Origin of the sequence: Ktedonobacter sp. SOSP1-85 (assembly GCF_016587415.1) — a bacterium.
Lineage (GTDB): Bacteria > Chloroflexota > Ktedonobacteria > Ktedonobacterales > Ktedonobacteraceae > Ktedonobacter.
The window spans coordinates 3618058-3733400 of the sequence record NZ_BNJI01000001.1 but is presented as its reverse complement, the minus strand read 5'-3'; the positions used below and the strand labels follow the sequence as shown (position 1 = coordinate 3733400).

At 54.4% G+C, this 115343-nt stretch carries 104 protein-coding genes (2 of these 104 only partly in view); 51 read left to right on the top strand and 53 right to left on the bottom strand.

All coding sequences use genetic code 11. From position 1 onward, the window contains the following. The 8 genes from tgt to KTE_RS15565 all read left to right on the top strand — a co-directional run. Window positions 1–214, top strand: the final stretch of a protein-coding gene (tgt, locus tag KTE_RS15600; protein ID WP_201382363.1) for a tRNA guanosine(34) transglycosylase Tgt. 968 nt of this gene lie to the left of the window's left edge; only the last 214 of its 1182 coding nucleotides appear in the window; its start codon lies off the left edge, out of view; the stop codon is at window positions 212–214. Between the two features lie 32 nt (window positions 215–246). After that, window positions 247–1077, top strand: a complete 831-nt coding sequence (locus KTE_RS15595; RefSeq protein ID WP_201382360.1) for a biotin/lipoate A/B protein ligase family protein — start codon at window positions 247–249, stop codon at window positions 1075–1077. A gap of 614 nt (window positions 1078–1691) precedes the next feature. Beyond that, window positions 1692–2492 carry a heme-binding protein gene (locus KTE_RS15590; RefSeq protein ID WP_201382358.1) on the top strand — a complete coding sequence of 267 codons (801 nt, stop codon included), beginning with the start codon at window positions 1692–1694 and terminating at the stop codon, window positions 2490–2492. Further along, on the top strand, window positions 2489–3265 hold the full coding sequence (locus KTE_RS15585; protein ID WP_201382356.1) for a hypothetical protein: 777 nt from the start codon (window positions 2489–2491) through the stop codon (window positions 3263–3265). Before KTE_RS15590 ends, KTE_RS15585 begins: the two co-directional genes overlap by 4 nt. Window positions 3266–3669: 404 nt before the next feature. Then, a complete protein-coding gene (aroF, locus tag KTE_RS15580) occupies window positions 3670–4740 on the top strand; it encodes a 3-deoxy-7-phosphoheptulonate synthase (protein WP_201382354.1) in 1071 nt (356 codons plus the stop codon). A gap of 131 nt (window positions 4741–4871) precedes the next feature. Next, the gene (locus tag KTE_RS15575; protein WP_201369844.1) at window positions 4872–5444 is read left to right on the top strand and encodes an ANTAR domain-containing response regulator; all 573 of its coding nucleotides are present in this window, start codon (window positions 4872–4874) and stop codon (window positions 5442–5444) included. Between the two features lie 290 nt (window positions 5445–5734). After that, the gene (locus tag KTE_RS15570) at window positions 5735–6769 is read left to right on the top strand and encodes a stage 0 sporulation family protein (protein WP_201382352.1); all 1035 of its coding nucleotides are present in this window, start codon (window positions 5735–5737) and stop codon (window positions 6767–6769) included. A gap of 81 nt (window positions 6770–6850) precedes the next feature. After that, window positions 6851–8428, top strand: coding sequence for an SPFH domain-containing protein (locus KTE_RS15565; RefSeq protein WP_201382350.1), 1578 nt, complete (start codon window positions 6851–6853; stop codon window positions 8426–8428). Window positions 8429–8562: 134 nt separating this feature from the next. Here KTE_RS15565 and KTE_RS15560 read toward each other — a convergent pair whose 3' ends face one another. After that, complete coding sequence (locus KTE_RS15560; protein ID WP_201382348.1) at window positions 8563–9081, bottom strand: DUF2975 domain-containing protein; 519 nt, start codon at window positions 9079–9081, stop codon at window positions 8563–8565. A 415-nt stretch (window positions 9082–9496) separates the two neighbouring features. Here KTE_RS15560 and mazG point away from each other — a divergent pair, with 415 nt between their 5' ends. Then, the gene (mazG, locus tag KTE_RS15555; protein ID WP_201382346.1) at window positions 9497–11023 is read left to right on the top strand and encodes a nucleoside triphosphate pyrophosphohydrolase; all 1527 of its coding nucleotides are present in this window, start codon (window positions 9497–9499) and stop codon (window positions 11021–11023) included. 73 nt (window positions 11024–11096) lie between these two features. Here the strand turns inward: mazG and KTE_RS15550 are convergent, their stop codons facing one another. Further along, a complete protein-coding gene (locus KTE_RS15550) occupies window positions 11097–11318 on the bottom strand; it encodes a hypothetical protein (protein ID WP_201382344.1) in 222 nt (73 codons plus the stop codon). Between the two features lie 182 nt (window positions 11319–11500). On the opposite strand from KTE_RS15550, the gene KTE_RS15545 reads away from it, so the two are divergent. Further along, entirely contained in the window at window positions 11501–12661 is a 1161-nt protein-coding gene (locus KTE_RS15545; protein WP_201382342.1) for an acyl-CoA dehydrogenase family protein, read from the top strand. Window positions 12662–13097: 436 nt separating this feature from the next. Further along, the gene (gene lysS, locus KTE_RS15540; protein WP_201382341.1) at window positions 13098–14759 is read left to right on the top strand and encodes a lysine--tRNA ligase; all 1662 of its coding nucleotides are present in this window, start codon (window positions 13098–13100) and stop codon (window positions 14757–14759) included. A gap of 50 nt (window positions 14760–14809) precedes the next feature. Here the strand turns inward: lysS and lysA are convergent, their stop codons facing one another. Together lysA and KTE_RS15530 are read right to left on the bottom strand one after the other, a co-directional pair. After that, window positions 14810–16060: a diaminopimelate decarboxylase gene (lysA, locus tag KTE_RS15535; protein WP_201382340.1), complete on the bottom strand. Its 1251-nt coding sequence runs from the start codon at window positions 16058–16060 to the stop codon at window positions 14810–14812. A 62-nt stretch (window positions 16061–16122) separates the two neighbouring features. Beyond that, entirely contained in the window at window positions 16123–18285 is a 2163-nt protein-coding gene (locus KTE_RS15530) for a WD40 repeat domain-containing serine/threonine protein kinase (RefSeq protein ID WP_201382339.1), read from the bottom strand. A 341-nt stretch (window positions 18286–18626) separates the two neighbouring features. On the opposite strand from KTE_RS15530, the gene KTE_RS15525 reads away from it, so the two are divergent. Both KTE_RS15525 and plsX read left to right on the top strand, forming a co-directional pair. Beyond that, window positions 18627–19013: a response regulator transcription factor gene (locus KTE_RS15525; protein WP_201369856.1), complete on the top strand. Its 387-nt coding sequence runs from the start codon at window positions 18627–18629 to the stop codon at window positions 19011–19013. 23 nt (window positions 19014–19036) lie between these two features. Continuing rightward, complete coding sequence (gene plsX, locus KTE_RS15520; protein ID WP_374226812.1) at window positions 19037–20056, top strand: phosphate acyltransferase PlsX; 1020 nt, start codon at window positions 19037–19039, stop codon at window positions 20054–20056. A 52-nt stretch (window positions 20057–20108) separates the two neighbouring features. On the opposite strand, the gene KTE_RS15515 is transcribed toward plsX, so the two are convergent. The 3 genes from KTE_RS15515 to KTE_RS15505 all read right to left on the bottom strand — a co-directional run bounded on the left by KTE_RS15515 (window position 20109) and on the right by KTE_RS15505 (window position 22408). Beyond that, on the bottom strand, window positions 20109–20471 hold the full coding sequence (locus KTE_RS15515; RefSeq protein WP_201382337.1) for a hypothetical protein: 363 nt from the start codon (window positions 20469–20471) through the stop codon (window positions 20109–20111). Between the two features lie 357 nt (window positions 20472–20828). After that, window positions 20829–21374, bottom strand: a complete 546-nt coding sequence (locus KTE_RS15510; protein ID WP_201382335.1) for a flavodoxin family protein — start codon at window positions 21372–21374, stop codon at window positions 20829–20831. Between the two features lie 146 nt (window positions 21375–21520). Then, entirely contained in the window at window positions 21521–22408 is an 888-nt protein-coding gene (locus KTE_RS15505; protein ID WP_201382333.1) for a LysR family transcriptional regulator, read from the bottom strand. A gap of 253 nt (window positions 22409–22661) precedes the next feature. Here KTE_RS15505 and KTE_RS15500 point away from each other — a divergent pair, with 253 nt between their 5' ends. Further along, window positions 22662–22913 carry a hypothetical protein gene (locus KTE_RS15500; protein ID WP_201382332.1) on the top strand — a complete coding sequence of 84 codons (252 nt, stop codon included), beginning with the start codon at window positions 22662–22664 and terminating at the stop codon, window positions 22911–22913. Between the two features lie 35 nt (window positions 22914–22948). On the opposite strand, the gene KTE_RS15495 is transcribed toward KTE_RS15500, so the two are convergent. The 4 genes from KTE_RS15495 to KTE_RS15480 all read right to left on the bottom strand — a co-directional run bounded on the left by KTE_RS15495 (window position 22949) and on the right by KTE_RS15480 (window position 27700). After that, entirely contained in the window at window positions 22949–24274 is a 1326-nt protein-coding gene (locus KTE_RS15495; protein ID WP_201382331.1) for a glycosyltransferase, read from the bottom strand. A 198-nt stretch (window positions 24275–24472) separates the two neighbouring features. Beyond that, a complete protein-coding gene (locus tag KTE_RS15490; protein ID WP_201382330.1) occupies window positions 24473–25111 on the bottom strand; it encodes a 50S ribosomal protein L25 in 639 nt (212 codons plus the stop codon). 315 nt (window positions 25112–25426) lie between these two features. Beyond that, on the bottom strand, window positions 25427–27196 hold the full coding sequence (polX, locus tag KTE_RS15485) for a DNA polymerase/3'-5' exonuclease PolX (protein WP_201382329.1): 1770 nt from the start codon (window positions 27194–27196) through the stop codon (window positions 25427–25429). Window positions 27197–27229: 33 nt separating this feature from the next. Beyond that, on the bottom strand, window positions 27230–27700 hold the full coding sequence (locus KTE_RS15480) for a hypothetical protein (protein WP_201382328.1): 471 nt from the start codon (window positions 27698–27700) through the stop codon (window positions 27230–27232). Window positions 27701–27959: 259 nt separating this feature from the next. Here KTE_RS15480 and KTE_RS15475 point away from each other — a divergent pair, with 259 nt between their 5' ends. Continuing rightward, window positions 27960–29816 carry a serine/threonine-protein kinase gene (locus KTE_RS15475; RefSeq protein ID WP_201382327.1) on the top strand — a complete coding sequence of 619 codons (1857 nt, stop codon included), beginning with the start codon at window positions 27960–27962 and terminating at the stop codon, window positions 29814–29816. Window positions 29817–29887: 71 nt separating this feature from the next. Here KTE_RS15475 and KTE_RS15470 read toward each other — a convergent pair whose 3' ends face one another. Next, on the bottom strand, window positions 29888–30874 hold the full coding sequence (locus KTE_RS15470; protein WP_201369867.1) for an alpha/beta fold hydrolase: 987 nt from the start codon (window positions 30872–30874) through the stop codon (window positions 29888–29890). Window positions 30875–31324: 450 nt separating this feature from the next. Between KTE_RS15470 and KTE_RS15465 the strand changes: the two genes are divergently transcribed. Next, window positions 31325–32239, top strand: coding sequence for a pseudouridine-5'-phosphate glycosidase (locus KTE_RS15465; protein WP_201382326.1), 915 nt, complete (start codon window positions 31325–31327; stop codon window positions 32237–32239). A 93-nt stretch (window positions 32240–32332) separates the two neighbouring features. Here KTE_RS15465 and KTE_RS15460 read toward each other — a convergent pair whose 3' ends face one another. Next, window positions 32333–32722, bottom strand: a complete 390-nt coding sequence (locus tag KTE_RS15460) for a hypothetical protein (protein WP_201382325.1) — start codon at window positions 32720–32722, stop codon at window positions 32333–32335. Between the two features lie 281 nt (window positions 32723–33003). Further along, window positions 33004–34587 (bottom strand): bifunctional phosphoribosylaminoimidazolecarboxamide formyltransferase/IMP cyclohydrolase, encoded by a 1584-nt coding sequence (purH, locus tag KTE_RS15455; protein WP_201382324.1) that lies wholly within the window; start codon window positions 34585–34587, stop codon window positions 33004–33006. 726 nt (window positions 34588–35313) lie between these two features. Between purH and KTE_RS15450 the strand changes: the two genes are divergently transcribed. Continuing rightward, the gene (locus KTE_RS15450; RefSeq protein WP_236600418.1) at window positions 35314–36660 is read left to right on the top strand and encodes a hypothetical protein; all 1347 of its coding nucleotides are present in this window, start codon (window positions 35314–35316) and stop codon (window positions 36658–36660) included. Between the two features lie 13 nt (window positions 36661–36673). Beyond that, window positions 36674–38230 carry a hypothetical protein gene (locus KTE_RS15445; protein WP_201382322.1) on the top strand — a complete coding sequence of 519 codons (1557 nt, stop codon included), beginning with the start codon at window positions 36674–36676 and terminating at the stop codon, window positions 38228–38230. A gap of 70 nt (window positions 38231–38300) precedes the next feature. Here the strand turns inward: KTE_RS15445 and rpmA are convergent, their stop codons facing one another. Together rpmA and rplU are read right to left on the bottom strand one after the other, a co-directional pair. Further along, the gene (rpmA, locus tag KTE_RS15440; protein ID WP_201382321.1) at window positions 38301–38621 is read right to left on the bottom strand and encodes a 50S ribosomal protein L27; all 321 of its coding nucleotides are present in this window, start codon (window positions 38619–38621) and stop codon (window positions 38301–38303) included. A gap of 6 nt (window positions 38622–38627) precedes the next feature. Further along, complete coding sequence (gene rplU / locus KTE_RS15435; RefSeq protein ID WP_201382320.1) at window positions 38628–39140, bottom strand: 50S ribosomal protein L21; 513 nt, start codon at window positions 39138–39140, stop codon at window positions 38628–38630. A 902-nt stretch (window positions 39141–40042) separates the two neighbouring features. Between rplU and KTE_RS15430 the strand changes: the two genes are divergently transcribed. The 4 genes from KTE_RS15430 to recF all read left to right on the top strand — a co-directional run bounded on the left by KTE_RS15430 (window position 40043) and on the right by recF (window position 44689). Continuing rightward, window positions 40043–41176 carry a MerR family transcriptional regulator gene (locus tag KTE_RS15430; protein ID WP_236600664.1) on the top strand — a complete coding sequence of 378 codons (1134 nt, stop codon included), beginning with the start codon at window positions 40043–40045 and terminating at the stop codon, window positions 41174–41176. 18 nt (window positions 41177–41194) lie between these two features. Continuing rightward, window positions 41195–42034, top strand: coding sequence for a hypothetical protein (locus KTE_RS15425; RefSeq protein WP_201382318.1), 840 nt, complete (start codon window positions 41195–41197; stop codon window positions 42032–42034). A gap of 179 nt (window positions 42035–42213) precedes the next feature. Continuing rightward, on the top strand, window positions 42214–43353 hold the full coding sequence (dnaN, locus tag KTE_RS15420) for a DNA polymerase III subunit beta (protein WP_201369878.1): 1140 nt from the start codon (window positions 42214–42216) through the stop codon (window positions 43351–43353). Window positions 43354–43483: 130 nt separating this feature from the next. Beyond that, complete coding sequence (recF, locus tag KTE_RS15415) at window positions 43484–44689, top strand: DNA replication/repair protein RecF (RefSeq protein WP_201382317.1); 1206 nt, start codon at window positions 43484–43486, stop codon at window positions 44687–44689. A gap of 82 nt (window positions 44690–44771) precedes the next feature. Here recF and KTE_RS15410 read toward each other — a convergent pair whose 3' ends face one another. The 4 genes from KTE_RS15410 to KTE_RS15395 form a co-directional block, all read right to left on the bottom strand. Then, complete coding sequence (locus tag KTE_RS15410; RefSeq protein WP_201382316.1) at window positions 44772–46373, bottom strand: DUF4129 domain-containing protein; 1602 nt, start codon at window positions 46371–46373, stop codon at window positions 44772–44774. A 262-nt stretch (window positions 46374–46635) separates the two neighbouring features. Next, window positions 46636–47853, bottom strand: coding sequence for a glycosyltransferase family 9 protein (locus tag KTE_RS15405; protein WP_201382315.1), 1218 nt, complete (start codon window positions 47851–47853; stop codon window positions 46636–46638). Between the two features lie 131 nt (window positions 47854–47984). Next, window positions 47985–48602 carry a superoxide dismutase gene (locus tag KTE_RS15400; protein ID WP_201369883.1) on the bottom strand — a complete coding sequence of 206 codons (618 nt, stop codon included), beginning with the start codon at window positions 48600–48602 and terminating at the stop codon, window positions 47985–47987. Between the two features lie 173 nt (window positions 48603–48775). Further along, window positions 48776–49291 carry a GNAT family N-acetyltransferase gene (locus KTE_RS15395; RefSeq protein ID WP_201382313.1) on the bottom strand — a complete coding sequence of 172 codons (516 nt, stop codon included), beginning with the start codon at window positions 49289–49291 and terminating at the stop codon, window positions 48776–48778. A gap of 277 nt (window positions 49292–49568) precedes the next feature. Here KTE_RS15395 and KTE_RS15390 point away from each other — a divergent pair, with 277 nt between their 5' ends. Further along, window positions 49569–49973: a response regulator gene (locus KTE_RS15390; protein WP_201382312.1), complete on the top strand. Its 405-nt coding sequence runs from the start codon at window positions 49569–49571 to the stop codon at window positions 49971–49973. 51 nt (window positions 49974–50024) lie between these two features. Here the strand turns inward: KTE_RS15390 and KTE_RS15385 are convergent, their stop codons facing one another. Next, window positions 50025–50411 (bottom strand): helix-turn-helix transcriptional regulator, encoded by a 387-nt coding sequence (locus KTE_RS15385; RefSeq protein ID WP_201382311.1) that lies wholly within the window; start codon window positions 50409–50411, stop codon window positions 50025–50027. 229 nt (window positions 50412–50640) lie between these two features. Between KTE_RS15385 and KTE_RS15380 the strand changes: the two genes are divergently transcribed. From KTE_RS15380 to KTE_RS15345, 8 genes are all read left to right on the top strand, one after another. Beyond that, window positions 50641–51987 (top strand): acyltransferase, encoded by a 1347-nt coding sequence (locus KTE_RS15380; RefSeq protein WP_201382310.1) that lies wholly within the window; start codon window positions 50641–50643, stop codon window positions 51985–51987. A 202-nt stretch (window positions 51988–52189) separates the two neighbouring features. Beyond that, complete coding sequence (locus tag KTE_RS15375) at window positions 52190–52894, top strand: hypothetical protein (protein ID WP_201382309.1); 705 nt, start codon at window positions 52190–52192, stop codon at window positions 52892–52894. A gap of 18 nt (window positions 52895–52912) precedes the next feature. Then, window positions 52913–54649 carry an ATP-binding protein gene (locus KTE_RS15370; RefSeq protein WP_201382308.1) on the top strand — a complete coding sequence of 579 codons (1737 nt, stop codon included), beginning with the start codon at window positions 52913–52915 and terminating at the stop codon, window positions 54647–54649. Between the two features lie 6 nt (window positions 54650–54655). Then, the gene (locus KTE_RS15365) at window positions 54656–55027 is read left to right on the top strand and encodes a hypothetical protein (protein ID WP_201382307.1); all 372 of its coding nucleotides are present in this window, start codon (window positions 54656–54658) and stop codon (window positions 55025–55027) included. A 15-nt stretch (window positions 55028–55042) separates the two neighbouring features. Further along, complete coding sequence (locus KTE_RS15360; RefSeq protein WP_201382306.1) at window positions 55043–55948, top strand: glycosyltransferase family 9 protein; 906 nt, start codon at window positions 55043–55045, stop codon at window positions 55946–55948. Window positions 55949–56138: 190 nt separating this feature from the next. Beyond that, the gene (locus tag KTE_RS15355) at window positions 56139–56975 is read left to right on the top strand and encodes a hypothetical protein (protein WP_201382304.1); all 837 of its coding nucleotides are present in this window, start codon (window positions 56139–56141) and stop codon (window positions 56973–56975) included. A gap of 239 nt (window positions 56976–57214) precedes the next feature. Next, window positions 57215–58174: a MoxR family ATPase gene (locus KTE_RS15350; protein WP_201382302.1), complete on the top strand. Its 960-nt coding sequence runs from the start codon at window positions 57215–57217 to the stop codon at window positions 58172–58174. Continuing rightward, the gene (locus KTE_RS15345) at window positions 58174–59610 is read left to right on the top strand and encodes a DUF58 domain-containing protein (RefSeq protein WP_201382300.1); all 1437 of its coding nucleotides are present in this window, start codon (window positions 58174–58176) and stop codon (window positions 59608–59610) included. The genes KTE_RS15350 and KTE_RS15345 overlap by 1 nt, the downstream gene beginning before the upstream one ends. A gap of 63 nt (window positions 59611–59673) precedes the next feature. Here KTE_RS15345 and KTE_RS15340 read toward each other — a convergent pair whose 3' ends face one another. Then, window positions 59674–59958 (bottom strand): helix-turn-helix domain-containing protein, encoded by a 285-nt coding sequence (locus KTE_RS15340; protein WP_201369894.1) that lies wholly within the window; start codon window positions 59956–59958, stop codon window positions 59674–59676. 402 nt (window positions 59959–60360) lie between these two features. Here KTE_RS15340 and KTE_RS15335 point away from each other — a divergent pair, with 402 nt between their 5' ends. The 3 genes from KTE_RS15335 (at window position 60361) to KTE_RS15325 (ending at window position 62843) form a co-directional block, all read left to right on the top strand. Further along, window positions 60361–61527 carry a citrate synthase gene (locus KTE_RS15335; protein WP_201382298.1) on the top strand — a complete coding sequence of 389 codons (1167 nt, stop codon included), beginning with the start codon at window positions 60361–60363 and terminating at the stop codon, window positions 61525–61527. Between the two features lie 125 nt (window positions 61528–61652). Next, window positions 61653–62327 carry a chromate transporter gene (locus KTE_RS15330; RefSeq protein ID WP_201382296.1) on the top strand — a complete coding sequence of 225 codons (675 nt, stop codon included), beginning with the start codon at window positions 61653–61655 and terminating at the stop codon, window positions 62325–62327. 3 nt (window positions 62328–62330) lie between these two features. Next, the gene (locus tag KTE_RS15325) at window positions 62331–62843 is read left to right on the top strand and encodes a chromate transporter (protein ID WP_201382294.1); all 513 of its coding nucleotides are present in this window, start codon (window positions 62331–62333) and stop codon (window positions 62841–62843) included. Window positions 62844–62901: 58 nt separating this feature from the next. Here KTE_RS15325 and KTE_RS15320 read toward each other — a convergent pair whose 3' ends face one another. The 6 genes from KTE_RS15320 to mutL form a co-directional block, all read right to left on the bottom strand. Further along, entirely contained in the window at window positions 62902–63381 is a 480-nt protein-coding gene (locus KTE_RS15320) for a DinB family protein (RefSeq protein WP_201382292.1), read from the bottom strand. A 5-nt stretch (window positions 63382–63386) separates the two neighbouring features. Continuing rightward, entirely contained in the window at window positions 63387–64832 is a 1446-nt protein-coding gene (locus KTE_RS15315; protein WP_201382289.1) for a replication-associated recombination protein A, read from the bottom strand. Between the two features lie 30 nt (window positions 64833–64862). Beyond that, a complete protein-coding gene (locus tag KTE_RS15310) occupies window positions 64863–65441 on the bottom strand; it encodes an O-methyltransferase (protein WP_236600416.1) in 579 nt (192 codons plus the stop codon). 125 nt (window positions 65442–65566) lie between these two features. Next, window positions 65567–66454: a DMT family transporter gene (locus tag KTE_RS15305; RefSeq protein WP_201382287.1), complete on the bottom strand. Its 888-nt coding sequence runs from the start codon at window positions 66452–66454 to the stop codon at window positions 65567–65569. Between the two features lie 201 nt (window positions 66455–66655). After that, entirely contained in the window at window positions 66656–69304 is a 2649-nt protein-coding gene (priA, locus tag KTE_RS15300; protein ID WP_201382285.1) for a primosomal protein N', read from the bottom strand. A 177-nt stretch (window positions 69305–69481) separates the two neighbouring features. Next, the gene (gene mutL / locus KTE_RS15295; protein ID WP_201382283.1) at window positions 69482–71749 is read right to left on the bottom strand and encodes a DNA mismatch repair endonuclease MutL; all 2268 of its coding nucleotides are present in this window, start codon (window positions 71747–71749) and stop codon (window positions 69482–69484) included. Window positions 71750–72345: 596 nt separating this feature from the next. Between mutL and sdhC the strand changes: the two genes are divergently transcribed. The 4 genes from sdhC (at window position 72346) to KTE_RS15275 (ending at window position 75818) form a co-directional block, all read left to right on the top strand. Then, complete coding sequence (gene sdhC, locus KTE_RS15290; RefSeq protein ID WP_201382281.1) at window positions 72346–72756, top strand: succinate dehydrogenase, cytochrome b556 subunit; 411 nt, start codon at window positions 72346–72348, stop codon at window positions 72754–72756. Window positions 72757–72805: 49 nt separating this feature from the next. After that, window positions 72806–73216 (top strand): succinate dehydrogenase, hydrophobic membrane anchor protein, encoded by a 411-nt coding sequence (gene sdhD, locus KTE_RS15285; protein WP_201382279.1) that lies wholly within the window; start codon window positions 72806–72808, stop codon window positions 73214–73216. 137 nt (window positions 73217–73353) lie between these two features. Continuing rightward, the gene (sdhA, locus tag KTE_RS15280; protein ID WP_201369907.1) at window positions 73354–75099 is read left to right on the top strand and encodes a succinate dehydrogenase flavoprotein subunit; all 1746 of its coding nucleotides are present in this window, start codon (window positions 73354–73356) and stop codon (window positions 75097–75099) included. A gap of 11 nt (window positions 75100–75110) precedes the next feature. Next, window positions 75111–75818: a succinate dehydrogenase iron-sulfur subunit gene (locus KTE_RS15275; protein WP_201382277.1), complete on the top strand. Its 708-nt coding sequence runs from the start codon at window positions 75111–75113 to the stop codon at window positions 75816–75818. Window positions 75819–75879: 61 nt separating this feature from the next. On the opposite strand, the gene KTE_RS15270 is transcribed toward KTE_RS15275, so the two are convergent. Continuing rightward, window positions 75880–76752: an alpha/beta fold hydrolase gene (locus KTE_RS15270; RefSeq protein WP_201382275.1), complete on the bottom strand. Its 873-nt coding sequence runs from the start codon at window positions 76750–76752 to the stop codon at window positions 75880–75882. A gap of 153 nt (window positions 76753–76905) precedes the next feature. Further along, window positions 76906–78450, bottom strand: a complete 1545-nt coding sequence (locus tag KTE_RS15265; protein ID WP_201382273.1) for a cobalamin B12-binding domain-containing protein — start codon at window positions 78448–78450, stop codon at window positions 76906–76908. A 594-nt stretch (window positions 78451–79044) separates the two neighbouring features. Between KTE_RS15265 and KTE_RS15260 the strand changes: the two genes are divergently transcribed. Then, on the top strand, window positions 79045–80619 hold the full coding sequence (locus KTE_RS15260) for a pyridoxal-dependent decarboxylase (protein ID WP_201382271.1): 1575 nt from the start codon (window positions 79045–79047) through the stop codon (window positions 80617–80619). Window positions 80620–80625: 6 nt separating this feature from the next. Here KTE_RS15260 and KTE_RS15255 read toward each other — a convergent pair whose 3' ends face one another. Beyond that, entirely contained in the window at window positions 80626–81726 is a 1101-nt protein-coding gene (locus KTE_RS15255) for a hypothetical protein (protein WP_201382269.1), read from the bottom strand. 100 nt (window positions 81727–81826) lie between these two features. Further along, a complete protein-coding gene (locus KTE_RS15250) occupies window positions 81827–84340 on the bottom strand; it encodes an MFS transporter (protein WP_201382267.1) in 2514 nt (837 codons plus the stop codon). Between the two features lie 284 nt (window positions 84341–84624). Between KTE_RS15250 and KTE_RS15245 the strand changes: the two genes are divergently transcribed. Continuing rightward, the gene (locus KTE_RS15245) at window positions 84625–85800 is read left to right on the top strand and encodes a phosphoribosylaminoimidazolecarboxamide formyltransferase (RefSeq protein WP_201382266.1); all 1176 of its coding nucleotides are present in this window, start codon (window positions 84625–84627) and stop codon (window positions 85798–85800) included. Between the two features lie 81 nt (window positions 85801–85881). On the opposite strand, the gene KTE_RS15240 is transcribed toward KTE_RS15245, so the two are convergent. The 3 genes from KTE_RS15240 to KTE_RS15230 form a co-directional block, all read right to left on the bottom strand. Further along, a complete protein-coding gene (locus KTE_RS15240) occupies window positions 85882–86298 on the bottom strand; it encodes a hypothetical protein (RefSeq protein ID WP_201382265.1) in 417 nt (138 codons plus the stop codon). Window positions 86299–86493: 195 nt separating this feature from the next. Continuing rightward, a complete protein-coding gene (gene cysS, locus KTE_RS15235; RefSeq protein ID WP_201382264.1) occupies window positions 86494–87681 on the bottom strand; it encodes a cysteine--tRNA ligase in 1188 nt (395 codons plus the stop codon). Then, on the bottom strand, window positions 87668–88456 hold the full coding sequence (locus KTE_RS15230; RefSeq protein WP_201382263.1) for a TatD family hydrolase: 789 nt from the start codon (window positions 88454–88456) through the stop codon (window positions 87668–87670). Before KTE_RS15230 ends, cysS begins: the two co-directional genes overlap by 14 nt. A 462-nt stretch (window positions 88457–88918) precedes the next feature. On the opposite strand from KTE_RS15230, the gene KTE_RS15225 reads away from it, so the two are divergent. Together KTE_RS15225 and KTE_RS15220 are read left to right on the top strand one after the other, a co-directional pair. Beyond that, window positions 88919–90418, top strand: a complete 1500-nt coding sequence (locus KTE_RS15225) for an SMI1/KNR4 family protein (RefSeq protein ID WP_201382262.1) — start codon at window positions 88919–88921, stop codon at window positions 90416–90418. An 81-nt stretch (window positions 90419–90499) separates the two neighbouring features. Further along, on the top strand, window positions 90500–91501 hold the full coding sequence (locus tag KTE_RS15220; RefSeq protein WP_201382260.1) for a hypothetical protein: 1002 nt from the start codon (window positions 90500–90502) through the stop codon (window positions 91499–91501). A gap of 30 nt (window positions 91502–91531) precedes the next feature. Here KTE_RS15220 and KTE_RS15215 read toward each other — a convergent pair whose 3' ends face one another. From KTE_RS15215 to dtd (KTE_RS15205), 3 genes are all read right to left on the bottom strand, one after another. After that, window positions 91532–92821 carry a bZIP transcription factor gene (locus KTE_RS15215; protein ID WP_201382258.1) on the bottom strand — a complete coding sequence of 430 codons (1290 nt, stop codon included), beginning with the start codon at window positions 92819–92821 and terminating at the stop codon, window positions 91532–91534. A 274-nt stretch (window positions 92822–93095) separates the two neighbouring features. After that, complete coding sequence (locus KTE_RS15210) at window positions 93096–94409, bottom strand: RNA-guided endonuclease TnpB family protein (protein WP_201382256.1); 1314 nt, start codon at window positions 94407–94409, stop codon at window positions 93096–93098. Between the two features lie 398 nt (window positions 94410–94807). Beyond that, on the bottom strand, window positions 94808–95254 hold the full coding sequence (dtd, locus tag KTE_RS15205) for a D-aminoacyl-tRNA deacylase (RefSeq protein WP_201382254.1): 447 nt from the start codon (window positions 95252–95254) through the stop codon (window positions 94808–94810). Between the two features lie 894 nt (window positions 95255–96148). Here dtd (KTE_RS15205) and KTE_RS15200 point away from each other — a divergent pair. Further along, the gene (locus KTE_RS15200; protein ID WP_201382252.1) at window positions 96149–96841 is read left to right on the top strand and encodes a hypothetical protein; all 693 of its coding nucleotides are present in this window, start codon (window positions 96149–96151) and stop codon (window positions 96839–96841) included. A 192-nt stretch (window positions 96842–97033) separates the two neighbouring features. Here KTE_RS15200 and KTE_RS15195 read toward each other — a convergent pair whose 3' ends face one another. The 8 genes from KTE_RS15195 to KTE_RS15160 form a co-directional block, all read right to left on the bottom strand. Continuing rightward, entirely contained in the window at window positions 97034–97597 is a 564-nt protein-coding gene (locus KTE_RS15195) for a DUF1326 domain-containing protein (RefSeq protein WP_201382250.1), read from the bottom strand. Window positions 97598–98023: 426 nt separating this feature from the next. Next, the gene (locus KTE_RS49590; protein WP_201382248.1) at window positions 98024–98242 is read right to left on the bottom strand and encodes a response regulator transcription factor; all 219 of its coding nucleotides are present in this window, start codon (window positions 98240–98242) and stop codon (window positions 98024–98026) included. A gap of 7 nt (window positions 98243–98249) precedes the next feature. Further along, on the bottom strand, window positions 98250–98513 hold the full coding sequence (locus tag KTE_RS49585) for a response regulator (RefSeq protein ID WP_374226811.1): 264 nt from the start codon (window positions 98511–98513) through the stop codon (window positions 98250–98252). After that, window positions 98488–98781 carry a response regulator transcription factor gene (locus KTE_RS48860; RefSeq protein WP_255552894.1) on the bottom strand — a complete coding sequence of 98 codons (294 nt, stop codon included), beginning with the start codon at window positions 98779–98781 and terminating at the stop codon, window positions 98488–98490. The genes KTE_RS49585 and KTE_RS48860 overlap by 26 nt, the downstream gene beginning before the upstream one ends. 90 nt (window positions 98782–98871) lie before the next feature. Then, window positions 98872–99549, bottom strand: coding sequence for a hypothetical protein (locus KTE_RS15175; protein ID WP_201382242.1), 678 nt, complete (start codon window positions 99547–99549; stop codon window positions 98872–98874). Window positions 99550–100052: 503 nt separating this feature from the next. Further along, window positions 100053–100658, bottom strand: coding sequence for a DUF5134 domain-containing protein (locus KTE_RS15170; RefSeq protein ID WP_201382240.1), 606 nt, complete (start codon window positions 100656–100658; stop codon window positions 100053–100055). Then, complete coding sequence (locus tag KTE_RS15165; protein ID WP_201382238.1) at window positions 100549–100959, bottom strand: hypothetical protein; 411 nt, start codon at window positions 100957–100959, stop codon at window positions 100549–100551. Before KTE_RS15165 ends, KTE_RS15170 begins: the two co-directional genes overlap by 110 nt. A 674-nt stretch (window positions 100960–101633) precedes the next feature. Then, entirely contained in the window at window positions 101634–101843 is a 210-nt protein-coding gene (locus KTE_RS15160; protein WP_201382236.1) for a helix-turn-helix transcriptional regulator, read from the bottom strand. A gap of 633 nt (window positions 101844–102476) precedes the next feature. Between KTE_RS15160 and KTE_RS15155 the strand changes: the two genes are divergently transcribed. The 7 genes from KTE_RS15155 to KTE_RS15125 all read left to right on the top strand — a co-directional run bounded on the left by KTE_RS15155 (window position 102477) and on the right by KTE_RS15125 (window position 106559). Continuing rightward, window positions 102477–102899 (top strand): hypothetical protein, encoded by a 423-nt coding sequence (locus KTE_RS15155; protein ID WP_201382235.1) that lies wholly within the window; start codon window positions 102477–102479, stop codon window positions 102897–102899. Further along, window positions 102899–103642 carry a hypothetical protein gene (locus tag KTE_RS15150; protein WP_201382234.1) on the top strand — a complete coding sequence of 248 codons (744 nt, stop codon included), beginning with the start codon at window positions 102899–102901 and terminating at the stop codon, window positions 103640–103642. The genes KTE_RS15155 and KTE_RS15150 overlap by 1 nt, the downstream gene beginning before the upstream one ends. Further along, window positions 103639–104067, top strand: a complete 429-nt coding sequence (locus KTE_RS15145) for a hypothetical protein (RefSeq protein WP_201382233.1) — start codon at window positions 103639–103641, stop codon at window positions 104065–104067. Before KTE_RS15150 ends, KTE_RS15145 begins: the two co-directional genes overlap by 4 nt. A 59-nt stretch (window positions 104068–104126) precedes the next feature. Next, on the top strand, window positions 104127–105494 hold the full coding sequence (locus KTE_RS15140) for a hypothetical protein (RefSeq protein WP_201382232.1): 1368 nt from the start codon (window positions 104127–104129) through the stop codon (window positions 105492–105494). A 21-nt stretch (window positions 105495–105515) separates the two neighbouring features. After that, window positions 105516–105761: a hypothetical protein gene (locus KTE_RS15135; RefSeq protein WP_201382231.1), complete on the top strand. Its 246-nt coding sequence runs from the start codon at window positions 105516–105518 to the stop codon at window positions 105759–105761. A gap of 119 nt (window positions 105762–105880) precedes the next feature. Further along, window positions 105881–106036, top strand: coding sequence for a hypothetical protein (locus tag KTE_RS15130; protein ID WP_201382229.1), 156 nt, complete (start codon window positions 105881–105883; stop codon window positions 106034–106036). After that, window positions 105999–106559 (top strand): recombinase family protein, encoded by a 561-nt coding sequence (locus KTE_RS15125; protein ID WP_201382227.1) that lies wholly within the window; start codon window positions 105999–106001, stop codon window positions 106557–106559. The genes KTE_RS15130 and KTE_RS15125 overlap by 38 nt, the downstream gene beginning before the upstream one ends. Here KTE_RS15125 and KTE_RS15120 read toward each other — a convergent pair. The 7 genes from KTE_RS15120 to KTE_RS15090 all read right to left on the bottom strand — a co-directional run bounded on the left by KTE_RS15120 (window position 106539) and on the right by KTE_RS15090 (window position 113409). Next, window positions 106539–107147, bottom strand: coding sequence for a hypothetical protein (locus tag KTE_RS15120; RefSeq protein ID WP_236600410.1), 609 nt, complete (start codon window positions 107145–107147; stop codon window positions 106539–106541). The genes KTE_RS15125 and KTE_RS15120 overlap by 21 nt on opposite strands. After that, window positions 107057–107569, bottom strand: a complete 513-nt coding sequence (locus KTE_RS15115) for an IS1 family transposase (RefSeq protein WP_201382225.1) — start codon at window positions 107567–107569, stop codon at window positions 107057–107059. The genes KTE_RS15120 and KTE_RS15115 overlap by 91 nt, the downstream gene beginning before the upstream one ends. Window positions 107570–109087: 1518 nt before the next feature. Continuing rightward, the gene (gene dtd / locus KTE_RS15110; protein WP_201382223.1) at window positions 109088–109549 is read right to left on the bottom strand and encodes a D-aminoacyl-tRNA deacylase; all 462 of its coding nucleotides are present in this window, start codon (window positions 109547–109549) and stop codon (window positions 109088–109090) included. A 29-nt stretch (window positions 109550–109578) separates the two neighbouring features. After that, complete coding sequence (locus KTE_RS15105) at window positions 109579–110493, bottom strand: phosphotransferase family protein (RefSeq protein ID WP_201382221.1); 915 nt, start codon at window positions 110491–110493, stop codon at window positions 109579–109581. A gap of 199 nt (window positions 110494–110692) precedes the next feature. Next, window positions 110693–111238, bottom strand: coding sequence for a holo-ACP synthase (acpS, locus tag KTE_RS15100; protein ID WP_201382218.1), 546 nt, complete (start codon window positions 111236–111238; stop codon window positions 110693–110695). A gap of 94 nt (window positions 111239–111332) precedes the next feature. After that, window positions 111333–112742, bottom strand: coding sequence for a UDP-glucose/GDP-mannose dehydrogenase family protein (locus KTE_RS15095; RefSeq protein ID WP_007912536.1), 1410 nt, complete (start codon window positions 112740–112742; stop codon window positions 111333–111335). Between the two features lie 4 nt (window positions 112743–112746). Then, a complete protein-coding gene (locus KTE_RS15090) occupies window positions 112747–113409 on the bottom strand; it encodes an MBL fold metallo-hydrolase (protein WP_201382216.1) in 663 nt (220 codons plus the stop codon). Window positions 113410–114074: 665 nt separating this feature from the next. On the opposite strand from KTE_RS15090, the gene KTE_RS15085 reads away from it, so the two are divergent. Beyond that, window positions 114075–115343, top strand: partial view of a hypothetical protein gene (locus tag KTE_RS15085; protein WP_201382214.1) — the 5' portion only. It continues 93 nt past the right edge of the window; only the first 1269 of its 1362 coding nucleotides appear in the window; it begins with the start codon at window positions 114075–114077; the stop codon falls past the right edge of the window.

Sequence of the window (115343 nt, the reverse complement as noted above, 5' to 3'; positions counted from 1 at the left end):
TATCCGTGCCGAGGAGCAGCTCTATTATCGCCTGGGAACCATCCATAACCTGCGCTTCATGCTGCGCCTGGCCGCTGACCTGCGCGCCTCCATTCTTGATGGCAGCTATCCCGTCTTCCGCGAGACCTTCCTGGCACGCTATCAGCCAGCCTCAGAGACGGTACGCGAGCAGCAGCGCGAAAAATGGAAGGCGGCCCGCGAGCGTCAATCCTGAGCCTGAAAACCCTGGAGGAGATGTCGAGTCTTATGTCAGCAACCGCTTATCGCTTTATTCATACAGGCGTGCAGGATGCAGCCTTGAACATGGCCATTGATGAGGCCATCCTCCTGCATCACATTGAGGAGAAGGTCCCGCCCACGCTGCGCGTCTTCCAATGGAAGCAGCCAGCCATTAGCCTGGGACGCTTCCAGAATGTTGAGCGCGAAATTGAGCAGGAGGTCTGCGCGCGCGAGAATGTGGCCATGGTTCGCCGTCCTACAGGCGGGAGAGCCGTCTATCATCGCGATGAGTTTACTTATAGTATCACCATAGGGAAGCGCGAGGGCGTGCCATCTGGAGTCGTGGCGGCCTACGCCTACCTCCTGCAAGGGCTTATCCAAGCGCTACAACATCTCGGCCTCAACGCGATCATCAGCGATGAGCGGGTCAGTAAAACACCCTCGGCGGCCTGCTTTGCCTCTTCTACGCAGGCCGATTTGACAGTCGATGGCTTTAAACTGATTGGCAGCGCCCAGGTGTGGAAAGAGGCTTCGCTCCTCCAACAAGGCTCACTCCCGCTGGGTGACCGCGCGGCCGAGTTTTTCTCGCTCCTGCGCTTCCCTTCTGAAGAAGCTCGATCCCAGGCCCTGGCCCAGTACAATACGAAAACAGCTCCCCTCAATGCCTTCGCCCCACAGGCAACCTGGGACGAGGTCGCGCAGGCTTTTCGCCTGGGCTTCAGCTCCTTCCTGGAGCATGAGTTTGTACCTGGCGAACTCTTACCCTCTGAGTGGGACCTGGCACGACAGCTTGTGGCCGAAAAATATAGTCACCTCACCTGGCGCAAAGAGAAAGTCACACTCATCGAGCATCTATAAGACCTCTCGCGCCTGCGGCGCTCGCCTCGGTTAGTGATATGTGCATGTGAATTGGCGGCCACAGGCTGCCAATTCACATGCACATATCACTAACCAGAAATAACTTGCACACGGGTTAAACCAACTCTTTATGACTTCTGACCTATTGCTTCTCAACTTCTCAAGGTAAAGAGCCGAAAAAGAAAGTCAGAGGGTATCACTGCCTGCCGCCTTGCCTGTTGTACACATTGCATGGATACACGTGGTGCGGTACAATAGTCCAGATACGGACTGACTGGAACTTTTCCGGGTCAAAGCATACACCGGGCCAGAAAAAAAGCGCCAGCCTACATGCTTGCATTGCTTGCATCAACGCCAGCCAGATACAGAGCTACAAGAGTAGCGACATGGTACGAGAGCGCCAACACGAAACCTGGCAAGCCTGGACTTGTATCAGCATATGAAACATTATCAACATTAGATGCCATCCACGCCTGGGGCGCGGCACACCAGCACCAGTCCTGCATAAAACTCTTATTCCGAAACCCAACGTCGCTCTCGCGACTAGCGCTCCGCGCTCAGGTTTTCGGATAAGTAGATATTTGTTTCATCTAATAGTAAGGAGTTTCTTGGCTGTGAGCATCTCTATCGACATCGCACGGAAAATTTTGGAAGCGAGCAAGCAACGCGCACGCGAGTTACGCAGTCCTGTCAGCATCGCCATTGTGGATGCTGGTGGTCACCTGGTACTCTTTGAGCGTATGATGTCGCCTTATGGCTGGGCGACTGGGAATATCAGTATCGCCAAGGCGAGTACCGCCGTGATGTTCAATCAATCAACCGACTCTGTCGCGCAGTGGGGGTCTTCTATTCCAGGTTTTGCCTCTAGCCTGGCCGAGATGACACACGGGAATTTCATCATGGCTGCAGGCGGCTGGCCAATCCGCGTAAACGGCGCGACCGTTGGCGGCATCGGTGTAAGCGGTGGCAACGCTCCTGGTCGCGATGATGAGATCGCTCGCGCAGGTCTCGCGGCTTTCGAAGCCCCACGCCAGGCTCCGCCGCAGCCATATGCGCCACCACAGCCACAACAGCAGCCTTCGTTCTCAGGCCTGGCTCCACAGTCCCCGGCTTCATCATTCTACGCTCGCGGTGCAGCGCCTCAACAGCCACAGCAGACGCCTTCCTATACGGCGCCTTCCGCAAGCTATCCAGTCCAGCCAGCTCCTGAGTCCGCTCCCCGAGAGCAAAACTACAGCGAAAACGTCAATTATGCTGAACGACCTGCTGTAAGTGAGCAAAAGTCCTTCCCACAGGAACAAGTAGGACAGGAACAATACCGAAACGAAGAGACAGCTAAGGCTGAACCCTTCTCATTTCAAGACACCACGCGTGAGGAACAACCTCAGGCAGAACAACCAGGAGACCAATCATGAGTCAGGATTACCAGGATTACAAAGTGAGCACCAGCCGGCGCAGGAGGAACCGCGTACCACGCAATCGTCCCGTCCTCGTCACCAATGATGAGCAGCTAAACTCTGTGGGAGAAGAAACTCTCGCCGAGGAAGGTAACACGCCAGTTGAGAGTTCCGTGGCCCTTGCGGAGAACGAGGCGTCAGGCAGCGAGATCAAGCCTCGACGCAGCTTCTTCTCACGCGTTGGCAAACGCGAAGAAGAGGCCACGTCGAAAGAGGATGTGTCTCGTGCACGCCTGGCGCGTGCGACACGTGGCAAGGCCGGCGAGGAGGCTACAGGCGATGAGAAGCCAAAGGCCGCCAAGCCCACGGCGCGTCCACGCTCGACACCACCCGCTGGCGGCTTTAAGACTCGCTGGATTATTGGTATGGCCATCTACCTGCTGGCAGCGAACTTTGTAGGCTTGTTTGAGCAACAGGCCGTACATAGCCTGGGCATTGAGCGCCAGTGGGCAAATTTTAATCTCTTTGGTCTGCCGATGAATATCACGACGTCAACGGCGCTCTACCTGGCTACCCTGGTCATCCTCCTGGTCGTACTGGCGCGCTACGACTTCATTCCACGTAGCCTGGGCGGTTCCTCGGCTGCTAATAACAAGTCTGCCGCCAAAAAGCCTGCCCGGTCCGCGGAACCCAGGGCGCCCCAGCCAACCATTCGCCAGGGCGTCAGTGGCGAGGCTGATGATCTCTACCACGCCTACCGCTCCGGTCAGCGCCGGGCTAAAAAGCGCTAACAGCATTACACATTCACGTCAAACAAAAAGAAGTGTTCTCCTGCTTGCGGGCAGGAGAACACTTCTTTTTGCCACTAAGATCACAGGACCCTTGACTTTTTGTGTGCATCCCCCTTATAATGCTTAATAAGCCACTTTGAGAATACTCAGCGGCCCAGAGAAGATAACATAACCACATCTAAACGGTGAGAAGAAAAATGCTCAGTGCAATGTGTAAATGCGCACAACTGAATAACAGCTATTTTTATTACTGGTTTAGCCCTCCAGCATGATGGTGGGCCACTTTGGCTGAGCAAAAAAACCACCAGCATGCTGGACGAGCAGAGGAAAAATCCTCTGCTTTTTTGTTTCCTAAAAAAGCTCATCAAGTCAAGCACAAATAGTTACAGAAAGGTTTACGAATCATGATCATCACCATTAGTAACCAGGCTTCAAGTGAAGAACGCGCCCAGCTGATGTCACTTTTATGTCGCATCACAGCAAGTCGCATGCCCCTGGCGACCACCCACATCTCCGGACGTGAAGTGATCGCCCTTGATAACACTGTTCTCGATGCTCAGTCCCAGCAACTCCTCCTCCAACAGCCCGCAGTCACCGAACTCCTCCCCATGAAAACCTCCTACCAACTCGTTAGCCGTTCCTTTCAACCAGCCGACACCCGCATCCTCATAGGCACAGGTCATGCCTGCACCCCGATCACAGTTGGTGGCCCATCCGCATCTCCGGTCATCATAGCGGGACCCTGCGCGGTAGAGAGCCGCGAGCAGCTTCTCACCACCGCGCATGCCGTGAAGGCCGCTGGTGCTAATATCCTCCGTGGCGGAGCCTTCAAACCACGCACCTCCCCCTACCAGTTTCAGGGGCTGGGTGTGGAAGGCTTGAAACTGCTGGCTGAGGCTCGCGAGCAGACTGGCCTCCCCATCGTCACAGAGGTCATGGAGACCGAGATGGTGGATACCGTGGCTGAATACTCAGATATCCTTCAGATTGGCGCCCGCAACGTGCAAAACTACGCTCTCCTGCGTGCGGCTGGTAAGCATTCGGCTAAGCGTCCAGTTTTGCTCAAACGTGGCCTGGCCTCCACCGTGGAAGAATGGTTGCTGGCCGCCGAGTACATTGTTGCCGCGGGCAATCCTAACGTGATTCTTTGCGAGCGAGGCATTCGTAGCTATGATCCACAGACGCGTAATGTGCTGGACCTGACCTGCGTGCCGCTGATACAGGAGTTGACACACCTGCCTATCCTGGTTGATCCCAGTCATGCCACTGGGCGACGCGAGCTGGTACCCGCCATGTCGCGCGCAAGCATTGCCGCGGGCGCCCAGGGATTGATCATCGAGACCCATTGCGATCCCAGCACGGCACTCTGCGATGGTCGCCAGTCGATCACGCCCGAACAACTGGCACGCATCGTCGCTGAGACCCGAGCGCTTTCGCATCTCATGCAGGGGAGCGAACTCGTGCAGGTCGCCTAAAAAGCACTCGTCAACGCCTGCTGATTTGCCTATCGACTCACCAAAACAGGTATGCTATACTTTCCAATGTACGTAGAAAGTGGTTTTTGTACTTCTATGGTGGAAGAGACCAAGGCTTTGAGGTGACACGTATGCCAACACGCATTATTATTGCAGATGATGAAGCTATCCAGCGTATGGACCTGAAAGATGTCCTTACGAAACAGGGTTATCTCGTAATTGGCGAAGCGGGAGACGGATTGAGTGCCGTCAATCTCGCGCGCGAACTACGCCCCGACCTGGTAATTATGGACATTCGCATGCCCGACATGGACGGCATTGCCGCCGCCGAAACACTTACTCAGGAGAAACTCGCACCAGTGTTGCTGCTCACTGCCTTCGGTGACCAACCGCTCGTTGAACGCGCGAAGGAAGCCGGGGTGGTTAATTATATTGTGAAGCCACTCCGCGAAAGCGAAGTTACTCCTGCGATTGAGGTCGCCCTGGCTCGCTATAACGAGTTTCGCGCGATGGAAGAGAAGGCTCGCTCCCTGAGTGAGACGCTCGAAACGCGCAAGATCGTTGAACGCGCCAAAGGCCTCTTGATGGAGAAGCAGGGTCTAAGCGAGCAGGAAGCCTTCCGTAAAATTCAGAAGGCGAGCATGAATAATCGCAAATCCATGCGCGAGGTTGCAGAGGCGATTCTCCTTACCAATGAAATGTAATTTTTCTTTCAAAATCCTCTCAGATCTTATCCCGAAAGCCAACGCCACTGGCGTGTCTAGCGCTTCGCGCTCAGGGTTTTCGGAGAAGTAGTCACTAGAAACGATCTAGTAACACTCGGTGAATGGTAAGCCGGATGCATCAACGGGGCTGCATCCCTCACACTAGTGTTTCTCCCGTCCGGCGTGTTATGGAGGCAGGGCATTCTCGACCACGCATACTCTCTACTCCCTCACCCCTAATAACATACGTTCGATTGGCGTCCACACTAGTCTAGCAAAGATGAGAGCAGATGGATCTAGCAGGCAATACGGCGACAGATATAGCTAAAATCATTGTTGTCGTTGGCGTTCGCTTTCGACCAGCTGGGCGTATTTACTATTTCGACCCCCAGGGTCAAACCTTCTCCAACGGGCAGTATGTGATTGTCGAGACCACCCGAGGCGTAGAGGCCGGGCGTGTCGTCCTGGCATCGAAGAAGCTTGCCGAGGAGGACCTCTCCGAACCACTGAAACCCGTCTTGCGCCTGGCGACCGAAGACGAGCTGCGCATGCTCCTCTCTTTTAAACAAAAAGAGAAGGATGCCATGGTGCGCTGTGCCGAGCGGATCACCCAGCACAGGCTTCCCATGAAGCTGGTTGAGAGCGAGTATACCTTCGACGGCAGTCGACTGACCTTCTATTTTACCGCTGATGAGCGCGTCGATTTTCGCGGCCTTGTGCGCGACCTGGCGGCAACCTTCCGCACACGCATCGAACTGCGCCAGATTGGGGCGCGCGACCAGGCCAAGCTTCAGGGCGGCATCGGTCCCTGCGGTAAAACCCTCTGTTGTAGCTCCTGGATTACCGACTTCGGGATTGTCTCCATCAAAATGGCCAAAGAACAGGGCCTCCCTTTAAATCCCTCAAAAATCTCTGGCGTTTGTGGGCGCCTGATGTGCTGCCTGGCCTATGAGAATGAAAATTATATCCAAGCCAAGCAACAGATGCCTCAGATTGGGGCATTCCTGAACACACCCAGTGGTTCAGGCAAGGTAGTCTCCATCAACGTTCCCAAAAATTCGGTCGAGGTTATGCTCGAAAGCGGGGTGACAATTCAGGTCCCCGTCGATGAAGAACCCGCGCCCAAAGGTGGAAGCTGCTGCTCCAGCGGTTCATGCGGCGTGAAAACCGCCAGTGCCAGTACAAAAGAGCCCGGCGGAGCAAGTGGCTCATGCAGTTGTGGCAAGGGCGGTCCTTGTACCTGCGGCAGTGGAGGAGGTGGAGGATGTGGCACCGGAGGAGGCGGAGGATGTGGCTCATGTGGTATAAAAAAGAAAAAGTTTTAAAGAAAATTTTAAAGTCACTTATTGCAATAAAAACTTTTCCTGCTAAACCACTGATGATGTCACGAGAGAAAGGTGCAATGTATGTCTTCTGACTGGAAAGACTCTGGGGCGACCTGGCAGAGTCCCCAGCATGATCCCCAGGCGGCCTATACCCACCAGCAGGCACACGATGATGATGATGACGTGACCCAGGACGCGCCTGAGCAGGACCAATATGATGTCGATGCTCATGCCTATAGGGCCCACGATGATCAACGCTATCAGGCAGGCTACCAGGGGCACCAGGACTATCAGAACGCTCCAGCAGCCGATTTTGAGGAGCCTCCACCCACCCCTATAACACAGCGCGGCGATCTCCTACATACTGTAATCCACTATGCAACCCTCGTTGGAGCACCGATTCTCTTTGGGGGCCTGACGGCTCTCTGGGTACTCCCCCTGGTCGCTAGTGGGCGTGCCGCGACCCCGGCCGCGGCATTCTGGCCGCTCGCAGTCCTCATTATCCTTATCGCTATCGCGCAGGGAACCACTGTTTACTATCTCGGTTCCATCAACGAGCTCTGGTTTGTCTTTACCCTGCTTGGCTTCCTGCTCTTCCTCCTGGTCGGCTGCTTTTCGACCTTTGGCGCCATTTCCGGCTTCCTGCTGCTGGCTATTATTGTCGTGCTCGGCGTGTTCCTGGTGCGTCGCTATCTCCATGCAGTGCCAGAGGGATATGTCGCGCTGGCCTTTGCCTTCGGCAAATACCGACGGACGCTCCTACCCGGACCCCATCTCCTCCTCCCCTGGGAGCAGATAGCGTATGAACTCAACACGGGTGAGATCCAGTGGATCTGCCCCACACAGCGCGTTCAGCTCGCTCCCGATACCGACGTTATCCTGCGCGCGTCAATCTCTTACCAGGTTTTGCCCGACTATGCCTATCTCGCCATGTCGCGGGTAAATGGCTGGGAGGAAACCTTGCGCGAACTCTTTTTGGCTGCGCTTCAGACTATTGCGACCACGTTCTCGCCTGGAGATTTTCTCGCCTGGCCCGATGGCCCCCAGGGTCAGCCCGTCATAAATCCCTCGCTTGACGATTTCTCCAACGGGGCACGCTGGGAACAGGTCAATAACTATCTTTTTCAGTATATGCGCAATCGCGTCGCCGCCTGGGGAGTCCAGGTCAATGGGATACAGATCCGCGATGTCTCACTGAGCTCTCATGGGGCACATCTCGTCGATTCGCCCCCCCTGGACCACGCGGCTTATGCATATGAGCAACCCACGCCCGCATCTTATGCTCAGCAGCAAGCACCTCAATTCGAGAACACTTACACGCAACAGGAGTTGGCGTCGCCACCCGCGGGTAATCGGCCACCGGTCTTCAAAGAAGAGGTACTGGTCAACGCCTATAAACAGGTACAAGAGGGCAAGATCACCGATCCAGAGACAATTCGCAACCTGGCACGGACCTTTGAAGCTATCGCGCACGATCCAGAGGCAAATGGTTCCGTCAGCTTCGATCCCATGCGCGCAGCAGAGAATTTGTATGCCGAGGCTGACCACAATGAACAGTTGGCCAGCGCCTCACCTGCATCCAATTCGGCCCACTCCTCGCGCGTCTCCTTTGAGGACGACACCAATCCCGATTGGTACAACCCACGCCATCCCACCTAAATATTTCCCTAATAAAATGGCCCACAAAAGCCCTGGCTCAAACCAGGGCTTTTGTGGGCCATTTTATTAATGTATTAAAATACGTCTGCGACTGCCTTTTTCTGTGCATATGCTTTGATACGCACCTGCATGTATTAATGCTGGGCGACGGCCTCCAGCTTCGCCTGGCGCTGATCATCAAAGTTGCGCAAGCTAGCCAGTTTCTCGGCACTCACAGTTTTCTCTGTGCGAGGATCAAACACTACATTATCGCGTGAGCAGAAATAGTAGTGCTTCCACTCCTCCATGGCGTGCTCCCAGGCGGGAAGAAGCAAATTCGCTTCATTGTCGCCTTTCACAATGCGCTGGAAGGCCTGGAACGACAGGACCAGGGCTAGCACGATCACACAGAAAGTGACTGCCACCAGGCCTATCATAAACGTAGAATCCAGTTGCGCTTCCATTCCGCCGATCAAGACGATGACGAGGAAGATACAAACTCCCACCAGCACAATACAGGAGATAATGGTCCTGATCATGGAAATGTTTTTGGTTGGTACGGCTGGTGGAGCGCACTGCTCTACCCCGGCATCATACGCCGCTTGCATTGTTTTAACTTTATCTGTCTGGTTGCACACCGGACAAGCTGGTTTCTGGCTCTGCACGGACGCCATAAGATTAGTCCCTCCTTACGTTGCCCCACATGGCTATTCCGGGCAACCGTATGATAGTGTAGTAAAGCATAACATGGTAGGCAATAATCTGGTACATTCGGTGTAAGAAAAAATCTTGCCTCAAGGCTAACACGTTCAATCGATGGAGACTGGTTCGATTTTATGTTAGCTGTTGATATAGCCTCTCTATGATTTTATCAGCATAGGGCATATATTTACAACATCTCAACCAACCTCTCAATCAACACACTCTGCCATGCCCTTCCTCAAAGAGGGACAAAAGTCAGATTTGACACTCCCTAATCCACCCGCTACACTTGTTCTGTCAGGTTGAAGATCGGGGCTGGCAATGGCATTCTCTCTTATCCTTTTTGCCCCTACCTGCTTTTCTCAATAGGAGCATGCATCTCAAAACATGATGAATATAATACCTTCCATTACCATTCTTGGGTTGGGTCCCGGCGACGCGCAGGATCTTACCGTGCAGGCCCATGATCTGCTGGCCCAGGCCGCCCAACGCGGGGAGACGGTCTACTTCCGCACCATCATCCACCCCACGGTGGAGCAGTTGCGCGAGGAGCTACCTGCGCTCAATATCATCTCATTTGATAGCTTTTATGAAGAGTCAACCGCCTGGCGTTCACTCTACCAGCGGATCGCGGAGGAAGTCTGCACGCTAGCTACGCAAAGCCCCATCATCTACGCCGTACCCGGCCATCCACTCATAGGCGAGACATCGGTCCAGATTCTGCTTCAGTTCGCGCGCGAACGAGGCCTCTCTACCTCGATTGTGGCTGGCCTCTCCTTCCTGGAGCCGGTATGTAGTCTGCTGGGACTTGATCCCTTTGATACCGGCCTGCACATCGTAGATGCAACCATTCTGGCGGGACTGGACCAGGACGAAATCGCCAGCAAGATTCTGCCCACGACACCTCTACTGATCACCCAGGTCTATAATCGCCGTCTCGCCAGCCAGGTCAAGCTGGCCCTGGGCGAGTGCTATCCCGATGAGTGGCCCGTCAAACTGGTACGAGCGGCAGGCGTCTCCGCAGACGAGGCCGCGCTAGAGATGCCTCTCTACGAGCTGGACCACAATAATCAAGCCAATCACCTTAGTACCCTGTATGTGCCACCCCTGGACGCGCTCACACCGCTACGCCTGCCCGATACCCTGCGCTACATCACCAAACGCCTACGCCGCGACCCCGATGGCTGCCCTTGGGATCGCCAGCAGACGCACCAAACGCTAACGCGCTATGTCATTGAAGAGACTTACGAAGTGGTTGAGGCCATCGAGGAGAACGATATGGAGAAGCTCGCAGACGAGCTGGGCGACCTCCTGCTCCAGGTCTACCTGCATGCCGAGATCGCGCGCCAGGAGGGACACTTCGCCCTTGGCGATGTCTACGAGAATATCAACGCCAAGATGCTGCGCCGCCATCCACATGTCTTCGGTAATGCCGAGGCCAGCACCGCTGGCCAGGTGGCGCTAAACTGGGAGGAGATCAAGCGCCAGGAGCGGCTCAACGCGGGCATTGCCGCGCACGAGATAGAGACCGTCTTCAAAAATATTCCCCAGGCCACACCCGCGCTCATGGTCGCCCAGGAGTACCAGAAACGCGTCGCCAAAACTGGCTTTGAGTTTGATAATCTCGAAGAGGTCCTGGCCAAGCTAGAGGAAGAGCTTCAAGAGCTACGCCAGGCCACCTCCAAAGAAGAACAGCAAGAGGAGATGGGCGACCTTCTCTTCCTCGTCGCCAAGCTGGCACGCTGGTATAAAGTCGATGCCGAAGAGGCCCTGCGCGCGGCAAACCGTAAGTTCCGCCAACGCTTCCAGGCCATGGAGAGCTTCGCCCGCCAGGAGCAGCGCGAGCTTACCACCTACACTACACCAGAGTGGATCGCCCTCTGGAACCGCGCCAAGCAACAGGTAGCCAAGTAAGTGATGAATGTTGCTAGATGTTACTGGCTGCGCCAGCAACATCTAGCAACATTCATCACTTACTTGGCTGAATTTATGATGCTAGCAGAACTGTTGAGTGTCTGGATATCTCTTCCTCTTCCCAAGTCCAGCCGGACTTTGCTTCAACCGGCTCTGGTTGTTTTGCCTCTTGATGGGCCTCTTCATCAACTACAGATTCTACATAGGCATAAAAAGCTTCGTATAAAGTATCTATTCCATCGAATATCATAGCCGTTACCCTCTCATCTCTGTCCACCGCAGAGTTTTGTCTCAAATGCACTTCGCTTCTCTGGTATAGATACTACCTCTGCTATGTCGCAGCACCATCATAAAGTTGTCGCGTAATTGTCGCAATTTCATGTCCCTTAACCAGAAGGCATGATATGATAAGAAGAGGCACACAGAAGACGGCAGCATTGGCAAATTGCTGTCACACAAGACAAAGGAGATAGTCCTGTGATCTTTGACCTCAATGAAGAGCAATCAGATATCCGCGACATGGTACGTCGCTTTACGCAAAACGAGATAACTCCTCATGCTGAGTCATGGGATGAGCATAATCACTTTCCCCGCGAGATCTTTACAAAAATGGCGGAACTGGGATTGATGGGCATGACCACGCCAGAAGAGCTGGGTGGGAGCATGCTTTCACGCCTGGCAGCGGCCCTTGTGTATGAAGAACTGGCCCAGGGCGATATGGCGACGGCAGTTGGCCTCTCCGTCCATAACATGATCACTGGGTCTATTGCGCGCTTCGGCAATGAGGAACAGCGCGAGCGCTGGGTGGGCAAGCTAGCGTCCGGCGAAGCCCTGGGCGCCTTCTCGCTGAGCGAGGCTGCCGCTGGCTCCGATGCCGCCAGCCTGCAATGTCGGGCCGAGCGCTCGGGCGATAGATACATTTTGAATGGGAATAAGCTCTGGGTGACCAACGCGGGCGAGGCCGATATCTATCTGCTTATGGCGCGTACCGCTCCCGGAAATGACGCTTCAGGCATCTCCTGCTTCGTTATCGAGAAGGATACGCCCGGCTTTGCCTTTGGCAAGACTGAGCGCAAAATGGGCCTGCATTCCTCGCCCACGCGTGAGTTGATCTTTGAGAACTGCCAGATTCCCGTCTCGCAACGCCTGGGAGAAGAGGGACAGGGCTTTAAGATCGCGCTCTCCTCACTCGATGGTGGGCGCATCAATATTGGCGCGGTCGCAGTCGGTGTCGCCCAGGCGGCCTTTGAGGCCGCTCGCCAGTACGCCCAGGAGCGCCAGCAGTTTGGCAAACCCATCGGTATCTTTCAGGCCATTGAGTTTATGCTCGCCGATATGGCTATGAAGGTTGAGGCCTCGCGCCTGCTGGTCTATGAGGCTGCCTATAAGCTCGACCAGTCCAAACAACCATCCAAGCAGGTCTCGATGTATGCCTCGATGGCCAAATGCTTCGCGACGGATTCGGCGATGGAGGTTACCACCAATGCGGTCCAGGTCCTGGGCGGCGCGGGCTATGTTCGCGATTACCCGGTTGAGCGCTATATGCGCGATGTAAAGGTGGCACAGATCTTTGAGGGGACCAATCAAATTCAACGTATCGTCATTGGCCGCGCCCTCCTCGACCAGATCCGCGCATGAATTTCTATGCGGCTGGAAAAATGCGCATAGCCCCTGAGCATACCAACCGCTTATTGTAGACTTGCCAGAATCGTCTTTTTTCGATATGCTAAAAATGCAAATTTTCTGAACGACCGGGACGTGTATTGCCATCTTGACAGGAATGGGGGTATGCGTCCTAGTTTTTTGTTCCCCTCCTTGCCATTACCCTTATAATATCCTCAAGTTCTTATCTTTCTTTTTCGATATATCTACCAGGATGTTTTCCAGGCATTTGCTTCTAACTTACTTTTCGCGCCTACGGCGCTCACAGGGGTAAGGATGTGCTGGTGCGGGGCCTTCGGCTCCGCACCAGCACATCCTTACCCCTGTGACAAGGGAACACGATCCTGTCTTACCTCGATATAAATACAAGGGGTGAAATCCTGGTCTAACTTATCTTCTAGGAGTTTTGACGATGAAAGCTGATTGGGTCGCGAAGATTAGCGACCGAGTAGAGCAGCATGTGCGCCAGGTCAAGGGTGAGCATGCAACCATCATTTGTGCCTCTGGACTCAGTCCCTCGGGGACGGTTCACCTGGGCAATATGCGTGAGATTATGACGGTTCACCTGGTCGCCGAAGAGCTACGCGCTCGGGGCTGGCAGGTAGAGCATATACAGTTTTGGGATGACTATGACCGCCTGCGCAAGGTGCCTGCGGGTATTCCAGAGTCTTTCGCGAGCTATATTGGGCAGCCTCTCTGTGAGGTACCTGATCCCTTTGGGGCCTATGCCTCGTATGCCGACCGCTATATTACTGAATTTAGCGAGAGCATCGCGCCCCTCAATCTTCCTATGACCCAGGTGCGCCAGTCAGTCGCCTATCGCGAGGGGCGCTATACCCACAAGGTCAAACAGGCCCTGGCACAACGCGGAGAGATCTTTGATATCCTGGCTGAATATCAAACGCGCCAGGAACAGCAGGAGACGGCCTCTGAAAGGCGGGCCGCCTATTACCCTTACAAGGTCTATTGCGAGGCCTGTGGCAAGGATACGACGCAAATACAGCACTATGAAGAGGCTACTGCCAGTATCGATTATAGCTGCCAGCACTGTCAGCATAGTGGAGCCTTTAGTCTGAACGAGAAAAATTCCGGCAAGCTGGTCTGGAAGGTAGACTGGCCCATGCGCTGGAGCGAGGCGCAGGTAGACTTTGAGCCTGCGGGCGCCGACCACTCGACGCCAGGAAGCAGCTTCACCGTTGGTCAGCGCATCGTGCAGGAGATTTTCCATTCTCCCGCACCCCAATACGCGGCTTATGCCTTTGTGGGCATGGAGGGCCGTGTGAAGATCTCCAGTTCCGTGGGAACTGATGCTTCGCCAGCCAATGCGCTCTCCATCCTGGAGCCCGCGATTCTACGCTGGCTCTATATCCGCCGCGCCAACAACCAGCCCTTTAATATCGACTTTGGCCAGGGTCTTTTGCGGCTCTATGATGAATGGGATTCCCTCGTGCGCCAGGTCGCGGCTGGCAAGGCTAACGAGGCCAACCTGGTCGCCTACCAACGCGCCATCCAGACCTCGCTGGGTGCTGTGAAGCGAGCCGAGCGCACGGTGCCATTCTCGCTACTCACCTCGACCCTGGATGTCACACAGGGCAACCTTGAGCAGGTCTTGCGCATCGCCACGCAGAGCCTGAAGGAAGAGGAACCCCTCACCCCGGCACAGCTAGAGCCGCGCCTGACCTGCGCCGCCAACTGGATCAACAACTACCTGCCCGAAGATGAGCGCACCTTTATCCGCGCCAGCTTTGATGCTGAGACCTATGCGCAACTTGGGGAAAGCGAGCAAGAGGCGCTCCGCCTCCTGGTCGCGGAGCTTGAGGGCGCCTGGAACCTGGATGCCCTGACCGACCTGATGTACCGCATTCCCAAGCAGGTGCGCGGACTGCCCTCAGACGCGCCCGCCACACCCGAGTTGAAGCAAGCCCAGCGCGCCTTCTTCGCCGCCATCTACACGTTGATCTGTGGCTCGGATACCGGCCCACGTATCCCGACCCTCATGCTCTCCCTGGGCAAAGAGAAGGTCAAGAGCCTGCTCGATCCCAATGGAGCTTCTGTAACCGCCGAACCAGCATAACACGAAGCAAGAGGTTCTTTCGGTATAGCCATACCGAAAGAACCTCTGATCTACAAACCTGCAAAATCGAGGGTACCAAAGTAGTCGTCAAGCGTCTCGGCACGCCGGATGAGTTGGATCTCGCCGCTCTCGCGCAAGAGTAGTTCCGCCGAGCGCAACTTGCCGTTATAGTTAAAGCCCATGGCGTGGCCGTGCGCCCCCGTATCGTAAATGATCAGGATATCGCCTGGAGAGATATCAGACAGGCTCCGATCAATGGCGAATTTATCGAAGTTTTCGCAGAGCGATCCCACGACGTCATACGTCTCGTTCGCGGGCTGATCCTCTTTCCCCAAAACAGTAATGTGGTGATAGGCGCCATACAGCGCGGGCCGCATCAGATTTGTCATGCAGGCGTCCAGGCCAATATAGCGCTTATAGGTCTCTTTCTGGTGGAGCGCGGTGGTCACCAGGTAGCCATGCGGTCCCGTGATCACCCGGCCGCATTCCATGACTATACGCAGGGGTTGCAGATTATTGGCAACGATTTTCTGCGTGTACAGGGTCTGCAACTCCTGGCCAAAGGTCTCCATGTCAAAGGCGCTCTGCTCCGGGCGATAAGGGATGCCAATGCCGCCACCCATATTGATAAAGGAGAAGGTGATGCCAACCTCGCGCGAAAGGGCCGCGACCAGGTCAAAGAGCATGCGTGCAGTCTCAAGGAAATACGCTACGTTGAGTTCGTTCGAGGCCAGCATGGCGTGTAGCCCAAAGCGCCTGACGCCCTTCTCCTTCGCGCTGGCATACGCTTGAAAGAGCTGATCATAGGTCAGGCCATACTTTGCCTCCTTGGGATCACCAATGATGGCGTTCCCGGCGCGCAATGGTCCCGGATTGTAGCGAAAACTAATCAGATCGGGAAGGCCTGCCTGCTCTTCGAGATAGGCGATATGACTGATGTCGTCCAGGTTGATGATCGCCCCCAGTTCCCTGGCCTTGCGATACTCGCTCGCGGGCGTCTGGTTGGAGGTAAACATAATCTCTTCGCCAGTAAAGCCTACACGCTCCGCGAGCACAAGCTCGGGCAGAGAGCTACAATCTACACCCAGGCCCTCCTCCTTGAGGATGCGTAAAATATGGGGATTGGGCAGGGCCTTGACCGCGAAATAATTGGTAAAGCCCTCCGACCAGGCAAAGGCTCGCTTCATGCGACGCACAGCGGCGCGGATCCCCTGCTCATCATAGAGGTGAAATGGTGTGGGATGGGTTGCGATAAGCGCTTCAAGGCGCTCAGGAGAGAGAGGAAAACGCTTCTCGGACATATTTTGACTGTATCCTTCCTTGACTACACCGCCTCCACTAGCCGTATGGGAGAAAGACAACTTTAGACGACCTGCCAGATCTGCACGGAGCGGTCGACCCCGGCGGAGGCCAGGCGTTCGCCGCTTGGCGACCAGGCTACGGCGGCGACATAGCCCTGGTGCCCCTGGTAGGTATAGGTACAGCGCTCTTTGGCTACATTCCAGACCTGCACTGTCTTATCATTGCTGGCAATGGCCAGGTGCTTGCCATCGGGCGCCCAGGTCACGGCGTTCTTGGCGCTGTTGCCACCCGCGGTCCGCAGCAGTTTCGTATGCTGCGTATAAGCGATGCTGACATCCCAGATGCAGGCGTAGGAGTCGCTAGAGGCCGAGGCCAGCAGATACTCTTTTGGATGCCAGGCCAGGGCATTCACCCGCTCATTATGCACCTTCAGAACGCTGGGTTCCAGGTCCGCGGAGAAAATGGATGAGACGCGCTGCCAGAAGGTGCGCGGCTTTTTCTGCTCGGCAAAGGGATTCCAGAAGCGTATGCTCTTCTCTTTCCCAGCGGAGGCCAGGTATTTCCCATCCGGTGACCAGGCCACGGCATATACCTGGTCCTTGTGCTCTTCATAGCGGTACAGTTCACTATGCTCCTGGGCATGCCAGACCAGCACCAGCTTATCGTTGCCAGCCGAGGCAATATACTCGCCACCTGGCGACCAGGCCACAGCATTCACGGGCTGGCTGTGCGCAGTATAGGTATAGACCAGGTGCCCGTTCGCAGGCTCCCAGATCTGCACCGTGGTGTCATCACCCGCCGAAGCAATATATTTGCTATCGGAAGACCAGGCCAGGGCATTCACCCGCGCGGAGTGTCCCTTATACGTCCAGACACGATCACCAGAAGCCGCATCCCATATGATCACGGTGCGGTCATAGCTGGCCGAGGCCAGCCATTTGCCATCGGGCGACCAGGCCACAGCAGCCACGCGTCCCGTATGTCCAGTACAAATAAAGAGCGTATTAGGCTGCTTGACGATCTGGTATTGAGTTGGGCCTTTCGCCTTGCCAGTCTTCCCTGTAGTCGTGGATTGAGCAGGGATGGGCGGCATCGTCGCAGGTACCTGGTACATGGGAGGGACACGCGTCGAGATGGTGGGCGGCGAGGTCAGCGCGGCCCCCGTCGTATATAGCGTCTGGATACGCTGAAGCGAGGCGCGCACAACAGCCACTGATTCCGGGCGCTCATTCACGGGTACACTTACCATATGCATGACCAGGTCGGCCAATCCGGCGAGGGCCGGATGCGCCGGGAGGTGAATAGACACGAAGTGGAAGGGCGTTTCCGAAGGATCATGCCCGGTCAGGAGTTGATGAAGGGTCGCGCCCAGACTATAGATATCGGCGCGCACCGTGGTTTGCGAGCGACCATACTGTTCCGGCGCGGCATATCCGGAGGAGCCAAGCGCGGTTGTATCCTTGGCCTTGCCGGGCTTGAAGTGGCGCGCGATGCCAAAGTCGATCAGGAAGATATGCCCACCAGGTGTAAGCATCACATTGGCAGGCTTGAGATCACGGAAAATAATCGGGGGCGTGCGCGAGTGCAGATACTCCAATACGTCACAGAGCTGGATCGCAATATCAAGCGTCTGCGCAATAGGGAGCGTGGTCCCCTTCAGGCGACTCAGGCGGTCCTCAAGGGTCTCGCCCTCGATATAGTCCATCACCAGGTAGGAACGCCCCTGGTCGGCAAACTGCTCATAAATACGCGGTAGATTTGGATGCGTCAAACCGGCCAGGAGCATCGCTTCATGCTGGAAGGCATCAGCGGCGGCCTGGCGGTCCTTCTCATCCAGGCTATTCTGGCTCATCTCCTTAACCGCCACCAGGCGATTACCAAACTGCGAATCGAGGGCCTTATAGACAGCTCCGAAGCCACCCTTTCCTACATTTGCCAGGATGATATACCGCTGCTTGAGCATATGTTGAGGCTGCAACAGTCCCGTAATCGTCGAACTGCCTATGGGCAACTGGAAGGTGGTATTCACGTTTGTGTTCAGCGTATTGGCTGAGGTTCCATGTACGGCGTGCGCGCTCGATATACCACGCGCCCCAAGACCTACAATGGTATCGGTCGTCGTGTCCAACCCACCAAGCGCCTGGCCACAGGCACGACAAAAACGCGCCTCTGGTCGATTGGCAGCACCACATCGATCACAGAAAAATGTTGAATTGGATGACATGAAATCCTTTTTCTCAATAGATGTTTTACTTCAGCAGCGATGAGAAAGGATAGAATGGGCATGCCAGGTTGGCATACATCGACTGTACAGTAGTACATGAGTACAAAAATGTCAAGTAACCAGTTCATACCACGTATACAAAGTACGGCGTGATGTTATAATACTCTTATCTGTACGGAGTAAAATGCAGCGACTCTATGAAAGGCTGCGCGACCAGGAGCGACGAATACCGACAACCGGAGCTGTAAAGAAACAGATCAAGAGTGACCTCTGTTAAAAAATGTTGTGAGATTGAGATCCGTACGGCCTGGCCGTTTTGGAATGAGGGGAATGCTGGTACTATGGCAAAGAAAATTCTGGTCATGGATGACGATCCGACAATTGCTGACCTGCTCACAGAAGCGCTAGCAGACGAGGGTTATGAGACGTTCATGACCACGCAGAGCCTGCGTTTCTATGACTCTATTCAGGAGCACAAGCCCGACCTGGTGCTACTGGACCTGATGATGCCTTATCTTGATGGCCGTGATGAGTTAAAACTCATGACCATGGGCATCGATAAGCAGATTCCAGTCATCGTGGTCACGGCCTTCCTAGGCGCGGCCAACGAAGAGCAGGAGTTCCGCGAAGCCGGAGTCGTCCACATCGTCTACAAACCGTTTGACCTCGACAAACTGGTTGCGCTGGTCAAACAGACCATCGGGGAGCCTGAGGAGAAAAGCGCATGAGCGTCTCCACAACTAATACGCCCGTGCGTCTAGCTCTAGACGCAATGGGCGGCGATAATGCTCCCGGCGAGATTGTGCTGGGAGCAATTCAGGCTGCCCGCGCCTACGGCATTGGCGTGTACCTCGTGGGACGCGAGGAGGTTATCCAGGCCGAACTGGCCAAACACGACACTAGCGGACTGGATCTCCCCATCGTCCACACCGATGAAGTGATTGAGATGGACGACCATCCCGCGACAGCCGTCAGAAGCAAGAAGAATGCCTCAATGACCGTCGCGCTGCAACTGGTTCGCGATGGCAAAGCCATTGGCGCGGTTTCAGCGGGCAATAGTGGTGCGATGATGGCGGCGGCCCTCTTTACCCTCAAACGTATCCCCGGTGTGGAGCGCCCGGCCCTGGGTGGCGTCTTCCCAACCAAAAATAAGCCATGTCTGATCATTGATATGGGTGCCAATACCGATTGCAAACCCGAGTATTTGCAGCAGTTTGCCTTGATGGGCTCGGTCTATATGGAGCGTATCTTCCACGTCAACCAGCCTCGCGTGAGCCTGCTGGCCAACGGGGAAGAGGAAACCAAGGGCAACCAGCAGGTTGTGCAGACGCACCAGTTGCTCAAGCAGAACGCGGAGCGCCTGAAGCTGAACTTTATTGGCAATATCGAAGGGCGCGACATCATGACCAATGTGGCGGATGTGGTGGTCTGTGATGGCTTCGTCGGCAACGTCGTTCTCAAGCTCAGCGAGGGCGTGGGTGAAGCCCTCTTCTCCCTGATTAAAGACGAACTGACCTCGTCGTTTGTAAGCAAGCTGGCGGCGGCAGTCCTCAGACCAGGGTTGAAGAGGATTTATAAACGCCTTGACTATGCCGAGTATGGCGGGGTTCCCCTGCTAGGCGTCAATGGTGCGGCCATTATCTCGCATGGCCGCTCTAACGCCCGCGCCATCCAGAACGCGCTTCGCGTGGCCAAAGAGACAGCTGAGACCGGCGTTACGCAAGCGATTACAGAAGGCGTGGCACGCCTCGCCACAGCCAAAGCCGAATAACTGCGCTAACAAAAAATGGAGTACAGGCTATTGGCCTGTACTCCATTTTTTGTTACTCTGTAGGGGACTTTTTCTGGCGCTTGGCTGCCCCACCGAGGCGGCCAATGCGGCTGTAAAAATCAGGCCCCTGGCTCTCCTTCGTGGCGTTGCCGCCCTTCTTGCCCATGGCCGAGAAATGCTCTGGACCATACTTGACAACATTTGCGCGCCCGCCCTTCTGGGCAATGGTACGATAATATTCTGTGCCACGCTTCTCCTTCAGCACAGTGCCGCCCTTTTTCCCGATGCGCTGATAATAATCCTCACCATACTTAGCGCGTACGGTACTGCCGCCCTTGCGACCAGACTTCTCAGCGGGGGATGACGCGGCACCTGTTGATGATGTAGACTGCGTGGACTGCTCTTCCTCAACCATAATCTCTAGCTTCCTCTACGTCTTCTCGCAACATAATTTTTCATGGAACACTTAGAAAGAAATCGTACTTGCCTGGCTCAGCAACATCCTTTACTGACGTTTTACCAGGATGCCAGTGGCCTCCAGCCTGGCTGTTTCTCCTTAAGGCCGAACATAAGCCCTGACATTACTCGCACGTCTGGTGAAAACTCATAATAACTCTCACCAATCATTATTCTAACAAGATATGTGATAAACGTCAATAAACTATATTGATGCACAAGAACAAAATACTTATTTATTGCCATACAAGTGCATTTAATGTAACACAAGAATAGATAAATATAAAAGTGTCCAGGGCGGCGGCCCTGGACACTTTTATACCTGTTCCAAAAGCCTTTCCCGCCAGGTAGCCGCGTTTTCGAGCGTTTTGAGATCGTTTTGAATATCTCCAGGTTTTCTTCCTTTCCCAATCAGGTAGCCCACCAGTGGCATATTCATAAAGTCAAAGATATACTGAAATTGCTGGACTAAAGGCAAAGCTTTCTTCTGTGGCTCGTCATCCCCAACAATAACGACAAATGCCCGCTTCGTCGCCATCTCCATTTTAAAGTTTATGGATGTATCTCGGAAGCTCTGGGACCAGTGATCAACGAAATTCTTCATAAGGCCGGACATCCCATACCAGTACAGAGGCGTGGTAAACACAAGAAGTTCATGCGCGCGAACCTGCTCAAGAACCAGGCTATAATCATCATCCACTGCATCGAAACCATTGGAGTCATGTCGTTGATCCACAATAGGCTTAATATGATAGTCACTCAAATGAATTGAGGAGTATGAGGTTCCTTTTAAAAGTTCTTTGGTGAGCTGTTCAGAGTTTCCATTTTTTCTCGATCCACCATAGATCGCTAAGGTTTTCATCGTTCTTTCCTTAAAAAGTAGTCGCGACACAAGGTTTCCCACCCGGTGAATCAGGTACGGGTCGCGCTGTTCACTGCCCCAAGTATAGTAAGAGCTATCTATCACGTCAAGCAATTGATTTTAATCATATTGATCACTAAAAATGATCAAACTTCCTTGAGTACCTCGCGTGCGGTTGAGACAAATGCCTGGAAGGCTGGAGAGAGCCATTTGTCTTTATGCCAGGCCATCTGAGTAATAATGCGGAAGTCTCGCCCCCAAGGCAAAATGACCAGCTTACTTTGTGCAAGTTCAGCACTTACAGAGACAGCAGGCAACACAGCTATTCCCATTCCCAGCATGGCAAATTGCTTGATAGCTTCAATGCTGCCAAATTCAAGGAGCATTTTAGGGACACATCCTTCGGCAGCCAACTGCTGCTCAAAGACGGTACGATAGCTGCATCCCATTTCTGTTAGCAGAAGAGTTTCTGTCTCCAGATCTTCTGGCTGGATATGAGCCGCTTGCGCAAGGGGATGTGAGGGTGCGGCAAGCAAGAGGATTGGTTCAGGGAGAAGAGTTTCCGCTATTAGCCCACGCGACTGCACCGGCTGCGCCATCAAAAACGCCACGTCAATCACACCTTCGCTGACAGCCTTCTGAAGGGTATTCCATGAGAGGGGTCGAAAGAGTAGACGCACCTGGGGGAAGCGTTGTTGAAAATTACTGAAGAGCGCGGGAAGACGATAAATACAGAGAGTATCCGGGGCACTCACTGTGAGCGTCCCGTGGACTACTTCACGCTGGGCAAGCGCGGATTGGGCCTCAGCAGCGATAGTAAGCAGCTTTTCAGCGTACGCAAGTAGTTGTTCGCCCGCGCTCGTCAGTGTGATATGCCTGCCGAGGCGATTAAAGAGTTGCACATCCAATTCCTGCTCAAGAGCCTGGATATGTGCAGTAACGTTTCCCTGAACATAGCCAAGCGCCTCGGCAGCCCGGCGAAAGCTCTGAAGTTGAGCGACTGTACGAAAGGTGGTGAGGTGACGCAATTCCATGGCACATCTGCCTTTATTTTTAGTAATAGATAAACATATATGGGTAGACAAATAGCATTTCTCAGCCTATACTACAAAAAGTAAGTGCTACCCTATCGAAAACCTGAGCGCGCCTGCCCCCGAATGGGGGGAGCGCTAGCCACCACCTGAGGGTGGCGCGGCGAGAGTGGCGCTGCGCCCCCGAATGGGGGTTGGTTTTCGTATAAGATGCAATAGAAATTCCCAAGCGTGAGCGTGCTCCAGGAGTTTTTGTATGTACAAGCAAGGCTCAGATTCAGAGAGAGATATACAACCCATATGGTGCCCCATTAGAAGCCTTTTCCTTCCGCAACGTGCCCCTATCTCCATCTATACCTTTGAACAGGAGCGCAGACGCGCCACCATACCAACAGATCCCTGGCAGTATCGCATCCAGGCCTGGTTCACCTATCACATGATTCAGATCCGCTGGGGCATTGAACGAGGCATTGCCAGGTTGCTACATAAACGCTGGGGAGCACACTAACCCCCAGTCTCATAGGTCCGGTCCCCCAGGCGTAGCTAAAGCTGTGCATCGGTATCCTCCGCTGTATCGCTCCAGTCAAATGAGAGGTCTCCAGTCGTACCTGTGCGGCGCAGGCGAGAACGCGCCTTTTGCTGCCCGGTCGGTAGCTCTCCCTTGTATTTGCGTTGTATACGCATTTGCTGCTTGCGTTCTTTATCTTCTTTAAACTCAATGGAGAGGCGGCGATAGAGGTCCTCCCACTCGTCGAGGATATTGAGCCGATCATGCTTCTCAATGATATTCAGGCTCTCCTGCCCCATGCGTGTACGCAGGTCTCCATCTTCAAGGATCGTATCAATAGCGCGTGCCAGTTCTTCACTATTTCCTGGCTGGAAGAGAAAGCCATTCTCATTCTGATGGACAAGCTCGGGCAAGGCATACGAATTGGCAGCCACTACGGGCAGGCCACAGGCCATTGCCTCCATCGTCGCCAGGCTCTGTAGATCAGCCTCAGATGGAATGGCAAAGAGCGCTGCTGAGCGACGTAGCGATAGGAGATCGGCGTCGCGTACAAAGCCCAGGAAGCTCACCCGATCCTCTACATGCAAACTGGCCGCCAACGCGCGTAGCTCCGCCTCCATAGGGCCAGAACCCACAAGCACGATGTGCGCAGGCTGACGCAGATGCTGCGCAGCGCGAATCAACACATCAATACGCTTCTCCTCGCTCAAGCGATTGACATGAATGATCAGCGGGCGATCTGTGGGCAGACTAAAGCGCGTAAGCGCCTCGGGATCGGGCGCCCCTGGGCGAAAACGGTTCAGGTCGATGCCATTGGAGATGGCGCGTGCGGGCGCGCGCAGCCCATGCTCATACAACAGGTTCAGCGCCGTCTGTGTGGGGGCCGTGACATACTCACAGCGGTTACAGAAATTAACCAGGTAAGTATAAGTCACGCTGCTAAAGGGTTTGCCAAAGATTGGATCGGACGAGAGTGAGCGACTCATATTAATAGGCAGGTAGTGATTGGTCGCAATAACGGGCTTGCGCAGGCCACCCGCGAGAATTTGCGCGATATTCCCCAGCACCACGGGCGAGTGGATATGGATAATATCGGGATCGCTACGCTTGATGAGATTGCGCATCGGCATAAAAGGGAGGAAGGGAATGCGTAAGCCCTCGTAGGTAGGCCACTCAAACGAGGAGAAGCGATAGACCCGCACTCCCTGTTCGAGACGCTTCACATCACGCGCGCCATAGCTAGGCGCCACCACCCAGACCTGGTGACCGCGATTGACAAAGTCTACCGCGAGTCCACGTGTCACTGTGGGAACACCACCCACCATTGGGGGATATTGATCGGTTACTAGCATGATGCGCATAGTTTGCTTGTAGCTCCTAGTCTTAATGCTTCTTACACTACCTGCCCGCCCATAGGCGAAGTATTTCTACACACAAGGGCGCTAACATAGGCTATAAGCAATGACGACGTGGATGAAAGCCTGGTAACAAAAAGGGGGACGCGGTAAGACATATAGGGTAGTTTACCGCGTCCCTGTCGTTATAGTGAAAGGCCTGCTTTACTCGCTGGCAGTGGACTCGCTCTCAGCCGCTGGTGCAGCCTCAGCAGCAGCCTCGGCAGCCTCAGGCGCGGGCAGCTCCACCTTCGGCGGTGCAACCTTCGCAACCGACTCCTCGGGATCACCTACAAGCTTAAATCCCTTTGGCAACTTGACGTCCCTGGCATAGATCGTGTCGTCAAGCGTCTTCAACGGCGAGAGATCCACCTCGATGGCGGGCAGGATATCAGAGGCGCGACACTGGACCTCAAGCGCGTCCATATGCAGGAGCGTCCCTTTGATATCCTTGAGCGCGGGAGACTCGCCCACAAAGTGCAGGGGTACCTTAATGCTCACCTGCTCATCCATGCTTACGCGAGAGAAATCCACGTGTTGGATCTCTCCCGAAACCGCATTATGCTCCACATGATGCACCAGGACGGTCTCCGCACCCTTGCCAGGCAGGTTGAGCGCATAGATACTTCCCGCCCTGTTCTCATGCTGCAAGCGCTTGAAGACTTTGGCATCAAACTGAATCGCCACCGAATCGGCCTTGTGGCCACCAATATTTCCAGGGATAAGACCCTGACGACGCAGGCTCTTCGTCTTTTTCCCAAAAACCTCGCGTGGTGCGACATCCATTTCGATCTGTTTCGCCATACAAATTCTCCTTCGGTCTTATTCCGAAACCCAACGTCACCGGCGTGACTAGCGCTTCCCCCATTCGGGGACCACCTAAAGGTGGCACGGCAGGCGCGCTCAGGGTTTTCGGATAAGAAATTCTTGCAAAGTAACGATGAGAGAAATACAAGCGCCCGCAAGCGCTCGCGTCCCTCTCGACCTCACATTTCCACGTTGGAAGACCCTGCATAAGTAGCGCAGAGCGCTGGCTCTTATCCCTATTACGAATAAGCGGCACACTTTAGATGAGGCGACCTACGACGACAAGGCTCTGAGATAGATATGAACAAGCGCTTACTGGCTCAGGCGTCGCTCGCGTTGAGCACGGAAAAACTCAATGAGCCGCTCGCTCGTGTATGTGTTGGGAACGTCGTCGGCGGAGAGCCACCCCTTACGCGCGATACCCAGTCCATAAAACACATCATCCAGCCCCTCAATGGCATGGGCGTCTGGTCCAAGCGGAACCTTAAGCCCCTTCTCGCGCGCCTTACGTACCAGGCGCCAGTCCATGTCAAGGCGAGAGGGGTGCGCGTTGATCTCTATGCACACGCCCTGCTCAGCTGCTGCATCGATCACAGCCTCCATATCTAATGTATACCCTGCCCTACCAAGTAAAATACGACCCGTCGGGTGACCAATAATTGAGGTATATGGATTGGCAATGGCCTTCAACATGCGCTTCGTCTGCTCTTCCGGCGAGAGATTAAAATTGCTATGAATGGAGGCAATCACAAAGTCAAAGCCCGCCAGCAACTCGTCTGAAAAGTCGAGCGCGCCATCCTTGAGGATATCGCACTCGATGCCCTTCAAGATGCGGAAGCACCCCTGCAACTCGGCGTTGATCTGGTCGATTTCGGCCCACTGGCGTCGCACATCTTCCTCAGAGAGTCCACCCGCGTAGGCTGCGGCCTTGCTATGGTCCGTAATGCCCAGGTAGGAGTAGCCGCGCTCGATACACCCCTCTACCATCTCGCGCAGCGTCTTCTGGCCATCGCTATAGGTCGAGTGCGCGTGCAGAATGCCACGCATATCGCTCTGCTCCACCAGTTTAGGCAACTTATGTTGCGTGGCGGCATCGATCTCCCCGGTATCCTCGCGCAGCTCGGGCGCGATATAATCCAGCTTGAGCGCGGCATAGATATCGCGCTCCTCATGACAGGGAACCAGCTCTTCCTTACCCTCGCTGATCTTAAAGAGGCCATAGTCGTTAATGGTCATACCCATGTTCTGCGCACGCCTTCGCAGAGGAATATGATGCTCACGTGAACCGGTAAAGTGATGCAGGGTAGAGGGAAACTGGCTATCGCTCACGACGCGTAGATCCATGGCGATCCCGCTGGCAACCACGACGCTTGACTTGGTCGTTCCCTTGCCGGTGATTGAGATGACTGTTGGCTGGGTCGTAAAGAAGCTCATGATCTTCTCACGGGCCTCTTCGGGCGCGTTGTCATCTACGCTGGCGACCATGTCAATATCTTTGACGGTCTCGCGACGGCGGCGCAAGCTACCAGCAACCTCCAGGCGTACGATCTCGGGTAGGGTCGCCAGGGCGGTGCGAATGCGCTCGGCCTCGGCAAAGGCCACATCGAAGCGAAAGCGGTTGGCGTGCTGCTTCAGGAAGGTCAGCCCCTGGAGGATCTTCTCCTGCGTCTTCTTACCAAAGCCGGGTATCTTCGCGACTTTGTCATCCTTGCAGACCTGCTCTAGCTCGGCCAGAGTGGTAACATGCAACTGGTCATAGATGGCGTTAATCTTCTTTGGCCCCACGCCGGGGATACGCATCATCTCCAGCTTGACGGCTGGCGTCTCGGCACGTAGTTCGTCGAGAAAGGCGATCTTTCCGTTCTGTACGGCCTCCTCAACGCGCTTGATCATGGTAGGACCAAGGCCGGGCGTTCCCTTTAGCTTCTTCTCCGCCACGAGCTGGTTCAGGTCGCCATCCACGCTGACCAGGGCGCGCGCGGCGTTTTCGTAGGCCCGCAACTCAAAGACACTAGCCTCAGGTTTAAGCGCCAGAAGGGTGGCAATCTCTTCCAGCATCGAGGCAACTTGCGCTTTATCCATATTCTTTCTCTCTCTATCCACTGTTTCTCTATGTCAGGCGTCGAAATAGGAGCCGAGATATTCGGGTGGCGCGGTCTGCACTTCAAACGGGTTGCGCCCCCGCAGATCCCGGTTAAGATAGCGTTTACAGTCAAAATGCGCCACTAACCAGCAGTAAAAGGGATCGCTGACAAACACAGCGTCCCAGGGGCGCTCTTCTCCCATGTCCAGTACGCGATTGCACACAAAACAGTGCGCCATTCCCGCACGAACGGCCTGCTCCAGCCAGGACATGACAAAGTGATGCATGTCCTCTAGCAGCATGTACTCCAGGCAATCAGCAGGATAGCCATATTCAACTGGATCGGGGCACTCACGAAAATCTCTATCCGCCCGACTCAGCGCGATTGGAGGAGCCTTGACGACAACTTTCACCTCGTCGTCGTCCTCCTCAGAGACACTCGTCGCAACACTAGTCAGAAGAAGACCCTCGCGGGCAAACCAGGATAATAACTCATTACGCATATAGTGCTTATTGTACTACAATTTTACCCTCCTGTGATGACCAGATGTTCTACAGATTATGGGCGATGCTCATCTATACCTTGCGGCTGTTTTCTTGTCTTGCCCAACAGTATCCTGTATATTAGCTAATACGTTATATTTAGTGGTCTGGGGGAATTTGGATGGCATTGTTATTGGATGGAGTATGGCAGTGCCTGCGGCACTGCCATACTCCATCCAATAACAAACTTCTATCTTTTTTTGTGACGAAAGGCAGGCAATGAATAATTACGGCGAAGTTCCCGTAGAGCGGGCTTTAGTAGGACAACAATTAGGAAATTATCGCCTGGTAAAGTTGCTTGGACAGGGGGGCTTCGCGGACGTTTACCTTGGCGAACATATTCATCTTCAGACCCAGGCCGCGATTAAAGTCCTACGCCTCACACTGACGCCAGAAAATATGGAGGGCTTTCGCAAGGAGGCCCAGGTCATCGCGCAACTTGAGCATCCACATATTATCCGCATTCTCGATTATGGTGTTGAGCGGGGCATCCCCTACCTGGTGATGGGCTATGCGACTAATGGCGCGATCAATCGGCGCTACCCGCGTGGGACGCGTGTACCACTCAACATACTTCTTTCCCTGCTCAGCCAGGTCGCGAGCGCGCTCCAGTATGCGCACAATCAGCGCCTGATTCACCGCGATATCAAACCCGAGAATATGCTGCTCAACCGCAACGACGAGGTCCTGCTCAGCGACTTTGGCATTGCCCTGGTGGCGCAAACCTCGCGCCAGACCTCGCTAGATGTTGTCGGCACGGCAACCTATATGGCACCTGAACAACTGATGGGCAAACCGGTGCCAGCAAGCGATCAGTATGCCCTGGCGATTGTCGCCTACGAGTGGCTGGTAGGACACCCGCCCTTTCAGGGGTCCTTCTCTGAGGTCTGCGCGCAGCAACTTAACGCCCCAGCTATTGATATGACACGGCTTGATCCCCAAGTCATGCCACTCCCTCTTGCACGCGTGTTAGAGATAGCCCTCGCCAAAGACCCCCAGCAACGCTACCCAGATGTGCTGACCTTTGCGCACGCCTTCGAGCAAGCCGCTCAACCCTTTCTCCATGGCGCGCCCCTACCCGCTATGGATTCCGCGCGCTTACGCTTACCAACACCATATCCTGGAACGCAAGCAGGCCAATCCTTCCCAGGCGCCTACGAGCGAGGCAACGCCCTGCATAGCAATGATATGACAGAGCAAATGCCTGCCCCGATCTCCCGGCCTGGTATGCCCTTTCAGACTCCACCTCACACACAGACAGCCTTTCAGCAGACCCAGCAAAGGGGGCCACAACAAAACGCAGGCCAGCCCTGGACGACGGGCAAGCCAACGCCAGTTCGTCAGCGCTCCCGTGTACCCGGTTTCCTGCTCGTCAGCGTGGCCGCGATCCTGGTCATACTCCTGGTCGTCATTGGTGGCTTCGCGCTGTATAAACCAGTCGCCACCCACACCCAGCAAACACCGGTGGCAAGCACCACCACGACACCTGGAACGACCAGCGTTCCCTCCGGGGAAGCACTCTACCAGGCAACCTGGGGACCTGAAGATACCTGGCAACTCACTGATGGCTGGGAAGCTCAGAATGGCCAGCTCACAAGCGACGGCTCCCTGGTCAACGCTAATGCGCTCTCTCCCTTCCACGCGAAATCTGCCAACTATGCCGTAGAAACTGAAATCGCGTTCCGAGGATTTGGCCAATCTAGTGAGAACGGTGGTCAAAATAAGCCTGGCAAACAAGGCAATAGCCTCTTCTTGCAATCAGGTGGTTATGGTATCATCGTACGGCTGCATAGCGGGCGCAGCTATATCTGTGGACTAGATGTACATACTGGCGCGTATATCGCCCTCGTAGAGGGTGGGCGGATCATTAAGCGGCTCAAAAACGTCAGCTATCACTTCTCGACTGGTAGCCATATATATCGGGTAGAGATCCATGGCAGCGAGATCGCCTTACTTATCGATGGCAAAGCCATTGTGCAAGCCAGTAATAGCACGCTGACCGCCCCAGGAGAGATAGGCCTGCACAGCGACAACACGCGCCTGGCCATCACCAGCTTCAAAGTCTCCCAACTCTAATAATGTCAGAGAAAAAAGAGCTCGGCACTACTGGTGTACGCCAGTAGTGCCGAGCTCTTTTTTCTCTGACATTAGATACTCTTGCCTGTGCTGGTCGCCGCGCTGGTCGCATATTCGCGTACAAGCTTGTTAAAGGAGACCGCTTGCTCATCTTGCAGGTGGTAGCGACTCTTATCCAGAATACGCACCTCGATTGCGGGATTAACACGCTTAAAGGCTCCGCTGGCCTCGCTTGGTCGCAGCTCGCCCTCACGTCCCCAGACAGCCAGGACAGGCATTTGCAGGCGCGCAAATGGCTCATGAACATCCATAGCTAGCCCCTGGCTCAGGACTGCTGAGGCCGCGACATATGACCCGGGCTGGTGCGCGCTTGTGTAGACATACTCCACCAGTTCATCAGAAATGAGGCCGGGATTGTGATAGCCCTGGCGGTCATAGTAGCCACGAATAGCCTGGCGCGAGGCCAGAACATTGTAGAGTGCCTGGCCGACAATGGGTAGGCGCAAGAGGGCCCGCCAGCCACTGGCAAGCGGGCTGGGATAATGCTCTTGCAGAATAGTGAGGGAAGGTTCGACGAGAATCAGTTGCTCAAAGAGCTGTGGACGGCGATAGGCGTCAGCGATCACAAAGGCGCAGCTCTGACCATGCGCGACAACAGTCACGGGCTTATTAATCACCTCGCGCATAAAGTCATGGATCAGGTCGGCATACATTTCGGCATCATATGCCACATCCGGACGATCCGAGAGGCCATAGCCTAATAAATCGATTGCATATACACGGAAGTTTGTGGCCAGGGCATCAATATTCTTGCGCCACTCATACGAGGAGGCTCCAGGGCCGAAGCCGTGGATGAAGAGCAGGGGTTTGGCATCGCGATTCCCCTTCACACTATAGTACATATCGCCATACTTCCAGGGATAGCGCCGCTCCTCGCCCGTGAGGACTGTATCAAGCTCCCCCGCCATAGAATCAACCAGCCTATTGTAAATAGCCAGGGCACCCAGCGTGCCACCTACAACCATCGTTGTTGTAGCTAATTTCTTCGCGAAACCCATATTCTTTACTCCCTATTTTCAGCATCGAGACCGCGTACATAAGAATAGAAGGGTTGCCAGTCTCGTATCTTAGCGCTATACAGATACAATAGCCTACCAACAGAATAAGCATTCCTCAACACTTGAGTATCTAGCAAACCCATCTAACTAACAGGCTTAGATACCCCTTACGCCGCACGTTATTTGTGTACCATTTTCTATCAGCTACTATAGCATGTGCCCGCAGTCAGCGCAAAATAAACGGTACATATTGAAGCTCCGCATTAAGACGGCTCAAAACTGAACTCGCCAGGTAGCTAGTAATAGCACGAGTCAGCATAAGGTGGTGGCTACAACTGGGAGAAAGGGATGGGCTAAGATCTCCTGGGCCAGGGTGCCTGGTTTGCGCTTTCCCAAAACGGCCTGTATACTTTTCCAATAGAGACACAGAAGCTAAAGGATAAGAAATATATGACCGCTATTTCCACGAAGATCGTCCTCGCGCCCGAGGTTGCCCAGGCGCTCCAGGCAGGGCAGGCCGTGGTGGCCCTGGAATCGACCGTTATCTCACATGGACTTCCTTATCCCGAGAATGTGCGTACAGCCAGGGCTATGGAGCAGGCCATTCGCGAGGAAGGCGCGGTCCCGGCTACGATTGGCCTTCTGGATGGCAAGATCAAAATTGGCTTGAGCACTGACGAGTTAGAACTCTTTGCGACCGCCAAAGGCGTGCGCAAGGTCAGTCGTCGTGACCTGGCCTTTACCCTGGCTAGTGGACAACCTGGCGCGACAACAGTCGCGGGAACGATGCTCTGCGCCAGTATGGCAGGTATTCGCTTCTTCGCCACAGGTGGTATTGGTGGCGTTCATCGTGGCGCGGCAGATAGTATGGATATCTCCGCCGACCTGACCGAGTTAAGCAAGACGCCGGTCATGGTTGTCTGCGCGGGCGCCAAGTCGATTCTGGATCTCAACCTGACCATGGAATATATGGAGACGCAGGGCGTACCTGTCATTGGCTGGCAGACCGATGAGCTTCCCGCCTTTTATGTGCGTGAAAGCGGTATACGCCTCCCGCTTCGCGTTGACGAGGTTGAGACGATGGCGCGTGTCGCGCGTGAGCAGTGGGAATGCGGTCTCGCAGGTATCGTCGTGGGCTGTCCCATCCCTCCAGAGTACGCCATGGACCCCGAACCCCTGGAAGCCGCCATTGATGAGGCTCTACGCCTGGCACAAGAGCAAGAGGTCAAAGGCGCCGCCACCACTCCCTTTATCCTTGGGCATGTCGCCCAAACCACAGGGGGAGCCAGCGTCGAAGCCAATACCGCCCTCCTGATTAATAACGCCCGCTGGGCAGCCCGCTTCGCACGCGCCTACTATCACTAGTGCGTAAAAAGTATTTGGGGAGAGATAGAGTGGTGCCTCCCGGCGGTTGCCGGGAGGCACCACTCTATCTCTCCCCAAATACTTCACAATATCTTATGAACGCGAAGTAAAAATCTCGTCTGAGAAGAAGCGAACCCAGAGTACCACTACAGCCAATCCTCCAATCAGGGCAAAGAAGCCCATCGCGCCACCCGCCTTGTCGGTGCGGAATGGAAAGAAGAGGATCATCGACATCCAGACCATGGTCAGCGTCACTGTCCAGTTCAGCTTGGTTGTCTCAGCGCTTGAGCGGTAGAAGAGATTAAAGAAGAAGATAACGAGCAGGCCAACAAAAATGACCAGCGGCTTCAAAGGTGTAAGGTTATTACCGGTCCCGGTCCAGTCAATGACCAGGTTGCCATTGATGAAGAGAAAGGTAAAAACCCATAAAAGGGATAAAACCGCGCCCCAGATGACCTTGCGCAGTTCAATAGGACTATTCACCGTATGCGGCTCCTTTCGAGGAGGTATTGCTAGATAACTGTACTCGTATTGTAGTCGTTGTGCCAAAATAAATCAACATTTTTGAGTTTCTACCAAAGAGTCCCCCTCTAACGCGCCTGCGGCGCTCAAAAGGTGTAAAGGTGATGTGGCTGGAAAACTGGCTAAGCCAGTTTTCCAGCCACATCACCTTTACACCGAAAGATTGGCATAACTAGTGCCACAGTTACCCAGAAAGATTGGCATAGCTAATGCCACAGGAAAAGACCTGTACATTTTAGCTGCTAGTGGCGATAGTGTCTCTTTCCTGTAAAGACCATGGCGATGGCATAGCTGTTGGCGGCCTGGATGACATCGTCGTCGCGCACCGCTCCTCCTGGCTGAATGATGGCGGTAATACCCGCGCGGGCCGCAGCCTCCACCGCATCGGCGAAGGGGAAGTAGGCATCGGCGGCAAGTACCGAACCCCGAGCACGGCTTCCAGCCTTTTCCAGCGCTAACTGTACGCTTGCCAGGCGATTCATCTGGCCCGCGCCAACACCAATTAAGGCCAGCTTATGGGCCAGCACAATGGCGTTTGATTTCACCAGGCGTACCGCCTTCCAGGCAAACATCAAATCGGTGACCTCTTCCAGGTTGGGATCGCGCTCGGTCACAACGGTGTATTCTACCTCTTGTTCGCCAAACAAATCCGGCGTCTGCAAGAGAAGTCCCCCACTAATTGAGCGTACATCTAAGGGGTGCGCTGGCCGGTGATCGAGTTTCAGGCTATGAGTCGCGCGCTTGCGTGGCTCCAGGGGGGCGTGCGTAGCGAGCAGGCGCATCTCCGGCTTCGCGCGCAGGATAGACCGTGCCTCACGGCTAAAAGCCGGCGCGATCACGGCTTCAAAAAAGAGCTGGCTCAGTTCGTGCGCGGTATCCTCATCGACCTCGCGATTACAACCTACAATCCCTCCGCTGGCCGAAATAGGATCGCCAGCGTGTGCTTGCTGGTAGGCATCAAGCAGAGTATCTCCACAGGCCAGGCCACAGGGATTGGTATGTTTGATGATCGCGACGGCTGGCACGGTAAAGGCTCGTGCCGCCTCCAAAGCAGTATCCAGGTCCAGCATATTGTTATATGATAGCTCGCCTCCCTGGAGAATTCCCGCCCCGGCAAGCGTAGCTTCTCCCCGGATATGGCCTGGCTTGTGGAACGAGGGCCAGCGATAGAGAGCCGCCTGTTGATGTGGGTTCTCCCCATAGCGTAGATTGCGCACCCGCTGCGCAGACAGAGTGACGATGCTGGGAAAGAGTTCATCTGAGCTGGTGTGCAAGTAGCTTGCAAGCGCGCTGTCGTAGCTTGCCAGATAGTAAAAAGCAATCGCAGCCAGCCTGCGTCTCGTCTCCAGGCTCACCTCTCCCTGTTCACGCCATTCCTGAAGCACAGGGACATAATCCTCAGGACGTATCAATACCAGGACATCCTCAAAATTACTGGCGGCAGCGCGCAGTAGTGTCTCTCCACCTATATCTAGCTGCTCCATGGCATCCGCCAGCGGGGTCTCCTCCTGAGTTACAAATGGAGGAAAGTTTACCACCACGACATCTATCGGTTCGATGTGGTGAACACGCAAATCTTCTTCGTGCCGGGGACGGTCCCGCCGGGCCAGCACCCCCCCTAACAAAGCGGGGTGAAGCAACTTGACACGCCCCTCAAGAATGTCAGGGAACCCGGTTAGCTCCTCTACTGGTGTCGCCGTGACGCCAGCCGCTTGCAGAGCCTTTAATGTCTCCCTGGTGGAGAAGAGAGAGACATGCAGACTCTCTAGCTCTTGAGCCAACCTGGGAAGTCCCTCACGATTTGCTACGCTTATCAATGCCCTCATCCAGCTATCCTTTCAGGCTTTATGATGCGCATTCAAACGTCTCGGCCCGCACAAAAAAACGATACCTACAAACGTCTAGATCTCACTCTCTCAGTATAGTCTACTCGCAGGGATCAGCAGAGAAGAACTACAACATTTCAAAACATTCATTAAAAGTGGCAAAATATGAAATTTATCTTAACCAGCTTTTAGTACTTTACAACTAAATTATCTTGTACCCATAACGAAAACCAAAAGAAGCATGGTAATATCCCTAACAGAACAGTAGAGTTCTACAACATGCCAGAACACATCGCACTATTTCAAACTGTTCCAGAGCACGCGGACACTGATGCATAAATTGATATATAGAGACGTACCATTCAAAAAAGCCAAGGAGGGTGCCATCCACGCAAAAAGACCATACCCATGCCACCCTGAAAGCCGTACAAACGCTTATACATTTGACCGTTTGTAGGCACAAGTCACGCGAGCCTTTGCCTGGCATAGTGCGAAACGCAGCCACACTGCTGCATGTATTGTGATAGAGTTGCTACCAGAGAGAGAAAGGGCCACACTAAACGTATGCAAACACTTAACCGGTCTCATAAGACAAAGCCGAGAGAGGACAAACCCTCAGCTAGCAAGCCACTACCTCGCCCAACACCGCCTAAGCGTATCGCGCCATGGCTACTTATTACACTTGTCCTCTGTCTCGTGCTGACACTCGGGGCAGGAACCTATCTCGTGTTACAACCGCGCCTCGGCTCCCATGCCGCCGAGGACAATCCTAATTGCACGCTTGTCGTGCCACAAAATCCTCTAAGTGCCAAAGGACTTGCCACACCATATCAACTTGTCGCTACTGATCCTAAGCAGGGTCCCTGCCACGAAGCCAATGCAGGACAGTCGGCCTTTGTGCAGGGCGCGGCCTTTGATCCTGCGACGGGTCAGATCTCGATCTATAATCCCCTGGTTGTGGATAAAGGTAATAAGCCAGCGCTTGCTCCGGTCGTGCCGCAACTCCCCGCAAACGCGATCGTTGGCCTCTGGTTCGGCTTTAACGCCGGTACCTTAACGCTAAAAGGGAACGGGGATGCTCTCCAGCAAGGCAAGTGTGTCAATGGCCTACCCGATGATGCCTTTGGTCAATTTGCCTATTGTAACGCCCCAGCCTTCTTCCAGGCAGCAAATCAAGCCATTCAGCAAGGGAAGCTCAAAGTTCCAGCGCTGGGGCGGGCTCATGACGGTCTGCCCTGCCCGACGGTACGCGATTTCTCGGTCGTCGACCAGGACCAGAGCGACAATGTCACATCAACCTATCTAACAACAAATGATGGCACAGTCGCGCAGATGAATCAGGCTAATGCCCTTAAACTCCAGGGGGCGCAACTCATCGCCAATGCCAGCGATAACCGACTCGTCTCCATTGCCCTGGACAATGCCCTGGGCTGCAAACCGTGGACGGCGCCTGACCTGGCAGATCCTGGTCAGATGACAACGGCACTACCGCTCAACGAGTTGATGGCCGCGGCAGACCAGGCGGCGCCAGCAGCCATTATTCCCAATGGGGATCCCATGGTACTACACAACGATAAGCCCAATATGCAGAAACTCAACCTGTATCGCGTTGGTGTCGACCAGCCAATGGTCAAGCGAGCCGACGAAGCAAGTACACGCCTCTACTGTACAAGTCTACTCGCGGCGGCCCCTCAGCGCATGCTGACCGATGCTCGCGTTACGACTCACCAGGCCTCTCCTGATACAGGTGCAGCCAATAACCTCTTTACCTTCCTGGCCCAGCGCTTTAATACTACCTGGGGGGCCGATGGCGGCCTCAATTGCAAGGGACTACTCAATACTGACACGCCAATCACACTCAAACAAGATTCCAATGGCGTTACCATCAACGCCACGATCCAGGGCATCAAACTGACAATGCCCATGGACTGCTCCGTCAACGGTGTCCTTATCTCTGGCTGCCAGGGAACCACCACCATCAACGGTGTCACCTGTACCTTCGCTATGGATAACAAAACCCGTCGCGTCCTCATCAACTGTCCACAACCCGGACAGGGGAAGGATGACAAGTAAGAGAGGAGCTAATATGCAAACACTGCCAAAACCCGACATAAAACAACCAGGTACCGGTTCAAGTGGCCCTCTGGAGCCGCTTCAGAGACAAAAAAAGTCAGGACTCAGACCAGTGATCTTTGTGAGTATCGTGCTCTTGCTGCTCACCCTCCTGGCTGGAGCCTTCCTGTTCTTTGGCCAGAAGCGCATAGGCACCCACGCGGCGGCGGCCAATGCCAACTGTACCCTTACTGTACCCGCCAATCCCCTCAGCGCGCGGGGCCTGGCTACTCCCTACCAATTGCAAGCCACCGATCCCAAGGCGGGTCCCTGTAATGAGGCCAACGCGGATCAAGCCGCCTTCGTACAAGGGGCCGTTTTTGACCCGGCTACAGGCCAGATCTCAATTTACAATCCTCTGGTCGTCGATGCGGGTACGCAACCCGCCGTCGCGCCAGTCGTACCGACACTACCCCAGAACGCTATTGTGGGTCTCTGGTTTGGCTTTAATGGCTCGACCCTGACGCTCCGGGGCCAGGGTAGTGCGCTACTCCAGGGACGCTGTGTCAATGGCCTGCTCAATAATCCCTTTGGCCAGTTCGCCTACTGCAACGCACCCACCTTCTTCAGCGCGGCCAACCAGGCGATCAGACAGGCCAAACTTGTGGTTCCCCCCATCGGCCAGGGCAGCGATGGAAAACCCTGCCCTACAGTTCGCGACTTTGCGGTTGTCGACCAGGACCAGAGCGATAACGTGACCAGCGTGTACCTGGCCAACGCCAATGGCCAGACCGCGCAAATGAACCCGACCAATGCAGGTCAGTTGCAGGGCGCGCAGACTCTTGTCAACGCCAGTGATAACCGCCTGGTTGCAGTGGCCCTGGACGGTGCTCTAGGTTGTAAACCCTGGATGGCCCCCGACCTGGCAGCTCCAGGCCAGATGGCTCCCGCCCTGCCACTCAACGAGTTACAGGCAGCCCGGCAACAGGCTCAACCCGCGGCGGTCATTCCAGCAGGCGACCCTATGGTGCTCAATAACGGGAAAAGCAGCACAGCCAAACTCAACCTCTACCGCCTGGGTGTGGATCAGCCGTTTGTGCTCAACACCGATCGGGGCGCAAGCACCAAACAGTATTGCACCAATCTGCTCAATATCCAGCCGCCACGCCTGCAAAACCTGATGAACCTGCTTCAGCAGAAAGCCTCACCAATGCCAGACGTGGCTAACAATCTCTTTACCTTTATGGCCCAGCGCTTCAACACCACCTGGGGGGCCGATGGTGGCCTCAACTGCCAGGGTCTACTCAATATGAATAGCCCCATCCAGGCCCAGACTGATGGCAATGGCGTCACTATCAGCGCCACTATCAACCTTAACAACAATGGTGGGCAGAATGGCGCAGCGCCTACTCAGCCCGCGGCACCTACCAGCACAGCAGGTGCTACCCCCACGCCTGCCAACGGTAACGCTCAACCTACACCTCCTGCCGATAACGCGGGGGCCACGCCTACTCCTGACGCCGGGAATGGCACCCCCCAGCTCACGCCTCCTGCCGCTACGCCAGGGGCCACACCTACTCCTGGTCAGTAGACGCTAGACTAAAAAAAGAGAGAGGCGAATCATATGATCCGCCTCTCTCTTTTTGTGTGTTTAATTTGGCTTAGGCTTCAGCAGCGACTGGCTCCTCAACCTCTCCAAGCAGTTCCGCAATGGAGGGACGATCGGGGAACTCGGTCACAATGCTGACATTGCGACGATCGCGTGAGTAGTGGCCAAATTTGACATAACCATCGATCAGAGCGAAGATGGTATGATCACGACCCAGACCGACATTGTCGCCGGGGCGGATCTTGGTACCACGCTGGCGCACGATAATGCTACCAGCGCTCACCAGCTGACCATCAAAGCGCTTGACACCAAGCATCTTAGGTTTGCTATCGCGACCGTTGCGCGAGCTACCCATACCTTTCTTATGTGCCATGAGATTTTACTCCTCTGTGCTGCTTTCTTGAGCCTTCTTGCTTGAACGGCGACGAGGCTTTTTCTCCTCAACGGGCTGCTCCGCAACAGCGGTCTGAGTCTCACTCTTGACCTCTTCAGCGGGAGCGGTCTCTTTTTTCGCCTTAGCCTTAGCAGGTGCGGCCTTTGTTTCTGCCTTTGGCTCTTCGCCAGAGACCAGGCTCTTGCCCTTCGAGATAATGTCATCAATGCTCAGAACAGTCAATTCCTGGCGATGACCACGGCGATGGCGATAGCGTTTCTTGGACTTGTACTTGAAGACGATTAGCTTCTCACCGCGCTTCTGACCAACGACTGTGGCCAGGACCTTCGCGCCCTCAACAAAAGGCGCACCCACGAGAGCAGTGTCGGCATCGGAGACCAGCAATACCTCGCCGATCTCAATCTGCTTCCCATCCTCATGGGGGAGGCGGTTCACTTCGAGCTTATCGCCGACAGTGACTTTGTACTGTCGTCCACCACTTTTGATTACGGCAAACATCTCTTCAATTTTCTCCTTGCAAAACTTTCGTCGCGCCCAAACAGCCTTAGCTAAGAATGACGCGACTACAAAACCCGCGCGTGATGAGAGGGATACGTGGGAGGCGTGGATGGAGGCCATCCTCACAGTTCCGCTTCTAACAACTCATCCGTCTATCTTGCTGCACCCCAGCGGCACACGGCGAGGAAACAATGCCAGATACGCAGGCTTACTCGACGACATACTACCTATCGGAAAACCTGAGCGTGCGAGCACTAGCCGCAAGAGCGGCGTTGGTTTCCGTATAAGAAGGTACCGACATGCGCGGGCAATGACCATTCCTGGTCTCAACAGCTACAGGCAAACACACGAAAAAATCCACGGTCTTGTAACCTGACCCGTAGACGATTTGAGTATACGGTCCCATAGTGTGGGCGCAGCTATGCAAGCATATGATAGCAGTGCCGCTACCCACGTGTCAAGCACTATGCTCTCAAAAAATTCTTTTTTCGTGCTTGCGGCGCTCAGGGGTAAGGGGGATCAGGCGGTGGGCTGGCTCCGCCAGCCCACCGCCTGATCCCCCTTACCCGAGGCGAGCTTGCGAGTCGAAACAGGCACCTGAGGTGAGGTTTTCAAAACAAAATATAGCCCTTTTTGCCAGGAAAAGACCGTGTTATACTATGAAAAATAGCTTCTATGCCAAATAGCTTCACATACCAGAAAAAAATCTAAACACTACCTGAAATAGGTCTCTCAGTATGTCCCTGATATAGAGGAGGGATGTGGGGAGAAAATTATCCGTTCTTGGCTATACATCTATCTTTGATTATGATCTTATTCCGAAACCCAACGTCACTGGCGTGACTAGCGCTTCGCGCTCAGGTTTTCGGAGAAGAAGTATGTGGAGGAGACACGAAGTGACTATGTATGAGGGCTTTAACGCTTGTCCGGACCTGGAAAAATATTCAGGCGAGCCAGTCTATCACACCAAAGTGGTTGAACAGATCACTGGCATCCGTGCTAATACGTTGCGCATCTGGGAGCGACGCTATCACTTCCTGACTCCCAAACGTGCCGAAAACGACTATCGCCTCTATTCAGAACGCGATGTGGTGTTGTTGCGCTGGCTAAAAGAGCGCATCGACAATGGCATGAGTATTAGCGAGGCTATTAACTTTTTTGAACGCCTGGACAAGGTGCGCAAGCAACATCCGCCCAAACAGGTCGATGCTGCGTCCCCCCTCCACAGCCCTCATGTCTTCACAGTCGCCGGTCTCCAGGCATTTACCCTCCCTCGTGGACTGGAGCAGCAACTACGTGCGCAACAGGATGAATTTCCTGAACAGGAAGTAAGCGCCCCAGAGCCACTTCATTTTCCTCGTGAGGCCCTACCTCAGCTACCAGAAGAAATTCTGCTCCTTGCCCAGGAGCGCCTGCTGACCGCTTTCCGTAACCTGGACGACACAGAAGCTCATATGGTACTCACGCCTCTCTTAATTACCTATCCTGTCGAACAGGTGTGCGCCGATTTAATTACACCTACACTTTGGAAAATTGGTGAACTCTGGGAGAATCATAAGATTACGGTCACCGTTGAACACTTCGCCAGCAATTTCTTCCGCGGCCTGCTTACCAATTTGTTCCATATGGCGCCTCGTCCAATGCACGTGCCCCTCGTCATGATTAGCTGCGCTCCGGGAGAAGCCCATGAGCTTGCCGCGCTGATGCTGGCACTGGTCTTGCGCCTGCAAAATGTGCGCGTGGCATACCTGGGCCAGAGCATCGAGAGTGAGGGGTTAATCGGTTCCATACAACAGTTATGCCCGGCGCTGGTCTGCGTCTCCCTGACCATCCCCTCGCACCTCCCAGATCTGCTCTCCCTGGCACAACAGATTCAGAAGCTGCCCTCGCCTCGACCACGCTTTATCTTCGGCGGACAGGCCTTCCTGGAATATCCCAATATTGCTCAGGATATTCCAGGTGTCTATATTCATGGTAATATGAAAGAAGTCGTAAAACAAATTCAGACACTCTATACGCAACAGGGGATCGCATAGATAGAAAAAGGCCTGCATATGAGACGCTTCCCATTTTATGGTAAGATCGCCCTGGCTCTCTGTTTCATGGCCTGGGCTTGCTCCTGGCTTCGCGTGGAGCCATTCTATCGCTATAGCTTCTTTCCGCTCTGGCTGGGCTATATTTTGACGCTTGACGCGCTGAACCGTGCGCGCAAAGGAAGCTCGCTGCTCCATAGGATGGGGGGACGCTTTCCCCTCCTCTTCCTGGTCTCCAGCCTCTTCTGGTGGATTTTCGAGTGGTTTAACAATTTCGTGCAAAACTGGCATTATCGCCTGGATCAGCCCTATACCCCGCTAGCATATTTCTTGATCGCTAGCTTAAATTTTAGCACTGTCCTCCCTGCTGTAATGGAAACTACTGAGCTTCTAAGCAGCTTCAAGCCGTTTCATCCACGCCTGCTCGCTGAGCAAACGGGTCCGCGCTTGCCGCTGCCACTGCTGCTAGGCGTTGTAGCCCTGGGACTGCTCTGCCTCGTGCTGCCCATCCTCTGGCCGCAATACTATTTCGGTCTCATCTGGCTCTGCCTGGCATTACTGCTCGATCCGGTTAATAACTGGTTTGGGCGCAAGTCAACGCTGGCTCACCTGACGGTGGGTGACTGGCATTTCATCGTCCTGCCCCTGGGCACGCTGATCTGTGGCTTCTTCTGGGAGATGTGGAACTACTTCTCGTTCCCCAAGTGGTACTACACCGTTCCCTATATCGAGTTCTGGAAGATTTTCGAAATGCCCCTGCTCGGTTATATCGGCTACCTCCCCTTTGGCCTGGAACTTTTCGCGCTCTACCAGTTCGTGCTTCTCCTCCTCCGCCAGAAAGAGGACCACCTCTCCTTCTAAGTAGCCTGATAACCGTTTCTTCCCCCTTGAATAAGAATAGGGGAAAGAGCATATACGCACATTACAGCAGCCTGGAGGAGGGGAGCTACAAGCTATGACGCCTTGTCCTCACCGGTGGAATAGGCTATACTAAGCTGGAAATTCTATGCGTTCTGGTTGTGTCTGGAGGAAATTTGTCTGTGAAGATTACATGTAAGCAGCAAGACTTGAGTCGTGGCCTCTCTACGGTCAGCCACGCTGTCTCAAGCCGTAGCACACTCCCCATCCTTGCTAATATTTTACTTACTACCGATCATGGTCGCCTGAAGCTCTCGGCCACCAACCTGGAGATCGGTATCAATTGCTGGATCGATGCCGAGGTGCAGGAAGAAGGTTCCACGACCGTTCCCGCCAAGACCATCTCCGATCTCGTCAGCAGCCTGCGCCCAAGCCAGGTCGAGCTCTCAGTCGCGGATGAGTCCCATACGATGAGTATCAAGGGTCAGGGCAGTAACGCGACCATCAAGGGTATGGACCCCTCTGAGTTTCCGCTCATCCCAAGCGCCGAGGGAAGCGAGACCCCTATCGCGCTTGATGCTCGCCAGCTCAAAGAAATGATCGAGTACGTGGCCTTTGCCGCCGCCGACGACGATGCCCGTCCCGTGCTCACTGGCGTCCATGTGGAGACGACCAATGAGAAGCTGACCTTCGCCGCCGCCGATGCCTTCCGCCTCGCGGTTATGTCCGCCCCCATGCCCGGTGGCGACCTGCTCGCGGATACCATTCTGATTCCCGCGCGCACTCTGACCGAGCTGGCACGCATCCTGCCCAATGAGGGAAGCGTGCAGATGATCGTAACCCCCAACCGCAGCCAGGTGCTCTTCCACACCGATAACGTCGACCTGGTCTCGCGCTTGATCGAGGGTACCTTCCCCAACTTCCGGGGCATCATTCCGAAAGAACATACGACCCGCGCCGTCGTCGAGACCAAGGAATTCTCCGCCGCCGTCAAGACTGTCACTCCCTTTGCACGCGATAGCTCGAATATCGCACGCATTAAAGTGAATAGCGGCTCAGAGGACGGTAATGAGACGGGCACGCTCACTATTGAAGCGACCGCCGAAGATATTGGTAGCAACGTCAGCACCATCAACGCCGCCGTCGATGGCCCCGAACAAGAGATCATTTTCAACGTTAAATATCTCTCGGATGTCCTGGGCGTCGTTGGTACCCCCGAGGTCGCGCTCGAAATTACGTCAGCGGCTCGCCCGGGCGTCGTCAAACCGGTTGGTCCCGCCGACTACACCTATATCATCATGCCAATGAGCACCAATCACTAAACCTGCTCGTAGCAGCTCTCCCAATGAGCGCGATACGAATGTGTGAGGGGCCTGGATGATCTTCCATGCCCCTCAGCTATGCAGGCAAACTTGCTGTTCATCGGCTAAGCATAACTTCATGGACAGGTGCATGTATCTCACTCACCTCACGCTTGAATACTTTCGCAACTATAAGCATCTAGACTTAACTCTAGGGCCAGGGCTTTTCTTCTTCTGTGGAGAGAACGCCCAGGGGAAGACGAATCTACTCGAAGCGGTTAGTATGCTCGCTACCGCGACATCCTTTCACGCCTCCAGTGATCGTGAGGTAGTCAATTGGCAGGCTCCTGATCATGTCGCACATCTGCAAGGACGCGTCTCTCGTCATGAGGATGACGCTCAGATTGAGATCAGCGTCTTTGATCCTACTCCTCCAACCTTTTCCCAGGATGACACATCTCAGCAAACCTCACGCGGGCTTGATCTCCCCGCCAATACGCCGCGCAAACGCTATAAGCTCAATGGCGTTCCCCGGCGCACGATAGATATTATTGGGCAGATGAAGGTGGTGCTCTTCGCACCCGTTGATCTACACCTGGTTGATGGCTCGCCTGAGGAGCGCCGCCGCTTCTTTGATCGCGCCCTCTGCCAGGTCAGCCCCCACTACTGCCAGGCGCTTGTCCGCTACCGCAAGGTGGTCACCCAGCGCTCGGCCCTGCTCAAACGCATTCGCGATCATCAAGAGGATCCACGCCTCATTGACTACCTGGATGACCAGCTTACTCAGCTCGCCAACCAGATTATGCATGAACGCCACCACATGCTCGCCAGCATTAACCAGCTGGCCAATCCCTTGCAACAAGCCATCAGCGGAGGACGCGAACGGCTGGAGATTATCTATCGCCCCTCTTTCAGCGTTGATGAGTCGTTATCTCTGCCTGAGGCCCAAAAACACTACCAGCAACAGCTACAAGCCATACGCCGCAAGGAGACGATGCAAGGCGTCTGCCTCCTCGGACCCCACCGCGATGACCTCGAGTTCCTGGTTAATGGCGTCAATATGCTCTCCTATGGCTCACGTGGCCAACAGCGTACCGCGGCCCTCTCCACCAAGCTGGCGGAGCTAGCCTTTATGCGCAGCAATACAGGCGATGAGCCTGTGCTGCTGCTCGATGATGTCTTTAGTGAGCTGGATGCGGTACGCCGCCAGTATCTCCTCCAGGAGGTGCTAAGCCACCAGCAGGTGCTGCTTACCGCGACCGACCTTGAGAGCTTCCCGCCCGAGATCGCGCAAAAGGCCCACATCTACCACGTCCAGCATGGCAATATCACCCTCCCCACCGGCCCTCTGACATAACTTAAGAACATAGTGACCAAAAGCAGTGTAGCGTGGCGCGGAACCTGGCCAGGTTCCGCGCCACGCTACACTGCTTTTATTTTTACCCCTCTGACACGGTGTTGGCTTTCTGGCGGAAGACCTGCCACTCTTGCTGCACCTGGCCAAGCATCTGCTCATCGGGGACATAACCACCGTAGCGCGTGAGCAGGTAGGCATCGGTCACTACCTGTAGCTCCTGCTCGCCGTCTGCCAGCCGGGTCGAGAGCCGCCGCCCAAACTCAACTGGGGTCTCCTCCTGCTGACGCCGCACGCCACGCTGGTCCGCCCATTGCAGAAGCGCGCGATAAATCTCGCGAATGGTACGCACGGCGGGTTCGCCCTGGATCTCTTCCCTGGCCTGAATCGCCCCGGTCGCAGGCTCCTCCTTGCGTGGAAAGAAGCGCCGCCAGAGCTGGCGCAAGAATAAGAGCGCCTGGCGCACAAAGAGCTCCCAGGACCAGATACTCTCGCGCTCATCACGCAAAGCCTTACGCCTTCTTGTGACCATTCCCCGGCGCTGACTGGCCTTGCGCCAGATAAACCATACCAGTACCACTAGCAGGACGACAATCGCCAGGATGAGGAATGCATCCAGGGTAAAGACATAGGGCGAAATGCTGGGAGAGGGTTGTGCATGACGCGTCGCTGGAGGCTGCTGGGGAGTTTTGTGCTGGTTCAATGTCGGCGCCCCAGTCTGGAGATGCAGCGCGTTCAATAACCAGAACAGCGGTGAGACCAGAACAACAGCGATGGTTGCTAAGATGTTTGCGATCACATCAAAGATCGCGCTCAGGGGACCCTGGACCTCAGCCAGAAATGCCGTGCTGACAAACCCGACCAGGATCAGGCCAAGAAACATCATAACCAGGCAGATCAGGCCCACCACGCTAAAAATTGAGCGCTCCTGACCCGCAATACTTCCTTGCAGTCCACGTGTATGGCTCAGGCGTAAGAACGAGGCCTGCGCCAATGAATGCGCGATGAGCGCAAATGAGAGGAAGAGCACAATCATCAGGAACAGGAGAGGAACACCCGCCGCGCCACCTGAAGAGCTAGAAAGTAAGAGAGCCAGCACAATCACGCCCAGGCCGATCTGCAATGATTTCATCACATCACCCGGCTCAACACGTCGGCTGGTGATCACCACGCCGCGCCAGATGAGAAACGCGCTTATGGCCAGCACAAAAATTGTATGGAACCCTCCTGGCTTGAGTAACAAAATATCATTGAGGGCCACCAGAACCCAATCCACAGCGTAGAGGGGGAAAGTCCCCGCGTATCCACTTCCCCAGATCACCAGCAAAGCCAGAACTACCATGCTGCCCACGCGCACAGGCGTATTCTCAAACAATGAGGCTTCAGATTTCTCCTCGCCAGCCTGAACGCTCTGCGCCTGGGCAAACCAGACACCCACCGCCAGAGGCACATACAGCCCCCAGAGCGGCAACAACGGTATATGTCCGCCTATACCTAACACCGCGACCACGAGAACTATAGCATATATCCAGCAAGCCTCCATCGCGGCAAAGACGAACGGCACAAACCGCTCGCCCAAGCTCAGCTCTTCAACGTCTTCGTTCTCCTCTTCCGGGCGCTCAAGTTCTCGTTCGCGTGTCCTCCGCGTTTGACTGGCGCCGTGAGAGGGTTCTGGAACAGATTTCATGGGCTGCGACCCTTCCTCATAATTTGGCTGATGCACCTATTACGCTCTCAGAGTGCGAGATCTCACAGATACATCTGCTAACAATGCCTGATAGCCACTCCTTCAGCTACACCTTTATAATATATATCTTCGCGTTACATGACTAAACGGCTACAAGTCTTGCATTTTATGCAGCAGTTATCCACATTTTTTGTGGACAAGCCGCGCTAAATGTGGATATCTTGCCTTTTCTCACTTACCAGAGCCTCGTATCCATACGCAACTATTGTAGCGCCGCCTGAACCAGCTTCTCGGGCGGAATGCTATCAATAATCGTTGTTCTATCCCAGAGGATAGCCGCTTCTACCTGTTGATAACTAAAGGGATTAGGCTCCAGGGTCACACCCCGGTGCCAGGGACTGGAGGCCCAGATAGCCATGGAATAGATTGTACCCGGCAGGTAAGACGTGATTGTAGGGATCTGGAGCGCGCCCGCGATATGTCCTGGCCCCGTGTCGTTAGAAAAGACCATGTGCGTATGCCGGGTAAGCAGCGCCAGGTCGCGCAGCGTCTCCGTGGCATAGACCAGCACGTTTGCGTTGTTGTTTGTACCACGAAATGTGCCGAAGTCTTCCTGCATATCCGCCATGCGTAGCCCTTCAGGATGTAGTTGATCGGGGCCACAGAGAATAAGAAACTCTATCTTCTGCCCAGGAGAGCGCCGGGCTACTTCCCGAGAGAAGTGCTCCAGAACCTCATCCCAGCGACAGTAACACTTGGCAATCACCACAGACTGAAAGAAACACACAACGCGTAGCGCCTCATCTTGAAGGTGAAGCTTGCGTGCCAGGCGAGTATAACGTGCATCATCGGCAGCCCCCAGGCGGATACGAGGCTGCACCTGCTCTCCTGGCAACGCTCCACGTGGTAACTGCAAGAGGTCCTCGATAAAATCGGCGTAGCGCCGCTCAACCCCATGCCCTGCATAGCTACGTACACCCACGCGAAAAAGCCTGGCAAGCGTGGCAATTCTGCGCGTAGCCCCATGTTCTTCAACCGCCTGCACCATTAACTCAGGCATACCATCGTGACCGCCATGCAGGTCAATGCCCAGAACCGCCACGCCCCTGCCACGTTCCAACCTGCGCGTAAATAGATCCTCGCCGGACATGACCTCAGAGAAGGTAATCCAGGGCCAGTATGCCTGCTGGTAGAGCTGTTCCTTAAAGAGGGTCGATACACCTTCATCTATAATGACCTCAACCGCGGTGCCAGCCTTCCCCAGGTACTGCAACGCCTGGAAGATCCCCTCTAGTAGCGCGGTCGCCACAACGCTCTCGCCCAGGCGACCCGCCTTCCCCCCCAGGCGCACCACGACGACATCGGCCTCGCGCACAAGCTCGTTTACATGCCGGAGCAGCACCTGCTCCTCGGCCCTTGCCTCACGTTCTTGTTGCCCCCCCCACTCATGCAAAAAAGCCAGATCGTACGCCTGCTCCATCGTCTGCCCCCTGAAAAAAATGCTTTGTTCTACTTTTGTAATGGTATCTATAATAACATCTTTACCCAGGGTCACACAAAAAAGAAGCTCATGCTTACATGAGCTTCTTTTTTGTGTGACCCTGGGTAAACTTATTTTGCCCCACGGGCCTGCGCATAGCGCTTATTGACCTCGTTCCAGTTCACCACATTCCACCAGGCATTGAGGTACTCTGGGCGGCGATTCTGGTACTTCAGATAATAGGCGTGCTCCCAGACGTCGTTGCCCATCACCGGGAAGAGGCCCTCCATAAGCGGGCTATCCTGGTTAGCGGTCGAGATGACCTCCAGGTTCCCATTACGGTCGATCACCAGCCACGCCCAGCCAGAGCCAAAACGCTTGGCGCCCGCATCATTAAAGGCGTTCTTAAAGTTATCAAAGGAACCAAACTTGGCGTTGATCGCGTTCGCGATCTCACCTGTCGGCTGACCACCAGCATTGGGTCCCATGATTTGCCAGAACATCGTATGGTTGCTATGACCACCGCCATTGTTGCGTACGGCTGTACGAGCACTTTCTGGCACCTCGTTAATGCGGCGCAGCACCTCGTCAACGGGGAGATTGGCGAACTCGTGGCCTTGCAAGGCGTTGTTCAAATTAGTGACATAGGTCGCGTGATGCTTGTCATGGTGCAGTTGCATGGTCTGCGTATCAATATAGGGTTCAAGTGCTTTATAGTCGTAGGGAAGTGGTGGAAGCTCAAATGCCATAAGACTCTCCTTCACACAGGGAAATATTTTTGGGACGAGTAAGCACAGACATAAGTATCTGATCACTTCCAGTATACTGAGTCGGGCATAACGCTATAGCGGCCATATCCATCAATCATCCCTGTTTCTTCCCCTGCTCTTCTAGCACATTCACCATCCTCCCATCGTCTCACTCACAAAGATTGCTCATCCCGGCGCATCTCCACAAAATCGCGCCTGCCATAGCGATTCTCCTGCGTGAAGGTGCGCACGCGTTGAAAACCAACACGCTCATAGACGCGTAGAGCACGCTCGTTCCAGGCCAGCACATACAGCCATACCTGCCGTGGCGCATATTGCTCGCCTATAAACGCCAGCGCCGCTTCGACAAAGGACTGCCCCAGTCCTCTCCCCGTCAGGTCGGGTCGCAATCCCAGGCCAAGGGCACTCGCATGGCGTGTGGCATCGAGAAAGATCCCTGGCTCACCTGCATCCCAGACCAGGGCCGAGGTGCCGATATTGAAAAAGCCAACCAGTTCTCCCACGTCATTGCATACCCCGAAGTATGGGCTACGTAGATCTAACATCTCTGCCTGGAGTTCTTCTAGTGGCCCATCGCCCAGGCTGTAAATCGTGTACGGCTCTTCATAGCGCCAGGTTCGCAATTCTTGCACATCCTCGCGCTTTAATGGATGTATATCAAAATTCATTCATGGTCCTCCTACTCGGCTCACAAGCTCGCCTTGGTAAGGAATGTCTGGTGGTGGGCTGGCCTGGCGGAGCCAGGCCAGCCCACCACCAGACATTCCTTACCCGTGAGCGCCGCAGGCGCAAAAGCGAGTGCCTGTCGAACCTCGATATCACATACCTATCTCTGTTCTTGAAGGATAAAACGTGGTATAGTCAAGGGCGAATTCATATTTCGTCTGTGACCGAAATTGCAGAGTCAAAAACGTATACGACAAGAAAGATTAGTTGGAGCAACATATGGCTCAGCAAAAGGATTTAGAGCACTACTTATCAGGAGACCATAGTAGCCTTCAAGCCATTCTTATTGTTGAGGACGATGTAAACATCGGCGAGGTCCTCGTCCAGGCCATTTCTCAGGAGACATCATACTTTGCCGTCTTTGTGCAGAATGGCTTTGAGGCACTCAAAACGGTAGAAGGTATCAAGCCCAGCCTCTTCATCCTGGATTATCACTTACCACGTATGAATGGCATTGAACTCTATGATCGCCTGCATGCGATGCCAGCACTTGTTACCGTTCCCGCCATTATGATGAGTGCGCGCCTGCCACAAAAGGAGCTTGCCAATCGCCAAATCCTGGGTATGAATAAACCCATCGATCTGGATGAATTTCTCCAGGCGATTGAACAACTCCTGGAATAACTGCCCATAAGCATGCCGTACTTAAGTGGCGGCAGGGCAAAAGGTTGTCTATCAGGATTGTGGACCTGCGTTCCGATAATCGGTGTCGAGGGCTTCTAACAAATCACGAAAGGCCTGCACAAGTTTATGGTTACATAAACTATAGTAGACTGTGTTTCCCTGGCGGCGCGAGGTCAGCAGGCCCGTTTGTGCTAACTGGCGCAGGTGCTCCGAGGTGGTCGCGGCCGATAAGCCTATGGCCCTGGCGATATCTCCCGAGCGCATTTCCAGAATAGGTGTTTCCTCCTCTAGAGAAGAAATGGCCAACAACTCCACGATGGCACGCCGCTTAGTATCACAGACCGTATCTAAAAAGCGATCGATATACTGCTCTACTTCTGCCTCACGTACAGGTAATTTATTGTGATTGGCACTTACAGAGGTTTGCTCGCTTGCCATAACGTGTCCTCTCCAGCTTATGATTTCGCCCGGTCAAATGGAGAAACTTACCTGAACAGTTGCCACATTATATGATGTTTCTCCTCATCAACGCAAAACACCCTTTTTTGATTACACCCTGTATTTCTCTGGTACTTTTCGCACGCATAATCCTGGTCGCGCAACTGTCGGTAGGCCTTCTCGTTGTATCAATATGTATACCTATAACGCTACAATCAGGAGTAAAGTATTGGTTTCCTTACCGCTTCACAAAGCCCACAGTGGCACAAAACCTATAAAAGACGCCTCGCAGAACAGCACCCAAAAAAGCAATATTAATGCTCTCGACGGTGTGCGTGCTATTGCCTGCCTCAGCGTTATTGCCTATCACGTAAATTATAAGACATTCAGAACGTTTACTCTACAATTACACTCGACAACCACTGGCCAGTTTGCTTATGACATCCTTATGTCTGGCTGGTCTGGAGTAACGCTCTTCTTTGTGCTCTCTGGATTTTTGCTCTTCATGCCTTATGCCAAAAGTCTGCTCTTCGAGAATCAGTGGCCTTCTGCACGGTCTTTTTATTGGCGACGCATCCTTCGAATTGTGCCAGGCTACTATATCGCGCTTGCGGCACTGATTGTAATTCGCAGCCCTCAATATCTGCAACTGGATCATCTAAAATCGCTTACTTTATTTCTTACCTTCTTGATGGATGCTCCAGCCACGTATCAACAGATCAATGGTCCCTTCTGGACGCTCGCGGTCGAATGGCAGTACTATATGCTGCTCCCAATCCTTGCCCTGATTTTCAGTTTACCTGTCAGGCTCGGTAAGTCACCGCGCCAACGCTTCGCCCTGGTTATCGGCTGTCTCCTGGCAATGCTTCTCTGGGGCCTGGGCACACGCTACTTTGGACGTTACTACACTCTACATCCAGATCAGACATTTCTTGTCGCTCGCCCGGTGCTCAATAAAATTCTGCTCGTAACGTATGGAGCCACCGGGAAATATTTCGAAGATTTTGCCATTGGTATGCTCGTATGCACCACCTATATCTTTACGCGCAAGGCTGCCAGTGATAGCAAACTTAGCAATATCCTCAACCGTTACAGCATTCTCCTCTTTATCGTGGGACTCCTCCCTCCGCTTTTCGTTTCAACATCGGACGTTCTCACACCACAACTTTCACTAAATCAGTACATTGGAGCGCATAACTGGCTGAACGAATTTGGATACTCGTCTGGTTTTGGTTTGTGTCTGATGGCGATCCTCTTTGGTCCGGCATTATTAAAGCGACCATTCGAGTGGTATCCCTTACGCTGGATGGGTATGATATCGTACAGTGCCTATATCTGGCACCTCCCTATCATGGCCATCTTCGAAATTTTCGTCTACCCTTTGCTTGCCCACCGTCTCTCTCTCATATACTTTTCCTATTGGGGCTGGATAATATTCCTATGCATCCCCTTCTCGTATCTGTACTATCGCTTTATTGAGCATCCCGGTATTAAGCTGGCCAATAAAAGCCGGCAGAAACAAGCAGTTCAACCAATATCGCGAGCTGACCTGCCCAGGGAGAATCTCGCGGTCTGATACGACTATTCCCATTCCCTTCTCCTGGCTTAGAAAGCCCCTTTGGGCGGCATATAGCACAAGTCTTAAATGCCTGTATCGCACGAGGCGACTTTGTGTTATAATGCCGCCAAACCATTTGTTCTAAAAGCTTCATCCTGAAACACAGAGAGACATTCACAAGCGTTTCTATTGCAACCGGGAAGTATTTCGAGGTTCTAAGATGATTATCGGGAAGATCGTGAAATCTGACTCCCATATTAACTATGTCTGCCAGGTATATGGCCCGCGCGAAGTCGAAGTCGAGCCCGGACCGGCTGACTACGCCTTTGGCCGCTTTGTGCGTGTCGCTGTCCGCTCCGGACAGGGCGATGAGCCAGACCCGCTTGACGTAGCGTTGGGGCGCAACCTGGAGCCGACCACATACGCTGTCGGCGTGATCTACGACACGATTCTCCTCAATCCCGCCTTTGGCTCACTCGGCCCCCGCCTCTCCAATGAGACCCAGGTTGAGCTCTTCTCACCTGACTATATCTCTGAAAAAGCGGTACTTATCTATATTATGATTCTGGGCATGATGGAGCAGCAGCGCGATGAGCTGGGCGAGAATCATGTGCTCTCCACGATGCACGGTGTCCCCCTACTCTCGCTGGAGCTGGGAAGCGAGATCGAGACCATGAGCGATGAGGAGGTGCGTGCCTTCCACTTCTTCAGTGAGCCCAACGATCCCGGCAATCCCAACGGGTCCCAGGCCTATCTCCACATGGGCTACCTTCCGCATATTATTTCGCAGCGCAATAGCCTCCTGCCTATGGTCACACTGCGCATCATTGACCAGTTAGAGCGCCTCTTCCCGCAAAACCTGGCGCTGCTCTCTATCGTTAAGCGTAACTTTGCCTGGCGACTCAAGGTTGAAACCACAGGATAACGGAGGTTCCTTTCTACCATGCTCGATGCCTTTTCAAGCGCGACCGCGCTCTCACCCATCCGTAAACCTGTCGGTATCACCAAGGGGCCTGGTGAGAGCAATCACGAATATACCTTTGTCTCGCGTGACGATGAGCAGGTGCTCAAAAACGGCGAATACGTTTATTACGAGCTGTTGGAGCCAGCAATGCTGGGAGCCGATGGCAGTTCCCGCCTGCACACACAGCGCGTCCTGGGCCGCATCATCAAACGCGTCCCGCTCCAGCTCTATCCCGATACCTTCCTGGGCGAGCCAGAGATTCCGCCCGCCCAGGTGGCGGCCATGGTGGGCTACAATACACGTACCAACGAGTTGTTTGAGCTGCATGTGGCCATCATGGGTTACTATGATCCCACAACCGGCTCGTTTATCAATCCCTGGATTCCCCCACAGTCAGGGAAACAGATCTACCTGGCCGACGACGAGATGCTCGCCGATATCCTGAGCCGCAAGAAAGATAAACAGTTTGGCTCGGCGACGATCGGCTCGCTATTGACCCGTGCCCCTGGCACGGTTCCCATCGTGCTCTCGGTCAAAGATGTGGTCAGTACTCATCTGGCGATCATTGCCAGCACGGGCGCGGGCAAGAGCTATCTCGCCAGTGTGGTCATCGAAGAGCTGATGCAGCCCCACAATAAGGCCTGCGTGCTGATTATCGATCCTCACGGCGAATATAGTACCCTTGACGAGATCGCCAACGTCGCCCATTTTAGCGAGCCAGGCGATGGACGCCATCAAGGCTATCGCCCCGGCGTGCGCGTCTACAAGCCTGAGCAGGTCAAGGTCCGTATCTCGACGCTGACCATGGGTGATATGCGCGCTCTACTCCCCGAGATGACGGAAAAGCAGCAGTATCTCCTGAGCCGCGCGATGCGCAAAGTACGCGAGCGCAAGGGTGATACCCCCTGGGGTGTGGCCGATTTAAAGCAAGCTATCAAGAATGTCTCCAAGCAGAAGACGGATGATGATAGCGAGGGAGCCGACGATTCAAGCACGGTCCACGCACTGAATTGGCGTATTGAGCAGCAATTTGAGCATAGTTTTACCTTCGATGATACTCAGCACCTGGATCTACGTGAGATCTTCAAGCCTGGGCAGTGTACTGTCCTTCAGCTCAATGAAATCGATGAGCGCGACCAGCAGGTCATCGTCGCGACGCTGCTGCGCCGCCTGAATAAGGCGCGTATGGATACCGAGCGCGGCAAGGTCCATTCAGGCGAGTTCCACCTCCCTTACCCGGTCTTCGTTCTACTGGAAGAGGCCCATCACTTCGCGCCAGGCGGCGCGGAGGTCGTCTCGACCTCGATTCTCAAGCAGGTGCTGGCTGAAGGACGTAAATTTGGTATCGGCGTGGGCCTGATCAGCCAGCGTCCGGGCAAGCTGGATGCCGACGTGTTGAGCCAGTGTCAGACTCAGTGCATCATGCGTATTGTCAACGAGATCGACCAGAAAAGCGTTGGCGCCGCCATCGAGGGCGTTGGGCGCGACCTGCTGGACAATCTGCCCGCGCTCTCTAAGGGCCAGGTTATCGTCGCGGGCGCGGCGGTCAACACTCCCGTCATCTGTCGCGTGCGCACACGCCATACCCCCCACGGTGGTGAGAGTAAAGATGCACCCGATCTCTGGCAGAAGTACTTCAGCCCGGAAAACCAGGAGCAGCGTCGCCGCGATGAGGCGCCCCTCAATGGAAACCGTGGCTTCAATATGATGAGGTAGGGGGACATGGCTGTGACCAGACGCTCGATATTGCTGATACTACTTCTGACCGCGCCTGTGGCCTGGGGATTACTCCTACTCTATGCGCGCTTTGTGCCGCCACATACCTTCCTGGCCTTTACTTGCTTTTTCGCGCTCCTGGCCCTGGCTCTGACAAGCACCTTGACGCCAGTGGCATATGCGCTCGGATCGCGCCTCTTCCCGCTGCACATCTACCAGGCAACACTGCGGCACGCGGCCCGACAGGCTATCCTGCTGACGCTAATCGTACTCTTTAATCTGATTCTGAGCGCCCTGCATAGCTGGAATATCTACACCTCGCTGGCTATCCTGGCCGCGGTGGTCGTCTTTGAAATCCTGGCGTTGGCGCGCAAATAATTTAAGCTGAAATGTATGCATATCTGTATCATTCGTCCAGGCGCCCTGGGGGATACACTTCTGGCCCTCCCGGTCATCCAGGCCCTACGCGAGCACGAGACCATTGAGCGGATCACCTTTGTGGGACAGGCTGCCTTCGCGCCCCTCCTGCTCGCGACCGGCCTGGTGACGAGCTATCTAGATTATGAAGACACCTGCTGGAGCCAGCTCTTCTTGCCCCAGGGCATCCGACATCCAGAGCTGAGGGCGCTACTAGCGGATTGCCAGCTCGTCGTCTGCTGGCTACGCGATCCTGATGGTTTAATCGCACAGAATCTACACGCCACAACCCCAGGGCGCGTCGTTGTGACTCCAGGTCGGCCGGGTGAGCACGCAGGCATGCATACCAGCACCTATCTTGCCAGTACGCTTGGTGTCACACTTCCTGCCAAGCCTCACCTCACACTCGCCCCTTCAACAAATCCCCAGGCAGAGGCCACTTCGCGCTTCTTCGCCATCCATCCCGGCAGCGGAGGCGCGCACAAGTGCTGGTCTATCCAGGGGTATGCCGAGATTATACAGGCGCTCTGGCGACGCGATATTCCCGTGTTGCTGCTCACCGGACCCGCCGATACTGGCTGCCTCGCTGAGCTACGTAGACTCTTACCCACACCTTCCCCTGGCCTGCTTACGCTGCTGGAGAACGCGCCGCTCCTCCAGGTTGCGCACACGTTACAACACTGCCGAGCCTACCTGGGAAACGACTCGGGGGTCACGCACCTGGCGGCCCTGCTTGGTATTCCTACCGCGGCCCTTTTTATCGCCAGTGATCCACGCGCCTGGCATCCCCTAGGACGCTCGGTACAGATCATTGCTGCCCAGGAACTAGGAGTTTTGTCTGTCTCTGAAGTCCTTACCGCCCTTGAATCGTTCCTAATATGACATCATATGCAACTTATTTTGTATGGATAGCACATCTCTGGGTAAGGTATGGTTCGGTGACGGGCAGGCGGAGCCTGCCCGTCACCGAACCATACCTTACCCAGACGAGCGCCGCAGGCGCGAGAAGTCACGCACACAAGACGCATAGGATTAGTATGGTAGTGCCTGGAAGAGAGGAGGGACTTACAAGATGAATGATTTTCCACAAATGCCACCTTCACCAACCCCATCACAAGATAAGCTTATTCTTCCCGCTCAGCCCGCAGAGCCAGAGCTCGCGACCATAGCTGAGGGTCAGCAAACCTCGCCTCAGGGAGCCGCTGCCTCCTACGCCAACTATGCGCCACTCCCCCAGAACCTCGCAGGACCTGCCCCGTTGGTGCACTACACACCCATACCCCCTGTTCCCAGGGGTCCAATGGCCAGGTTAGGCTACTACTGGCAGAAGAATCCAGCCTATCGCTTTCTTCTGCTTTCAATCGCCTTTTTCTTGCTCGCAAGCACAGCCTTTGCTATCGTCCTGGGTAATTATCTGACGCAGGGTCCAGGGAATTCTCCATCCCCAAATCAGGCCCACGGGCCAGGCCTCCACGGAAGTCCGACCGCCACTGCACACGCCCAGGTGACTGCGACTCCCGCGCCACAGCTATCGCCATCACCGACGCCAACGCAGCAACCAACCCAGGAACCGACGGACACGCCAGATCCAACCCAGCCCACTACCGGCCAGTTGAGCGTTCAGATCATCAACGCTCCAGGCATCGTCAACAATGGCAGCAGCGTCCAGATTACGGTCGCCAGCCAGCCAGGGGCCACGGTTCGCCTCTCGGTACGCTACCAAGCCGCGCCCTTTGTCGGCGGCGGCTCCACAACCCTGGTAGGAGATAGTGGCACAACCCAGTTACGCTGGAATGTCCGCGTCATCAGCTCCCAGGATACAAGCGCCCAGCTCACAATCATCGCCACCGACCAGAATGGCCAGTCCACTCAGTCCGCGCCCGTGACCGTCCAGATCAATGTGAAATAAGTTGGATAAACAGCGTGTGGTGGCGGGTTGGCTGCGCCAACCCGCCACCACACGCTGTTTATCCTATGTTAAGCGCCACAGTACCCAGAAAAGTTGATTATCCGTGCTCGTCTGTGAAATTTTGCCTACTTTGGGCGTATAATGTCAAGAACGCAGCTTAAAACAAGTGAGAGGCCATATACTTCTATCTCAAGTATTTTTCACCATCAACATATTCAGAAACATGTATAAGGGGACCTATGACGCAAATTGATGAGATTAGACAACTTCAAGAGGCCGTGCGTGTTGTTCGCCAGAGCGTAGGCAAAGTTATTGTCGGCAAGGAAGAAGTCGTTAAGCTTCTAATGGTCGCCTTGCTCTGCGAAGGTCACGTCCTCTTTGAGGATGTTCCAGGCATCGGCAAAACAACGCTGGCGAAATCCCTCGCCCGCTCCCTCGGTTGCAGCTTCCAGCGTATTCAGTTTACGCCAGACCTGCTGCCCTCTGATGTCACTGGCATTACCTACTATAATCAAAAAAAGGGCGAGTTCGAGTTTCGACCCGGCCCCCTGCTCTCTCAAATCGTGCTTGCGGATGAGATTAACCGCGCGACACCGCGTACGCAGTCCGCGCTGTTGGAGGCAATGGAAGAACGCCAGGTAAGCGTTGAGCGCGAGACCATACGCCTGCCGCGCCCCTTTATGGTTGTCGCGACCCAGAATCCGGTTGAGCTTGAGGGAACGTTCCCCCTACCCGAGGCCCAGCTCGACCGCTTCCTGCTACGCCTGCGCCTGCATTATCCAAGCAAAGAGGAGGAGCGCCAGATTCTCCAGCGCTTCAAGGAAGCCCAGCCCCTGGAGGAACTCAAGCCAGTACTGAGCACAGAATGGCTGCTCAAGCTCCAGCAGATAATTCGCCGCATCCATGTCGAACCAAGTGTGGAGAGCTACATCGTCGAAATTGTATCGGCGACGCGCACTCACAATAATATTGAACTGGGCGTAAGTCCCCGTGGCACGCTGGCGCTCTACCGGGCGAGCCAGGCCTATGCCGCCATTCAGGGGCGCCATTATGTCATTCCCGATGACGTCAAACAGGTAGCGGTTCCGGTCCTGTCTCACCGCATGATTGCGACTAGCCAGTCGCGCCTGCATGGACAGCTCATGGAACAGATTGTAGAAGAGATCTTACACAATGTCGCGGTTCCGGTAGAGTCATAATGCACAATTCACCACAAGGCCGCGCCTTTATTCGCGGCAAAGGCATTACCGATGGCATCTGGTACACCCTCTGTGGCGTGTTGGTTTTGCTCGGCATCATCGCCCGGCAGCCATTGCTGGTGGTTGTGGGAATCTTGCTGCTGCTGATCATTATTACAACGGATATCTGGTCGCACTACTGCCTGGTTGATCTCCGTTACCAACGGAAGTTTAGCCAGCAACGCGCGCTCTTTGGTGAGGATGTCACGATGTCGGTGACGGTGGAGAACGCCAAGATCCTCCCCCTACCCTGGCTGGAGGTAGAGGATACCCTGCCACGCTCTCTACCACTGCGCGAGCAAGAGCTGCGTAGCGCAATCCTGAGTAATAACGCCCTGCTAGAATGTCTCTTTAGCCCACGCTGGTATGAGCGCGTAACGAGGAACTACACTCTGCGCTGCATCCAGCGTGGCGTGCATACCTTTGGCCCCACGAGACTCCATAGTGGTGATGCCTTTGGCTTCATTGCCCAGGACCAGGAGCTTGATAATCTGCAACATGTCATGGTCTATCCGCTCGTCGCACCCCTGGAGAGCTTTAATCTTCCCGCGCGCCATCCCTTTGGCGATCAGCGTGCGCCTCGTCGCCTGCTTGAAGATCCCTCACGCATCATTGGCGTACGCGAATACCGTTATGGGGATAGCATGCGCCGCGTGCATTGGAAGGCCACAGCCCGTAGTATGCAGATGCAGAGCAAAATCTACGACGCCACGACGACCTATACACTTGAGATCTTCCTCAACATCGATACACGGCCAGACGTGTACTACTCTATCCATCCCGAACTCCAGGAACTTTCTATCAGCCTGGCAGCGTCAATCGCCTCCTGGGGCCTGGACAATGGCTATGGAGTTGGGCTATACGCGAACACAATGATGTATATCCCTGATGAGAAGCGAGCCGACACAAGTTCATCTTCCACGGGTCAACAGGAGCAGCCGGCGCTCAACCTGGAGGCCGAAGTAGCTCAGCAGCTCAATCGCAGGCGTATTCGTCTCCCAGCCTCAAGTAACGAAGAGCAGCGCAAGCACATTATGGAGACCCTGGCACGTATCCAGGGCTACTTTGGGGCCAGCATCGACGAGGTCCTGCAAGCCGAGAGCAATCGTCTCCCCAATGGTTCGACGATCATTCTCATTACCAGCAACCTGGGCGATCGTATAATAGATCGCCTGGCGCAAATGAGGCGGCGTGGACACGCCATCAGCGTGCTTTTCGTCAATGACAATCCACCACCAGCACGCGTGGGCGGCATCAATGTCTACCACATAGGCGGAGAAGAGCGCTGGCAGGAATTGATCGCACCCTTTACCCCATCTAACACAGCCGGAGAACAAGAGCCAGCGGAGCCAGGCGCTCCACGCCCCCTGCCAGCCGTTCCCAGCCTGCACCTCTAACATTCATGCAATCAGGCATAAAAAAAGAGAGTCCTGTGACTCTCTTTTTTTATGCCTATCGATCTATACGTTAGGAACCCAATCTTCAGCATGTGGCAGATCATCGCCACTCCCGGGCCGCTCATTGAAGGGTGTCAACGCGTCTTCGGCCACATCCTCATTGCTCGGACGAAGCTGCAACAGCGCCTCCAATTCTGCTTGCCTATAGAGCCGCTGTCGCTTGATTCCCTGCCGGTAACTGCGCAAAAGCCCGCGGCTAACATAAGTATACAAGGTCGATAATTTCACGCCGAGAAAATGGGAAGCCTCTTTACCATCCAGGTAATTCTCCCCATTCAGTTCTATCAAGTTACACCCTCCTTCCATACAGAAAATCTGGCCGTTCTACGCCTTTTTTCCCAATGATAAAGATCGTTCCACATTTTGTCAATCTACTTACACTACACTACTATAGCTTCCTAAAAATTTGTTTTGCACCTGCCTCAGCTCGCTACGCTCGCCTCGGGGTAAGGTATGGTTCGGTGGCGGGCTCGGCAGAGCCGAGCCCGCCACCGAACCATACCTTACCCCAAGCACCGTAGGTGCGAGGGGTCATACCGACCAATGCAATCAATATAAATCGACTATTATCGAGTTACATCAAAGCATAACATAAGAAATCCAATTTCATTGACATTCATCATAGTAAATGATACAACATACAAAAGAGCTAAACCATTTACACATACTCAGCAAAGGAGCATATGCAGTATGTCAATGCCGATTTCTGGTCCTAACCAGGCTACAAATGCTACCACAGCCTCCGCGCCCAAGAATAAGGGCGGCCTGGAGGGTATTGTTGCCGCAACGACGGCCATAAGCAAGGTTGAAGGCAATACTGGCCGCTTGATCTATCGCGGCTATAATATACATGACCTGGCACGTACAACTATTTTTGAGGAGGTCGTGCACCTGCTCTGGTTTGGACACCTACCAAGCCAGCAAGAACTGACCAACCTTCAGCAGCGTTTCGCAGCTGAGCGTACCATCCCCGAGAATGTGATGGTGACGCTGCGTGCTTTACCCACAAGCACCGAGCCTATGGACGCTCTGCGTACCGCCGTCTCCGCCTGGGGCGCGGTTGCCATCAAAGGTCAGCCCACGGTGGATCAGGCCATCGCCCTGACGGCACGCTTCCCGCTCTTCCTGGCGGCGTTCAACCGCCTGCGCCATGGTCAGGAGCCTCTGGAGTCAAAACCCGAACTGGGGCATGCCGCGAACTATCTCTATCTGTTGACGGGCGAGATACCTTCTGAAGAGCACGTCCAGGGCCTGAATGCCTATCTCGTGCTCCTGGCCGACCACGGTATGAACGCCTCAACCTTTACGGCGCGTATCGTTGCCAGCACCGAGTCCGACATCGCCTCCTCTATCGTGGCCGCGATTGGCGCCCTCAAGGGTCCCCTGCATGGTGGCGCACCCTCTAAGGTGCAGGATATGCTGCATGAGATCGGCACTCCTGAGAATGCCGATAGCTGGATTCGCGACGCGATCACGACTGGCAAGAAGCTGATGGGCTTTGGGCACCGCGTGTACAAAACCACCGACCCACGCGCGGAAGAGCTACGTGAGATGGCTCGTGTTGCCGATCCTCAGGGTTTCGTCTTCACGCGTCGCGTTGAGGAACTGGCGATCTCCATTCTGGAAGAACTCAAGCCGGGACGCCGCCTCTATACCAATGTTGAGTACTATTCGGCGGCCCTGATGGCCTCTGTTGGCCTCAGCGGCGACCTCTTCACGCCTACCTTCGCGGTGAGCCGCGTGGGTGGCTGGACCGCTCACGTCCTTGAGCAGGCTGGCAACAACCGCCTGATCCGACCCGAGGCCGAGTATACCGGACCAACCGACCTGACCTTCAAGCCACTCAACGAGCGCTAGTGGCACGACGCTACTGAAGTACGCGTCTACACATAAGACAAGCATATGTAGACGCGTACTTCAGTAGCGTCGGCCCCTCTTCGTCTCCCTCGTCGGTTTTCATCTCACGGTAAGGAAGTCCTAACATGCAAACCCAGGCACCGCCTTTCGCCACAAACCTTCCACCCTCTCTGCGCCCCTCTACCTGGAAACTCCTACGCCTCTGGACCCTGATCGGCCTGCAATCCTTCGGTGGTGGCTCTTCTACAAGCTATCTTATTCAAAACATCTTCATCGATAAATATCATTATCTCACCATTGAAGAATACATGCACTACTGGAATTTATGTATTTTTACGCCAGGGATTAATCTGGTAGCGCTCACCATCCTCATCGGGCGCAAGCTCGGCGGTCTACGCGGCATTCTGGTCTCGCTGGTGGGCATGCTCGTGCCAAGCGCGGCCGTCACCTGCTTGCTAACGGCGATCTTCACGCTTATCCAGGGAAATGCCGTCGTTCAGGCGGTGATGCGAGGCGTGGTTCCCGCGACGGCGGGACTGATGCTGCTGGTCGGGCTACGCTTCGCCCAGCCACTCTTCAAGCAGGCGCAAGCCGAGGGATCAAAAACCCTGATCGTGAGCACGATCCTGGTCCTGGCCTGTGCCGCTACAATTATTCTGCTGGAGGTCTCGGTCATCCCGGTGCTGCTCTGTACCGCTCTGCTCTCCATGCTCTTCTTTACCCCCTGGCGTACCAAAGCCAATCCAACAACACTGCAACAGGCCACCGAAGCCAGCCGCGAGGAAGGAGAGGAGAAATAAGCCATGATCGATCCCATCATCTACTTCCTGCTCTTTCTGAAGGCTTCGCTCTTCTCGACAGGTGGCCTGAGCAATCTACCAAGCTTACGCCAGGATCTGCTGGCTCACGGCTGGGCAAAGGAGGGTTTCTTTGGCGAGTCGGTCACTATCGGACAGCTAAGTCCAGGTCCCAATGGCCTCTGGGTCATCAGCCTGGGCTACCTGACCTACGGCATCGCAGGCGCACTTATGGCCCTGGTCGCGATCACCCTGGCGGCACTGCCCGTCCTGCTGGTCTCCGCGGGCTACGCGCGCATCCAACGCCAGCGCTGGGTCCCCGGCTTTATGCGCGGGATCTCGCTCGCCGTGGTTGGTATCCTGCTCACCGTCGTCTGGTCGATCATCAAGCAGCCAGGCATCGACTGGCGGGGCTGGTGTATCGCGGGCATGGCCGCTCTGCTTGGGGCAACTAAGCGGGTCAACCTGTTTATCATCCTGCTCCTGGCAGGTATCGCGGGCTACTTCATCTATCGCTAGAGAAATATATGATAAGAGGTGTGTAGCGGACGCTACACACCTCTTATCATATATTTCTCTAAATCAGCTTCTCGTGCTTACCCGCCATATGGCGGAGCAGTTCCAGTTGCCCGGCATGATAGGTTTCATGCCATTGCAACATCCGCAGGCGCTCGCCTACGGTACGCTTGTCAGTGGGATCGGGCTGATGGGCGAGAGCTTCGGGCGTGCGCTGCTCTAGTGCGGTCAGTAAGCGCTGGTAAGAGCTTTCCAGGCGCTCGACCAATGTCGCCAGGGGCAGGGCTTGCTCTGGATTGGTCAGAGGCTCGGACTCCCGTTTATATATTTCAGTTTCGCGCTCGTCCAGGACCGGTGTCTCTCCCAATGACCTGAGCGCAATATCGCGGTGGACGACAATATGTCCGATAATCCAGTTCATGCAATTACCACCCGCAGGAGGCAGCAACAGGCTCTCCTCGGTCGTTACATCCTTAGCCTGCATGGTGATGAGATACTGGTTCCGTTTGAAGAAGGACGCCAGGGCTTTAGCTTCTGTCATGTAGATCACTCCTTTGTATCCTGTTCGGCTTGACGCTTCGCCAGCCAGCGCTGGATGCTGGCCTCTTTTCCTTGCGTACCCGGTTCATAGAAGCGCTGGCCCGCGAGGCGCTCGGGGAGGTATTCCTGGAGTTTGGTCACGGGCGGCCGCTCGGGATCGTCGCTCTGCATATCCTTGTAGAAGTCATGCGCGTATTTATAATCCTTACCGTAGTCCAGGTTCTTCATCAACTGAGTGGGAGCGTTGCGAATCCACAGCGGCACAGGATCATTGGGGCCATTCATGATCTCTGCGCGGATCTGGCTATACGCGTTGTAGACGGCATTGCTCTTGGGTGCCGCCGCCAGATAAGCTACAGCCTCAGCCAGAATCACACCTGCCTCCGGCATACCAACAAAATGCGTGGCCTGCTGGGCCGCGACGCAGACCGAGAGCGCCTGTGGGTCCGCCAGGCCAATATCCTCAGCCGCCATGCGCACAACACGCCGCGCGATATACAGCGGGTCCTCGCCCGCTTCAAGCATGCGCACCAGCCAGTAGAGGCTCCCATCGGGATCGGAGCCGCGTACAGACTTATGCAGGGCCGAGATCATATCATAGTGCTGATCGCCACTCTTATCATAGAGCAGGGCGCGATGCTGCATGACCTCCTCGACCAGCGCGAGGGTAATGTGGCGCTCATCTGTCCCTCCACCGCTCATAACCCCTTGTGCCGCCAGTTCCAGGACATTCAACGCTGTGCGCGCGTCTCCACTGGCAAAGATGGAGATGGCCTGCAAGGCCTCCTCGTCGCTGGTAATCTGATACTGTCCCAGGCCACGCTCGTTATCCTCCAGTGCCCGCTGGAGGATGCGCACGATCTGTGCTTCGTCCAGGGCCTTGAGCACAAAGACGCGACAGCGCGAGAGGAGCGCGCCATTCACCTCGAAGCTGGGGTTCTCGGTTGTGGCACCGATCAGGGTCACAGTGCCACGCTCGACGTGTGGCAACACAGCATCCTGCTGGGCCTTGTTAAAACGGTGAATTTCGTCAATAAAGAGGATCGTGCGCCGCTGCGAGAACTGGCGCAGTTTGGCGGCCTCATCGACCACGCGCCGCAGATCCGCCACACCCGCCGAGGTGGCGCTCAAAGTCACAAAGCGCGCGTCGGCATGGCGCGCAATGGCCTCGGAGAGCGTGGTCTTGCCGCTGCCCGGAGGTCCCCAGAACAGCATTGAGGTAACGCGCCCGGACTCAATCGTTCGCCGCAGGAGTTTTCCAGGTCCCAGCAGGTGCTCCTGGCCGACGATCTCGTCCAGGGTGCGAGGACGCATCCGCGAGGCCAGGGGTTCCCCAATTACTCGCGTCCCCTCCTCGCTCTGCGCTGGCACGGCCTTTGGCTCACTCGCCTTCGGGCGCGTATCCTTCTCGGAGAGGTCACTCCCCCCAAAGAGGGAGAATTGCTCTGGCATAGCTACGTCCTCCATGTTCTTTAAATGCTTCTAAGCAATCCTGGTCGCAATGAGCAGCCCGGTTGACCAGTTCAGCTTACATATTCGCAGATCCGAGCGCTGCTCCAGAGTCGCTATCAGGGCCGTGACTCTTGGCGCATGGGCTGGCTCCCAACTCTCCAGGGGCGCCAGGTCATCAATGATATAGAGTCCACCTGGCCTGAGCAGGGCCAGCGTCTCATCCAGAAGCTGAAATTTCCCTGGCGGCATATCCGCGAAAATAAGATCAAAGGTACCTGCTTGCTGGGAGCGAATAAACGCCACACCATCGCCTGTGTGAAAAGTGACGCGTGCATCTCCGCTCAAGAAGCGCCGCGCAATCGCATTGTAGCGCTCATTCTTGTCCACAGTTATCAGGCGCGATGCAGTATCCATGCCATCTAGCAACCAGGCGGTTCCCATGCCTGTACCGGTTCCCAGTTCAAGAAAGTTTCCTTCTGGCTTACTCCCCGCAAGCGTCCTTAACAGCGATCCCGTTAGGGTATCAGACTGCATGGTAAAGTCAGTTGCGCGTGTCGCCTCCTCAATCTGCGTCAGCAACGCCGGCGGTATAGCCTGAGTGTCTATCATCGCGTCCTCTCTTCCATGAGTATATTCGACAATCGTACCCCTCAGTATAAAACCTCGTTCCTCCAGGTGCAACCAACACACTTTTATCACGCCCATGGCTTCGTGCAAGTTGTATGTGTCCGCCTCTACAAGTTTACCAGGGCGATACCCGCTAAGATGGCTCCAATGCCCAGCCACTGGCTCCATTGAAGCCGCTCATGAATAAAGATCCAGGCTAGCAGGACCGTGACCGCGCTATAGAGCGAGGAGAGCACGCTCACCAGCGAGACCTGACTTAGCGTTACGCCATAGGTATAGGCAAAGTAGGCAATGGTATCGAGTATCCCTATCGCGGCTAAAAGCCACCAGACTGAGCCGCGTGGCCAGGTCAATCGCTGTCGACTAATTGGTGCGCACAGCGTCAATACCACGGGTGTGAACAGGCGAAAAATCCAGATTGGCACCACAGGCCCCAGTGCCGGGGTCACCTTAAAGCCAAGCATCCAGAAGGCGATGCCATAGCCTATCGATGCCAGGATCGCCAGGAGCACACCAGGAGGCAACTTTCCTCGTGGCTTGAGCGCCAGCGTTGCCCGCTCCTCCGGTTCCTGCGCGCTCAGGGAGGTCGCCACGACCATCACCCCCAGCAGGACCACACCCATTCCTAGCAGCGGCACCAGCCCGATACGCTCGCCAGAGGCAAAGGCCAGCAAGGCCGTGACCGCGCTATAACAGGCCGAGATAGGCGAGGCGATCATCACGACCCCAATCTCAAAGGCTCGGTAGAGCGCCAGCGAGCTTAAGGTGTTCAAGCTAGCCGCTAGCAACGCCCAGAGCCAGATCTCCCACGCGCTCCGCGCCAGTACGGCCTGTAATTGCCCACTTGCCAGCAGAAAGATACCCAGCCCCAGCAGGCCAAAGAACTGCATAAATAACAGCGTCCGATACGATCCCATGCGCTTCGAGGCGAAGCGCACAAAAAAATCAGCGCCACCCCAGAAGAGTGCCGCCAACAACCCCAATACAATCCCCATGTCCCCTCCAAACAGATTTTACATTCACATTTATAAATATATTCGACAACCTTGCTTCCCACAAAAGGGGGGTCTTGTAGACTTCTCACCACTGCGTGGCTCGCCATGGATTAGTGTGTTGTGTACCTGGATGCCGCGGGCATCCAGGTACACAACACACTAATCCGAATATAAGGATAGGTGTATTGTTTAGAAGCGCTTCTAAAGTGTGCTGATGGGATCAATATCGATCTCCCAGTCGGGGGCGTCGACAACGCGGAGCAGGCGCGAGAGGTCGGGGCCACGCACAATCATCTGCCAGCGGTACTTGTTGCGAATGCGCTCCATAAGCGCGGGAACAGGTCCCACGATATCAGTTTCGGGCAGGTTAAGACGCTGTATCCAACCCTTTAATTTCTCACAGAGCTTCATGGCTTCTAACTGGCTGCGATGGCGGTTACTATGACTATAGGTAAATTTGACGAACTGGCGGAAGGGAGGATACCCATAGCGCTGGCGCGTCTCGATCTCGATACGATAGAACTCGTTATAGTCGTGACGTGAGGCTGCATCAATGCTGAAGTGCTCCGGGTTAAAGGTCTGGACGATGACATGGCCCGCTTCGCTGCCGCGACCGGCGCGGCCCGCGACCTGGGTGAGCAGCATAAAGGCACGCTCAGGCGAAGCGTAGTCTGGCAGGTTAAGGGCGATATCCGCCGAGACGACGCCGACGAGGGTCACGCCGGGCAGGTCCAGGCCCTTGGCGATCATCTGCGTGCCAATCAGGATATCGGCCTCGCGGTTGGCAAAGCGGTCGAGCAGCTCTTCATGGGCGTGGCGATTGCGCGCTGTATCGCGATCCCAGCGCAGCAGACGCGCCTCGGGAAAATATTTCTGGATGGTGCGCTGCACCTTCTCGGTTCCCAGGCCAAAGTAACGGATCTCGGCGCTGCGACAGGAGGGACAGAAGTGCAGGATCTTGCTCTGTGCGCCACAGTAGTGGCACATCAAGACGTGTTCGGTTGCGTGATAAGTCAGAGGGATATCGCACTGCTCGCAGAGGGCCGTGAAGCCACAATCGCGACAAAGCACACAACTCGCCGCGCCACGCCGGTTAAGAAATAAGATCGCCTGCTGTCCCCGCTCCAGCACCTTGCCCAGTTCATCGAGCAGACGCCGGCTGATGATACTGGTATGTCCCGCGCGCAACTCGGAGCGCAGATCGACGATCTCCACAGGCGGCAGGTTGGCACCAATACGCCCCTTCAGCTCCACCAACTGGTAACGCCCCTGCTCCGCGCGATAATACGACTCCACGGCGGGCGTGGCACTACCCAGGACCACGGGCACTTTGAGTATCTCTCCCAGCTTGATAGCGGCCTCGCGCGCGTGATAGGTTGGCTTGAACTCACTCTGTTTATAGGCCGCCTCGTGCTCCTCATCGATGATAATCAAGCCCAGGTCGGGAACGGGCGCGAAGAGCGCCGAACGTGAGCCGATGACGACATCGATCTCTCCGGCGCGAATACGCCTCCATTCATCATAGCGCTCTCCCACGCTCAATTCGCTGTGGATGATGGCAACCCGCTCGGGGAAACGGCCCGCCACGCGCTGCACCGCCTGGGTCGTCAGAGCGATCTCTGGCACGAGAATAATACAACGCTTCCCCTCGGCAATAACCGAGGCCATGGCCTGCAAATACACCTCGGTTTTACCACTGCCAGTGACGCCATGCAGCAAGATAGGCCTGGGGATACTGTTCGCCTTACCCTCCTCGATGGCTTCGAGAATGGCGCGCAGGGCTGCTTCTTGCTCGCCTGTCAACTGCAACGGCTGGCTGGAGGGGATGGCCCGCCCCTGGAGGGGATCACGTCGCTGCTCTTTATTCTCTACCACTACAAGTTGCTGATCTTCAAGCTGCTGGAGCTGCCTGGGTGTCAGACCTGTGGCGCGACAGAGCGCCGAGGGGGTCCAGGGCGAGCCACGGTTAATACTCTGCTGCAAGAGGTCCAGGGCCGCAAGCTGGCGTTGAATGACGACGCCCTCCTTGCTCATCACCGGCGGGGCCAGGGTGGCGCTTGCGGCGGCGGACATTGACCAGGGGTTAAAGGGAGCTTCGGTCTTACTCATACTCTTGCGAGATGTGCTGACAGGAGTAGCCTGGGAAGTGCTCTGAGCTTGCGCCTCGCTCTCAGCCTTGCGCAGACGCTCTTCCAGCAGCTCACGCCATGTCAGTAGCTCCTCGCCCTGTACCAGCAGGCGCACGTTTCGGCGCAGCTTGATACGCGCCTTTCCTTCGACCAGCTCAGGTTCGCGCACCACCAGCTTACTCTGCTTGATCTCTTTTAAGAGTTGCTGCGCCTTCGTCTTGCCGAGCATCTTCTTGAGCTGCTCAACATCGAGGGAGCCGTCATTATGCAGGAGTCCGAGCAGGGCACGCAGATTCAATGAGGTCTCCTGCGAGGAGGCCTGGACCGCGTCCTTAAGTGCCTCTTCAGAGAGCTTCAAGACGAAGCGTGAGCGCTGCAACATACCTGGCGTCAGCATGCCAAAGACGGCATGTGCCAGCGGTGTCGCATAGTACTCTGCAAGCCAGCGCGCCAACTCAAGCTGGTGAAGCAACAGAGCGGGCTTGGGATCCAGGATGCTGTACAGGTCGCGTAGCTCGATTCCCTCTTCCTGCAAAGGCTCTGGTAGCTCATCGCCCTCAAGCAGATCCCAGATAATACCTTCGTCCAGGCGCTCTCCATAGGGAACGGCGACCAGTTGCCCAGGGCGAAGCTGGTCCTCCAGGGCCTCGGGTACGCGATAGGTCAACAGCGGTTGTTCGACGTTCCAACGTCCAGCCGCCGTGAGTACTTCTACCAGCATCCTACTCAATCTCCTGGGCCGCCCGCTACTGGCGTACGCGGCTACTCTTCTATGAAAGGTGATCTACTCGCCACTGTGTAGCTCGCCATGGTAAGGGGATGTGGTGCGCGATGCCGGAGGTATCGCGCACCACATCCCCTTACCCGCTGGAGGCAGAGTAAGCTCTACCCCTACAATTTATCGGCGATCGAATTCGTGGGCTAATTCTGCGAGACTGAAGTGTACCATGGTTGGTCGACCGTGGCAACAGCTGAAGGGAGCCTTGACCTGCTCTAGTTGCTCCAGCATTTCGCGCATCTCGCTCATAGCCAGGAAGTAATTCTGTTTGATGGCGGCCTTGCAGGCGACGTTGGCCAGCGCACGCTCCTCCCAGGTCTCGGTATGCCCCAGCTGGTCCTCGGCGGTAAGCTCGACCAGTAAGGCATGCAGCGAGACGCTGTCCAGGCGCTTGACCAGGACCGTGGGGACGGCACGCACCTCGACGGTCTTACCGTCAACTACCTCCAGCTCGAAGCCAATGCGCCGTAGCTGCTCCCCATGCTCTTCGAGCGCCTCAATCTCGACAGGGGCCAGCGTGAGGTGCATAGGGGTGAGCAGGAGCTGCGAGATGGTCTCGCGCGATTTAAGGGCCGCGACCATGCGCTCAAGCACTATCCGTTCATGCGCTGCGTGCTGGTCAATAAGATACATGCCATCCGGCCCCTCGGTCACAATATAGCTCTGTGAGAGCTGTCCTACCACACGCAGGCGCGGAAACTTACGCGGCAGGTTCGGATCGATGCTATGGCCCGGTAGTGCCCCCTGCTCAGGGCGCCGCTCTACCCTTTGAGCGTCTCCTGCAATCACCTGGGGCGCGACTGGACTCACAACCAGCCTTGAACGCTCCTCGGTCTGTGCAGAAGGTAACTGAATACCCATCGTGGGAATGCCACGCGGCACGGCGTCAAAGGAGGCCAGTGGCTCTTGTTCTGCGATGTCTCCACCCGCTTCTGGACGTTTCTCAACGGGCGTGGCTGGCGGTAGCATGGAGAGCGGATCATCCTCTTCGAGAGAAGTATCAAGCGTGACGCTTACCTGCTCGGCCTGCGCGTGTAGCGTTCCCGTGGGAGAACGCTCGACCTCCACGGTTGTGTCAACAGCTTTGAGACGTGACCCCTTCGCCTTATCGGTCACACCCAGGTGGCTCTGCCAGAGGCGTGCATGTCCGGGCGGCCTCGTCCCATGTTCTTCTTCCGTAAAGGTAATCCAGGGGCTATCTCCAGGGATCGTGCTCTGCCGCTGCTGTGGCTTACCTGCCTCTTCTGCTTCCTGCTCGCCTGCCTGTACTGTTTCCTCATCCAAATCCAGCCTGCCCTCGAATGAGGGTTCCTGATCATAGGCGTCTGGCTGACTACTCGCACGTGGCTCGCTAGACTTCGACTTCCACTGCGGCATCTCCGGCTCCTGCAAAAGAGCCTTGCGGGCCGCGCGCAGGATAGCGGCGAAGACACGACGCTCCTTTAAGAAGCGAATCTCGGTCTTGGCGGGATGCACATTCACATCCAGGAAGGAGGGGTCGATCTGGATATTGATGACCGCCAGGGGATGACGCCCGCTCAGGAGCAGCGAATGATAGGCCCCCTCCACTGCCGTAGTAAGCATACGGCTCATGACCCAGCGCCGGTTGACGAAGAAGGAGATATGCTGGCGCGTGCTCTTATAGCAGGCGGGACGGCTCACAAAGCCCTTAACAATGGGATATTCGCCATCGCTGGCGTCATGCTCATCATCGCCATCCACCTCTACCATCTGCTCCGCGATCTGTAGACCATAGACCTGCACCAGGACGCTAAAGAGCTTGCCATCACCGGGAGTCGAGAAGATCTGCTTCCCCTCACTGGCAACCGTAAAGCGGATCTCAGGGTAGGCCAGTGCGTACTGCTCCAGCAGGTGATGACAATGGCTGATCTCAGTATTACGACTCTTCAGAAACTTGAGGCGCGCTGGAACGGCGCTAAAGAGGTTACGAACCGTAATCGTCGTACCCTCAGGCGAGGCGGCGGGAGTGACATCAGAGATATGCCCACTCTGCGCGCTCACCTGTGATCCCTGCTCGGAGCCTCGCGCACGACTCATAAGCGTCACCTCGGCCACGGCGGCGATACTCGCCAGCGCCTCACCGCGAAAACCCAGCGAGCGAATCTGCTCCAGGTCGTCGATGGATGTCACCTTGCTGGTAGCATGCCGCTCCAGGGCCAGGGGCAGTTCTTCGGGTGAGATGCCACAGCCATTATCGGTCACGCGAATGAGTTGCAGGCCACCATTCATCAGATCGACGCGAATTTGGGTCGCGCCCGCGTCAATACTATTCTCAATAAGTTCCTTTACCACCGAGGCGGGCCGCTCCACCACCTCACCAGCCGCGATCTTCGCCGCCACATCGGGCGCAAGTTGACGTATAGGCATAGCACTTTTCCCTGGTATCTATTTCCACACAGCAAGAGCTTTATATTTTCTAAACAGAGGAGATACATGAGTAAGAACGATTGTTCCTGCATTATAACATAGCGGCTTCCCCTTGAGAATGGACCTTACCATAACTTCCAGGTTTCCCGGCTCTTTAGCCTCTCCACATTCAGAGTAAGGTGTTGTGGGTGGCAAAGGCGGCTTTGCCGCCTTTGCCACCCACAACACTTATGCCACAATCATTGACCTATCATCATATAACTATAAAAAGTGTTTGCGCACGCCTCAAGAGTGAAGTATAATACACATACAACGTTTGCCTGGCTCGCCAAGGGCCTGGTAAAGCACAGCGGGGTGCCTGGTTGTAGATAGAGGACTGTGATGTGTAAGAAACGGTCTATTTTTTATGCCCATCTTCTCGGTCCTCGTCGATGATGCCTGCGCAGGCTCATTGGCTAGCTCTTCTTGCCGTTCCAATGCGTCGGTCCCCGCTTGGATGTTCGGAAAGGGCGAGAGCAAGCGCCAGAGGCTGAGCGAAGCACTATCTAACCTCGTGCCTCCTGCCCTCCTCTCCCGCCCCCAGAAGTGAGGGAAAAATGTACAAAGGTCAATCTGGCATGTGGTCCTGGCTGTTGCACCGCGTGACAGGACTCGGACTACTGCTCTTCCTGTTTATCCACGTCGTGGATATTTCTCTACTCAGCTTTGGCCCAACAGTTTATAACGATGGCATTCTGCTCTTTGACCACGTCATTGTGCGTTTCCTATCACTGGCTGTCGTGGGCGCTGTCTTCTATCACGCTTTTAATGGCGTACGTATTATCATGATCGACTTCTGGCGCAAGGGTGCACGCCTTCAAAAGCCGCTGTTCTACGCGGCCCTGGGCGTAACGATAGTAGTTTCCGCCGTGTTTGCCTACTTCGTGCTGAAACCCGCGCTACTCCCCTCAGTGGCCTTCGTTAAATGGTTCTTTAATCCCGAAGCCATCCTGAGTGTCAAAAATTAGTAGCGCGTAGAAGTGACACGTCAAAGAACCCTTGTAAGGAGAAGAATGTATGCTGTCGCGTTTATATGGTGGGCCTCGTCCGGCTGGCTGTGGCTTTGAGACCTTTTCCTGGTATTACTTCCGTATCTCGGGCGTGGTACTGATTTTCCTGGTCATTATCCATCTTACTATTATGCATGTGACCAATGACGTCTCATGCACGACCTACGCGTTTGTGGCGGCTCGCTACGCGAACCCCTTCTGGCGTCTCTTCGACTGGTTGCTACTGACGCTTGGCCTGACGCACGGTGTGAACGGCCTGCGCGTGGTCATAGATGATTATGTGCGTTCGCCGGGGACGCGCCTGGTTCTACAAGGCTTCGCCGCGGTACTCCTGCTCGCCTTCTTTATGCTGGGCACTATCACACTCATCACCTTCCAGCCCGTTGCGGGCAGTCTCGGACCCGCCTGCCTGCACTAAGCAGAGAGAAGTTATGAGCAAGGGTGGTGCAGGAGGAACTCCTCCTGCCGGGGTTGTGGGGTGTCCCCACAAAAACCCTCCCCTCTCTCTGTAGAGAGAAGAAGTTGTGAGCAAGTTGAAGCGAGGATATATATACCATGTATCAGAAATTTGATGTCATCATCATCGGCGCTGGTGGCGCGGGTCTGATGGCTGCGATGCAATTGCCAAATGCCAGCGTAGCGGTACTCACCAAGGTCTACCCCACGCGTTCACATACCGGTGCCGCCCAGGGGGGCGTCGCCGCGGCCCTCGGTAACCAGGAAGAGGACCACTGGAAGTGGCACATGTACGATACCGTCAAGGGCGGCGACTACCTGGTAGACCAGCCCGCGGCCGAGATTCTGGCCCGCGACGCTATCGATGCCGTCTACGAGCTTGAGCATCGCGGCCTGCCCTTCAACCGCACGCCAGATGGCCGTATCGACCAGCGCCGCTTTGGTGGTCACACGCGCAACTTTGGCGAGGGTCCCGTGCGCCGCTCATGCTACGCCGCCGACCGCACCGGCCACATGATCCTGCAAACCATGTACCAGAGTTCAATCAAGAACCAGGTGCGCTTCTTCAACGAGTTCCTGGTGCTGGACCTGATCTTCAACGAGGGCCGCGCCTGCGGTGTTGTGGCGATGGAGATCCGCTCAGGCGAGATCCATACCTTCCATGCCAAGGCGGTAATGTTCGCGACCGGCGGCTATGGCCGCGCCTGGCGCGTGACCAGCAATGCCTTCGCCTGCATGGGCGACGGTATGTCCATCGCCTATCGCCGTGGCATCCCTCTGCAAGACATGGAGATGTACCAGTTCCATCCCACCGGCATCTACAAGGTCGGCGTGCTCCTCTCCGAGGCGGCTCGCGGCGAGGGTGGTAAGCTCCTCAACGATAAGGGCGAGTACTTCATGGAGCGCTACATGCCCACGTTGAAGGACCTGGCCCCACGCGATATCGTCTCGCGCTGTATTGTACAGGAGGTCAACGAGGGACGTGGCATCGATGGCAAGGACTATGTCTACCTCGATGTACGCCACCTGGGCGCCAAGGCCATTGCCGAGAAGTTGCCCGATATCACAGATTTCGCCCGTAACTACCTGGGCGTCGAACCTATTACCGAGCCTGTGCCGATCCAGCCGACCGCGCACTACGCCATGGGCGGTATCCCTACTGACCTGGATGGCCGTGTCGTCATCGATCCCCAGTGGACACCCATGCCCGGCTTCTATGCCGCGGGCGAGGTCGCCTGCGTCTCCGTTCACGGTGCCAACCGCCTGGGCACTAACTCGCTGGTCGACCTGATCGTCTTCGGTCGCCGCGCCGGTAAAGACATGGCACGCTTCATCGCAGAGAACGATCACGCCCCCCTGCCAGAGAATCCCGAGGCCTATTCACGCGATATGCTTGATCGCCTACTGGATAAAGGCAAGTCCTCTGGCGGCGAGTCGGCGGCCCGCATCCGCTCGACCCTGCAGAATGAGATGAACGACAAGGTCTTCGTCGAGCGCGAGGAGAAGGGTATGCTCTCAGCCCTGGATACGCTGGACGGCCTGCAAGATGCCTACAAGAAAATTCAGCTCCAGGATAAAGGCAAGCGCTTCAATACCGAGCTGGTCGAGGCCATCGAGCTTGGCTTCTTGCTCGACTGCGCCGAGGCAACCATCCATGGAGCTATCGCACGTAAAGAGAGCCGTGGCGCCCACTATCGCCTCGACTATACCAAGCGCGATGATACCAACTGGCTCAAACATACCCTGGCCTACAAGGGCGAGAAGGCGCACGACGTTCGCCTGGACTACAAGGATGTCGTGCTTGTGGATGATCCCGTCTTCAAGCCTAAGGAGCGCAAATACTAGAGGAGAACGCGATGCAAGTCTTAATGCGTATAAAGCGCTTCGACCCGGAGCGCGACAATAAGCCGTACTGGGACGAGTTTACCGTCGAGGTTGAACCCATCGACCGCTTGCTGGACGCCCTGAACAACATCAAATGGACGATGGATGGCACGCTGACCTATCGCCGTTCCTGCGCCCACGGCGTCTGTGGCTCCGATGCTATGCGCATCAATGGTCGCAACCGCCTGGCCTGTAAGGTTCTTATGCGCGACGTAGGCAAGAAGGTCACCATCGAGCCAATGCTGGGCTACCCGGTCATTAAGGACCTCGTGGTCGATATGGACCAGTTCTTCGACAAGTACAAACAGGTCAAACCCTACCTGATCACGTACGACAGCGAGCCAGGTACCGAGCGCCTGCAATCCGCCGAGGAGCGCGCGCGCTTCGACGAGGGCACCAAGTGCATCCTCTGTGGCGCCTGCACCGGTTCCTGCCCCTCGATCTGGGGCAACCAGGACTGGGTTGGTCCCGCCGCCATCGTCAACGCGCACCGCTTCATCTTCGATAGCCGTGACGAGGGTGCCGCCGAGCGCCTCAATATCCTGGGCAAGAAGGATGGCGTCTGGCGTTGCCGCACCATCTTCAACTGCTCCGATGCCTGCCCACGCGGCATCCCGGTCACCGACCTGATCGAAGAGGTCAAGCGCGCCATCATCTATGGCGACCCCAAGAGTGTGTAAGTATATAAAACAAGAAGTGCCCGTTGCGTTTTATGCAACGGGCACTTCTTGTTTTATATACTTATTCTTTTTGGAGGAATTCGGCTATCCATTCGTTGACGAGTTCGGGTTTCTCCTGCTGGACCCAGTGGCCGCTATCAGGGATACGCCGCACGTCTATGTTGGGAACCCACTCCTCCAGGCCATAGGTCATGGCGATATCCAGGGCCACGTCCTGCTCACCCCAGATAAGCAGTGTGGGCTTATCGATTCGCCCCTTGTTTCCACTGACGGCCCCGATACTTGAGCGCCGCCAGATCGAGCGATAGTAGTTAATCGCCGCCGTCAGTGCGCCCGGCTTACTCATGGCCTCTTTGTAGCGCTGCAACACATCCTCTGGAAAGGCCGACTTCTGCACGGCGCTGGCGTAGAGCATCTTTGCAATAGGCTCGGCCCCTTCACGACTAAGGGCCAACTCTGGCAGGACGGGCAGTTGAAAGGCATAGACATACCAGCTCTTGCGCAACTGCTTCCAGGTCCGTAGCTCACGCGCGAAGGTCCAGGGCGGCGGCGCATTGAGACCAATCAGGCGCTCAACCATGTGCGGATACCTCAGACCAAACTGCCACATCAGCACACCACCCCAGTCATGGCCCACGACAATCGCTCGCTCATAGCCCAGGCCCTTGATCAGGCCCTCAATATCGCGCAATAGGGTCGCGATCTCATAGCCCCGGCGTGGCTTATCTGTATCGTTATAGCCCCGCAGGTCAGGTGCCACCACCTTATATCCCAGTTGCGCCAGAAAAGGGATCTGGTGCCGCCAGGAGTACCAGAACTCAGGGAAACCATGCAGGAGCACAATCAATGAACCCTCACCTTGCGTAACATAATGCATCCGAATGCCATTGGTGAGGATATCTCGATGCTGCCACTCAGTTATTGTTGTTGTCATACTACCTACCCTCTTTATCAAAAAGACAAGCCTTCAGCGTCGTGTTACCTACCTAAGATTGTAACACTTTTCTTCTGGACGCCTGGTAGGTGTAAATAATGTAAGGGATTATGTGTGGCGACATAGCTGTGCTATGTCGCCACACATAATCCCTTACATGATATGGTGCGCCTCGTCGCGCGCTGGCTGCGACTGCTGAAGGGGGACAAGCTCGTGCAGGCGGCGAGTGGCTTCGTTTGCGTCTGCCCCCAGGTAGACACCCTTGATACTTTTTACCAGGCCGAGATCTTGCATAAAGGCACCTCCACCAAAGCAGACAGTGGGGCGAGGCCCCTCGAGCTTACTGATCTCACGCGCGATCTCTGCCAGGTCCCGCGCGCGTGGTCGCGTGGTTGCTGAGAGACATACCACTCCAGGTCGCAGGCGCCGAATCTCTTGCAGCAAGCTCTGAGGCTCCAGCATCTGCCCCAGGTAGTAGACATTAAAGCCCTGGCGGCGCCAGAAAAGCGCCAGCATCAGGACACCGATCTCATGCGTCTCCCTCGGCGCGCAGCCAACCAGGATGGCTGGCCCCTGGCGCTGATAGGGCGTGGTCTGGAAGAGATAGGCCAGGCGCGTACGAATCATATTGCTGGCAAAGTGCTCGACCGTTACCGTGATCTGGCGCGAAGCCCATAATTCACCAATCCGATAGAGCATTGGCTGAAACAGGTTACTACACACCTCCTCAACCGGGTAGTAGAAGAAGGCCTCATCCATAATTCTCTGCACATGTCCCTCGTCAAGCTGCCTGATTGCCTCCAGCATGATGTCTGCGATACGCGCCAGCGTGGGCACCGCGTCCATACGCTCCCTGGCACGCTGCTGACTGGCGTAAATCTGCGGAGCACGGAGAGCCAGGTGAGAGAGACGTTGAAGGGCTTCGCGTGGGGTCAGGCCCGCCTCGATCAAATGTACAATCTGATCGCGTGTGAGCTTGGAGGCAAAATGTTCGATGGTACGGGGAAGTGAGACCGTATGGCGCAATTCAACAAGCTTCGTCAGCACCGGTTGCAGTACCTGCTGGCAGACGGTGGCTGCTGGATAGGTATCAAAGGCCTCGTTCAGAATACGCCCCGCGCCCCCCTCATCCATCATGGTAATCGCACGCAGCAAAGATTCATGCAGTTCGGAAAACTTGCGCTGCCTGGGCAGAGTTGCAGGCATATTCGCGCTATAGTGCCTGCTATACGCTGGCTCCAGGCGCGCCAGTTCCTGTATTGACAGATAGACACTCGTGTTATTCTGCTTGATACGTCGATTGAGCCAGTGGATAGCCGCCAGGTCTCGCATTGAATAGAGGCGCGCGTTATTGCTCCCATGCCAGGGGGCTGGAATACCAAAACGCCGCTCCCAGGACCGCAGCGTCATCGCCGGGACATGCGTCTGAGAGGTAGCAGTCTCAAGGTCAAAGCGTGGGGCCGCAGAGTAGCGCTCCAGGTGTGGCAGCCCATCTCCAGGCGGTACATGGAGAAGCGAAAACATCTCTTCCGTTACCGGAGTGCGCCGCTCAGAAAAGGGATAACCTGGAGCAGTTTCATTCGGCTCCCCAGGCACGATGATCTCCTGCGTATCATAGATTCCGCTAGCCTGAGGCTGGCTCTCAAACGGCACAATCGCGCGCTCAAATGGATTAAACGGTTTTCCTGAGGCTTCCATTTTATCTACTCCTCTACGTTCCACATACGCATCAACACAGCCTTTTTAAGATTCGTTCCATCACGAGCAGATGACCCGCAAATGCATTTTCAATTTCCAGAGAGAAACATGTAACATAAACGATATACTATATACTAACATTACATACAAAAATAAGATATTAATAATGTATAAAAATTCCTTACGTGTAGCAAAGCTATACAATATAGCTTGCATATATTTAACCATCAAGACGCACCACAGGCGTGCTTACAATTGCCTAGAATAAATGCTAATTACTCAATACGTATCGACTATTTATTATGTCCAGATTGTAATGTTGAAGCACATCCTTCCCTTACCCGAAAGGCTCGCTACACGAGCCGAAGCAGGTTTCAGATTATTTTTTATTCATATTCAACCTGCCACAGAAACTCAAAGTGAAAATATATTTAGCAATGGATCAATGTTTTTGCATGAGCTATATTGACGATTACCATCTATTTTCTTACAATTAACTGCAACAAATGATTACTCCGTGGTAGAAGGCATACAATACCAGGATATTCCCATATAAACGTTGTTCTCTGGTTGTTATGTGGAGGCGGTTGAACAATGCATATACCTCTAGAAGCAGGACCCACGCCCCAACCCCGCGAGGGTGATATGGACGCTGAAGCTTTGCGTCACTATGGACACCAGGTCGTCGATTGGATCGCTAATTATATCCAGAGCGTTCATACACGCCCCGTTCTGGCCCAGGTCAAACCGGGCGACATCCAGGACATGCTCCCTTCCCATCCACCCTCTCAAGGTGAAGAGATGGATCAGATCCTGGCAGATGTTGAGCGCGTCATTCTTCCCGGCCTGACCCAGTGGAACTCCGGCAGGTTTATGGGCTATTTCGGCGTGACCAGCGCTGGACCAGGCATACTGGCTAATATGCTTGAAGGAGCCTTCAATGTCTCACGTATGCTCTGGAAGACAGCTCCTGCCGCGACCGAACTGGAGCAAGTCACTCTGGATTGGCTCCGCCAGATGCTTGGCCTGCCCGCCCCCCTCTTTGGCATGATCCATCACAACTCCGCTATCACCAATGTTCTCGCGGCGGCGCGCGAGTTTGTTCCTGGCCTGCACATACGCCAGCAGGGACTCGCGGGCCGCAAAGAGATGCCACGCCTCCGCTTCTATGCCTCCGAGGAGGCCCACTCATCACTGGAGAAGGCGGCTATTCTGCTCGGTCTTGGACTGGAGAGTCTGCGGAAGATCGAGACCGATGATGCCTATCGAATAAATGTGGAGGCGCTCGACCAGGCCATCCGCGAGGATCTACGCGAGGGCTGGTGGCCCTTCGCGGTTGTGGCCACTGTAGGCACAACCTCTACGACCAGCGTTGATCCTGTGGAGTCCATCGCAGATCTCTGTGAGCGCTATGGTCTCTGGCTCCATGTCGATGCCGCCTACGCGGGGGTCGCGGCCCTCATGCCCGAGAAACGCTGGGTCCTACGCGGTTGCGAGCGGGCCGACTCACTCTCGATCAATCCCCATAAGTGGCTCTTCACTCCCTTCCACTGTAGCATCCTCTATACACGCCGTCCGCAAGCCTTGCGTGCTACTTTTAGCCTGACCCCCGACTACCTGCAAAACACTGAGGGCCGTTCAGGACAGGCGATCAACCTGATGGACTATGACGCCTCCCTGCCACATGGCTTTCCCGCGCTCAAGCTATGGATGACGTTGCGCTACTTTGGTTATGATGGTCTCGTTGCTAATATCACTGAGCATTGTCGCCTGGCGCGCCTCTTTGCCGATTGGGTTGAGACTTCAAGTGATTGGGAGCTGCTCTTCCCCACTCACCTCAGCGTGGTCTGCTTTCGCGCACATCCCTGGGCCATCCAGAACGAGGAACGGCTGGATCATTTGAATGAGCGCGTGCTCAATCGCGTTAACGCCAGCGGGCGCTGCTTTCTCTCGGCCACCCGCTTGAAGGGTCGCTATACGCTCCGCCTCGCTATTGGCAATCTGCGCACACACGAAGAGGAGGTACACCTGGCCTGGAATGAGCTACATACGGCGTTGCGCCAGGAGCTGGGCGCGACCCCAACCCTCTGGCACACGCTGCGCCAGGGCAGGCTACGTCTGCTCTCGTTCTCAGATGCGCCCGCCAAACCCAATAATCTCTTGCCATAAGCCAGGCTAGAAGAGGCCACCCGGCGCCGTTACGGAGAGAATCATGCTATTGCCCGCCGCGCAGGGCACATTACTATTGGGACCAATGCTGGCCGTGTTCAGCGTAAACTTGTCACCAAGCACACTACCCAGCTTACTATTTAGCTCCTGCTGAATCTGGCTATTGTAGGTATCATAAGGAAAGGTAAAGATGGAGAAGATTGTAACCGTGGTCTTCTGCACCTGGATAGCCAGCTTCCCCTGCTGTGCCAATGGCATAATTGTCGTGGTCGCTTGGGCCAATTTCAAAGATTTTCCCAGCGTGATATCGCTGGTCGCGACCAGATGGTTTCCACTCACGGAGAGCTGGATGTTGCGCGCGAAGAGGCCATTGCCCAGGGAGAGTACACCCAGGCCAGGTCCCAGGGTACTCAGCGAGCTAGCAGGAATCTCGACATAAGCATGCGTTCCCGCTGTAGCGCTCGCTGGCTCCTGCCAGTTCACCAGAGTGGTGCGCGAAGATTGCCCCCGCGTAAAGGCTGCGTTCTGCGTGGTCGCTGGCGCGTCCAGGTTGATCGGGAGCTGCATGCCAACATCTAATGCGTTCGCGCCACAGCCTGGAGTCGTATGAATGCTTTGCAGCTGCCCCAGGGGCGTGGGCAATGTGGTCAGGGGACCACTGACCAGGGTTGGACTTCCCTTGAGCGGGAAGGCACTAACCTGAATCGTCGTGGCGTTGAGCACCGTAAAACGCACAAGCAGGTTGGCGTCGATGGGTTTGGGATCGCCGGGATAGAGGCTGATACGCATCGAGGTCACCATTCCCCCTGCCTGCGGCGAGAGACCTGTAAGCGTGGCCGATGGCTGAATCAAGACCTTTGCCATCTTCGATGCCCAGTCACGCGTGTCACCCGGCATTCCATCCGTGATGCCTTTCAGCGTGCTAGCGACCGTTGAGGGCACCTGCGCGTCGATGCGCTCCTGAAAGACAGGCCGCAGCGCGTCGGTCGCCAGGTAGATATGCGCGTTCAAGGGCAGCGCCTGCTGCACACGCGTTTGTATCACGGTGCGTGTCGCGGCATAGACCGGAGTAATCAACACTAGCACCACGCTTACAACTATAAGCATAAGCACTATACTCCCCAGCCTGTAGGGAGTACGCATCCACAATTGTTGTACCTTACACATGCAACCTTCTCTCCTGGCCCGCTACTGGCGTACGCGGCTACTATGGGATGGTCAGGGTAGGTGAAAGCTTGTTGATATCGATTGGCCCGGTGAAGCAGTAGGGAGCGGGCGTAGCGATATGCGGCAGGTCGGCCACAGCGGGCGTCTCCAACTGGATCACGAGCATCATTGTACCTTTGCTACAGTTCAGGGTAGTTGTGGTATGCACCGCGCGTATCTGTACGCTCTTGAGTTGGGCGTGTAGCGCGGGCATGATCGAGTTGGTAAACATCTCGTTCACCGGATCCTGCATGGCGGCTGTAGCCTGGGATCCGGCATCCAGTCCGTCACGGCTGAGATGGGTAACCTTCAAATGAATGTTCTGCTTCTGGTCCAGGCCAAGCTGGCCCTCCATCGCGACCGTCATGCTGCGCTTGATCCCATCGGTATTGATATTCAACCGCAGGCTCAGACGCAAGCCATCGTTAGGCAGCGGCGCGACGCTGATATTGCTGATAGTGTCGCTCTTGATCTTCAATTGCGAGGTTAGCAGCGAGGTCACCGCCTGCTGATCCAATCCAACCTGCAAGGTCAATGAACGCAACAACGGTTTGGCACTCTGCTGCCGCAGCATTGGTCCATCCACAAGAAGGGTCACCAGAATGCCACTCCCAGTCAGCAGCAGCACCAGGAGGATGCTTCCCACGGCGAGCACCTGGCGCGGCTGCGCGAAGATGCTCTTGCCCGGAATGGGGGGCGCGCTCAAGCCCAGTTCGCGCTCCGCCACCGGCACCTGGCTCCCCCAGAGGAAAACGGCGGGAATGATCGCCAGCAGACAGAGCCACATCGTAGCGAAGAAGACCGAGGTATAGACCGTGTGTGCCGAGCGTACCACGTGGACCGCATAGTTTTGCACCCAGATGATATAATCGCCCGCCGTCGCCTTCATCGAGATCGAGGCATAGCCTTTGATACGACTATTGAAGTCGGCTAGCGCCCACGAGGTCAGGATCGCCAATCCCAGGATCATACCAACCATACGCAGCGCCGTGATGACCGCCGAACTCATGCCTGCCTGCCTACTTTTTACCGCATTCAGGGCGCTGGTACCAATGGGTGAGATGACCAGGCCAAAGCCCAGGCCCGCCACGACCGTACTTGTGGTAATCTGTGTCCAGCTAACATTGATGGGCCAGCGGCTCATCAGGTAGAAGCCGCCCGCGGTAAACAGCAGGCCCAGCACTGCCGTCCAGCGACAGGTAATATAGTTACACAGCCACCCACCCAGCAACGCCCCCACGGGAATCAACGCGGTCATACGTAACAGGGCCAAGCCGCTATCCATGACCGTTAATTGCATAACCGTATCTACATAGATGGGAATATCGGCCATGGCTATGATCAACGCTGCTCCGACCAGCAGGCTGACCAGGGTAGACGCACTGAAGGTGATGCGTTTGAAGAGCGAGAGTTCGACCACCGGCCAGCGCACCTTGCGCTCGACCAGCACAAAAGCGATGAAGAAGAGTACCGCCAGGGCCAGGATAACGGGATTATTCTGCGGGGCCGCACTGGTGCTGACATGTGCCGTTCCCATCTCCGCACCCTGCTGAGCCAGTCCCAAGCTCAGACAGGTCAGGGCCAGTCCGAGCAGGATGCTTCCCAACCAGTCAACACCCTCGCGCTGGTGCTCTCCTCGAGGAATACAGAACCAGGTCCCGGCCATCAGGATTCCCACAATGGGGATATTCAGATAAAAGATGGCCTGCCAGCCAAGATGCTCGACCACTAGCGCGCCATAAAGCGGACCCAATGCACCACCTATCTCGGTGACCGCGCCGATAATGCCCAGGGCAATGCCCAGGCGCTTCTGTGTATAGAAATCGCCCGCGATAGCCATAGCCACCGGGACCAGCGCGCCACCACCAATGGCCTGAAAGAAACGAGCCGAGATTAGCCAGATGAGTCCAGGTGACGAAGTATTGATGCCCAAAGGTTGCAAGAAGCTCAGGGGAAAACGCTGCCCCAACATGGGCGCGATGGCGCAGAGAAACGAGCCGATACCGAAAATGGCTAAACAGATCTGGAAGATGCGTCTGCGTCCATAGATGTCTGAGACACGCCCCATCAGGGGCATAGCCACGACAAACCCAAGCAGATAAGCACTCACGATCCAGGAGGCATGATCCAGTTGTGTCAGGGATAACTTGAGGTCCGTAATCACCTGTGGAAGCGCCGTCACCACGACCGTTTCATCCAGGGCCGTAACAAAGACGGCAAAGCAGGCGATTGAGAGCGCCATAATCGCCAGGCGACGATTCCCCTGTGGCACTAACTGGCGCAAAGAATCACTTAACTGTTCGCGTACTGAGGTGGATGTGGCGGTTCCCATCAGGGGTCCCGTGGGGGCATTCACCAGGGTCGGGGCATCGTGTCCCTCACTCATATTGTGCCCCTCACGCTCAGGATCATCCCCGGTCGTCGCGGACGCATCCTTCGCGGCCTTCAGTTCCCGCTGAATCGCTTGTTGCTGCAAACGTGACGACGTATCATGATCGTCTTCTAAGGTATACATTCTCCCCCCAATGCTAGGCACTACCAGGCGAAAGCACAATGAAATACGCACAAAAAACAACGTCACACCACCCCCTTTTCGCGGATAAATCTTACCCAGGTTTGCCCTCCTGCTATCCCGTAGCGTAAGATAAATAGAGACTCCCCCACTACCCAGTAGTGTTTCCCTCTCTGGGGGATACTATTCTTATTCCGAAATCCAACGTCACTCTCGTGACTAGCGCTTCGCGCTCAGGTTTTCGGAGAAGTAGACTACTATTTTTTTGTGAAGAGGAACCTTTTCTCATGGAGAATACAGAACTTACGCTGCGCTATGGCTGTAACCCACACCAGAAGCCAGCTCGTGTCTATAGCAAGCAGGGAGCGCTACCCTTTCAGGTGCTCAGCGGCGCACCTGGATATATCAACCTGCTCGACGCACTCAACTCCTGGCAGTTAGTACGCGAGCTTCGCAGCAGCCTCAACCTACCTGCCGCGACCTCCTTTAAGCATGTCAGCCCCGCCGGTGCCGCCGTTGGCGTCCCCCTGGACGACCGCCTGAAACAGGCCTACGCCGTCGAGGACCTGGAGCTCTCGCCGCTCGCGACAGCCTACGCCCGCGCTCGTGGAGCGGACCGCCAGGCCTCCTATGGTGACTTCGCCGCGCTCAGCGATATCGTCGATGTCTCAACAGCGAAGCTCATCAGTCGCGAGGTCTCCGATGGCGTGATCGCGCCCGGCTTCGAGCCAGAAGCCCTGGAGATCCTGCGTAAGAAGCGTAAAGGCTCGTATATCGTTTTGCAGATTGATCCCAGCTATGAGCCAGGGGAGATGGAGACACGCGAGGTCTTTGGCGTAACCTTTGAACAGAAGCGCAACAACGTCGTTCCCACCTTCGAGATGCTCAAGGATATGCCCACGCGCAATAAGAACCTCTCCGAGGCCGCACAGCGCGACATGGTCCTCTCCCTGATCACCCTCAAGTACACCCAGTCTAACTCCATCTGCTTCGCCTACGATGGCCAGGCCATTGGTATTGGCGCGGGTGGGCAGTCGCGCATTATGTGTACACGTGCCGCGGCTGCCAAGGCCGAGAACTGGTACCTGCGCCTGCATCCCGCAGCTCTCTCGCTGCCCTTCAAGGCCGGCGTCAAGCGCCAGGAAAAGGTCAACGCCGTCGACACCTATCTGCGCGACGACCTGACCGCCATCGAGGAGAAGGAGTGGGAGCAGCTCTTCGATGTGGTCCCGCCCCGCCTGACCGCACAGGAGAAGGAGGAGTGGCTTTCAGGTCTAAAGGGTGTCACCCTGGGTTCCGATGGCTATATCCCCTTCCGCGATAGCATCGATTGCGCGGCCCGCTACGGCGTCTCCTACGTCGTCCAGCCCGGCGCGTCCATGCGCGACGAGGATGTCATCCAGGCCTGCGACGCATACGATATCGCCATGGCTATGGCAGGCATCCGCCTCTTCCACCACTAATATAGAGAGGTGGTGTGATAGACCCTGACAACCGCAGGCTGTCAGGGTCTATCACACCACTTATCTATTCTACCTATTTCCTTAGCGCTGATTCTTCAGGCTGCGTACCACGCCTGCCCCCTGTACAAGGAAGCCATCATAGGGCTTGGTCAACACAAGGTAGTACTTGCCAGGCGTATTATGGGTCTCGAAGGTACCTCCACACTCGGGAACCACCAATCTCTGCACCTCGGGATCAAGCCCCAGCAGGGCCATCCGCCTCACAGCAACCGTCATGGTATACCCCTGGCGACATGAGCGGGAGGTAAGCGTCCACTTCGCATCACCAGTGTCCATCGCATAGCTATTCGCGATCTTTGCGTGATTGGTAAAACTATACGAATAGTTATTTGAGTAGGCTGAAGCACTGAGCGGCGAACCAACTACAGCAACGGCAAGTGCAGCCACCAGCGCCACGCTAGCCAGCACAAAAGACAAAGAAACAAACCACTTTTTCATCAACAAATTGTCCTTTCCACCCTACAACATATGTTGTTTCTTTAACTCAGTATACGTACACATGAAAATATAATGAGCACGAAATGTATTATACCTATGACTTTGAGGCCATAATTCCATTAATAGGCATATAGAAGAGAACGAAGAAGAGGAGGCTTGCGCGCGCGAGCCTCCTCTTCTTCGTTCTCTTCTATGTTAGATGCATAGGCCCAGGACGCGGGCCTGGCGGATGACCTCCGCGCCAGCGTTGAGGTCACGGTTGGCGATGACGGTCTGGGCAGCCTCGCGCAGTCCCGAGACGGCTGTAGGCGTATCCAGGTCGTTCTCCATGGCCTGCTGGAAGAGGGCGCGAACCTGTGCGTCCTCGCCATGGCTCTCCTCACCCACAAGGCGACGCACCTGCTTGAAGAGCTCAATCGTCTCTTGCGCCTTACTCAGATCCTCGGGTGTGCATTCCCAGGGCTGACGATAGTGATGGCTCTGAAGCGTCACGCGGATCACATCTGGTGAATAAGTCTTGAGCAGGTTGCTGACCAGCGTCAGGTTACCCAGCGACTTGCTCATCTTCTCGCCATCCTGGTACACCATCCCGGTATGCATCCAGAACTGGCTGAAGGGCTTCTTGCCGGTATAGTGCTCGGATTGCGCAATCTCACAGGCGTGATGGGGGAAGGCCAGGTCGGCGCCGCCGCCATGGATGTCGATCTGCTGACCCAGGTGGCGAATCGACATGGCGCTACACTCTATGTGCCAGCCGGGACGTCCCGGACCCCAGGGGCTGGGCCACGCGGGCTCGCCGGGTGCCTGGGCCTGCCAGAGCACGAAGTCCAGGGGATCATGCTTGCGCTTATCCTCGGGAAAATTACCACGCTCATTGGCGACATTGAGCATCGACTGGTAGTCATTGAGGCCAATCGCGCGCCCAAGGGTACCAAAGTCGGGGTCCTGCTTCACGCTATAGAAGACGCAACCCTCGCTCACATAGGCCAGGCCCTTCTCAACGAGGTCCTGCACGATCTCGACGACATCAGGAATCGCGTCGGTGGCGCGTGCGTAGACATCGGGGCGACGAACGTTTAGAGCGTCCATGTCGCCCAGGAAGCGGGCCGTCTCGCGGCGTCCCAGTTCGTCCCAGGCCATATTCAGCTCACGGGCCTTGCGCAATACATCGTCATCAATATCGGTCACATTCTGTACGTAGCGCACGGTGATCCCCTGCGCCTCCAGGTACCGAATGAGCGTATCAAAGGATACATAGGTAAAGGCATGCCCCAGGTGGGTTGTATCGTATGGAGTGACGCCACATACATAGATAGTGGCCTGGCCTTGCTTAAGTGGGGTAAAAGGGTCAATGGATTGGGTCAGCGTATTAAATAGCTTCATCTATAGCTCCTAGAGAGAACAGGCGAATAGCGTTCTGTGTGGTGATTTGAGCAATTTCCTCAAGCGTCATATCTCGAATATCAGCAAGTTTCTGTGCCGTGTGCCTGACAAAGAGGGGCTCGTTACGCCTCCCTTTCTCTGGCTTGGGAATGAGATAAGGGCTGTCCGTCTCCACCATCACCCGGTCCAGGGGAACTATACGCGCCACTTCGGGCAGCTCATTTCCCTGTTTGGTGAGGGGACCCGCGAAAGAGAGGACAAAACCGGGGAAGCTGGTCAGGCACTCCTCAGCTTGCTTAACGGTTCCAGAGAAACAGTGGAAGACACCGCGCAGCCCCTTACCATGGGCCTGCAACAGCTCTACCACATCCTCATGTGAATCGCGCACATGAATGATACAGGGCAGGTCATACTGACGGGCCAGCTCCAGGTGGGCACAGAAGACCTCGCGCTGAATATCACGCGGGGTGAGCATACGAAAATAGTCCAGCCCGAACTCGCCGATGGCAACGACTTCCGGCTCGCTGGTCATCTCACGTAGCTCAGCCTCTACCTCAGGCGTATAGCTCTGAGCATCGTGCGGATGCACGCCCACGCCCGCGAAGACCACACCTGGATGCTCCTTCGCCAGTTGGAGCGCCGCCCGGCTGGATGCCAGGTCGCAGCCTGGATCGATCATGCGTGTCACACCGCCCTTGATGGCGCGCTGAATAACCGCCTCACGATCCTCCTGAAAGCGGGACATATCAATATGCGTATGGCTATCCGTAAGCACTCTCTGATCCTTCTCTCTTTCCCAAAATCCCTGTGAGGGACTTTCTGATACACCAGAAACATTGTAGGATCCATGCTTGCATGGACTTTCTCTGGTGCATCACGTACACAGACCCCCAGATATCTCGGGGAGAAGAGCACATAAAAATACGGGGCGCATCCTTACTATGATGACCGCCCCTCCATGCCCATCTCCTCGAAACACGTTCCCAGAAACTTGCTCTTCTATATAGAACACGCGAGGGTTCGATTCTATGCCCTCAACATGCTAGCATATCCCATCTGGTATTTTGATCGGCCAAAACTTCAGCATTTGTAGTATACGTGGCCCCTTCTTGCACTGTCAAATAGCAGGTAGACTGCTAGTAGTACTAGCCAGAGGCACCTGAGAAAACCTCTTCCGCTTTTTAACCATGCAAAAAGATCCTCCTACTAAACAAACTTGTGTTGCAGGAGTAAAAGTATGCCATACTTACAAATCACCATACCTTCCGGCAAAAGCGAGGCCGAGGCAAAAGCCATACTCACCGAACTCCGCGATACCTTCCCCCTGCGTCAATCCCAGGGCCGTTTCCTCCGCATGACCTCCTACTATATCCTCTTTGAGCAACCCGAGCATACAGCTTTGACGATGGAGCAAGTGCTCTGGCTTGAGCAACATGGATACGAGGATCAACAACGCTCTTCGATATACGATAATGAGCGCACTTTGTACATTAGCTTTCTCGAAGACCGGGACCAGGGTTGCCGCAACTGCAATCACCCATTCGACGATGCCCCCTCCGGTTACTGCTCACAATGTCACACACGCGACCCTTATAAGACCATCTCTTTCTCCCTTCAATTCTCGCCTGAAGAGTATGACTATATGCACAATACCTACCTGGCTCACACCTTACTTACCTTGGTTATGCTCCTTGAGAAGTCAAGTCGCGAGCAGCGCACGTGCCTCCTGGCTACTGACAGATTCCACATCTCTGTCCAGGCATTCACAGAAGAGTGCAAGCGACAAAATAAACGTAACACCTTCATTGAGGAAGACAAACCAGTAATTGTCGAAATCATTCTCTCGCACCAGGAATATCAAAAGCTACATACAGTTGCCGAACAACTTCATTTGGACATCTCTGCAACAGTGCGCCTAGCCCTGAGCATCCCTGAGATACAAATTGCTGATACAAGTCTCACCGCTGCAACAGGCAGTATCTTCTCCTGCGATACAAATATATTGCTCACGTACTTTGAACAGGAATATCACTCCTCGCCATCTCTAGCTGAGGAGGACGATAAGCTGGAGGCAATATTCCGCCAGCTTATCGCCAAGCAAGAGCTCCCTCAACCAATAAGAGCCATCTTGTTTCAGAACTGGCGCCTGGCAAAACACCTTCCATTATGTGGAGACACTATCTTCCCTATCCTGTCTGGAATATCACAAAGGCAAGCGGGTCTAACCTACCTGGGCAGGGAAAAGATGCAATTACAAGAGCTCGATCGGCAGGCAGGCATAAAAGCCGTACCCTGTTCACCAGAAGAAATAACCCTGCTTGAGCAAGCGATCCAGCGCAGTTTGCCAGCAGTCTACACAGAGTTCCTTGCTTGGATGGGTCATGGCGCGGGTGACTTTATGTGCCACCTGGATTGCTTCTACCCCTCATTTATTCACTTTCAGCAAGCAGCCCATGATTTACTGGCAAAAGACGCCAGCTCCGCCGTCTTATCTGAAGATGCCTTCGTTTTCTTTTTCCAGGCTGAGCAGGGCTTCGCCTTCTTCCGTACCTCGGAGGGTGATAATCCCCCTATCTATACACATCGGCGCGATTGGCGGCTTAACCCTTTCAGGCGCGTCTACGCCCACTTCAGCGACTTCCTGGCGATTCAAGTCGCACTCTATGCAGAATACGTACGCTCAGGGATACTCATCTCTGCAATACAAAGCGCTCACCTCGCAGATTTCTACTTTTAACTACCTATTACCGCATGTTCTGATAATCTTTTGCTTAATCCCTAGACACGAACCCGACAACAAGCAAGGAGAACAATAGCGATGTCTACTGATTGGCTCGACTACATTCCCTTTGATTACAATCGCTATGTGCAAGAGATTCTGCCAGCCTTCGAACAGGCCTTTCTAGGCGATTCTAGACCATTAGAGACACTGCTACAAAAGGCCACAAACTTTGCTTTTACCCCGAGATATACATGTCCTATACCGCTTACAGGTGAGGATGTTGAAACACTTCTCAAGCCTCACCGCAATTTTCAGGGGTTATTCGACGCCAAGACCCTGCGTAGCTTAAAAGAGGGAACGCCCTGCGATATCTGGCAACATATGGCCCAGATCATTCCCTCCCTTGAAGGCAAAACCATGCGCACCCTTGGCAAGTATGGCAATCTGCTACATAGCCATGTCTTTAGCACTTTTTGCTGTGAGCTACCACCACCTCTTATAAAAATTACAGGGATATGGGGAGGCTATCCCTTTATCTGGAATGAAGGTGTCCACTTGTGGGAAGAGTACTGCGAACGCGATGAGGAGACACGAACACTCTGGTCAGCATTCTACCAACTTCCACCTCCTGAACTGGCCCAAAAGCTTCCATTAATTGCCACAACAGATAAGTACTACAATCAAGATACCCCGCGCAATTTTCCTTCAACCGTCAATCAGAATATCTCAAGTTTCATTACTTATGAAGAAACTGAGAATTTGCTCCATCTCCGCACACGTGACACACCGCTCCTGGAATCCATTGTTTCTTGCTGCGTACGCGATGGGAGGTCAAAAGATTGGAGCATCGACATTACTCGTATTGATCCCCAAATGGTAAAGCACATAGAAACTGTTTTCCCCTGGCAACCCAATGGAGAAAAATTCCACATGGAGGAACGAGCGCTTTTCGATTATTGGATGCAAGAACACAATGAGGAGATGCAAGGCTTCATTCAAAGGTATCATGAAAATCTGTGGCGCATAGAGGACGAACTACTTCATCGCGTACGTTTCGCTGTTGAGCGAGGTTGGGGGCTATTGAAGTTGCGGGGCTAATAATTAGCTCCGCAACTTCGCACTTTATATCTATTGATACTTGTTGATACGGCTGTGGGTGTCGTTTAGCTCGGCCAGGGTGGCCTGCAATTCTTGCTCTAATTCTGCCAGTTGCTGTTTGACACTCTGCAGCTGTTGCTCGTGATCTTTGGCACGTTGCAGGCGTGACTTGGCCTCCTGGAGCTGCTGCTGGGTCGCCTGAAGTTGCTGCTGATAACGCTGGAGTTGCGCAGCATGTGTCGCCGTAACATCATCATTCTGGCTGACCTGATAAGCTCCATTCTGGTCAGCTACAGCTGCTCCCACCGAAGCATCCTCATAGCCTGTACCCTGCGCGGAGGTCGTGCCCTCAGTCGCGGCCTCTTGCGCAGGCGTCTCCCCACCCCAGGTCGCTGGGGTCGTCGTACCCTGCGTCTCCGGATTCTCGTCGGCAGGCGCCTCTAACTGCGAGAGGTCAGGCTCGGTGTTATAGCGCGAGGTGTACGCCTCGGTACTATCATATTGAACATCTTCGATTTTATGCTCAGCATAAGCTGCATCCTGTTGTGCCACGTCTGGCGCCTGAGACTGCTGCTCAGCGGTGCCCGCCTCAGGTTGCTGATAAGAATCTTCCTCTGCTTCGCGCTCGACTATGCCTTCATCCACATTCTGCTCGCTAGCTTGCTCCTCTGGCTCAGCATCATAGTTGTCGACCTTCGGCACATAATCACCTATGGGCGTCTCATCCGCCGCGCTCTCAAAAGGACGCACATGGCCGCTATCTTCAGCGTTTGCATTCACGTCCTGCGATTCCTCTGGCTGCTGATAGAAACCTTCTTCCTTTCCAGGCTCGGCATAACCTGTAGCGGACTGCTGATATGCGATTGTCCCCATATCCTGCTCGCCGACGGGATAGTCGCTCGCCTGCGTATCATCAGCCGCAGGCTGACCGTCATTACCTGTATTATCATCTGCGAAAGATGTGCTCGGGCGCACATTGTACGCGCCGTAGCGATGCAAGATCCCTAGAACCTCTTCTTCTCGCCCCGGCGACTGGACCGTCAGCAGAGTATTTCCATTACTATACTCACTTGCGTAATACAGGGCATCATCGTCCGAGAAACCCAGACCATTGAGATCCCTGGCAATCGTGCTGCTTGTCGTGTCATTCCCTGTGAATAGACTCTTGAGATCCTGAAAGAAGCTTCCCGTTGTTCCCGGCGCGGAGAAGCGAATCTGCTCATGCGCGAAGCCCGCGCCATACAGCCCTTCAATGGCCTGCTCGGCCTGGGAACGGTCCCGAAAAACTCCCACAACCGTAGAAGATGGCGTCACTGACATGCTTGTGCTCCTTCACTCATGCCCATTAAGTTCTTATTCCGAAAACCCAACCTTCATTCGGGGGCGCGCGTCACTCTCGCCTTTCCCCGAATGGGGATGACTAGCGCTTCCCCCATTCGGGGACAAGCGTGCTCAGGGTTTTGGATAAGAAGTAAGCATAGTTTTTGCGAGAAAACCAGAACTATAATATGAAGACCTCTCCCGCACACGCACCCATGTTTTCCACGTCTTTTCTCAGCAAAAAGATGCAAGTTCACAAGTCAGTACCCTACGGCTAAAGCCGAGGGCTTGGAGTTGTGTCTGAACTCCACCGCAACTCAGCATACCTTTTCAGGCGTGCTGCTTTGGCTTCATCGTCCGACACATCAGGGCGTACTGACAAGAGGCCCGTTCCTATCCAGTCTTGCCGGATAAGAAGCGTTCGCATCGCAATATTCCTCGCGCCAACCAGATCGGCATGGAGCGTGTACTGACAATTCTGACAGACAAAGAGCAAGCCCTTGTAAGGACGATTCTCTTTGCAGGTGTGCCCACATTTGGGGCAAGACTGCGAGGTATAGTTGGCATCCACCTTGATTGCCATACTTTGATGCAAGAGCGCTTTATAGGCGATCATCGCATGCAACTCACCAAAAGCCCATTTGGAGAAGGTACGATTGGCTTTTCGCTGTTTGGCACTGGCTTGTTTGCCTTTCCGTCGTTTGGTCCGCTCTCGAATGTCTGTCAGATGCTCCAGTCCAATCAAGCTTTGAGAATAGTGGGTAACAATCCGTTTACTCACGACATGATTGGCGTTGGCTTTCAACCGTCTCTCTCGTCCACTGATGGCGACGAGCCTTCTCGCCGCGGAACGAGTGCCTTTTTTTTGCAGACGCTTTCTCAATCGTGCGTAGTGGTGAGACCTGGTAATAGGAGAGATGTCAGCATGGAAGGTGCAATCGCCTTGCATCGTCGCCGTGACGGCAAGGTATCGCATCCCCACATCCACGCCAACGACCTGCTTGTGCGTTTCTGGGGTAGGATCAGCCGTCTCCACTTCCAGGGTGACGAGCAGGTAAAACTGCTTCTTGGGCTTGTCATACCAGAGTTTCGATGCACCTATCTCCGTCCCACGCTGGATCAATGCCACGTGCTTGTCATAGCCAGTATAGGGAACCTTGACCCGTCCCTCAAGAGTGAGAAGACTCACGTGCTGCTCTTTCTTGAACGTGTAGTCCTTCTTATACTGGTAGGTCAACGTGGGGGAGAGAAACGTAGGAGCCTTATCAAGCCCTTTGTACCGCTTTTTGGTGAGACCTGCCTTACGATGAGCAGCATTGTTCTTCACCTTTGTCCATAAGCCTTTATAAGTGGCTCCAACTTGGCGAGGAACAGAACAGGCCATTTGTGAGGGAAGGTGAAAACGGAGGCGAATCTCATCATACGTGCCATCTTGCAGACGAACAGCATTACTCATCTTGCCATTCTCAAAGGCATATGTACTGACATAGTTGAGAGCATCACGATATGCCAGTTGTGTCTCACGTAATGCCTTGAATTGCTCGGGTGTTGTATTCAATTTGAGTTTCGCTGTTAACACCGTTTTCATACTTTAGAGTATATCATGGTTTTCATCTACCTGCCAATAGAAAAGGAGCAGATGAAAAAGCTGTCTACGGTGTCTCTCACCCAAGCCACCTACAAAGGAACGCCGCATTCCTCCCCATGCCTGAAAGGGCAGGGGCATCCTGCGGCGATTTCGGTGAATTCCCTACAGCAGTCAGAATTTGTGCAGCCCTCCTTACAGCTCCGCACTATCCAGCCAGATGGTTACCGGTCCATCATTGTCCAGAAGACCTGTTTCGAGTTTCTGGACGAGAGATTAGAGAGCTTATCTTCGCTTTGCGCGAGTTGATGAAACCTAAAGCTGCTTAGCAGAAAGTAGAGGGATTTACTGTTTACAAAGCTAGTAAATCCCTTTACTTCCATACTCTTAGCTAGAGTAGCTTACAATTCCTTGCTATCAAGCATTATTGTGACAGGACCCTCATTCCGAAGATCGACGCTCATAGAGGCACCAAAAATACCGCTGGCGACGGTAAGCCCATAGCTAGCAAGCGCGTTTTTGAACTGCTCAACTAGCGGCTCAGCAGTTGTTGGAGGGGCAGCATCCGTAAAGCTAGGACGCCTCCCACGCCGCATATCAGCATAAAGCGTAAACTGCGAAACTACCAGTACCTCACCACTAATATCTAGGAGCGAACGGTTCATCTTGCCTGCGTCATCCTCAAATATGCGCAAATAGACAATTTTATCAGCTAATGTCTTTATCTGTACTTCGCTATCACCCTGCCCTACTCCCAGCAACACCAGCAATCCCCGACCTATTTGACCAATAATCTGTTCATCCACAGTAACACTGGCTTGGCTTACTCGCTGCAATAATGCTCTCATATGTTTCCTCAGTCAGTCTACTTTTTGTAAGGCCAGTATAGCATAAGATGGCAGCCACCCGACATTGAGGAAGGTATTCACCACTAACAGCAACTGCGGACGGCGAACACAGGGCGAGCATACCCAACCTTTCCAGCAGACCCCAACGCAACGGTGGCGGCATCGCAGGTGAGTCTGTCAAGTATTTTGGTTCTTCCGCACTTTCTGTACTCAGCAATTCAAATGACCTGACACCAAGGGTACAGAAGCGTCCTACCACGCACGATTTCTACCCTCGAAAGGCGATCAGAGCAAAGATTGAGAAGCTTCTAGCGCTTTGCCAGGCGGTTTTACTCTCGTAGCACCTTTACTGAGTACGGAAAGTGCGGGAGAACTAACATCTAGGATCTACTATAAGATCAAAACCCTTACAAACCATAGCATCCATACTAAAGCTAGAGGAAATTCGCTTTCCTGAACAAAATGCTTAGAAGGACAAACTTCCTCTAGCTTTATTTCAATACCAAGTTTTTCAGAGGTGAATGACATACGTCCATGCTACTCCAAAGCCAACGATTGTTGCCTTGTCGCGTAGATGTGGAGGTGTCGCACCCCCAACGGTTTGACCCACAAAGTGGGTAAGCAAGAAGACGGAGAAAGCTGAGGTTGGGATAGCTTTTCTGGCTTGCCACTCTCACTCAATAATATTCTGCTGTCTACGATATAAACCCTACAGGAAAGATGAGGGAAAGATAGGGAAACCTCCCAATGACATTTCTCAGAGGTTGCTCTATGATAGAGGGGTACTTGTTCCAAAAGCTTGTACGCCAGGTCTATTTCGAGGTGCAGGCAGGGGGAATGCTGCGTTTTTCATCCTCTCAGAGCACCGTTATTTATAATAATTAGGAGTTTCTGATGAAGAAGAAATTCGCTGTAAGCGTCGTGGTTTGTCTGGTTGTGCTATGTGCCCTGGTTCTGACGACGCAATCGGCGTTCGCCCATGAGAAACGCCATGTTGGAAAATATACGTTTGTCATTGGTTTTCTGGATGAACCAGCCTATGCGAATATAAAAAATGGTCTGGACTTGACTATTTGTAATGGCGATGCCTGTACTTATACAACCCAGGATGGGCAGAAGGTGGTGGCCAATGCGGTCGAGAACGCCGAACAGGCGCTGAAGGCTGAGGTCCTTCAGGGAGGCGCGCAACCGCTAGCGTTGTCATTGGAACCGCGTTGGGCCAATCCGGGCAAGTATGCTGGTTACTTTCTGCCCACAACCGCAGGTGCATATACCTTCCACATTTACGGCACACTGAGTGGGCAGAAGATCGATGAGAAATTTACGAGTAGCCCCAATGGTTTTAGTGAGGTGCAGCAGATCATAGCCTATCCCGCGACCACGAAGAACGTGAGCGCAAGCGCTGATACGAGCGCGCTGAGCCAACAGATCAAAGATACACAAAACAGTGCGCAGACGGCTGCAACGTTAGGTATTGTCGGTATCGTGATTGGCGTGGTTGGGGTCGCGTTGGCGGCGTTTGCCTTTACACGTAGATCTCGCATTGGTCAGGAGGCGAAAGAGTCTGCCGAAAGCCTACGTGGCTAGAAGCTCGTATGGTCTTGACCTATTTTGCGAGAGGCTTGAACGACGGAGGTCCCAAATGTGGAATCAGGGGCCTCCATGTAACCAGGATAAGGGCAGTCGTTCCTAAATTAGAAAAGAACAAGAGCACGTATCCCTGACAACACACTGTTTACCATCAGCGAGAGAGGCTCTTGTTTTCAGATGACCCTAATGTCAACCTCTTCTGACGTTCTCGCCCCAGCGATCTAACGGTTCTTGAGCGGCAATGTGTCCATTATAGGTCCATTCTTGAAAGAAGGGAGTGGGTGTCTTCCCACGCACCAGACGACTACGCTCTCTCGAGAAGGTGACAGACAAGAAGTCTCGTCCCTGAACCTTGTGAATGTGCATAGGCACAAGATAGACTGGTCTTTGGATGGAAGGCACGCGCTCAGGATGGGCGACTTCGCTGCCCTGGCGCCGTTCAAAGAGATCAAGTGACATGTCTATCTGCTCGGGAGTTGCTGCGTCATCAATCAGCACGACTTCATGCCAGTTGGTATCGTGCTCATTCCGATTCTGGGCCAGGCTAAGGAGCAGACGGTGAGAAACATCCACATCTGCAATCGTGCCAGACTCTATTTGATCACCAACAAAGCGCCAACGTGGACCAAGATAGGCCTCGGCTCCCTCACAGGTACAGTGATCTCCACAGGCGCATGGATTACATGGGCATGAACAGGCTTGCGCCGCAAACACTGTTCCCTTCAGTTGATAGGTAAGCGTCTTCATCGTCATATCGCAACCCCTTTTTCTCTTTTCTTTCGAGGATGAGGAAAAGACATGCTCACCCTCTGATACGCCCCCTTTTCTCTCTATGTGTGTACCAAGAGGGATGCTTTTTTCCTCATCGCATGATGGTTCTCTTTTTAGAGTAACTGAAAGGGCAAAGAGCTTCGTGCCTGTGGAATCCTGCCCCTCATGTGGGTTTCCGCTCTCTGCTCTTCTGCCTATTGTCTTGAGCTAACGTTCGTGACGTGTGAAGCAATCCGCCCGGACATGCCAAAAATGGTACAAAAAACGCATGCCTCAGAAAAGGTTTGCCCATTGATGCGGCGCGCAGGAAGGGGAGGAAAAGGATCATGGAGACAAAACGAATGTGCAGGAGATGCGTAGGTCAACGTTAGTCCCGAGATCTGCGAGGGTCGAGATGCTCGCCTGTGCTCAGAAACCAGGCGGGACCAAGCCATGGCGAATGGCGAAGCGCACCAGTTGCGTAATGTGTACTAGGCCGAGCTCCTTCATGACATGAGCGCGGTGGGCCTGCACCGTTTTGATACTGATCACCAGCTGATCGGCAATTTCCTGGTTGGTATGGCCTTCGGCGACGAGCGTGAGCACTTCTCGCTCACGCGGGGAGAGCACACGCAATGCTTGAGCCATTGATTCCTCATTGCCCGTGGCTGGTTCCTGGATAGGCGGCACGGTGGTATAGACACGGATCAGTGCTGAAGCCAGGCTGGGAGAGAGACGCTCCCCCCTGAGCAACCGAGAGAATCGCCTGAGGTAGCTCTGTCGGCACAGTCTTTTTGACCAGATATCCTGCTGCTTCGGCACGTAACGCCTGGAAGAAATACGCTTCGCTCTCGTGGTTGGTCAACATGAGTATGTTGGTCGTTGGCTGACGTTCATGAATGTGTGTGCAGGCTTCCAATCCATCCAATATCGGGCATGCTGATATCCAGGACGACCACCTGTGGGTGGTGTTTCCGCGTTTGCTCGATCGCTTCTCTGCCGGTCCGCGCCTCTCCCACGACCTGGATCTCTGGTTGCAAACTTAGCGACATTTTCATACTCTGCCGCACAGCATCGTGATCATCGGACAGCACGACCGAAATGGGGGAAAGATCGTGTTGGCCCTTGAGTATGAACGGACCGGAATGCAATGCTAAGCACTTAGCATTGCATTCCGGTCCGTTCATACTCAAGGGCCTGGATGTGGGGACGAAAAAAGACCCTTTTTAGCTGCTCACTACCTCTTCTGATGACAGACGGTTTGCGGCTAAAAACGTTTAGCCGCGCAGGCTTTCGTCTGATTGGGTACCGCTGGCGGGACGGCGGCGCAATGCGACGACCGCTGTACCGAGACCAATAAGCCCTACTAGAGTGCCAATCGAGCCAACGAGGATGCCGGTATTCTTCGCATCCTGAATCTGAGCTTGCAGGGAGGAGATATCATTGCGCCCCTGCGTTGTCGTTCCCTTACTGGCAGGATACGAGCTAATTTGCGCCACTTCGCTGAAGGTATTGGGACCGCTAGTAAACTTCTCGTCGATCTTCTGACCATTGAGCGTCCCGGTGAAGTGGAAGGTGTAATCGCCGGTCTGAGTTGGAATGAAATCGGCGGTATACTTGCCGGGCGCGCCATCGACAGGTTGGAGGCTGAGAGCCAGGGGCGCGGAACCTCCCGTACTCACTTCCGCCTTCAGGCTCTTATCCACATCGTTGACCGGGTTGGAGACCGGGCCGTCATCCCCACCACCAGCGATCTCACAAGTCTTGCCATTACAGACAGTTAGCGAGATCGCATTCTGACTGCCAGTATAGGCGGGCTCATTGAGAAAGCCTACAATAAAGGTATAGTTGCCTACATGACGCATCTCGTGCGCCGAGGCGGAGGATAGGGGGATAAGTGCCATTAGGAGCGCTGCCAGCACCCCCAGACTACCTATTATTAAGCGTTTGCGCATAAAATGTACCTACCTTTCACTCATCTACTCCCGTCTGCTTGCCATCTGCAAGGGTCTATTGTGTACCATCAGTGCATAGAAAATAAGAGACCTCAGCCCATTTGAGCTTTGTCCTATTCATAATGGCGCATCCTCTATTGTAGGAGGGCCGCTCATCGCTGTCTATTAGGAGAAATCCCTATTTTTTAGTCAGGCAACCCTACTTGAGAGGTGAGGTACGGAGGATTGGATCCACACCTCTTTTAGCGTGAAATTATAGAGGTAGATATACGGAGGAATTATGGTTCAACCTGTACAGTATATTGTTGGTGGAGACCTGTTGCATGCGCAGGAAAGAAGAACAAGGATATCGTTCTTCACACGCTGATCTCACCCCAAAGGTCAAGGTTGTTTTCTTCAGTATACATCTTTCGAGACATTCCTGTCGATGAGGCGAAAGCTCTTGTTTCACCTGTATGGCGCGCTCGGATGGCGTGAATATATGGGGAAAAACGAACTGGGGATCACGATCTCCCCATGCTTATCGTCATGGAGATCATGTCGAGAAACATCCAGCACATCATCCCACTCATGAGCGCATGGGCAATGTTTGCGCTACATTGCAGCCAATCCATCTTTGCGGCGTGAAGATCATTGGAGATCTCTCGCCCGTAGAAAAGAATGAGGAATGCAAAAGCGACAAAAAAGATGCAGCTGGCATAGAGTGCGGGTTGTGTCATGCTCAACACCATGCTGCTCATCAGCAGAAACATATAGCACATGCCACCATGCATAAGCACATGAAGAGCATCGGCCCGCACTGTGGAATGTGCTCCGGGCGTTTGCAGCATGATGGCAAGGAGAGGTTTTCGCGTGAAGAGACGCCCGATGAACCACAGAGTGAAAAGCGCAAACAGGATGACATTCCAGCGGATAATATCTGGTGAAAGCCAATCCGTAGGCGCGAGCATGACCATCATGCCGATGGCCATGAGCCCATGTCCCACTTCGTTTTCTGCGTCAAAGGGGTGGATCTGTGTCCGACAGCCAACGAGCCGGAACAGGTAGAAGAACGCGATGATCAGGAGTAGAAGCGAAAAGATCGCAGCGAGGGGACTGTCCATTGTCATTACTAGCTCCTCTCTTCTCCCATTGGGGAATTCCGGCTCTATTTGCTCCGTGGGCGGTGCAGAGTTGTTTGCGAGGCATGTGCTCATGCTGGTTCAAGAGCGCTTCTCTTCGTGGCTGGTAGGGACCAACAACTGGGGCGGGCGTCGGATGGAAGAGGTGATACGGTTTGGGGTAGGGATCAAAGAGTGCTTTTTCGATAGTCTGGTGGCTATCCCCCTCTTCTTTGGCAATCTGGTAGATGCTCTTTTTCTCTAGAGAAAAGGTGCTGCCAACCCGTTCGCGTTCATATTTATTCAGCATAGACCGCACTCCCTGCTGCCGCGTCACTGTCCGCTGCTTCTGCACTCAAAAGAAGGCGTCTACGAGGAACGGTTGCTCGTGGAAAGGATGGAGTTCTCTTTCCCTGGTGAAAATACTACCACAACCTGGAATACTTCACAAGGAAGCGCGTCTTACATCAGAGCATCCCCCTTCGCGCTGAAGCTGCGAAGGGGGATGAGCGGTGTGTGTGGAGAACGGGCGTTTTTTCACGCATATCCCCCTTCCCCCTCTGAGCGCAGCGAGCCAAGGCAGTTGCTAGATTCTGCATCCCATGAGGATGCTGGAGGGCGCTTGTCTCCCTCAGTGCCTGGCTACTGTACGTGGTTAGCGCGTGTACGATGGCGCAAGGACAACAGCGGAATGCCGATGAGGAGGATTGCATCGGCACATAGGCAAGAGTGCTGGGAAGTGTGCTCCAGAACGACGACCTTTGTTGCCTTTTCACGTTCATGTAACAGTGTTGCCCCCCCCAGCGTTTTACCCCGCTTGCGGGGTAAGCAAGATAACCGCTCCTCCACATTACATAGTTCTTGCACACGTTTCTCGTGCCGCAGCCTGTCAAGCTACATCAGCATCTAGAATCTATATGTAAATATTTTTGCGGCTACATAATGAGTATGCATTAAAAAATACCAGATCTAAACGAAAAAATATTAGCGAACCGTCTTGATATTAAGCTCTTGATAAGTTACTTGATAACCAAGATGCTTACTTAACGCAGTACAAGCGCGAGCGGCTAAAGGCGCTCTAACTGGTTTTTCTTTCTCTATTTTCTCTATAGTTGCCCTTGAAACATCGGCTTCTATAGATAGCTGAGTAATTGTCAGCCCCGCATTAGTCCGTAGCTCCTCAAATTTTGTCATGTTGGCCCTCACATATTTTTACAGTTTGGCAAATATTATCATATTCGACCTTTGAAAGCAAATAAGGTGCGTTTATTTGCTTTTAATTGCTAATAATTGCTTGACTTAAAGAACGCAATAGCATATACTTTTATCAAATATTAGCTTTTTTTAGCTCTTTCTTGCTAAAAAAAGCTAATGCTTGATAGTTTATGAGTGCGATTAAGGAAACAAGGAGGTAATAAAAACTGACTCCCGTTTGCCGACGAGAGCCAGTATGGGAACACCAACGAGCCTCTTTAACCCAGTGATATGTTCCCATGGGGATACATACCTCATGGTGGACGTTCTGTCAAGGAGCATTCCACATGTCAAGGACAGACAAAGCCATCACATCCTACGGGGATAACTTTAAGATAGTTGTCCTCACAGTTGACAATCCTCTTCATAGCATGGAGAACTCGTATTGTTATTCTCCCTCATGCCCATGCCATAAAGACCGAACCAGCATTCGTGAAGCGAAACAGGCTGTAAAAGACGGTCTTATGACATCCAAAGAAGCCCTGAACTACATTCGTGGGAAGCATATCTAACTGATAGCAGGCTCCCTCTTGTTGCTTTCAAGCGGCTGGGGGAGCAACAGGAGAAAACGGCATGAAGAACACGAGAACGGGTATCACCTATCACCTCTATGGAGAGATGCAGCAGCAAGACGCCTCACGTCAGCGCGTCGGTACCTCGTGCGGTATCCATCCAGAAGATACCCCCAGACTGACAGACGAGACGAAACACACAGGTATTGATGGCATTCTTCTCTGTGCTGATCCCGTCTTTCATAATGGCGTCCAATCAGGACGCGCCGAGTTTATTGCCCTGGCTTTTGAAAAGCGCGAGATCGTGGCCCAGGATGTCGAGAACGCCCTGCAATGGGCGATGTACGACACCCTACGCCCGGCAATTTGGCGCTATGGCTATGTCTGTGGCTGGAACGAAGAGTTCTATACATATGCTGTGCAGAAGCGAGAGGAACAAGCCAACGTCCCAAAACTCGCACGCGACGAGAGGAGGGAACGATAATGCGCCCTTCTCGCTATCGCTTCAACCTGGAAACGGTCGAGACGCCAACCCGTGGCAATCGCGCGACGAGAGCACGCCGAGAGGAGATCGACACCCAGAAGCATATAGACGAAGATGCCTTGTATGACACCCGCACCCGTACCAGCGTGGTACGCCAACCAACCTACCCACCAACCCAGACCCAGACGGACGAGCAGGCAACGCGCCGGGTAAAGATACATGTTCATGACCAACCCAGGCAAGAGAGGCAGCACGAGCCGCCGCCCCTCTTGCCCGTTGGGATGCCCAGGCCGTTTCACATTCCTCGCTGGTCCCTTTATGGAGGAGCCGTGGTCCTCGCAATGGTTGGGGGATGGCTTGGTATTAACATGGGACAACAGGCGTTGCAAGGATGGCAAGATGACTTACATTATGGACGCCCCCGCACCTACCAGACAGACGCCGTTGTGGGGCATAATCATGACACGAGCGCGAACCCATCACATTTTATTGTGCTCAATCTGCATGGTCAGATTCTGGTTATTGAAATCGCGGCAGGCGATCCAGGCAAAACGCACCTATATAAAACTGGATTGAACTTACTTGGGTGGGGGCAAGACGTGACCCCAGCAGAGGTGGCATTCAAAGACCTGGATGGAGACGGCAAACCCGACATGATTGTTTCAGTCGGAGGGCAAAGCGTCGCCTTCAAGAACGAGAACGACACCTTTAGCGCGACCCCCATGAAAGAGGTGAACAAGTGATCGTCACACCAGCGTACCCCATCCAGGCGAAGCAGCCACAGCATCCCCAGGAGAACGACCCCAGGGGAACACACCGAACCATACGGATGTTGACCCAGAGAGTCAATCAGTTGATGGGCGTCACCTTTAGCGGAGAGGATGAATATGTGGTCATTGCATGTTCTGAAAGCATCACCGCGACGCTTGCCCTCGACTTTCAAACCAGCTTTCAGGCCGAGCGCCCCATTCAGGCGGTGCTTGTCTCGTATGGAAAAGCGAACCCGGCAGGAGATGGCTATATCGTCATCCGTTGGCGGGGAACCGTCCCTCAGAGCTTTTTTGACCAGCTCGACGAGCACACCCAAGACATCGTTTACTACATGACCTTGAGTGCTGGACCGCTCGACACCTGTAGAGCGCCGTGGGATGGCACCACAAACGCCTAGTGTCTCAGGGAAGAGTGACACCATGATGTACCTCTTCCCTTGCTTCTTGGAGGGAAGCCATGCAAGACCGACAGATACACAATGACATTGACCAGCTCTTACACGAACTTGACCAGCAGCAGCAGAACCAGCAGGCACATACCACAGATGATATCCCCCACATTGAAGCCAACCAGGAATACGACCCCAACCGCCAGCAATGGGATGTTGAGATTCACATTTACCCACGAGAGGAGCCAGAGGAACCCGCTAACGTCGTTGAAAGTGTTCCACCCATCGACCAGGAGCCACAACCAGGAGGCAGAGGCCCGTTACCATGGGCAAGGCGCCCCCTTATGGTTCTCAGCCTCATTCTCTGCGCCTGTGCGCTTGTTGTAGGGTGTCTGTTGTACATGATGCCATTCTGGACGGCAACCACCACCGTCACGCTTGTGCCAGTCTCACGCACGCTAGAAACCCGCTTGACTATGACCATTGGAGAGAGTACCAACAAGACGCACAGCCAGGTGCCAGGAAGAATACTTCCTACCGTCACGATGAGCCAGGCGCGCACCATTCCCACGACCGGGAAAGCGCACCAAGACGCCCAGAGCGCCCACGGATACATCACCTTCTATAATGGCGCAACCTATGCCCAGACCATACCAGCAGGAACCCTGCTCACCGCTGCCAACGGGGTGCAGGCAATTACCGACCAGGATGTGAGTATAGGCCCGGCAAACTTTCCCACCTTTGGGCAAGCGAGTATGAGCGCACACGCGACCCAGGCAGGACCAGCAGGCAACATCAAGGCAGGCGCGATCTATGGCCCTTGTTGTCGTGTCAATATCTCCGCAGTCAACGGAGCTTTTAGCGGAGGGCAAGAGGCACGCGATTACCAGACGGTGACACAGCATGACCTCGACACCGCAAGCGCAAACCTGAAAGCCAGCCTTGAGCAGAGCACCACCGCAGCCTTACAAATCCAGGTGCAAAGTACCGAAACACTTGTGACCCCGTTGCACTGCCAGCAGAAGACGAGCGCCAACCACCAGCCAGGAGAGGAGACCACCAGTGTACAAGTCACGCTTGACGAGACGTGTACAGGCATCGTTTACCAGACGCAAGCCCTACAAACCTTGCTTACCCAGACTCTTACTACCCAGGCAAGGCAGCAGCTAGGAACCGAATATGCACCAAGCGGAGACGCTCACATCACGACCACTACACAGGGAACAACGACCATCCAGGCGACAGGGACACAGACATGGGTGTATCAGTTCTCTCAGGCCGAACAGGAGCGCATCAGAGCCAGCATTGCAGGCAAGAGCCAAGCCCAGGCCAAGAGCCTCATACTCGCTCATCCAGGCGTACAATCGGTGTCCTTCTCCAATGACGCGACCCTTCCAGACGTTGACCATATCCGTTTGTTGCTCATTACCTACTAAGCGCCGAAAGGAAACAGCAGCATGGTACAAGCCGTAGCGGAGACAGCCCCCACAGTATCGTGGCTCGTGCGTCTTGCCTCAACAGAGCAGACGGGGATGCTTGATGAACGCGCAGTGTTGCCCAACCGCTCCTGCGTGCGCCCTGGGAAACCCTACACCCAGACTGCACACGCCGACGAATTTTCGCAGGAGAAAGCGAGCAGGAGCAAAAACGCGAGGATACATAATCCGTATGTAATGCCATTCTCATATAGCTTGAGAAGCTAGTAAACAGTATATAACGATTATGTATAGATATGTTTTTTATCAAGATGCTAATTATGCACTTATGCTATAATCGAAGCGCAGAGTTTAACCAGCTTCCCTATAGCAAGGAGTGCAGAAGTATGAACAGCAAAGAACGTGAAGTTTTCTACAGACTTCTTATCAACCTGTTCTTAGATCATCCAAGTAGAAGAAAACAAGCAGGTCAACCAGGAAGTAAGCAAAAGAGGGTAAATAATCATGAGAGCATTCCAACCAATGCCAGAAGACCAGAATAACGAACAAGTTAGACCAACCTTGCGCACAGATAAGCCCACGGCGGCTTACGCGAGGCGATCACCTTCTTACGCAAAAGACGAAAAAAAGGACAAAACTCAGAGCAGAGAAATGCAGACAGAAGATATCAGGAAGTGGGCAATAGAGCAGAGATGGAAAGATAAAGATTTTTATCCTTACTTCTCTGACTTCGGGTTAAGTGGAACACTCCGCCCAGATCAGCGGCCCGATATGCTCAGGTTGTTTGACGATATAGACGCGGGAAAATTCGATCATGGCTCTGTCATCTGCTATCAGGAAAGTCGGCTTTTCCGCGATGAGACGCAGATTTACTATAATCAGTTTATTGACAAGTGCAAGCAGCATGATATTGTTGTCGTTGTCATTTCTCCCTACCTGATGATCTACGACTTTCGAGACGATTTCTTAACAGAAATGTTTCGATGGAAGTGTAAAGAAGCGGCAGACTTTATTAAGCGGCATGTCAAAGGCTGGGTAGTGACTCTATTGAGAAGTGGTATGTAAGGAAGTCACCAAGAACATGGTGAAGGACCAGGGATGATCGGTGAGACCCAATGCCATGGCAGGAGTGCGGCGCTGATATCGTTGTGGAGTCGAGGACCTCGCAAGACGTAATGCCCGGTGGGGACGTATCCAGTTGTGTTCAAAGAGCTGCAGATGGATCAAGGCATCGAAGGTGACATCACGTTTGGCAAAGGCATGCGTCTTGCGAGTGAGGGCATTGAGCCGATCGCGGAGCATGCCGTTGACCCGCTCAATATGGACGGTTCCGGGTTGGGTGATCGCCTCGCCCAAAGCGGCATGGATCTCAATGGAGAGCAGTTTCCCATGCTCATCACGATGCTTAATGGTCTGCGTCAAGCACACATGTGGAGGGATGACCAGTGGGGGCCGACCGCGCTGGCCCGAACGTACAGGCTGACGATAGGCTCGAGTGAGGATCGCGGGATACCCCCGCCAGCCATCGCTGCACCAGTTCAATGGACGACCCTGCGTACGCGCTACCGTGAGGGTGACCGCTCGCTCGATGAGATCGTCGCCGATGCGTCCTGTGGCGCAGGCGGCAATGAAGCGGCTGGGGCGATCTTGCACGAGGCATCCCCAGCGTTCACCAGCATCAACTTCGTCGGGGGCTCCGTTTTTTTGTGCACGAAGGACCAAAACTCGTCGATTTCGACCGTCGAGAGGTGCAGGTCCTGCGTGAGGATGGCCGTCAAGGCTTCCGCATGCTCGCTTGCCCGCCGCACCCATTGGCCAATCGTTTCATACTTGTGGCCCGTGATCTCTTCTGCCGCCCGCAGACTTCCCCGACGCATCACAACGAGGAGCGCCTGGGCCACCTCGGCGACTGGCGTATGGAGACGATACATCGGCGTGCCTTCCGTTTCACCAAAGAAGCGGCCACATCCACGGCACTGGTAGCGCCGTCGCCCTTTGCTGCTGCCATTGCGAATGACGTGGGGCTGTTCACATGCAGGGTTGGGGCATGCTGGCAGGGATGGTGTCGGTGTCATGGTCAGTCCTCCTGACCTCTATGTTACCACTTCTCTCTAGAGTCACTACCAAAGGCTGGATGCTTCCTGCAAAATACAGAGCAGCCTGGCACGGTGGAGAGTGGGCGGGTTGGGGCAACATACCTACAGGTTTCATCGTGGACGGAGACGAAGATAGCCCAACATATAAAAAGCTCATTCCATACTGGCCTCATGCTGAGAAAAAGAACGAGCTACGAAGGTTGTTCGTAGAATTAGGCTGTGATATTAACCTTTTATTTAAAAGACTCAGAGAGTCACCTATGATCTTCCCCAAGTTCGAGTCGTGGGTTGATCAGAGGAACGTTAATAAGTTCTGCATGACTAAATATCCAGGTGGGGGATATAGTCCGAGAGATAAGGCAACTATTATCAACATGCTTACTGACCCTAGTGATATTGGCTATAGAGTTATCAAAGGAGTGATACGACGTAACAGCAAGGGTGAGAAAATTATCGATCATGACCCAATCATAGACCGGGAGCTATTTGACCTTTGTTACTATCCTCTTGCAGCGACTGACCTTGACGGCAATCCAATAAAAGAGAAAAAAGTCAGAAGATACTTTCACTCTGAAACTAAGGAAGAGTTCGGGTTGCTCAAGTTCAGAATCAGATCAAATTATGGGGAAGTGTTCACGCACCCTAATAGAGGAGTACCATCATATATCATCAAATCTCCAGAGAGCGAAGCACTGATGCACTACAAATACCATGCTGTGATACCTGGCGGGGAACTAGACACGTTTGTTGTTGACCGTCTCATGAAGCATGCGCATGAGACTAGCAGCAATCAGGAAGACATAGCGGAATATGAAAGACAGGCCCAACAAAAACGAGAGGAAAGGCAAAAAAGGCTGGTTCAGATAGAGCAATCAATCCTCGACGTTGACAAAGAGCAAGCAGGCTTAACACGCATTTTGGGGAAGATAGAAGTAGAGATAGAGGACGCAGAGAAAACAGGCGACAAAGTAAAGAAAACGTTGAAGCAGAGGAGAAAGCAATTAATTGAAGAGGAAATAGAAACGCTCGAAATAGAGAGAATAAAACTGGCGAAGACAAAGGGTGAGATAGAAGAAAAGGCGGAAAGCGATTTAGGCTCACTTGACGAAGAAATTAAGAAGCTCGCAGCTTCATGGCCTGATTATTCTTTTGAAAGGAGGCGGTCACTAATTAACTTCCTGGTAAAAGAGGTAATCATAGAAACGATGTCTACTCATTGGATGAGAGTGGAAGTATTATGGCTACACGAGCAATGGGGAAGAGAAGAAATGTACTATGTTCGTGGAGTGGGATATAAGCATGCGTGGACAGAAAGCGAAGACGCTATTGTAAAACAACACTATGAGACTATGCCTCGATATGAACTTATGGCTTTACTTCCTGACAGAGGATGGAACGCCATTGTGGAACATTGCCGCCTACTTGGGCTAAGCAGACGGGATATGTCAGGAGATAGACTCGTTGGAGCGAAAAGATTTTCCTATTCAGATCATGAATTTATACGCAGCAAGGGGTGGCATTATAACACCAGATGCACCAATTGGGAGAATTTGTATTGCAGAGCTGCACCTGCATATGCGCACCAAAGACGCCACCCGCTACCTTCACGCCGTAGCCCACTATCCCTTCTTTGAAGCGCTCTACCAGAGGCTCAGCAAGCACGGGCGGCGCGGCATTTGTATAGCTCGGGCGCCGTCCCTTGCGCGCGTCTGCGTAGAGCGTAAACTGCGAAACCACCAGGGCCTCGCCCTCCACGTCTAACAAGGAGCGGTTCATCTTACCCTCGGCATCCCCAAATATCCTCAAGTTCACGATCTTCTCGACCAGCGTCTTGACCTGGGCCTCGCCATCTCCCTGGCCCACGCCCAGCAAGATCAGCAAGCCCCCACCAATCGCACCCACAATCTCTCCCTCAACCGCCACACTCGCCTGGCTAACACGCTGTAGTAATGCTCGCATAGCTACCTCACTCCATCATTTCTCGCAATTTACTGCATATACTCGCGCAGGCGCTTGATGCTCCAGCTATACGCGGCGGGATCGAATAGCTTACAGTCAGAGAGGAGTAGGCTATAATAGACCCCGTATACACGTATCGCGGTAAGGATTTCTGGGCCATATAGCGCCAGGGCCTGCCGGGTCAGAGAGGCAATCTCTTGAGGCGTTACATACTCATAGAGGTCAAGAAACATTACTGCGCCGGCGATATCCATAAGATGATCGCCCACCACGCTCCACCAACTAACATCGAGTACTGCGGAGATCTCTAGTTCGTCGTCGACCAGCACATTGCCAAAGAAATAGTCGCCATGCACAAAGTTTTTCTCGGGAGTATCAGGCACATTCTCGATATCCTGGAGAAACGTCTCTAGCAAGCGTGCGACATCAATCCCTTCCTGGCGCAGATCATCCTGTGTTTGTGGCAATTTAAGTGGGGCCGTTTCCCGCAAAAACTGTCTCCAGCTCTGATATGGTACTGGCGACTGTCCTGGGGCATGAAAGATGCTTCCATATGGTTGTGTAGGGAGAGTCGCCCCTTGCAAGTGTCTTACAGCCTCAAGATAATTAGACAGCAGACGCTGCCTCTCGTACATCTGTAGCTGAGCATAAACCGCGCTAATAGGCCTGCCTGCTAGCTTTTTCTCTACAAGATAAATTGTATCCTCATGTTGCTCACTAGCATAAATTTCTGGCACGGCGAAAGGGAGATGATGAGTGGACAGCCATGCATAGATAGAGCACAGATGGTCCAGATTATCCCGCTCGACCGGTCCTTTATAGATCTTGGCCACCTTATCCGCAGTATAGTCATAGGTCTGGCTCTCAGAACCTTCTCCAAGCAAAACTGGCTCTTTAATACCAAGGATGGAGAATATTTCTTGCTGTATAGTCAATCTACTCATTTCGGCTCTTCTTCCAGCGATAGGCAAAAAGGCCGAGCTTGACGACTAAAGCACGCGCTTACATATCATAGTACGGAGCATGTCGTTCCATGATATGTAAGCGCGTGCTTTAGCAGCGCAACCCCGGCAGCGTCGTTCAGGTGGCACAATTTCCTTACACTCCATTAGCAGCGTCGTCCCACATTACCGACCACGCTGGTCAGGACTCTTCTTCTGTCTGCTGGTTAGTTTGTCTAGCAGAGGGGACAATATCGGCCTGTACACCTACGGCTATGGCGATGGAGAGTTGGGCCAGGTCGGCGATGCTGACATCAAAAGCGCTCAAGCCTAGCTGCTGGGCGCGCAGCATAGCTGTCCCGTGCAGGCGCACGGTTGGACGCCCGCTACGCAACTGGACGACTTCCATTTCGCGCCACTTAACCCCACGCAAGCCCGTTCCCAAAGCCTTACTGATGGCCTCCTTGGCCGCGAAGCGCCCCGCCAACCGGGCCGGCTTATTGCGACACTGGAGCACCTCTTGCTCGGTAAAGACGCGTTTGAGAAAGCGCTCGCCGTGTTTCTCAAAGACCTTGCGCACCCGGTCAACTTCGATAATATCGATGCCAACCGCGATATTGACGCCCTGCGTGGGATGGAGCCCACCCGGCAGGCCGGCCTTGCCCGCAGGACCAAAGAGCCAATCGGGAATCTCGACACCAGGCTGGCGCACCAGGGGTGTAAATAAGAGTGGTTGCTCGCCGTCCATTACAGGCCTCCCTTGAACAAAATATACCAATACCAGGCCCCAGTAGTCGCGTATGCCCATAGCGGACCCACTACTGGCATACGCGACTACTATTTTACTTGCTCTCTTCGAGGCTGAGCAATTGCGCCTCGCCTAGAATGCTCGTGGTATCGCCTGGAGGCAGGATTGTTGGCGCGGGGCCAGTTCCACGCCCAATGCCACGGTAGATGAAGCCATAGCGATTCATCTCTGTCGCCTCGTAGATGTTGCGACCGTCGATCAGGACGGGGCGGCGCATAGCGGCACGCACCTGCAGCATATTGAGCGACTTAAATTCGTTCCATTCGGTGGAGATCACCAGGGCATCCGCACCCGTTGCGACATCGTAGGAGGTCTGACAGAACTCGACCATATCCAGGTTAATGCCCTCGCGCTCAAGTGCCGCACGCCCGGTCTCTGTAGCCACGGGATCATAGACGCGTACGGTCGCGCCCTGCGCGGTAACCCAACGGATAATGTCAATGGAGGCTGATTCGCGCATATCATCGGTATTAGGTTTGAAGGCCAGGCCCAGGACACCAATCACGCAACCACGCAGCGAGCCAAGAATATTGGTCAGTTTGTTAATAACCAGGCGGCGCTGATCATGGTTGATATCCATGACGGCATGAAGCATCTGAGGGTGAAGGCCTGCTTCGTCAGCCATGTGAGCCAGGGCACGCACATCTTTGGGGAAACAGCTACCGCCATAACCCAGGCCAGCATCCAGGAAGGCGCGCCCAATGCGCTTGTCGTGGCCCATACCCTCGGCAACCTCTTTCACATCCGCCCCCAGGCGCTCACAGATTTGCGCGATCTCGTTAATGAAGGAGATCTTAGTCGCCAGGAAGGCATTCGAGGCGTACTTGATCATCTCAGCAGTATAGATGTCTGTCACAAGGATGGGGGCACGCAACGGGAGATAGAGTCGTGCCACGCTCTGAGCTGCTTCGGGATCAGAAGAGCCAAGCACAACACGATCGGGGCGCTGGAAGTCACCCAGAGCATTGCCTTCGCGCAGGAACTCAGGGTTCGAGACCACTGCAAAGTTGACCTCAGGGCGCTTCAGGTTGTTGCGAATGACACGCGAAACCACATCACCACTACCTACTGGTACCGTGCTCTTATTGATAACGATAGCATAGTGGTCCAGTTCCTGGGCGATCATGCGTGCAGCCGTCTCGACATAGCGCATATCGGCCGCGCCCTGGTTGGCACCTGTAGGTGTGGGAACGGCAATGAAGATAAACTCAGCATTGTCCAGGCCCTCCTCGTAGCTGGTCGTGAAGTGGAGGCGCCCCGCATGTACGTTACGCTCTACCATCTCTTCCAGGCCAGGCTCATAGATGGGGAGAATTCCCTGTTTGAGCTTTGCAATTTTCTCTTCAATTATATCTACACAGGTGACGTTGTTGCCCATGTCGGCAAAGCAAGTGCCGGTAACGAGTCCAACGTATCCTGTTCCCAGAACACAGATATTTGACACGATTTTACTCCTCTATAGTAACAAATGGATTTTCGTGCTTTTCTTCTTCAATAGTGGAAGGCTCGCCATGACCAGGAAATACAAAGAGGTCTTCGGTCAAGGTATAGAGCTTATTGCGAATCGATTGTATGAGCTGCTCGTAGTCGCCGCCCTCCAGGTCAGTGCGCCCGATGCCGCGATAAAAAAGGGTATCGCCGCTAAAGACGCAATATGGCTGGCTGATCAGGCAGACGCCACCCCGAGAGTGGCCGGGAGTCTCGACAACCTCCAGTGTGAGGGTGCCAATGGTGAAACGGTCGCCCTCTTTGAGCAAGATATCTGGCTTACGCTCGACAAGCGGATGCTTGAGGTTGTACCTTTTCGAGATTCGCTCATCATTATACATGTAGACATCAGCGGGATGAATCGCCAGTGGTACCGGGTAGACCGCGCTAACCTCGTCAATAGCCCCTGTATGGTCAAAATGGCCATGCGTGTTGATAATATACTTAGGAGTGATTTGCAGTTCTTTAATGGCTTCGAGAATCCGTGGAGCCTCGTCGCCGGGATCTATAATGACAGCCTCGCGCGTTTGCGGGCAGGCATACAGATAGCAATTTTCTTCCAGCATGCCTACAGTGATACAGGCGACAATAGGCTGCTCTTGATTGGTGCTGGTCCCAGACATGGTATGCAGCTCTTTCTTTACAAACATTCGCTAACGTCAAGCGTTCGACCCCCATTATAACATAACGCTCTTCAACCGCCCTTCGTACCTGGGAGCTAAATAACCTATGTCAAAGTACTGGCTTGACTCCTCGCGCCTGCGGCGCTTGCCCTGGTAGGTGGTGTGATGCGTGTTGGCAGCCTGCAGCTGCCAACACGCATCACACCACCTGCTAAATATACATGATGTTAAATAGAAACCCGGCAGAAGTCAGCAGCAACGGCAGAAATTGCAGCTTCACCTCCTATGTGATAAAGTGGTCGACAACGAGGCTTTTTTGCCGATAGGTATGCATCATAACGACTTTTATAGACATTGCACACGGCGTAACCATGCAATGTCGCCTCGTAATTAAAAACTGTTTGAGGGTCTAGAACGTAAACTATTATAGCTGTTTATTCCTATATCAATCCTTCTTACATATCGGAGAAAAAATCTTTTACCATTTTTAACTGGACGAGAAAGAAAAAGATGTGTAGAATGGATGTAGGAAATGCAATCAGCAATAGCGGGAGATAAGGATCTCTCCTCGCCCTATGCAAGCCAGGTTGCTGGCGTTTATTCGCATCGCAGTGCCCGCAAAAAATGTAGACGGTCGATAGCACTCGGAGGAAGAGAAGCAAAACATGTCGAAGGATCAATCGGAACGCAGAACCTATCGCCGGAGTCCTGGACGCCAGTATGACTCCGAGTTTGATCCCCTGCGCAGCCGTACTGGCGCTAGCAGGAGTGGTCAGCTCAATAGCAACGGGGCCCGACAGAGCGGTCGCTTGTCTTCGCCATCCGATAGCCGCTCTGGATCTCTTCATACCCAGCGACCCGACCCACGCAGAACACGCCAGTTGTTGCGCCAGCAGATCATTTCCAGTAAAGCTTCCGGGACAGAAGAGGGAGGCGATGAACTTCGCGAGCTAGAGACCGATGAGTTGGAGCAGCGTATGCGCCGCACCTCGGGCGTTATATCTAGCAATATTGCTAACGACGCCTCTGCATCACGTAGCCCTAACCGGGCCCGTAACCTTTCCTCCCAGGCACCTTACCTTCCAGCGGCGCACGATCTCTACCTGGATGAAGACAACGAATGGGAACAGGCAGAACTTGATGAAGTCATAGACGACGAATATGAAGATGATCCTTTAGACGAGCGCCTGGGCTACGCCAGTCCAGGCCCGGGCATTGCGCGCTCAGCCCAGCTTCAGCCCCGGCGTAACGTTATGTATAATGACGTCTATGAACGTCGTGCGCCCAGCGGTCGCCTGGCACCTCCTCTTCCACCAGAAGAAGAATACGATGAGCCCTATGAGGAATATGACGATGAGGGCTATGAGGAGATCGACGAACGCGAGGCTCGCCGTCAGAAGAAACGCAACAAGAAGGTCTCTCGGCGTGGAATTCTCATCGGCCTGGGGGCCGCTGCGGTAGCGACTGCAGGCGTCACCGCCTATGAGCTAGGCCCCAAAATTCCTCAAGCCATTAGCGACACTGGGAGCAATATAGAGCACCAGATTCAGGATGCCTTCAATAAAGGTATGGCCCAGGGAGCCGAAAACGCACGCAAGGAGTTTATCACGGCCCTGGATAACCTGGAGGGCTTTACTCTTCAAGGAGCGATTGAGGCCGCCAAGTTGACGCGGGTGGCCTATGACGTCTTTGTCGCGCCCATCGTCCAGTTTGGCTCGACGGTCGCAACCGATTTCTTGAAGGCCATGCTCAGCGCGCTTAAGACCGCGCGTGGCCTGCTTGCGGGCGTCTACCAGGACAACGCGACCCTCCAGGCCATCCAAAAAGTCCTTGAAAGTTGGGTCAGCCAGGTACAGAATATGCCTAAGCAGCTTACCGCCGTGACCCAGACCGACCTGGATGGTGCCCAGGCCTACCTGCGTGCCCTCCAGCGC

Coding starts and splice junctions, on each gene's coding strand:
- KTE_RS15595 (WP_201382360.1), top strand. CDS start 247: ATGTCAGCAACCGCTTATCGCTTTATTCATACAGGCGTGCAGGATGCA.
- KTE_RS15585 (WP_201382356.1), top strand. CDS start 2,489: ATGAGTCAGGATTACCAGGATTACAAAGTGAGCACCAGCCGGCGCAGG.
- aroF (WP_201382354.1), top strand. CDS start 3,670: ATGATCATCACCATTAGTAACCAGGCTTCAAGTGAAGAACGCGCCCAG.
- KTE_RS15575 (WP_201369844.1), top strand. CDS start 4,872: ATGCCAACACGCATTATTATTGCAGATGATGAAGCTATCCAGCGTATG.
- KTE_RS15570 (WP_201382352.1), top strand. CDS start 5,735: ATGGATCTAGCAGGCAATACGGCGACAGATATAGCTAAAATCATTGTT.
- KTE_RS15565 (WP_201382350.1), top strand. CDS start 6,851: ATGTCTTCTGACTGGAAAGACTCTGGGGCGACCTGGCAGAGTCCCCAG.
- KTE_RS15560 (WP_201382348.1), bottom strand. CDS start 9,081: ATGGCGTCCGTGCAGAGCCAGAAACCAGCTTGTCCGGTGTGCAACCAG.
- mazG (WP_201382346.1), top strand. CDS start 9,497: ATGATGAATATAATACCTTCCATTACCATTCTTGGGTTGGGTCCCGGC.
- lysS (WP_201382341.1), top strand. CDS start 13,098: ATGAAAGCTGATTGGGTCGCGAAGATTAGCGACCGAGTAGAGCAGCAT.
- lysA (WP_201382340.1), bottom strand. CDS start 16,060: ATGTCCGAGAAGCGTTTTCCTCTCTCTCCTGAGCGCCTTGAAGCGCTT.
- KTE_RS15530 (WP_201382339.1), bottom strand. CDS start 18,285: ATGTCATCCAATTCAACATTTTTCTGTGATCGATGTGGTGCTGCCAAT.
- KTE_RS15525 (WP_201369856.1), top strand. CDS start 18,627: ATGGCAAAGAAAATTCTGGTCATGGATGACGATCCGACAATTGCTGAC.
- KTE_RS15515 (WP_201382337.1), bottom strand. CDS start 20,471: ATGGTTGAGGAAGAGCAGTCCACGCAGTCTACATCATCAACAGGTGCC.
- KTE_RS15510 (WP_201382335.1), bottom strand. CDS start 21,374: ATGAAAACCTTAGCGATCTATGGTGGATCGAGAAAAAATGGAAACTCT.
- KTE_RS15505 (WP_201382333.1), bottom strand. CDS start 22,408: ATGGAATTGCGTCACCTCACCACCTTTCGTACAGTCGCTCAACTTCAG.
- KTE_RS15500 (WP_201382332.1), top strand. CDS start 22,662: ATGTACAAGCAAGGCTCAGATTCAGAGAGAGATATACAACCCATATGG.
- KTE_RS15495 (WP_201382331.1), bottom strand. CDS start 24,274: ATGCGCATCATGCTAGTAACCGATCAATATCCCCCAATGGTGGGTGGT.
- KTE_RS15490 (WP_201382330.1), bottom strand. CDS start 25,111: ATGGCGAAACAGATCGAAATGGATGTCGCACCACGCGAGGTTTTTGGG.
- polX (WP_201382329.1), bottom strand. CDS start 27,196: ATGGATAAAGCGCAAGTTGCCTCGATGCTGGAAGAGATTGCCACCCTT.
- KTE_RS15480 (WP_201382328.1), bottom strand. CDS start 27,700: ATGCGTAATGAGTTATTATCCTGGTTTGCCCGCGAGGGTCTTCTTCTG.
- KTE_RS15475 (WP_201382327.1), top strand. CDS start 27,960: ATGAATAATTACGGCGAAGTTCCCGTAGAGCGGGCTTTAGTAGGACAA.
- KTE_RS15470 (WP_201369867.1), bottom strand. CDS start 30,874: ATGGGTTTCGCGAAGAAATTAGCTACAACAACGATGGTTGTAGGTGGC.
- KTE_RS15465 (WP_201382326.1), top strand. CDS start 31,325: ATGACCGCTATTTCCACGAAGATCGTCCTCGCGCCCGAGGTTGCCCAG.
- purH (WP_201382324.1), bottom strand. CDS start 34,587: ATGAGGGCATTGATAAGCGTAGCAAATCGTGAGGGACTTCCCAGGTTG.
- KTE_RS15445 (WP_201382322.1), top strand. CDS start 36,674: ATGCAAACACTGCCAAAACCCGACATAAAACAACCAGGTACCGGTTCA.
- rpmA (WP_201382321.1), bottom strand. CDS start 38,621: ATGGCACATAAGAAAGGTATGGGTAGCTCGCGCAACGGTCGCGATAGC.
- rplU (WP_201382320.1), bottom strand. CDS start 39,140: ATGTTTGCCGTAATCAAAAGTGGTGGACGACAGTACAAAGTCACTGTC.
- KTE_RS15430 (WP_236600664.1), top strand. CDS start 40,043: ATGTATGAGGGCTTTAACGCTTGTCCGGACCTGGAAAAATATTCAGGC.
- KTE_RS15425 (WP_201382318.1), top strand. CDS start 41,195: ATGAGACGCTTCCCATTTTATGGTAAGATCGCCCTGGCTCTCTGTTTC.
- recF (WP_201382317.1), top strand. CDS start 43,484: ATGTATCTCACTCACCTCACGCTTGAATACTTTCGCAACTATAAGCAT.
- KTE_RS15410 (WP_201382316.1), bottom strand. CDS start 46,373: ATGAAATCTGTTCCAGAACCCTCTCACGGCGCCAGTCAAACGCGGAGG.
- KTE_RS15405 (WP_201382315.1), bottom strand. CDS start 47,853: ATGGAGCAGGCGTACGATCTGGCTTTTTTGCATGAGTGGGGGGGGCAA.
- KTE_RS15400 (WP_201369883.1), bottom strand. CDS start 48,602: ATGGCATTTGAGCTTCCACCACTTCCCTACGACTATAAAGCACTTGAA.
- KTE_RS15395 (WP_201382313.1), bottom strand. CDS start 49,291: ATGAATTTTGATATACATCCATTAAAGCGCGAGGATGTGCAAGAATTG.
- KTE_RS15390 (WP_201382312.1), top strand. CDS start 49,569: ATGGCTCAGCAAAAGGATTTAGAGCACTACTTATCAGGAGACCATAGT.
- KTE_RS15385 (WP_201382311.1), bottom strand. CDS start 50,411: ATGGCAAGCGAGCAAACCTCTGTAAGTGCCAATCACAATAAATTACCT.
- KTE_RS15375 (WP_201382309.1), top strand. CDS start 52,190: ATGATTATCGGGAAGATCGTGAAATCTGACTCCCATATTAACTATGTC.
- KTE_RS15370 (WP_201382308.1), top strand. CDS start 52,913: ATGCTCGATGCCTTTTCAAGCGCGACCGCGCTCTCACCCATCCGTAAA.
- KTE_RS15365 (WP_201382307.1), top strand. CDS start 54,656: ATGGCTGTGACCAGACGCTCGATATTGCTGATACTACTTCTGACCGCG.
- KTE_RS15360 (WP_201382306.1), top strand. CDS start 55,043: ATGCATATCTGTATCATTCGTCCAGGCGCCCTGGGGGATACACTTCTG.
- KTE_RS15355 (WP_201382304.1), top strand. CDS start 56,139: ATGAATGATTTTCCACAAATGCCACCTTCACCAACCCCATCACAAGAT.
- KTE_RS15350 (WP_201382302.1), top strand. CDS start 57,215: ATGACGCAAATTGATGAGATTAGACAACTTCAAGAGGCCGTGCGTGTT.
- KTE_RS15345 (WP_201382300.1), top strand. CDS start 58,174: ATGCACAATTCACCACAAGGCCGCGCCTTTATTCGCGGCAAAGGCATT.
- KTE_RS15335 (WP_201382298.1), top strand. CDS start 60,361: ATGTCAATGCCGATTTCTGGTCCTAACCAGGCTACAAATGCTACCACA.
- KTE_RS15330 (WP_201382296.1), top strand. CDS start 61,653: ATGCAAACCCAGGCACCGCCTTTCGCCACAAACCTTCCACCCTCTCTG.
- KTE_RS15325 (WP_201382294.1), top strand. CDS start 62,331: ATGATCGATCCCATCATCTACTTCCTGCTCTTTCTGAAGGCTTCGCTC.
- KTE_RS15320 (WP_201382292.1), bottom strand. CDS start 63,381: ATGACAGAAGCTAAAGCCCTGGCGTCCTTCTTCAAACGGAACCAGTAT.
- KTE_RS15315 (WP_201382289.1), bottom strand. CDS start 64,832: ATGCCAGAGCAATTCTCCCTCTTTGGGGGGAGTGACCTCTCCGAGAAG.
- KTE_RS15310 (WP_236600416.1), bottom strand. CDS start 65,441: ATGATAGACACTCAGGCTATACCGCCGGCGTTGCTGACGCAGATTGAG.
- KTE_RS15305 (WP_201382287.1), bottom strand. CDS start 66,454: ATGGGGATTGTATTGGGGTTGTTGGCGGCACTCTTCTGGGGTGGCGCT.
- priA (WP_201382285.1), bottom strand. CDS start 69,304: ATGCTGGTAGAAGTACTCACGGCGGCTGGACGTTGGAACGTCGAACAA.
- mutL (WP_201382283.1), bottom strand. CDS start 71,749: ATGCCTATACGTCAACTTGCGCCCGATGTGGCGGCGAAGATCGCGGCT.
- sdhC (WP_201382281.1), top strand. CDS start 72,346: ATGTACAAAGGTCAATCTGGCATGTGGTCCTGGCTGTTGCACCGCGTG.
- sdhD (WP_201382279.1), top strand. CDS start 72,806: ATGCTGTCGCGTTTATATGGTGGGCCTCGTCCGGCTGGCTGTGGCTTT.
- sdhA (WP_201369907.1), top strand. CDS start 73,354: ATGTATCAGAAATTTGATGTCATCATCATCGGCGCTGGTGGCGCGGGT.
- KTE_RS15275 (WP_201382277.1), top strand. CDS start 75,111: ATGCAAGTCTTAATGCGTATAAAGCGCTTCGACCCGGAGCGCGACAAT.
- KTE_RS15270 (WP_201382275.1), bottom strand. CDS start 76,752: ATGACAACAACAATAACTGAGTGGCAGCATCGAGATATCCTCACCAAT.
- KTE_RS15265 (WP_201382273.1), bottom strand. CDS start 78,450: ATGGAAGCCTCAGGAAAACCGTTTAATCCATTTGAGCGCGCGATTGTG.
- KTE_RS15260 (WP_201382271.1), top strand. CDS start 79,045: ATGCATATACCTCTAGAAGCAGGACCCACGCCCCAACCCCGCGAGGGT.
- KTE_RS15255 (WP_201382269.1), bottom strand. CDS start 81,726: ATGCTTATAGTTGTAAGCGTGGTGCTAGTGTTGATTACTCCGGTCTAT.
- KTE_RS15250 (WP_201382267.1), bottom strand. CDS start 84,340: ATGTATACCTTAGAAGACGATCATGATACGTCGTCACGTTTGCAGCAA.
- KTE_RS15245 (WP_201382266.1), top strand. CDS start 84,625: ATGGAGAATACAGAACTTACGCTGCGCTATGGCTGTAACCCACACCAG.
- KTE_RS15240 (WP_201382265.1), bottom strand. CDS start 86,298: ATGAAAAAGTGGTTTGTTTCTTTGTCTTTTGTGCTGGCTAGCGTGGCG.
- cysS (WP_201382264.1), bottom strand. CDS start 87,681: ATGAAGCTATTTAATACGCTGACCCAATCCATTGACCCTTTTACCCCA.
- KTE_RS15225 (WP_201382262.1), top strand. CDS start 88,919: ATGCCATACTTACAAATCACCATACCTTCCGGCAAAAGCGAGGCCGAG.
- KTE_RS15220 (WP_201382260.1), top strand. CDS start 90,500: ATGTCTACTGATTGGCTCGACTACATTCCCTTTGATTACAATCGCTAT.
- KTE_RS15215 (WP_201382258.1), bottom strand. CDS start 92,821: ATGTCAGTGACGCCATCTTCTACGGTTGTGGGAGTTTTTCGGGACCGT.
- KTE_RS15210 (WP_201382256.1), bottom strand. CDS start 94,409: ATGAAAACGGTGTTAACAGCGAAACTCAAATTGAATACAACACCCGAG.
- dtd (WP_201382254.1), bottom strand. CDS start 95,254: ATGAGAGCATTATTGCAGCGAGTAAGCCAAGCCAGTGTTACTGTGGAT.
- KTE_RS15200 (WP_201382252.1), top strand. CDS start 96,149: ATGAAGAAGAAATTCGCTGTAAGCGTCGTGGTTTGTCTGGTTGTGCTA.
- KTE_RS15195 (WP_201382250.1), bottom strand. CDS start 97,597: ATGACGATGAAGACGCTTACCTATCAACTGAAGGGAACAGTGTTTGCG.
- KTE_RS49590 (WP_201382248.1), bottom strand. CDS start 98,242: ATGGCTCAAGCATTGCGTGTGCTCTCCCCGCGTGAGCGAGAAGTGCTC.
- KTE_RS48860 (WP_255552894.1), bottom strand. CDS start 98,781: ATGAACGGACCGGAATGCAATGCTAAGTGCTTAGCATTGCATTCCGGT.
- KTE_RS15175 (WP_201382242.1), bottom strand. CDS start 99,549: ATGCGCAAACGCTTAATAATAGGTAGTCTGGGGGTGCTGGCAGCGCTC.
- KTE_RS15170 (WP_201382240.1), bottom strand. CDS start 100,658: ATGACAATGGACAGTCCCCTCGCTGCGATCTTTTCGCTTCTACTCCTG.
- KTE_RS15165 (WP_201382238.1), bottom strand. CDS start 100,959: ATGCTGAATAAATATGAACGCGAACGGGTTGGCAGCACCTTTTCTCTA.
- KTE_RS15160 (WP_201382236.1), bottom strand. CDS start 101,843: ATGACAAAATTTGAGGAGCTACGGACTAATGCGGGGCTGACAATTACT.
- KTE_RS15155 (WP_201382235.1), top strand. CDS start 102,477: ATGAAGAACACGAGAACGGGTATCACCTATCACCTCTATGGAGAGATG.
- KTE_RS15150 (WP_201382234.1), top strand. CDS start 102,899: ATGCGCCCTTCTCGCTATCGCTTCAACCTGGAAACGGTCGAGACGCCA.
- KTE_RS15140 (WP_201382232.1), top strand. CDS start 104,127: ATGCAAGACCGACAGATACACAATGACATTGACCAGCTCTTACACGAA.
- KTE_RS15135 (WP_201382231.1), top strand. CDS start 105,516: ATGGTACAAGCCGTAGCGGAGACAGCCCCCACAGTATCGTGGCTCGTG.
- KTE_RS15130 (WP_201382229.1), top strand. CDS start 105,881: ATGAACAGCAAAGAACGTGAAGTTTTCTACAGACTTCTTATCAACCTG.
- KTE_RS15125 (WP_201382227.1), top strand. CDS start 105,999: ATGAGAGCATTCCAACCAATGCCAGAAGACCAGAATAACGAACAAGTT.
- KTE_RS15115 (WP_201382225.1), bottom strand. CDS start 107,569: ATGACACCGACACCATCCCTGCCAGCATGCCCCAACCCTGCATGTGAA.
- dtd (WP_201382223.1), bottom strand. CDS start 109,549: ATGCGAGCATTACTACAGCGTGTTAGCCAGGCGAGTGTGGCGGTTGAG.
- KTE_RS15105 (WP_201382221.1), bottom strand. CDS start 110,493: ATGAGTAGATTGACTATACAGCAAGAAATATTCTCCATCCTTGGTATT.
- acpS (WP_201382218.1), bottom strand. CDS start 111,238: ATGGACGGCGAGCAACCACTCTTATTTACACCCCTGGTGCGCCAGCCT.
- KTE_RS15090 (WP_201382216.1), bottom strand. CDS start 113,409: ATGTCTGGGACCAGCACCAATCAAGAGCAGCCTATTGTCGCCTGTATC.